The 115,343-nt window shown below is 56.4% G+C and carries 100 protein-coding genes and 1 pseudogene (1 of these 101 running past the window's edge); 40 read left to right on the top strand and 61 right to left on the bottom strand.

The window, feature by feature from the left end; translation table 11 throughout:
- Positions 1 to 751, top strand: partial view of an extracellular solute-binding protein gene (locus AC1XDK_RS15335; RefSeq protein ID WP_483350778.1) — the 3' portion only. It extends 518 nt beyond the left edge of the window; 751 of the gene's 1,269 nt are visible here — the last part of the coding sequence; its start codon lies off the left edge, out of view; its stop codon occupies positions 749 to 751.
- A gap of 311 nt (positions 752 to 1,062) precedes the next feature.
- Here AC1XDK_RS15335 and AC1XDK_RS15330 read toward each other — a convergent pair whose 3' ends face one another.
- Both AC1XDK_RS15330 and AC1XDK_RS15325 read right to left on the bottom strand, forming a co-directional pair.
- Positions 1,063 to 1,974: a carbohydrate ABC transporter permease gene (locus AC1XDK_RS15330; protein WP_483350777.1), complete on the bottom strand. Its 912-nt coding sequence runs from the start codon at positions 1,972 to 1,974 to the stop codon at positions 1,063 to 1,065.
- 54 nt (positions 1,975 to 2,028) lie between these two features.
- On the bottom strand, positions 2,029 to 2,958 hold the full coding sequence (locus AC1XDK_RS15325) for a carbohydrate ABC transporter permease (RefSeq protein WP_483350776.1): 930 nt from the start codon (positions 2,956 to 2,958) through the stop codon (positions 2,029 to 2,031).
- A gap of 205 nt (positions 2,959 to 3,163) precedes the next feature.
- Between AC1XDK_RS15325 and AC1XDK_RS15320 the strand changes: the two genes are divergently transcribed.
- A complete protein-coding gene (locus AC1XDK_RS15320) occupies positions 3,164 to 4,309 on the top strand; it encodes an ABC transporter ATP-binding protein (protein WP_483350775.1) in 1,146 nt (381 codons plus the stop codon).
- A 51-nt stretch (positions 4,310 to 4,360) separates the two neighbouring features.
- Here AC1XDK_RS15320 and thsB read toward each other — a convergent pair whose 3' ends face one another.
- The gene (gene thsB / locus AC1XDK_RS15315; protein ID WP_483350774.1) at positions 4,361 to 5,932 is read right to left on the bottom strand and encodes a thermosome subunit beta; all 1,572 of its coding nucleotides are present in this window, start codon (positions 5,930 to 5,932) and stop codon (positions 4,361 to 4,363) included.
- A 140-nt stretch (positions 5,933 to 6,072) separates the two neighbouring features.
- Here thsB and AC1XDK_RS15310 point away from each other — a divergent pair, with 140 nt between their 5' ends.
- The 3 genes from AC1XDK_RS15310 to AC1XDK_RS15300 all read left to right on the top strand — a co-directional run bounded on the left by AC1XDK_RS15310 (position 6,073) and on the right by AC1XDK_RS15300 (position 9,324).
- Positions 6,073 to 7,527: a family 4 glycosyl hydrolase gene (locus tag AC1XDK_RS15310; RefSeq protein WP_483350773.1), complete on the top strand. Its 1,455-nt coding sequence runs from the start codon at positions 6,073 to 6,075 to the stop codon at positions 7,525 to 7,527.
- Between the two features lie 215 nt (positions 7,528 to 7,742).
- The gene (locus AC1XDK_RS15305; RefSeq protein ID WP_483350772.1) at positions 7,743 to 8,630 is read left to right on the top strand and encodes an NAD-dependent epimerase/dehydratase family protein; all 888 of its coding nucleotides are present in this window, start codon (positions 7,743 to 7,745) and stop codon (positions 8,628 to 8,630) included.
- A 19-nt stretch (positions 8,631 to 8,649) separates the two neighbouring features.
- Complete coding sequence (locus tag AC1XDK_RS15300) at positions 8,650 to 9,324, top strand: carbohydrate-binding family 9-like protein (protein ID WP_483350771.1); 675 nt, start codon at positions 8,650 to 8,652, stop codon at positions 9,322 to 9,324.
- Between the two features lie 44 nt (positions 9,325 to 9,368).
- Here the strand turns inward: AC1XDK_RS15300 and AC1XDK_RS15295 are convergent, their stop codons facing one another.
- The 3 genes from AC1XDK_RS15295 to AC1XDK_RS15285 all read right to left on the bottom strand — a co-directional run bounded on the left by AC1XDK_RS15295 (position 9,369) and on the right by AC1XDK_RS15285 (position 13,848).
- Positions 9,369 to 10,586, bottom strand: coding sequence for a mandelate racemase/muconate lactonizing enzyme family protein (locus AC1XDK_RS15295; RefSeq protein WP_483350770.1), 1,218 nt, complete (start codon positions 10,584 to 10,586; stop codon positions 9,369 to 9,371).
- A gap of 365 nt (positions 10,587 to 10,951) precedes the next feature.
- Entirely contained in the window at positions 10,952 to 12,454 is a 1,503-nt protein-coding gene (locus AC1XDK_RS15290; RefSeq protein ID WP_483350769.1) for a family 4 glycosyl hydrolase, read from the bottom strand.
- A gap of 155 nt (positions 12,455 to 12,609) precedes the next feature.
- Positions 12,610 to 13,848, bottom strand: a complete 1,239-nt coding sequence (locus tag AC1XDK_RS15285; RefSeq protein WP_483350768.1) for a mandelate racemase/muconate lactonizing enzyme family protein — start codon at positions 13,846 to 13,848, stop codon at positions 12,610 to 12,612.
- A gap of 128 nt (positions 13,849 to 13,976) precedes the next feature.
- On the opposite strand from AC1XDK_RS15285, the gene AC1XDK_RS15280 reads away from it, so the two are divergent.
- The gene (locus AC1XDK_RS15280) at positions 13,977 to 14,915 is read left to right on the top strand and encodes a dihydrodipicolinate synthase family protein (RefSeq protein WP_483350767.1); all 939 of its coding nucleotides are present in this window, start codon (positions 13,977 to 13,979) and stop codon (positions 14,913 to 14,915) included.
- Positions 14,916 to 15,018: 103 nt separating this feature from the next.
- Here the strand turns inward: AC1XDK_RS15280 and AC1XDK_RS15275 are convergent, their stop codons facing one another.
- Positions 15,019 to 15,858: an NAD-dependent epimerase/dehydratase family protein gene (locus AC1XDK_RS15275; protein ID WP_483350766.1), complete on the bottom strand. Its 840-nt coding sequence runs from the start codon at positions 15,856 to 15,858 to the stop codon at positions 15,019 to 15,021.
- A gap of 311 nt (positions 15,859 to 16,169) precedes the next feature.
- On the opposite strand from AC1XDK_RS15275, the gene AC1XDK_RS15270 reads away from it, so the two are divergent.
- Together AC1XDK_RS15270 and AC1XDK_RS15265 are read left to right on the top strand one after the other, a co-directional pair.
- Positions 16,170 to 17,303, top strand: a complete 1,134-nt coding sequence (locus AC1XDK_RS15270) for a mandelate racemase/muconate lactonizing enzyme family protein (RefSeq protein WP_483351061.1) — start codon at positions 16,170 to 16,172, stop codon at positions 17,301 to 17,303.
- 38 nt (positions 17,304 to 17,341) lie between these two features.
- Positions 17,342 to 18,223 (top strand): EamA family transporter, encoded by an 882-nt coding sequence (locus tag AC1XDK_RS15265; protein ID WP_483350765.1) that lies wholly within the window; start codon positions 17,342 to 17,344, stop codon positions 18,221 to 18,223.
- 56 nt (positions 18,224 to 18,279) lie between these two features.
- Here AC1XDK_RS15265 and AC1XDK_RS15260 read toward each other — a convergent pair whose 3' ends face one another.
- Positions 18,280 to 19,155: a sugar phosphate isomerase/epimerase family protein gene (locus tag AC1XDK_RS15260; RefSeq protein ID WP_483350764.1), complete on the bottom strand. Its 876-nt coding sequence runs from the start codon at positions 19,153 to 19,155 to the stop codon at positions 18,280 to 18,282.
- Positions 19,156 to 19,254: 99 nt separating this feature from the next.
- Between AC1XDK_RS15260 and AC1XDK_RS15255 the strand changes: the two genes are divergently transcribed.
- Complete coding sequence (locus AC1XDK_RS15255; RefSeq protein WP_483350763.1) at positions 19,255 to 20,334, top strand: Gfo/Idh/MocA family protein; 1,080 nt, start codon at positions 19,255 to 19,257, stop codon at positions 20,332 to 20,334.
- 318 nt (positions 20,335 to 20,652) lie between these two features.
- Here AC1XDK_RS15255 and AC1XDK_RS15250 read toward each other — a convergent pair whose 3' ends face one another.
- The 8 genes from AC1XDK_RS15250 to AC1XDK_RS15215 all read right to left on the bottom strand — a co-directional run bounded on the left by AC1XDK_RS15250 (position 20,653) and on the right by AC1XDK_RS15215 (position 28,280).
- A complete protein-coding gene (locus AC1XDK_RS15250) occupies positions 20,653 to 21,624 on the bottom strand; it encodes an amidohydrolase family protein (protein ID WP_483350761.1) in 972 nt (323 codons plus the stop codon).
- Positions 21,625 to 21,680: 56 nt separating this feature from the next.
- Positions 21,681 to 22,832, bottom strand: a complete 1,152-nt coding sequence (gene dgoD, locus AC1XDK_RS15245) for a galactonate dehydratase (RefSeq protein ID WP_483350760.1) — start codon at positions 22,830 to 22,832, stop codon at positions 21,681 to 21,683.
- Between the two features lie 92 nt (positions 22,833 to 22,924).
- Complete coding sequence (locus AC1XDK_RS15240; protein ID WP_483350758.1) at positions 22,925 to 23,584, bottom strand: class II aldolase/adducin family protein; 660 nt, start codon at positions 23,582 to 23,584, stop codon at positions 22,925 to 22,927.
- Positions 23,585 to 23,587: 3 nt separating this feature from the next.
- Entirely contained in the window at positions 23,588 to 24,760 is a 1,173-nt protein-coding gene (locus AC1XDK_RS15235) for an ABC transporter ATP-binding protein (protein WP_483350757.1), read from the bottom strand.
- Between the two features lie 78 nt (positions 24,761 to 24,838).
- A complete protein-coding gene (locus AC1XDK_RS15230; protein WP_483350756.1) occupies positions 24,839 to 25,669 on the bottom strand; it encodes a carbohydrate ABC transporter permease in 831 nt (276 codons plus the stop codon).
- Entirely contained in the window at positions 25,669 to 26,601 is a 933-nt protein-coding gene (locus AC1XDK_RS15225; RefSeq protein WP_483350755.1) for a carbohydrate ABC transporter permease, read from the bottom strand. The genes AC1XDK_RS15230 and AC1XDK_RS15225 overlap by 1 nt, the downstream gene beginning before the upstream one ends.
- Positions 26,602 to 26,648: 47 nt before the next feature.
- Positions 26,649 to 28,061, bottom strand: coding sequence for an ABC transporter substrate-binding protein (locus tag AC1XDK_RS15220; protein WP_483350754.1), 1,413 nt, complete (start codon positions 28,059 to 28,061; stop codon positions 26,649 to 26,651).
- A gap of 63 nt (positions 28,062 to 28,124) precedes the next feature.
- On the bottom strand, positions 28,125 to 28,280 hold the full coding sequence (locus AC1XDK_RS15215) for a hypothetical protein (protein ID WP_483350753.1): 156 nt from the start codon (positions 28,278 to 28,280) through the stop codon (positions 28,125 to 28,127).
- Between the two features lie 93 nt (positions 28,281 to 28,373).
- Here AC1XDK_RS15215 and AC1XDK_RS15210 point away from each other — a divergent pair, with 93 nt between their 5' ends.
- Complete coding sequence (locus AC1XDK_RS15210; protein ID WP_483350752.1) at positions 28,374 to 29,150, top strand: SDR family NAD(P)-dependent oxidoreductase; 777 nt, start codon at positions 28,374 to 28,376, stop codon at positions 29,148 to 29,150.
- Positions 29,151 to 29,153: 3 nt separating this feature from the next.
- On the opposite strand, the gene AC1XDK_RS15205 is transcribed toward AC1XDK_RS15210, so the two are convergent.
- Positions 29,154 to 30,185 carry a zinc-dependent alcohol dehydrogenase family protein gene (locus AC1XDK_RS15205; protein ID WP_483350751.1) on the bottom strand — a complete coding sequence of 344 codons (1,032 nt, stop codon included), beginning with the start codon at positions 30,183 to 30,185 and terminating at the stop codon, positions 29,154 to 29,156.
- A 159-nt stretch (positions 30,186 to 30,344) separates the two neighbouring features.
- Between AC1XDK_RS15205 and AC1XDK_RS15200 the strand changes: the two genes are divergently transcribed.
- A complete protein-coding gene (locus AC1XDK_RS15200; RefSeq protein WP_483350749.1) occupies positions 30,345 to 31,121 on the top strand; it encodes an SDR family NAD(P)-dependent oxidoreductase in 777 nt (258 codons plus the stop codon).
- Between the two features lie 23 nt (positions 31,122 to 31,144).
- Here AC1XDK_RS15200 and AC1XDK_RS15195 read toward each other — a convergent pair whose 3' ends face one another.
- Positions 31,145 to 32,593: a rhamnulokinase gene (locus AC1XDK_RS15195; protein WP_483350748.1), complete on the bottom strand. Its 1,449-nt coding sequence runs from the start codon at positions 32,591 to 32,593 to the stop codon at positions 31,145 to 31,147.
- A gap of 289 nt (positions 32,594 to 32,882) precedes the next feature.
- On the opposite strand from AC1XDK_RS15195, the gene AC1XDK_RS15190 reads away from it, so the two are divergent.
- Positions 32,883 to 33,647 carry an IclR family transcriptional regulator gene (locus tag AC1XDK_RS15190; RefSeq protein ID WP_483350747.1) on the top strand — a complete coding sequence of 255 codons (765 nt, stop codon included), beginning with the start codon at positions 32,883 to 32,885 and terminating at the stop codon, positions 33,645 to 33,647.
- A gap of 434 nt (positions 33,648 to 34,081) precedes the next feature.
- Here AC1XDK_RS15190 and AC1XDK_RS15185 read toward each other — a convergent pair whose 3' ends face one another.
- From AC1XDK_RS15185 to AC1XDK_RS15160, 6 genes are all read right to left on the bottom strand, one after another.
- Positions 34,082 to 34,288, bottom strand: coding sequence for a hypothetical protein (locus tag AC1XDK_RS15185; RefSeq protein ID WP_483350746.1), 207 nt, complete (start codon positions 34,286 to 34,288; stop codon positions 34,082 to 34,084).
- Positions 34,285 to 35,391 (bottom strand): ABC transporter ATP-binding protein, encoded by a 1,107-nt coding sequence (locus tag AC1XDK_RS15180; RefSeq protein WP_483350745.1) that lies wholly within the window; start codon positions 35,389 to 35,391, stop codon positions 34,285 to 34,287. Before AC1XDK_RS15180 ends, AC1XDK_RS15185 begins: the two co-directional genes overlap by 4 nt.
- The gene (locus AC1XDK_RS15175; RefSeq protein ID WP_483350744.1) at positions 35,384 to 36,427 is read right to left on the bottom strand and encodes an ABC transporter ATP-binding protein; all 1,044 of its coding nucleotides are present in this window, start codon (positions 36,425 to 36,427) and stop codon (positions 35,384 to 35,386) included. The genes AC1XDK_RS15180 and AC1XDK_RS15175 overlap by 8 nt, the downstream gene beginning before the upstream one ends.
- Positions 36,424 to 37,434, bottom strand: a complete 1,011-nt coding sequence (locus AC1XDK_RS15170; protein ID WP_483350743.1) for an ABC transporter permease — start codon at positions 37,432 to 37,434, stop codon at positions 36,424 to 36,426. Before AC1XDK_RS15170 ends, AC1XDK_RS15175 begins: the two co-directional genes overlap by 4 nt.
- Positions 37,435 to 37,436: 2 nt before the next feature.
- Positions 37,437 to 38,399: an ABC transporter permease gene (locus AC1XDK_RS15165; protein ID WP_483351060.1), complete on the bottom strand. Its 963-nt coding sequence runs from the start codon at positions 38,397 to 38,399 to the stop codon at positions 37,437 to 37,439.
- 85 nt (positions 38,400 to 38,484) lie between these two features.
- Positions 38,485 to 40,218 (bottom strand): ABC transporter substrate-binding protein, encoded by a 1,734-nt coding sequence (locus tag AC1XDK_RS15160; RefSeq protein WP_483350742.1) that lies wholly within the window; start codon positions 40,216 to 40,218, stop codon positions 38,485 to 38,487.
- Positions 40,219 to 40,384: 166 nt separating this feature from the next.
- On the opposite strand from AC1XDK_RS15160, the gene AC1XDK_RS15155 reads away from it, so the two are divergent.
- From AC1XDK_RS15155 to AC1XDK_RS15145, 3 genes are all read left to right on the top strand, one after another.
- Complete coding sequence (locus AC1XDK_RS15155; protein WP_483350741.1) at positions 40,385 to 41,653, top strand: amidohydrolase; 1,269 nt, start codon at positions 40,385 to 40,387, stop codon at positions 41,651 to 41,653.
- 142 nt (positions 41,654 to 41,795) lie between these two features.
- A complete protein-coding gene (locus AC1XDK_RS15150) occupies positions 41,796 to 43,043 on the top strand; it encodes a M20 family metallo-hydrolase (RefSeq protein WP_483350740.1) in 1,248 nt (415 codons plus the stop codon).
- 335 nt (positions 43,044 to 43,378) lie between these two features.
- Positions 43,379 to 44,197, top strand: coding sequence for an IclR family transcriptional regulator (locus tag AC1XDK_RS15145; RefSeq protein WP_483350739.1), 819 nt, complete (start codon positions 43,379 to 43,381; stop codon positions 44,195 to 44,197).
- Positions 44,198 to 44,862: 665 nt separating this feature from the next.
- Here AC1XDK_RS15145 and AC1XDK_RS15140 read toward each other — a convergent pair.
- The gene (locus tag AC1XDK_RS15140) at positions 44,863 to 45,528 is read right to left on the bottom strand and encodes a hypothetical protein (protein WP_483350737.1); all 666 of its coding nucleotides are present in this window, start codon (positions 45,526 to 45,528) and stop codon (positions 44,863 to 44,865) included.
- 718 nt (positions 45,529 to 46,246) lie between these two features.
- Here AC1XDK_RS15140 and AC1XDK_RS15135 point away from each other — a divergent pair.
- A complete protein-coding gene (locus AC1XDK_RS15135; RefSeq protein ID WP_483350736.1) occupies positions 46,247 to 47,938 on the top strand; it encodes a transposase in 1,692 nt (563 codons plus the stop codon).
- 884 nt (positions 47,939 to 48,822) lie between these two features.
- Here AC1XDK_RS15135 and AC1XDK_RS15130 read toward each other — a convergent pair.
- The 4 genes from AC1XDK_RS15130 to AC1XDK_RS15115 form a co-directional block, all read right to left on the bottom strand.
- A complete protein-coding gene (locus AC1XDK_RS15130) occupies positions 48,823 to 49,584 on the bottom strand; it encodes an IclR family transcriptional regulator (protein WP_483350734.1) in 762 nt (253 codons plus the stop codon).
- Between the two features lie 635 nt (positions 49,585 to 50,219).
- On the bottom strand, positions 50,220 to 51,557 hold the full coding sequence (locus AC1XDK_RS15125; protein ID WP_483350733.1) for a CoA-binding protein: 1,338 nt from the start codon (positions 51,555 to 51,557) through the stop codon (positions 50,220 to 50,222).
- A gap of 163 nt (positions 51,558 to 51,720) precedes the next feature.
- Positions 51,721 to 54,795, bottom strand: coding sequence for an FAD-binding and (Fe-S)-binding domain-containing protein (locus AC1XDK_RS15120; RefSeq protein WP_483350732.1), 3,075 nt, complete (start codon positions 54,793 to 54,795; stop codon positions 51,721 to 51,723).
- A 291-nt stretch (positions 54,796 to 55,086) separates the two neighbouring features.
- The gene (locus tag AC1XDK_RS15115) at positions 55,087 to 56,547 is read right to left on the bottom strand and encodes a YjiH family protein (protein ID WP_483350730.1); all 1,461 of its coding nucleotides are present in this window, start codon (positions 56,545 to 56,547) and stop codon (positions 55,087 to 55,089) included.
- 221 nt (positions 56,548 to 56,768) lie between these two features.
- Between AC1XDK_RS15115 and AC1XDK_RS15110 the strand changes: the two genes are divergently transcribed.
- Positions 56,769 to 57,998 (top strand): FAD-dependent monooxygenase, encoded by a 1,230-nt coding sequence (locus tag AC1XDK_RS15110; RefSeq protein WP_483350729.1) that lies wholly within the window; start codon positions 56,769 to 56,771, stop codon positions 57,996 to 57,998.
- Between the two features lie 83 nt (positions 57,999 to 58,081).
- Here AC1XDK_RS15110 and AC1XDK_RS15105 read toward each other — a convergent pair whose 3' ends face one another.
- From AC1XDK_RS15105 to AC1XDK_RS15090, 4 genes are all read right to left on the bottom strand, one after another.
- The gene (locus tag AC1XDK_RS15105; protein WP_483350728.1) at positions 58,082 to 58,405 is read right to left on the bottom strand and encodes a hypothetical protein; all 324 of its coding nucleotides are present in this window, start codon (positions 58,403 to 58,405) and stop codon (positions 58,082 to 58,084) included.
- A 110-nt stretch (positions 58,406 to 58,515) separates the two neighbouring features.
- Entirely contained in the window at positions 58,516 to 60,030 is a 1,515-nt protein-coding gene (locus tag AC1XDK_RS15100) for a class I adenylate-forming enzyme family protein (RefSeq protein ID WP_483350727.1), read from the bottom strand.
- Between the two features lie 515 nt (positions 60,031 to 60,545).
- A complete protein-coding gene (locus AC1XDK_RS15095) occupies positions 60,546 to 61,508 on the bottom strand; it encodes an alpha-ketoacid dehydrogenase subunit beta (protein WP_483350726.1) in 963 nt (320 codons plus the stop codon).
- A gap of 7 nt (positions 61,509 to 61,515) precedes the next feature.
- Positions 61,516 to 62,631 carry a thiamine pyrophosphate-dependent dehydrogenase E1 component subunit alpha gene (locus AC1XDK_RS15090; protein ID WP_483350725.1) on the bottom strand — a complete coding sequence of 372 codons (1,116 nt, stop codon included), beginning with the start codon at positions 62,629 to 62,631 and terminating at the stop codon, positions 61,516 to 61,518.
- A 249-nt stretch (positions 62,632 to 62,880) separates the two neighbouring features.
- On the opposite strand from AC1XDK_RS15090, the gene AC1XDK_RS15085 reads away from it, so the two are divergent.
- Entirely contained in the window at positions 62,881 to 63,759 is an 879-nt protein-coding gene (locus tag AC1XDK_RS15085) for a fumarylacetoacetate hydrolase family protein (protein WP_483350723.1), read from the top strand.
- 235 nt (positions 63,760 to 63,994) lie between these two features.
- Here the strand turns inward: AC1XDK_RS15085 and AC1XDK_RS15080 are convergent, their stop codons facing one another.
- The 6 genes from AC1XDK_RS15080 to AC1XDK_RS15055 form a co-directional block, all read right to left on the bottom strand.
- Entirely contained in the window at positions 63,995 to 65,077 is a 1,083-nt protein-coding gene (locus AC1XDK_RS15080; protein ID WP_483350722.1) for a cupin domain-containing protein, read from the bottom strand.
- Positions 65,078 to 65,244: 167 nt separating this feature from the next.
- A complete protein-coding gene (locus AC1XDK_RS15075) occupies positions 65,245 to 65,415 on the bottom strand; it encodes a hypothetical protein (protein ID WP_227777486.1) in 171 nt (56 codons plus the stop codon).
- A 101-nt stretch (positions 65,416 to 65,516) separates the two neighbouring features.
- Entirely contained in the window at positions 65,517 to 65,924 is a 408-nt protein-coding gene (locus AC1XDK_RS15070) for an acyl-CoA thioesterase (RefSeq protein ID WP_483350721.1), read from the bottom strand.
- Positions 65,921 to 66,619 (bottom strand): acetate--CoA ligase family protein, encoded by a 699-nt coding sequence (locus AC1XDK_RS15065; protein ID WP_483350720.1) that lies wholly within the window; start codon positions 66,617 to 66,619, stop codon positions 65,921 to 65,923. The genes AC1XDK_RS15070 and AC1XDK_RS15065 overlap by 4 nt, the downstream gene beginning before the upstream one ends.
- Positions 66,612 to 67,988, bottom strand: coding sequence for a CoA-binding protein (locus tag AC1XDK_RS15060; RefSeq protein WP_483350719.1), 1,377 nt, complete (start codon positions 67,986 to 67,988; stop codon positions 66,612 to 66,614). Before AC1XDK_RS15060 ends, AC1XDK_RS15065 begins: the two co-directional genes overlap by 8 nt.
- Positions 67,989 to 68,249: 261 nt before the next feature.
- On the bottom strand, positions 68,250 to 69,791 hold the full coding sequence (locus AC1XDK_RS15055; RefSeq protein ID WP_483350718.1) for a class I adenylate-forming enzyme family protein: 1,542 nt from the start codon (positions 69,789 to 69,791) through the stop codon (positions 68,250 to 68,252).
- Between the two features lie 216 nt (positions 69,792 to 70,007).
- On the opposite strand from AC1XDK_RS15055, the gene AC1XDK_RS15050 reads away from it, so the two are divergent.
- Both AC1XDK_RS15050 and AC1XDK_RS15045 read left to right on the top strand, forming a co-directional pair.
- Positions 70,008 to 70,871, top strand: coding sequence for a UbiA family prenyltransferase (locus AC1XDK_RS15050; RefSeq protein ID WP_483350717.1), 864 nt, complete (start codon positions 70,008 to 70,010; stop codon positions 70,869 to 70,871).
- 561 nt (positions 70,872 to 71,432) lie between these two features.
- Positions 71,433 to 72,200, top strand: coding sequence for an IclR family transcriptional regulator (locus AC1XDK_RS15045; RefSeq protein ID WP_483350716.1), 768 nt, complete (start codon positions 71,433 to 71,435; stop codon positions 72,198 to 72,200).
- 349 nt (positions 72,201 to 72,549) lie between these two features.
- Here the strand turns inward: AC1XDK_RS15045 and AC1XDK_RS15040 are convergent, their stop codons facing one another.
- The 5 genes from AC1XDK_RS15040 to AC1XDK_RS15020 all read right to left on the bottom strand — a co-directional run bounded on the left by AC1XDK_RS15040 (position 72,550) and on the right by AC1XDK_RS15020 (position 79,036).
- Positions 72,550 to 73,299, bottom strand: a complete 750-nt coding sequence (locus AC1XDK_RS15040) for an IclR family transcriptional regulator (protein WP_483350714.1) — start codon at positions 73,297 to 73,299, stop codon at positions 72,550 to 72,552.
- A gap of 454 nt (positions 73,300 to 73,753) precedes the next feature.
- Positions 73,754 to 75,376: a long-chain-fatty-acid--CoA ligase gene (locus AC1XDK_RS15035; RefSeq protein WP_483350713.1), complete on the bottom strand. Its 1,623-nt coding sequence runs from the start codon at positions 75,374 to 75,376 to the stop codon at positions 73,754 to 73,756.
- Positions 75,376 to 75,888, bottom strand: coding sequence for a Zn-ribbon domain-containing OB-fold protein (locus AC1XDK_RS15030; protein ID WP_483350712.1), 513 nt, complete (start codon positions 75,886 to 75,888; stop codon positions 75,376 to 75,378). The genes AC1XDK_RS15035 and AC1XDK_RS15030 overlap by 1 nt, the downstream gene beginning before the upstream one ends.
- A complete protein-coding gene (locus tag AC1XDK_RS15025; protein WP_483350711.1) occupies positions 75,885 to 77,084 on the bottom strand; it encodes a thiolase C-terminal domain-containing protein in 1,200 nt (399 codons plus the stop codon). Before AC1XDK_RS15025 ends, AC1XDK_RS15030 begins: the two co-directional genes overlap by 4 nt.
- A gap of 2 nt (positions 77,085 to 77,086) precedes the next feature.
- The gene (locus AC1XDK_RS15020) at positions 77,087 to 79,036 is read right to left on the bottom strand and encodes a 3-hydroxyacyl-CoA dehydrogenase/enoyl-CoA hydratase family protein (protein ID WP_483350710.1); all 1,950 of its coding nucleotides are present in this window, start codon (positions 79,034 to 79,036) and stop codon (positions 77,087 to 77,089) included.
- Between the two features lie 147 nt (positions 79,037 to 79,183).
- On the opposite strand from AC1XDK_RS15020, the gene AC1XDK_RS15015 reads away from it, so the two are divergent.
- The 6 genes from AC1XDK_RS15015 to AC1XDK_RS14990 all read left to right on the top strand — a co-directional run bounded on the left by AC1XDK_RS15015 (position 79,184) and on the right by AC1XDK_RS14990 (position 84,906).
- Entirely contained in the window at positions 79,184 to 80,443 is a 1,260-nt protein-coding gene (locus AC1XDK_RS15015) for an ABC transporter substrate-binding protein (RefSeq protein ID WP_483350709.1), read from the top strand.
- Positions 80,444 to 80,461: 18 nt separating this feature from the next.
- Positions 80,462 to 81,490 (top strand): branched-chain amino acid ABC transporter permease, encoded by a 1,029-nt coding sequence (locus AC1XDK_RS15010; protein ID WP_483350708.1) that lies wholly within the window; start codon positions 80,462 to 80,464, stop codon positions 81,488 to 81,490.
- Entirely contained in the window at positions 81,487 to 82,602 is a 1,116-nt protein-coding gene (locus AC1XDK_RS15005; RefSeq protein WP_483350707.1) for a branched-chain amino acid ABC transporter permease, read from the top strand. The genes AC1XDK_RS15010 and AC1XDK_RS15005 overlap by 4 nt, the downstream gene beginning before the upstream one ends.
- Positions 82,599 to 83,402, top strand: a complete 804-nt coding sequence (locus tag AC1XDK_RS15000) for an ABC transporter ATP-binding protein (RefSeq protein WP_483350706.1) — start codon at positions 82,599 to 82,601, stop codon at positions 83,400 to 83,402. The genes AC1XDK_RS15005 and AC1XDK_RS15000 overlap by 4 nt, the downstream gene beginning before the upstream one ends.
- Positions 83,399 to 84,106 carry an ABC transporter ATP-binding protein gene (locus tag AC1XDK_RS14995; RefSeq protein ID WP_483350705.1) on the top strand — a complete coding sequence of 236 codons (708 nt, stop codon included), beginning with the start codon at positions 83,399 to 83,401 and terminating at the stop codon, positions 84,104 to 84,106. The genes AC1XDK_RS15000 and AC1XDK_RS14995 overlap by 4 nt, the downstream gene beginning before the upstream one ends.
- 383 nt (positions 84,107 to 84,489) lie before the next feature.
- The gene (locus AC1XDK_RS14990) at positions 84,490 to 84,906 is read left to right on the top strand and encodes a helix-turn-helix domain-containing protein (protein WP_483350704.1); all 417 of its coding nucleotides are present in this window, start codon (positions 84,490 to 84,492) and stop codon (positions 84,904 to 84,906) included.
- 253 nt (positions 84,907 to 85,159) lie between these two features.
- Here the strand turns inward: AC1XDK_RS14990 and AC1XDK_RS14985 are convergent, their stop codons facing one another.
- Positions 85,160 to 85,300, bottom strand: coding sequence for a hypothetical protein (locus tag AC1XDK_RS14985; protein WP_483350703.1), 141 nt, complete (start codon positions 85,298 to 85,300; stop codon positions 85,160 to 85,162).
- Positions 85,301 to 85,543: 243 nt separating this feature from the next.
- Between AC1XDK_RS14985 and AC1XDK_RS14980 the strand changes: the two genes are divergently transcribed.
- From AC1XDK_RS14980 to AC1XDK_RS14970, 3 genes are all read left to right on the top strand, one after another.
- The gene (locus AC1XDK_RS14980; RefSeq protein WP_483350702.1) at positions 85,544 to 86,131 is read left to right on the top strand and encodes a metal-dependent hydrolase; all 588 of its coding nucleotides are present in this window, start codon (positions 85,544 to 85,546) and stop codon (positions 86,129 to 86,131) included.
- Positions 86,132 to 86,420: 289 nt separating this feature from the next.
- The gene (gene eat, locus AC1XDK_RS14975) at positions 86,421 to 87,962 is read left to right on the top strand and encodes an ethanolamine permease (RefSeq protein ID WP_483350701.1); all 1,542 of its coding nucleotides are present in this window, start codon (positions 86,421 to 86,423) and stop codon (positions 87,960 to 87,962) included.
- 263 nt (positions 87,963 to 88,225) lie between these two features.
- Positions 88,226 to 89,557 (top strand): glutamine synthetase family protein, encoded by a 1,332-nt coding sequence (locus AC1XDK_RS14970; protein ID WP_483350700.1) that lies wholly within the window; start codon positions 88,226 to 88,228, stop codon positions 89,555 to 89,557.
- Here the strand turns inward: AC1XDK_RS14970 and AC1XDK_RS14965 are convergent.
- Positions 89,554 to 90,138: a helix-turn-helix domain-containing protein gene (locus tag AC1XDK_RS14965; protein ID WP_483350699.1), complete on the bottom strand. Its 585-nt coding sequence runs from the start codon at positions 90,136 to 90,138 to the stop codon at positions 89,554 to 89,556. The genes AC1XDK_RS14970 and AC1XDK_RS14965 overlap by 4 nt on opposite strands.
- Positions 90,139 to 90,804: 666 nt before the next feature.
- On the opposite strand from AC1XDK_RS14965, the gene AC1XDK_RS14960 reads away from it, so the two are divergent.
- The 3 genes from AC1XDK_RS14960 to AC1XDK_RS14950 all read left to right on the top strand — a co-directional run bounded on the left by AC1XDK_RS14960 (position 90,805) and on the right by AC1XDK_RS14950 (position 95,119).
- Positions 90,805 to 92,247, top strand: coding sequence for an aldehyde dehydrogenase family protein (locus AC1XDK_RS14960; protein WP_483350698.1), 1,443 nt, complete (start codon positions 90,805 to 90,807; stop codon positions 92,245 to 92,247).
- A 2-nt stretch (positions 92,248 to 92,249) separates the two neighbouring features.
- Positions 92,250 to 93,731: a M81 family metallopeptidase gene (locus tag AC1XDK_RS14955; RefSeq protein WP_483350697.1), complete on the top strand. Its 1,482-nt coding sequence runs from the start codon at positions 92,250 to 92,252 to the stop codon at positions 93,729 to 93,731.
- Between the two features lie 242 nt (positions 93,732 to 93,973).
- A complete protein-coding gene (locus AC1XDK_RS14950; protein ID WP_483350696.1) occupies positions 93,974 to 95,119 on the top strand; it encodes an iron-containing alcohol dehydrogenase family protein in 1,146 nt (381 codons plus the stop codon).
- A 196-nt stretch (positions 95,120 to 95,315) separates the two neighbouring features.
- Here the strand turns inward: AC1XDK_RS14950 and AC1XDK_RS14945 are convergent, their stop codons facing one another.
- Positions 95,316 to 95,684, bottom strand: coding sequence for a helix-turn-helix transcriptional regulator (locus tag AC1XDK_RS14945; RefSeq protein WP_483350695.1), 369 nt, complete (start codon positions 95,682 to 95,684; stop codon positions 95,316 to 95,318).
- A gap of 245 nt (positions 95,685 to 95,929) precedes the next feature.
- On the opposite strand from AC1XDK_RS14945, the gene AC1XDK_RS14940 reads away from it, so the two are divergent.
- The 5 genes from AC1XDK_RS14940 (at position 95,930) to AC1XDK_RS14920 (ending at position 101,876) form a co-directional block, all read left to right on the top strand.
- Positions 95,930 to 96,271, top strand: coding sequence for a hypothetical protein (locus AC1XDK_RS14940; protein ID WP_483350694.1), 342 nt, complete (start codon positions 95,930 to 95,932; stop codon positions 96,269 to 96,271).
- A 70-nt stretch (positions 96,272 to 96,341) separates the two neighbouring features.
- Positions 96,342 to 98,174 (top strand): DUF8186 domain-containing protein, encoded by a 1,833-nt coding sequence (locus AC1XDK_RS14935; RefSeq protein WP_483350693.1) that lies wholly within the window; start codon positions 96,342 to 96,344, stop codon positions 98,172 to 98,174.
- 73 nt (positions 98,175 to 98,247) lie between these two features.
- Positions 98,248 to 99,723, top strand: coding sequence for a hypothetical protein (locus AC1XDK_RS14930; RefSeq protein WP_483350692.1), 1,476 nt, complete (start codon positions 98,248 to 98,250; stop codon positions 99,721 to 99,723).
- 52 nt (positions 99,724 to 99,775) lie between these two features.
- Complete coding sequence (locus AC1XDK_RS14925) at positions 99,776 to 101,191, top strand: ATP-binding protein (RefSeq protein WP_483350691.1); 1,416 nt, start codon at positions 99,776 to 99,778, stop codon at positions 101,189 to 101,191.
- A 106-nt stretch (positions 101,192 to 101,297) separates the two neighbouring features.
- Complete coding sequence (locus tag AC1XDK_RS14920) at positions 101,298 to 101,876, top strand: hypothetical protein (RefSeq protein ID WP_483350690.1); 579 nt, start codon at positions 101,298 to 101,300, stop codon at positions 101,874 to 101,876.
- 20 nt (positions 101,877 to 101,896) lie between these two features.
- Here AC1XDK_RS14920 and AC1XDK_RS14915 read toward each other — a convergent pair whose 3' ends face one another.
- The 4 genes and pseudogenes from AC1XDK_RS14915 to AC1XDK_RS14900 form a co-directional block, all read right to left on the bottom strand.
- Complete coding sequence (locus AC1XDK_RS14915; RefSeq protein WP_483350689.1) at positions 101,897 to 102,415, bottom strand: hypothetical protein; 519 nt, start codon at positions 102,413 to 102,415, stop codon at positions 101,897 to 101,899.
- A gap of 59 nt (positions 102,416 to 102,474) precedes the next feature.
- Positions 102,475 to 103,026 carry a winged helix-turn-helix domain-containing protein gene (locus AC1XDK_RS14910; protein WP_483350688.1) on the bottom strand — a complete coding sequence of 184 codons (552 nt, stop codon included), beginning with the start codon at positions 103,024 to 103,026 and terminating at the stop codon, positions 102,475 to 102,477.
- Between the two features lie 249 nt (positions 103,027 to 103,275).
- Positions 103,276 to 104,502: pseudogene (locus AC1XDK_RS14905) on the bottom strand (RNA-guided endonuclease InsQ/TnpB family protein).
- 590 nt (positions 104,503 to 105,092) lie between these two features.
- Complete coding sequence (locus AC1XDK_RS14900) at positions 105,093 to 105,539, bottom strand: VOC family protein (RefSeq protein ID WP_483350687.1); 447 nt, start codon at positions 105,537 to 105,539, stop codon at positions 105,093 to 105,095.
- Between the two features lie 369 nt (positions 105,540 to 105,908).
- On the opposite strand from AC1XDK_RS14900, the gene AC1XDK_RS14895 reads away from it, so the two are divergent.
- Entirely contained in the window at positions 105,909 to 106,274 is a 366-nt protein-coding gene (locus tag AC1XDK_RS14895) for a hypothetical protein (RefSeq protein ID WP_483350686.1), read from the top strand.
- A gap of 372 nt (positions 106,275 to 106,646) precedes the next feature.
- Here AC1XDK_RS14895 and AC1XDK_RS14890 read toward each other — a convergent pair whose 3' ends face one another.
- From AC1XDK_RS14890 to AC1XDK_RS14870, 5 genes are all read right to left on the bottom strand, one after another.
- Positions 106,647 to 107,549: an aldo/keto reductase gene (locus tag AC1XDK_RS14890; RefSeq protein WP_483350685.1), complete on the bottom strand. Its 903-nt coding sequence runs from the start codon at positions 107,547 to 107,549 to the stop codon at positions 106,647 to 106,649.
- A 92-nt stretch (positions 107,550 to 107,641) separates the two neighbouring features.
- The gene (locus tag AC1XDK_RS14885; protein ID WP_483350684.1) at positions 107,642 to 108,022 is read right to left on the bottom strand and encodes a DUF1428 domain-containing protein; all 381 of its coding nucleotides are present in this window, start codon (positions 108,020 to 108,022) and stop codon (positions 107,642 to 107,644) included.
- A gap of 185 nt (positions 108,023 to 108,207) precedes the next feature.
- The gene (locus AC1XDK_RS14880) at positions 108,208 to 108,462 is read right to left on the bottom strand and encodes a type II toxin-antitoxin system HicA family toxin (RefSeq protein WP_483350683.1); all 255 of its coding nucleotides are present in this window, start codon (positions 108,460 to 108,462) and stop codon (positions 108,208 to 108,210) included.
- Positions 108,463 to 108,477: 15 nt separating this feature from the next.
- Complete coding sequence (locus AC1XDK_RS14875; RefSeq protein WP_483350682.1) at positions 108,478 to 108,750, bottom strand: type II toxin-antitoxin system HicB family antitoxin; 273 nt, start codon at positions 108,748 to 108,750, stop codon at positions 108,478 to 108,480.
- Positions 108,747 to 108,986 (bottom strand): helix-turn-helix domain-containing protein, encoded by a 240-nt coding sequence (locus tag AC1XDK_RS14870; protein WP_483350681.1) that lies wholly within the window; start codon positions 108,984 to 108,986, stop codon positions 108,747 to 108,749. The genes AC1XDK_RS14875 and AC1XDK_RS14870 overlap by 4 nt, the downstream gene beginning before the upstream one ends.
- A gap of 542 nt (positions 108,987 to 109,528) precedes the next feature.
- Between AC1XDK_RS14870 and AC1XDK_RS14865 the strand changes: the two genes are divergently transcribed.
- On the top strand, positions 109,529 to 110,122 hold the full coding sequence (locus AC1XDK_RS14865) for a hypothetical protein (RefSeq protein WP_483350680.1): 594 nt from the start codon (positions 109,529 to 109,531) through the stop codon (positions 110,120 to 110,122).
- Positions 110,123 to 110,386: 264 nt separating this feature from the next.
- Here AC1XDK_RS14865 and AC1XDK_RS14860 read toward each other — a convergent pair whose 3' ends face one another.
- The 4 genes from AC1XDK_RS14860 to ddfA all read right to left on the bottom strand — a co-directional run bounded on the left by AC1XDK_RS14860 (position 110,387) and on the right by ddfA (position 113,168).
- Positions 110,387 to 110,839 (bottom strand): hypothetical protein, encoded by a 453-nt coding sequence (locus AC1XDK_RS14860; RefSeq protein WP_483350679.1) that lies wholly within the window; start codon positions 110,837 to 110,839, stop codon positions 110,387 to 110,389.
- Positions 110,840 to 110,902: 63 nt separating this feature from the next.
- A complete protein-coding gene (locus AC1XDK_RS14855) occupies positions 110,903 to 111,460 on the bottom strand; it encodes a DUF7342 family protein (RefSeq protein ID WP_483350678.1) in 558 nt (185 codons plus the stop codon).
- Between the two features lie 218 nt (positions 111,461 to 111,678).
- Positions 111,679 to 112,209 (bottom strand): hypothetical protein, encoded by a 531-nt coding sequence (locus tag AC1XDK_RS14850; protein WP_483350677.1) that lies wholly within the window; start codon positions 112,207 to 112,209, stop codon positions 111,679 to 111,681.
- Between the two features lie 662 nt (positions 112,210 to 112,871).
- Entirely contained in the window at positions 112,872 to 113,168 is a 297-nt protein-coding gene (ddfA, locus tag AC1XDK_RS14845; RefSeq protein WP_483350676.1) for a DdfA family disk-determining factor, read from the bottom strand.
- A gap of 448 nt (positions 113,169 to 113,616) precedes the next feature.
- On the opposite strand from ddfA, the gene AC1XDK_RS14840 reads away from it, so the two are divergent.
- Entirely contained in the window at positions 113,617 to 114,804 is a 1,188-nt protein-coding gene (locus AC1XDK_RS14840; RefSeq protein ID WP_483350675.1) for a CBS domain-containing protein, read from the top strand.
- A 104-nt stretch (positions 114,805 to 114,908) separates the two neighbouring features.
- Here AC1XDK_RS14840 and AC1XDK_RS14835 read toward each other — a convergent pair.
- A partial coding sequence (locus tag AC1XDK_RS14835; protein ID WP_483350673.1) for a hypothetical protein occupies positions 114,909 to 115,343 on the bottom strand: 435 nt, incomplete at its 5' end.

Genomic DNA, 115,343 nt, shown 5'->3' with positions numbered 1-115,343 from the left:
CTTCACGCTCACTAGTCAGAAAGGGAATACACGTGGACTTCAGGAGTTTCTGTCGTTCCTCTTCCAACGCGTCGATACGATTTTCGAATCGGACGGAGACGGATGGAAACTGGTGCCGACGGCGGAGGACTTCGGTATCGTGTTCAAGGAGTACTTCTGGGACCCCTTCTATAAGACGGACAAACCGGCGACGGACCCGAATGCGAGGGGGATCGACTCCCTCGCTCACGACATCGCGTACGTGAACGGGAACTATGCTGCCATCTCCACCGGCCCGTGGATTCCGGGATTGGCGAGCGGTTCGGACGACACCAACAAACAGGCGATGAAGAACTATCGGAACAGCGTCGCTACGCACAACCCACGAGTCGAGGGTGGTGAGAAAGGCACGTACATGGAAGTCAAGCCCGTCTTCCTGAACAACAACTCGAAGAACAAGGACGACGCGTGGAAAGTGGTCAAAGCGGCCACGAGTCCGGAGGGAATCAAGACGTTCCTCGAAGAGGACCCTGGTAACCTCCCAGCACACGAGGACGTCGAATGGAAAGTCCCCGAGCAGACGAACAATCCCGATTGGAAGGGGTTCAAGGAGGTCTTCAAAACCGGAAAGTCCTACGGATTTTGGAGCGTCAGTAAGGTTTCGACGACGTGGTTCGACCTGTCGCAGAAGGTGATGTACGACGAGATCGACCCGATGAAGGCGGGCAAACAACTCCACAAGGAGTGGTCCAGCAAGGCGGGAGAGATATAGACGCGTCCGGTTTCCGAGAGATTCCGAACCACCTTTTGGTACTGTTCCGATATCGAACGTTCTTTTGTGACTGTTTCGGTACCGACACGTCTGGCATTGCTTTTGCGTACCGACGCTACTCGCTCCGGAGTGGGCGAATATATGTACTCCAATCGATACGAGGGGTTGTGCTCTGACACTGCGAAAGAGACACTGCTCTGTGTCATTCCGACCGATTATCGACACTTGTCACTCGTGGTTCGAGTAAATCGTGTGGGAGCCAACGCTCGGTTCGGAGCGGTGAGAAAATCGTCGTCGGGAGGTCCCGGCGGTTACGTACCGTGCATTCCGCCGCTTGCGAGTCCCTCGACGATGTAATTCTGGACGAGGGCGAAGAACACGATCGACGGAATCGCGGTGACGGTAGCTGCGGTGACAGTCGCTCCCCAGTTGATGGTGTTCGCGCTCTGGAACAGGAAGAGGCCGAAGGGGAGCGTACGCGTTCCACCACTCTGCGAGAGGACCGACACGAAGAGGAAATCGTTCCACGACGTGACGAAGGTGTAAAACGATGCGACGGCAATGCCGGGCAGCGCTAGCGGGATGATCACGTAGTAGAGGGCGGTAAAGTGAGAACAGCCATCTATCCGTGCTGCTTCGTCGAGCGCTTTCGGTATCTCGTCGAAGAACCCTTTCAGTAGCCACATGGCTAACGGGAGCGCCCGCACGCAGTGTGCGAGGATAATCCCGAGATAGGAGTCGACGAGGCTCAACGAGTACATCATCAGGAAGAACGGGATGATGATCAGCGCAGGTGGCAACATCTTCGTCGACATGAACGCGACGAGCAGTACCTTCCGTCCCGGGTAGGTGAATCGGCTCAGCGAATACGCCCCAAGAATCCCCAACACAAGCGTTATCGCGGTCGTACTGAACGCGATGATTATCGAATTGACGAACAGCGATTGGAACTGCGGATCGGTCAATACCAACTCGTAATTGCCGAGCGTGAAATTCTCCGCCGAGGGGATGATGATGAGATGGTCCGCTTGTATGATCGACCCCGATTTGATCGTCGATAGCGCGAGCCACACTACCGGGACGAGAAACCAGATGAAATACAGCGCCAGTGCCGCGTATACACCGAGGGCGTATTTGAGACTGTGCTCTTCGCCGACCCACGCGTCTAAGCGGTCGACGATTCCGTTGTTTCTGTCCGTCGTATGTTGGTTAGTTGTTGCCATTGTCGTTCTGTCCTCCGTTGGTAGTCGTTCGAGAGTCGTTGTCGTTCGAAGCCATCATTCCGTATCCTCCAGTACGATGTAGACGACCGTGAATATCGCCAGTAAGAGGAGCATCACGGCACCGACTGCCGACGCGTAGCCCAGCGCGTACTCGCGGAACGCCTGTTGATACACGTACGTGCCGAGTACCTCCGTCGCGTTCACGGGACCGCCACCGGTCGCGATGTAAATCATTTGGAACGAATTGAACGCGGCGATGGTCTCGATGACGATCATGATCATCGAAATGTACGAGATGTTTGGTAGGGTGATGTATCGAAACATCTGTAGCCGACCAGCACCGTCTATTTCTGCCGCTTCGTAGTATTCTTCGGGAATCGACTGCATGCTGGCCATAAGCGCGATGGCGACGAACGGGGTGTCTTTCCAGACCCGTAACATCGTTACGAGCGGCAGTGCGAGCGACTTGTCACCGAACCATGATTTGTTCGGGCCGCCGACCATCTTCATCAGCAGGTTGGCCAAGCCGTAATCGACCTGAAACGTCCACGTCCAGATGATGACGATCACCACAGGGGGGATCACCCACGGAACCATGGATAAACTCCGTAGCTTTCCGAGTCCGGGCAGGTTTTCCTTGAGCAATAGTGCGAGGCCTAATCCGAGGAGATACATCGACACCACGGCTCCGACCGTCAGTAGTACTGTCTGTTTCAATGCGAGCGCGAACACCGGATCCGCGAACAACTCGTGATAGTTCACCAATCCGATCCACTCGACGCTATCGGGATTCAGAAACGAGCGGGAATGAAAGCTAATCCAGAGGGCTTGTATCGTCGGATAAACGATAATCACTAGCATCATCACCGTCGCGGGTAATACGAGCCCGTATCCGACCCACGTTTCACGAGCGAACCACTCAGCCTCGCCGAAGAATCGGCGTACGCGATGAAATCTATACTCTTCTCCCGTAGGTGTCGACATCGATTGTGACAATTATCGACGGGCATATAAAAATTTATGCCAAAAACCGACACAAATGTGTGTACAATAAGATCTTACTCTTCGATTCGACCCTCCAATCGCTGCAGCTGCCCGTTGAGAAGTTCCCGTAGATTGTTCGAAACCACAATTATCAATATAATTCAAAAAGACATATATTAACAATTCGCAAATACTCCGTTCAGCAATGGCGGATCTAGAGTTACGAAACTTCACGAAGGTTTACCAATCGGGGTCCGCGGATCCGATCATCGGCGTCGATGACCTCAGTATCACGCTCGAAGAGGGCAACTTCCTCGTCTTGGTCGGCCCGTCCGGGTGCGGAAAGTCCACGACGCTTCGGAGTATCGCCGGTCTCGAATCGGTGTCGGAGGGCGAAATTCGGATCGACGGAACAGTCGTCAACGACGAGAAGCCGAAGAATCGGGATATCGCCATGGTGTTCCAGAACTACGCGCTCTATCCTCACATGTCCGCGCGTGAAAACATGAGTTTCGGGCTCAAAATGACCACGAACCTGTCGGATGAGGAAGTCTCGGATCGTGTCGAGCGCGTCGCGGAGATGATGGGTATCGACAATCTGCTGGGGGACAAACCGAAGGAACTCTCCGGCGGACAACAACAACGCGTAGCCCTCGGCCGGGCCATCGTTCGTGAACCACACGTGTTCCTGCTGGACGAACCGCTCTCGAACCTCGACGCCAAACTTCGAGCACACATGCGTACCGAGATTCAGGAACTGCAAGATAACCTGAACATCACCACCGTCTACGTCACCCACGACCAGACCGAGGCGATGACGATGGGGGACAAAATCGCAATCCTCGATGGTGGGACGCTTCAACAAGTCGGAACCCCGCTGGAATGCTATTATACGCCACAAAACCAGTTCGTCGCGGGGTTCATCGGCGAACCGTCGATGAACTTCTTCGAGATGGAAGTCGACGACGGGGACCTCGTGAGTGACAGAGTCAGATATCCCCTTTCCGGCAGTCGTCTCGACGCGGTACGTGGCGAAGGCCACGTCACACTTGGCATCCGCCCGGAGGATATCAAACTCGCCGATGGTCCGGGCGATCATACGATCCGTGCGAACGTCAACGTCGTCGAACCGCTCGGAGACATCAACTACATGCACGCCGAAGTCGAGGGTATCGAGTTGACGGTGAAGATACCCGGCGAACGATACGTAGAACAGGATACCGATGTCACGCTGGTGCTTCCCGAAGAGAAGATCCATCTCTTCAGCGGCGAAACGGGTGACACGCTTTGTAACCGAAGTTTGCCGACGGACGAGTCGTTCCCGAAACAACTGTCCTCCCACGGGGATTGAGACCGCTCCGACGCGACCTTCAGTGACCGGACACGAACGACCTCGCGTACGTTAGGAGTCCTTCGACAGTTCCGTTGCCGGAAGAACACCGTCGACTTTCAGGACGAGATTCGCGGCTTCCGTGGCGCTGATGATCGCGTTCCGTTTTACCGCCGCCACATCGACGACTTCGGACGCGTACGCGTCGGTCGGCTCCCCGGAACGGACGTCTATCCCAGTGTCCCTATCGCCACCGTCGTGAGCGGATCGTAGTTCGGTCAGGGCTCGTAGCGAGTCGACTCCCGCATTTTTTGCGAGGACGTACGGGATCTTTTCCAATGCGTCCGCAAAGGCCTCCATCGCCAGTTGCTCGCGGCCGCTCCGTTGTATCGCACTGTTTCGAACGTTTTTGGCGAGTTCCATCTCGATCGCACCGGCACCCGGGACGACCTGCCCATCGGAGAGCAATCGGACGCCGAGGTCGATCGCATCGGTGACGGCACGTTCGAATTCGTCCGAGACCGTTTTCGTCGTCCCCCGGAGGACCAGCGTCACGGCGGCCGCATCCGTTCGTTCGATGTAGAAGGTGTTTTCTACCCCAGTATAGGAAACGTCCGCTCGCCCAGTTTCGTTCCGTATCTCCGTCTTCAGGTCGGAAACGATCCGAACATCGAGCAACCGTGCCAAAAACTCGATGTCCGGTTTGGGAGTGAACCTCGATATCTGAACTCCCTCCTCGGCGAGACGCCCTGCTATTTCGTCTTCAACGCGTTTCTGACAAAAGACGACGTCGACTTCGGCCTCGACGATGCGGTCTACGATTCGCTGACGGGCGCGCGAATCCCGATCGACGAACCGTCGATACCCATTCGGGTCGCTCACCTCGGCGACGAAATCGCCTTTCGAGTCGCCCACTTCGAGCGGCGCGTCTACGAGAAGTATGGTGGCGTCATCGAGTTCTACGGCCACATCCTCGACGATCGGTGATTTCTCTACGACCGCGCCGGAACGTATCTCGGATTCACCAATCCGTCGGCCAGGGCGACGTGCGACGGCGATTCGCTTGGTGAGGTCTCTCCCTCTCCGGTCGCCGACCTGTCGAAAGGCACCGACTAGCAGTTCCGCTACTGCTCTCCCCTCCGCATCGGAAACGGTTCCGGAGAGGGTACTCGCTATCGCCTGTTCGAACAGGGGGTCCTCTTCGTTCTCAACGGTGGTAGCCATGGTCTCCAACTGGTCGCACGCGAGCGAACTCGCGGCGCGGAATCCGGAGACTATCGATGTCGGATGGATTCCCTCAGAGAGGAGCGTCCGTACACCCCGTATCAATTCTCCTGCGATGATTATCGCGGTCGTCGTCCCGTCACCTACCTCCGACTTCTGTGCAAAGCCCACGTGTGCGGTCATCGTCCCGAAGGGATCGTCGAACGACATCTTTTCCAGGACGGTCGCACCGTCGTTGGTGATCGTCACGTCTCCGCTCTCGTCAATGACCATCTTGTCCATTCCATCCGGGCCGAGCGTCGACCTGACTGCCCCTGCGACCGCTTGGGCCGCTCTAGCGTTGTGGAACTGCACGCTTCGTTCTCCTTCGCTGTCGGAGGAGTCCCACCTTCTCCTCAGGTCCGTGGTGGCTTGAGCCATGTGCTACCCATTTGCGTGGACATCCATAAATACGTTCTGTGACTCGATACTAGAACAAATCGTTATCCGATGTCAGGATTCTTCGCAAAGTTCCGTATCCATAAAATATAACTCCCTTCGGGAGATTATGTGACGTAGTCATGGAGAGCGAGATAGGTACGAAGACCGACAGTAGTACGACTGCTCCGAAACGGAGCGACCCGGTGGAGAACATAAAAATCGGGTACATCGGGGGAGGAAGTCGGGGCTGGGCGTACACCCTGATCAACGACCTCGCACAGTGTACGACGATATCGGGGGAAGTGGTGTTGTACGACCGCGTTTTTGAAAGCGCCAAACGAAACGAGCGGTTCGGAAACTGGGTGCAGGAGCGTGAAGGAGCGGTGGGTGACTGGACGTACGAGGCGGTCGAAGACCGAGAAACGGCGCTCGACGGTGCCGACTTCGTCGTTCTCTCCACGCAAGATCCCCCCCCGGAAACGATGGCCCACGAAATCGATATACCCGCCGAATACGGTATCCTTCAGTCCGTCGGCGACACGGTCGGACCCGGCGGAACCGTGCGAGCGATGCGAACCATTCCGGTGTATCGAGATATCGCCGCGGCCGTCCGAGAGCACTGCCCGAACGCGTGGGTGGTAAACTACACGAATCCGATGACCGTCTGTGTACGAACGCTGTACGAGGAGTTTCCCGACATCAACGCAATCGGTTGTTGTCACGAAGTGTTTCATACCCAAGAACATCTGGCGAACCTCGTCGGGAAGTACCGTGATACGGACCAACCGTCGAGAAAGGAGATCGACGTGAACGTCAAGGGGGTCAACCATTTCACGTGGATCGACGAAATGAGTTGGCGCGGAGAGGACCTTCATCCCCTCATCGAACGGCATCTCGAAACGGAGATCCGCGACCGCTCGTTCGAACCGGGCGACTTGGACGGGGAATCCTATTTCGTCGACAACGAACTCGTCACCTACGAACTCTACGAACGGTTCGGAACGTTCCCGGCCGCAGGGGATCGACATTTGGCGGAATTCGTCCCTTGGTTCCTCACCTGTGCCGACGAAACGGAGATACAACGGTGGGGGATCCGTCTCACGCCCAGCAAGTATCGAGTCGACCGTCAGGAGGACGCCCTTTCGAAGTTCCACGACCCGATGAATGGCGAGGAGAAGTTCGAGTTCTTCGACTCCGGTGAGGAGCTGGTCGAAATCATGCACGCACTGTTGGGCTTCGAAGAGCTGAAGACGAACCTCAACCTGCCGAACCGCGGTCAAGTATCGAACCTCCCGGCGAACGCCGTCGTCGAGACGAACGCACTCTTCACTGACGACAGCGTAACGCCGCTGGCTTCGGGAGTACTTCCCGCACAGGTACACAACCTCGTCAGTACACACGTCGAAAACCAGGAGACGCTGATCGAAGCGGGATTTTCGGGCGATGTCGACCTCGCGTTCCGAGCGTTCCTCAACGACCCACTCGTCTGCATTCCCATGGCCGAGGCGCGGGAGATGTTCGACGACTTGGTCACTTCAGTTCGCCCCTATCTGGACGACCACTGGGACTTCGAGAACACATCGGCAGTTCGTTGACACGCATGTGGACGGCTGTGGAACCGACCTCTGTTTATTCGCAGACCAGCGTTTCGAGTGTACCTCTCCGAAGCACCGTTCGGGACGATCCGCTCGAACATCGGTTTCACACTTCCCGCCGCTTCGAAGCCCTTACTTCTCAAAAAATCTTTCAGTGATGCTGTTCGGACGAAATTTTAAATATACCGTTCCCGAACCTACTACGAGAGCAGCCAATGAATACAGTAGTAGTAACCGGCAGTTTCGGTCGGGTAGGCCGTTGGACTGTCGATTTTCTGACAGAGGAGGGTTATTCGGTCGTCGGCGTCGATACGACCCATCCGGGATCCGGAGTGAGAGCACGAGACCGTGTGGAACTCAAATCCTGTGATCTGACGACACGGGGTGCGTTCGAGGAGTTGATTCGAGAAGCCGATCCGGACGCTATCGTACACCTCGCTGCGATTCCGAATCCGGAAGTACATCCGGGGACGCACGTATTCGAAAACAACGTAATGAGTACCTACAACGTTCTCACCGCAGCGGGGAGGGAGAAGCTTCCCGTGACGTGGGCGTCCAGCGAGAGCGCGTATGGCTTTCCGTTCGCGGAACGTCCGGCACCACCCGAGTATCTCCCCATCGACGAAGACCACCCCCTGCGACCAGAGGACCCGTACGGTTCATCGAAACTCGTCGGCGAGGACATTGCGGACGTCATCACACGACGATATGGCATTCCGATCGCCAGTCTCCGGATCTCGAACGTCCAATATCCGGGCAAGTATTCGGTACTCGACGGTCGAGATTCGTTGGAAAACGGCGTCGGTAACTTCTGGTCGTACGTGGACGGACGTGACGTAGCAACTGCGGTTTCCCGGACGTTGGACGCGGATCTGTCGGGACACGAGCCGTTCGTGATCGCGGCTGACGACAACTATCTGGGCAGACCGACGACGGAGGCGTTCGAAGAGTACTTCGGTGACATCCCGGACGACACTTCGATACTCGGTGAGGAGTCAGCCTTGAGCTCGGAAAAAGCGAACGCAGTCCTCGGATGGGACCCGAAGCACAGTTGGCGAACGGCCGCCGACGAGAATCGGCCCGTTCCGACCCTCACGAAGTAGACCGGATACGACGAGAAGTATGAGAGAAACCACTATCAATTCGATATCCGGCGGCGTTCGACTCGCAGGCGACGTTGAGGAAACACCTTGGTCCGACGCCGACCGAATCGACGTCGATCAGTTCAATTGGCATCGTGACGGTCCGAAACCGTCGCTGACGGCACGAATACTGTACGATGACGAAGCGCTGTATCTACAGTTCCACGTCGAGGATAACAACATCTCGTCGCACGTGACGGATCTGAACGGACCGACGTATCGTGACAGTTCGGTCGAACTGTTCGCCGATCCGAATCCGAACGAGGATTCACGGTACTTCAACTTCGAAGCGAACTGTTGTGGCTACTTCAAACTGGCGTGGCAGGAAGCGGGCTGGCAGGAACGCGGTATCGGACGCGATCTCGTCTCGCCGGGCGTGGCCGAAAGAGTCCGTGTCGAAACGTCCGTCGAAGGACCGACGCGCGAACCACGGGACGACGACACGGGGTGGTGGTTGGCTGCCGCAATTCCCTTTTCGGTACTTCGGTCGTTGACGGGTATCGGCATCGATCCGAATTCGGATTCCGTTTTGAGGGGAAACGTGTACCGAAGCGGTGTTCCCTCCGACGAACAGAAGGCGACGTGGAATCCCATGCCGACGGATGAGCCTGCGTATCACTCCCCGGAGTATTTCGGTCGTTTCCGATTCGATTGATGAGTCACATCCTGTCTCGCGGCAACGTGAAAGAAGGGTCACACTCAATGGACGAATTCAGTCCACGGGCCGTCGACGTACGGATACTCCTCGATGACGTCGCGATTCACCTCGATTCCCAGTCCGGGTTCCCCGGACAGTTCGAGCGTTCCGTTTTTTATTTCGAGCGGGGTCGATAGGATGTCGTTTGCGAGCGGATTCGGGTACATTCCCGGCGCGCCATCGTCCTCATAGATGGGATATTCGAGGAACGGTGTCTCGGGCGCGGCCGCCGCCAAATGGGCGTTTGCGACCAACCCAAGTTTCGTCCCGAAGTGGTGTGGGACGAACGTGACTGGTGACTCCTGGCAGTATTCGACGACTTTTCGACAACCGGAGAATCCGCAGTGCTGTCGAACGTCGCACTGCAGGTAGTCGACACCACCGGTCTTCGCCAATTCGATCAGGTCTTCCGGCATCGCTTTGCTTTCCCCGCCTGCTAGCGGGACACCGGTCCGTTTCGAAATGGATCGATATCGTTCGTGGTCGCTCGGTTCGATGGGTTCTTCCACCCACCGAACGCCGTACTTTCCGTGAGCCGACACGAGGTCGACGATGGTGTCCAGATCGTACGATCGCTGCCCGAAACCCCACCACGTGTGTCCATCGACCATGACATCGATTTGTTCGCCGACGGCTTGGTGAACGCGGCGAATCATCTCTCGGTCCTCGTCCGGTCCTCGACCGACGTGATATTTATATCCCTTGAAACCTTCCTTCGTTATCCGCTTCGCCTCGGCAGCTACGTCGTCCGGTGAGGGATACATACCTCCCGACGCATAGAGAGGGATTTCGGGGGCAACGTCGTCCTCCTTGGCGAGCAGTTCGTACACCGGTGCTCCGTTTTGTTTACCCGCTATATCGTGGAGCGCGATGTCGAGCGCCGCGGTGGACCGGGATTTGAACTCCCGAGACAAGGTCGTTTGTCCGATGATCTTCCCCACCGTCTCTATCGACGTGATCTTCTCCCGCTTCAAACTGGGGGCGATCGCCCGTTCGATCACCTTCACGAAGTTATCCAGGGTTTTGTCGGTGGAAAACTCCCTCATCACTGAACTACTGGCGTCGACCGGTGCGTACCCCATTTCACCGCTGACCGTCTCCACGGTTACGAGGACCAAATCGCGTTTGAATATCCGCCGTCGTCCGCTGTAAAGCTGGTACTCCCGAGGGGAGTCGAGCGTGGACGACAGGTTATACGCCTGTATATCGGCAATTTGCATCTCTCTGAACTACCTTACACGTAGATGGTTTAAATAATTACTCGCCTGCGGAGGGGTCACAACGCTACCGGTGGACACCGATTTATAGCCGTTCAGGTTGTAGTGGTCTTCCACCGTCGTTCGGTATCATCGAACGCCCCTCGCGAATCCCGATTTTCGGTGTTACATTACAGGACTACTACTGTAATCGCGCCATGTTAGAGGGGCCAAAAGGAGTGTACTCACCCCGATTCGGTATTATCGAACGGTAATGAACGGGACGTCGTTTTCCGTCCCGGTTCGAAAATGGAATTCGACGTCCCGAAATTTGGTGTTAACACATGTCGATAGGAGATCGAAAGCCGCAGACCCGAGTAGGTCGATGGTTACGGCCGGTATGCGTCCGATTCCGCGAGGACGGTGGACCGTTCGAGGTCCCACTCGCCGAGATAGTCCGCTTCCGCATCGACGAGTTCGGCGAACAGCTCCCGTGCGGTTTCGGTCTGGAGCGACCGGACCTGTGGATCGTTGAGGAACGCCTGGAACGCGAGGTCCACGTCCCCTCCGTCGACGGCCGCCTCGATGAGAGTTTCGTGGGTGTCCACGTGAGTCCGAAGTTGCGTGCGTACCGGTCGCGGAAGCGGACCAGCGGTGATCGGTTTGGCGTTGTTCGGCGTTATCAGCGCGTTCGTTTCGACCACCGCCCCGTCGGGGAGGTCCGATATCTGTCCACGGTTGGGGAGATTCACGTGCGTCTTCATCATGTCCCCGGAGGTGAGCGTCGTTATGAGGTCGACGGCGATTTCGCCGGATTCGGCGAGCGAAAAATCCTCCTGTCCGTCCATCCACGACTTGACGTCGTACGTCTGATGGTCCGTCGCGTCGTCCTCCCAGTGCTGGCTGCGGTATTCGCTCGTAGTCCGCTTGACCCCCCACCGGTTGAGGTCGTCGGGCATCGTCCCTTGGATGAACCACGGGGCGTACTCGACCAAGTGCCGGTCACCCGCCGCGGGAAGAACTCCGAACCGACGATACAGCTCGAACGTCACCTGATTGTTGTCGACGAACGGATCTTGGTCAGCCATCTCCGCCACGCTGAACTCCCGCATCGCGCCGTCCTGTTGCAAGTGATAATCGATGACGTCGAAGAGATCGACTCCACGCCAGTACGCCTCGTCGACCCACGTGAAATGATTGATCCCCTTGACGTTCATGTCGATCTCGTCGCGGTCCGGTCGTCCCACCTCGAAATACTCTCCCACCAAGTCTGCCAGCATGTCCTGTGCGTGGAACACCTCGTGGCACAACCCGAGCGCGTTGATGTCGGGAAACGCCTCGTACAGTGCTCGGGTCGCCCACGTCATCGGGTTCGTGTAGTTCAGTACCCACGCATCGGAGCAGTGTTCCCCGATAGCGGCACCCAATTCGCGATAGACCGGAATCGTCCGCATCGCACGCAGTATCCCGCCGGGACCGATGGTCGCCGCGACGGCCCCGTATATACCGTACTTCTCCGGAATGTCGAGGTCGTGAACGAACGTCTCGGCGGGGTTGAACTGTGTGGAGAGAATGACGAAGTCGGCACCGTCGAGCGCCGTCGCCCGGTCTTCGACCGCCTCGTACTCCCAGTCGCCCACCGCTCCTTCACGCTCCTGCACCCAGTTTCCGAATTCCGCGTTGAGTTCGGCACTCTCGTAGTTAATGTCGTACAAGGCTACCTCACCTTCGACTTCAGTGCAGAGGGCGAGGTCGCGGAACAGGTTCGGCGCCCACTGCCGACTACCACCCCCGATATAGGTGATTTTGACGCGGTCATCCGGAAGTTCCGGAAGTTCCGGAAGCGATTGCTGGTGGCTACTCTGGTCGATCAGCTGCTGATCATTCACCATGGACAGTAGTATATTTCACATGGGTCTTAGGTGTTATGCTCACTATTCTACTCGATGCTCGTCGATCCCGAGTAGCAAATCCCGCGCTCCGAGAGTCGGCACACCGACCGATTCCTATCCAACAAATCGACGCGAGGTAGTTCGATGGTTGGTGCCTATTCGTCGTACTGAAATTCGGTCCACGCACCCTCGACGAACGGGTAGTCCTCGATGACATCCATGTTCACTTCGATACCTAGCCCCGGTCCGTTCGGAACCGTCAAAACGCCGGCGTCGATGCTCGGCGTTCCATCGACGATATCGAACGCCAGATCGAACGGATACATCCCCGGGTCATCGGACGAATCGAGTACGGGGTCGTTCTCGAAGACGGGATATTCCAGCAACTCCGCTCGTGGTGCGGCCGCAGTGAGGTGTGCGTTTGCGATCAACCCGAGCCACGTCCCGAAGTTATGTGGGACGAACGTGACGGGTCGGTCGATACAGAACTCTACAGCCTCCCAACATCCCGAAAATCCTCCGTGATGGCGCACGTCTCCTTGGAGGAAGTCGACTGCACCGGTGCGTCCGAGTTCGAGTAACCCCGTCGCGGACTCCTCGCTCTCCCCGCCAGCGAGCGGAACGCCGTCGCCGTTTAGAGTGCGATATCCGTCGTGGTCGTCCGGTTCCACCGGTTCCTCGACCCAGTACACGTCGTGTTCGGCGGCGTGTTCGACCAGCGATAGAACGGTCTCCCGTCCGTACGACCGACCGCCCATCTTCCACCATGTGTGTGCATCGACCATGATCTCCAATTCCACCGTTTCGGCGAGACGTTCGACGATTCGGCGGTCATCTTCCGGGCCAATACCGGGACGGTACTTGTATCCAAAGAAACCCTCATCATCGAGGAGTTTCGCCTGTTGTACGTAGTCCTCCGGTTCCATGTACATACCCGCGCTCGCATACAACGGGAGTTCCGGGGTCGATGTCGTCCCGTGACGCTCGCAAAGCAGTTCGTAAATCGGCGCCCCGACCTCCTTCCCGAGCAAGTCGTACAGCGACACGTCGATCACGGATCGGACTTGACTACGGAGATGCTCGGGGAGGTCCATCGCAGTGACGATGGAGTGAGCCTGTTCGATTTCATCGATCGTTTTCCCTTCGAACTCGTCAGCGACGGGTCCGTTGATAACGTCAGCAAAGGTGGCCTGCGACGCGCCGTCGAAGTACTCTCGCATCGCGGAACTGCTCGCACCCGCAGGTGCAAACCCACGGGTTCCGTCCGCCGTCTCGACGACGGCGAGGACGACGTCCCGTTTCAGAAGTCGACGTCTCCCGGCGTGAAAACGGCGCGTTTGAGGCGGATCGATCGGCGACGACAGTGCGTACCCGCGAACATCGACGATGTTCATATTCCTACCATCGGTGACGGGGACTTAAACTACTAGCTCGATACCGGCAACAGGTCACATCGTTCTGTCATCGATGGTGAAATCAAAATGATAGTAGGGCTTATATCCTATGGGATGAATTCTCAACTATGTCTTTGTCAGACGATACGGTGAGGGAGCGCCTTCGAGGCGTAGCAGTTGGCTTATTGACGCCGTTTGACGACGAATTGGAGGTCGATCACGCGAAGATGGAAGAAAACGCTCGAACGATATACGAGGACGGGATTCGAACGTTTCTCTCGACGGCAAATATAAGCGAATACCACTCACTGACACACGAAGAGAGGGTACACATAGCCGAAACGAACACCAACGCACTCCCTTCTGACGCCTGCATACTCGCCGGAGTTGGGGGAAACACGATAGATGCACGACGACTCATCCGGGACTACGACGACGTCGGTGTTGATGCCATGATGATCATGCCCCCCGACCATACGTACGTTCACGAACAGGGATTACTCCGGTACTATCGAAAGCTCACGTCGGTCACCGAGACACCGCTCGTACCGTACGTTCGTGGGTTCGACCCGTCGGTCGAATTTCTCCGCGATATGAGCAGGCTCGAAGGTATCGCCGGCATAAAATACGCACTCGAAGACCCGGTAAAACTCGGGGCTGCCGTCGCCGTTGGGGACGACGAAACGGTCTGGGTCGACGGACTCGCAGAGCCGTTTTCGATCTCGTACTGGAACGAGGGTATCGAGGGCTTTTCCGCCGGCGTCAGTAACTTCCGCCCGGAAGTAGGTCTCGAACTTTTCGATGCACTCTCGGCCGGGGACTGGGAATACGCCCGACAGCTCCGGAACATTTGTTTACCCTATCAGAACTTCCGCGGGGAAACTGGCCAGAACAATTCCCTACCCGGAGCGATCAGCGTCCCGGCGGTGAAGAAGGGACTCGACCTCGCCGGTCTCAACGGTGGGCAGGTTCGTGAGCCGATCGTCCCGCTTTCGGCGGAGGAGGAACGTCGGGCCGAGGACCTGTACCGACAACTGGACGACGACATCGAGCGATTGATCGGGTGAATCCGCTCGGGCTTGGTACTGAGCGACGCACGTGAATCGAAGATTCGGCGTCGATTTTCCCATCTCGGAGCGGGGAGATTACACGACCCGAATCCCGTAGGGTTCATTCCGGCGGCGAGTTCCACTCCTCACCGTCGTCCTGCGGTCGATAGCCGATCTTCGACCGCGCGTGTTCCAGATCGAACCAGCGTCTGTAGTTGTCGCTGACGCCGTAGAACACGTCGAATTCGATATCGTCGTCCACGAGACAGCAGTCGACTTGATGGGCGAAGTCCCGTCGGGACTGCCACATCGCCTTCATCCGCGCGACTTGCTCCTCGTATTCCGGGCTGCCTCGTTCGTACTCCCCTTCTTTGACTCCGTTTTCGGCGTCGCCGTACGGATGGTCGGACGCTTCACTCCGGACGCTACAGATCCGCAGCGCGTAGAACCGTTTCGGATAGTCGTAGTTCTCGACGTAGTACCGACCGAGATTTTCGCCGAAACTCTTGGTCGTGCCGTAAAACGAATCCGGACGCACGGGAACGGTGTGATCCAGTACGATGTCGTTATCGCGACGATAAATCTCGGGCGAATTTTCCTGCTCGTACATCCCGACCACGTGATTCGTCGAACCGAAAACGAACGTTTCGACTTCCGCCTCGCGGGCAGCCTCCAGCGCGTTGAGCATTCCGAGTACGTTCGGTTCGAAAACGTCCTCCCACGTTCCATCCACGTACGGATAGGCGGCGAGATGAACGACCGCCTCCTGATCCTCGAAGGCGGGTTGAATCGCCTCGTACTCCGATACGTCAGCGACCACCGTGTCGAAGCCTCCGTACGGATGATCGTCGGGACGGTCCGATCGATTCAGGTACGTGAACTCGTACCCGGAACGGTCGTGGAGATGGTCGATGAGCGCGGTTCCACAACGGCCATAGGTGCCCGTTAAAAGAACGTTCATCGAATGGGAAAACAAGGGGCCGTATCATAAACCTGTGCCTCCGAACGGTGTCTGTGGGTGGTTTGCTCGTTCGGACAGCTCTCGTCGTCGAGCGTAGAGTCGCTGTTCCCGAAACACATATGTGGCACCCAAGGGATGTCCAACCGTAGGTCGGAACGGAACATAAATTATGGTCGGAAGGATCGATGACAGTCAGCAGGAATGCCTTCTACGGGACTGGTCCGTAAACTGGATTTCGTCGTCGATCACCCGTCACAGCTAGCGACGCCAGCACACCGGACACTGGTTCGAACACTATGGAAGAAACCAACATGGAAATCACCGAAATAGAAGCGATTCCACTCGCACACTCGCTCGACGAAGGTCGCGGCGTCGGGAGTGCGCGTGGGATTCACACCACTCGATCGACGACGCTCGTCAAACTGACGACGGACGACGGATCCGTCGGCTGGGGTGAAGCGTTCGCTCCGGCACGGACGACGGCGACTTTGATAGACGAACTGTTCGCGGACAATATCGTCGGAATGGACCCATTCGACGTCGAATCGCTCGCGGAACGGTCCTACGTTGAAGGGTATCACTTCGGCGGGAGTGCCATCGTCCAATGTGCACTCAGCGGTATCGACGTTGCGATGTGGGACCTCATCGGAAAGAGCGTAAACCGACCCGTGCATCGAATGTTGGGCGGGACGCGGACGACTTCGATTACTCCGTACGCGTCGACGATGTACGTCACCGAATGGGATCAGGACCCCGCCGAACCGATAGAGCGAGCGGTCGAGGAGGGGTTCACCGCGGCGAAGATCAAGATCGGTCGCGGGTTCGAAGACGACGTCGAACGCGTCCGAACGGCCCGTGAGATACTCGGCGACGACGCATCCTTGATGGTCGATTTCAACGGGAACTATCGACCAAAGCAGGTCGCTCGGTCAATGGAGAAACTCTCGAAGTTCGACATCGCCTGGGTCGAAGAGCCGGTTCCACCGGAGAACCATTCGGGATATCGGCAGGTTCGAGACCTGGTGGACGTTCCGATTGCGGCGGGCGAGGCGCACTTCAACCGATTCGAGTTCAAACGACTCATCGACGACCGAACCGTCGACATCGTCCAACCGAATTTGGGTCGGTGCGGCGGTCTTTCCGAAGCGCGCCGTATCGCCGATATGGCGACGACGGAAAACGTGGCAGTTCGTCCCCACGTGTGGAACAGCAGCATCGGGTTGGCGGCGGCGATACAGTTCGCCGCGAGCGTTCCGGAGTATCCACACCCCGATCACGTTCCGGAGCCGCTCCTCTTCGAGTTCGACCGTAGCGAGAACCCACTTCGGGACGACCTGTTGGTCGACAGAATCGACCCCACGGGAGCCGTGTTGGAGGTGCCACAGGAACCCGGACTCGGAATCACGGTGGACGAGGACGCCGTCGAACGGTATCGGCTGGACTGAACCGGTACTCACACGTGCTTTGAATCCCATCATCGACCATGGATGCAGCCCTCGATAGCGGGATGGTGTACGCGGTCATCGGGGCCGTCGTTTGGGGATACTTCCTCTTTCTCAACAAATATCAGTTCGATCGGGTACCGTCCACCGTTTTCATGACGATCACCTTCGCGGCGGCGGCGGGCTGGTACGCGCTCGTCGCGGTAGTGAACGGGTCGCCGGTTACGCTCCCCGCACGATATTCCGGGACCGATTGGTTGTTCGTATTCGGCGCCATCACGTTCTTGGCTGTCGGTCTGCTCCTCCTGTTTCACTCGATCACCATCGGGCAGGTGTCGTACGTCGCGCCGATCAGCAAAATCACGCCCGTGTTCGTGCTCCCGTTCGAGATCGTCCTCCTCGACGAGCGGTTGACGGCCATTCAAATCCTCGGCGTGGGACTGGCCACGCTGGCGGTGTATGTAGCGAACTATCAGGGTAATAATCTAGCGACACCCGTGTTGAAGGCGACGACGTATCGGCCTGCCCAGTTGGCACTCCTGAGCGCGTTCGCCTTGGCAATTTTGAACGTCGCACAGCGGGTCGTCCTTCAGGAGTTGGCGTTTCCGAGGACGACGTGGGTCGTCCTCAAACTCGGCGGGACAGCAGTCCTCCTGTCACCGCTAGCGGTTCGTGATTGGCGTTCCGAGTTCACCGGGTCGCTTCCGAAACTCGTCTTCTCGGGGGCGATTCTGATTGTAGGGGAACACTTCATAGCGCTCGCTTTCACACGGATTCCGGCGAGCATCGCATCACCGATCCTCAGTATACAGGCGATCGTCGCCGTGTTGTTAGGCGGAGTCGTCCTGAACGAAGAGAATCTCCGAATCCGTCTCGTCGCGGCCGTTATCGCCGTGTCCGGGGTTGCGTTCATCGCGATTTGATCCCTCCGTCGTCGTATCGCTCGAAACGTGTCTGGTGGAACTCGAACGGTCGTCTCCTATTCGTAGCCCACACCCGCCTCTGTGAGAACTGAACGAAACGCATCGGCCGCGGTCCGAAATCCTTCGCGGCCGCTCAGCCCCATACTTTCGCCCGCGTACTGGAGGTGGGGTTCGAGCGAGGCGAATCCGTCGAATCCGCGTGCGTCGAGGACACGAATCAAGTCGTCGAACCGCCCGTCTCCTTCACCGGCGGGCTGTATCTCTCCCCGCTCGCCCATCTCGGCGTCCTTGACGTGGAGATACTCGACGTACTCGGCCAGCAGTGCGAACGCGTACGGATATGCCTCGACCCCGATTTCGACGAAATTCGCGGGATCGAACGCGGCGCGGAGATTCGGGGAGTCCACCGTCGTAAGGACGTCACGGCATCGTTCGGCTGTATCGCCGTAGATGTCCTTCTCGTTCTCGTGGATGAGCGTTACACCCTCCTCCTCCGCGCGCCCGGCTTTCCAGCGCATCCGTCGCATGACTTCATCGCGGTGGTCCGCCGGGTCGTCACCCTCCGGGATGTAGTAGGAGAAGAGACGAACGTACTCGACGTCGAAGAAGTTTGCAATCTCGATGGCGCGTTCGAAGCGTTCCTTGTGGGGTCCGAAATCCTCCTTGATACCGATTTTTCCGATGGGTGACCCGACGGAGGAGATGGCGATGCCGCGTTCGTTTATCGCGTCCCGAATGCGTTCGAGGAAGGCGTCGTCCAAGTCGAGGACGTTGGTATCGTCGACCCCTCGGAGATCGAAGTAGTCGATATCGAGTGTTTCGAGGACGTCGAGTTGTGTTTCCAAGTCGGGATCGATTTCGTCCGCGAATCCGGAGAGAACGAAGCTACTGCCGTCGCTGGCCGTTGGTTTTTGTGTGGTGTCTGATGCCATTATGTCGGTTTCCATGACGGCCGTAACGGTGTTAACAGTTTCGACGCCGGTGAACTGACCGGTATCCTTTTGCGGCGGCCGTGAGACATCTCGAATCGAATGACGGAGAACTTCCGTATCGCCATCGCCGGTATCGGAGCGGTGGCGGAGATGCACGCGGAATCGATAGACGACCTGCCGAACGCCGAACTCGTTGGGGGATCCTGCCGGACGGTCGAGAAGGGTGACGAGTTCGCGGACGAGTACGGTTGTAACCATTACGCGGACACTGGGACGATGTTGGACGAGATGACCCCCGACGTCCTCGTTGTCTGCACGCCGAGCGGTGCCCACCTCGAACCGACGCTCGCCGCGGCGAATCGCGGCGTTCACGTCCTCTGTGAGAAACCGCTCGAAATAACGACCGAGCGCATCGACGAGATGATCGAGGCTTGCGAGACGGCGGGTGTTCGACTCGGTGGCGTCTTCCCACAGCGGTACAACCCCGTGGTCGAGACGATGTACGACGCTGCCGCGTCGGGCCGATTCGGTCGGCTCGCGGTCGCAAATGCATACGTGCCGTGGTGGCGTCCGGACGACTATTACGAGGGGGCGTGGCAGGGAACCGAGGAACTCGACGGTGGCGGCGCGATAATGAACCAGTCGATTCATAGCGTCGATGTCGTTCAGTGGCTCACCGGTGCGACCATGAATCTCGCTGAGGACGAAAACCCGGTCGCTGAGGTGTTTGCGTACACGGGTAGGCTCGCGCACGACGACGACCAAATGGAGGTCGAAGACACCGCTGTCACCGTCCTTCGGTTTCGGAACGGGACGCTCGGCCAACTGTTCGGCACCACCTCGATGTATCCGGGGTCGCTCAAGCGCGTCCAACTCGGGGGTCGTGGAGGGACCGCGGAGCTCCTCGAAGACGAGCTCGTGACGTGGGAGTTCCGTGAGGAGCAACCGAACGACTCGGCGGTTCGAAAGGAATTCACCGAGACCACCAGCGGTGGCGGTGCGGCGGATCCGATGTCCATCGACTACGAGTATCACCGACGGAATATCGAGGCCTATCTCGACGCACTGACGAACGATGCGCCCTTCATGCTCGACGGACGGGAAGCACGCAAAGCCGTCGAAGTCATCGAGGCTATCTACGCCTCGGCCGACCAGGGGAAACCCGTTCGTCTCACATAAACGCCCGGTTCCGAGCGATGCTTGGGCTGCATCCTCCACGTGATAGAAATTGCCTTTCGACTTTTTCCGGCACTAGTTCTGGAGAGTGGCGTCACAGCAGCTTTTACGTCGCTGACCGACAAATAACTCTGCCCATAAAATGGTACAATAAATATAAAATTTAAAAATTTGGATAGAAAATAAATAAGTACATAACATCAGATACTTGTGAAATATTCCTTTTAATAGTCTTTTTTGGGCTTATTCTGTGTTAATCCTGAATAATTCTCAGATACCGGGTTTAGAAATTAGTGGACAATTGTCAAATTCTCTTTCGATTCATTCTCCGTTCAACCCGAGGAGCCGTTCGGCGTTCCGGTGTGCCAGTTTTTCCACATCCGCGGGGGCGAGTCCCGTGCATTCGAGCAACCGGCGGCCGTCGTCGATGGAACTGTACGGGTAATCCACGGCGAACATGACGTGGTCGATGCCGACGGCCCGAATCGCCATCGCGAGCGGCGGTCGGCTGAACATCCCGCTCGTAGTGAACCAGAAGTGTTCGCGGAAGTAGTGGGACACATCGTGGTCCACGTCCACCACCGGTGTGAGCCAGTCGTCGATTCGGTCGAGCATGAACGGAATCATCTCGCCCATGTGCCCGAGAACGACGTTCAATCCCGGGTGGCGGTCGAACGCTCCCGAAGCGATCAGCCGTAACGCGTGGAGTCCCGTTTCGGCGTGCCACCCCCAACTCGTCGTGGCGAGCGAAAAGTCGATGTCCGAGTCGAACCCCTCGTAGTACGCAGCGTCGACGCTCTGCGGAGGATAGCCGGGATGGATGTAGAGGGGAACGCCGAGTCGTGCGGCCCGTTCGAGTAGCGAGTCGTAGCCGGGATGGTCGAGAAACCGCCCGTCGGTGGTTCCGTTGACGACCGCCCCGACGAACCCGTGTTCCGTGACGGCCCGTTCGAGTTCGGAGACCGCTGCGTCGGGGTCGGCCATCGGTAGCGTGGCGAACCCGACGAAACGGTCGGGGTGGGCGGCGACGGCGTCCGCGAGTTCGTCATTGGCCGCTTCCGCGAGTTCGACCCACTCCTCCGTCGTCATCTCCGCGGACCCCAACTGCGTGTGCGAGATGACCTGAACGTCCATCCCTCCCTCGTCCATCGCCGCCAATCGCCCTTCACCGAGGTCGCGGAGCCGGTCGGTCGGCGACGAATCTCCCTCTCCACCTTCGCCGGGGTCGCTCCCCGCACCCTTCTCGACGAAGCCGTCCGAGACGAAGTGTTCCTCCACGCCGATGATTTTCATATCCTCCGTACGTCCTCCGCCGTGTTAAACGCGGGCCGTCGGCGTTCAGGGGCGAGTCACCACTCGGCTAAACTGCCGTCGTCGTGGTGCCAGACGGGATTGTGCCACATGACGTCGTGTTCCGCGCGTTCCCGTACCCGTTCCTCGTCGATGGTGATGCCGAGGCCCGGAGCCTCCGGCGCGGCGATGTACCCGTCCGAGAACCCGAACACGGTCGGGTCGTCGAGGAGAGCCACCCCGCCGCTCTTATCCACGTCGTGGAGGTTCAAACTCTGTTCCTGCACCACGACGTTCCGCGAACAGAACCCGACCTGAACGGCCGCGGCGAGGGCGATGGGACCGACGGGACAGTGGGGAACGAGCGCCACGTCGTGCGTTTCGGCCATCGTAGCCACTTTCCGCATCTCGGTGATTCCGCCGACGTGCGTGACGTCCGGGTGGAAGACGCCGGCGACCCCGTCGATGAGGGACGATTCGAACTCCCACCGCGAGTACAGTCGCTCCCCCGTCGATACCGGCACCGGCGTGTGCATGGCGACCTCCCGAAGTCGGTCGTTCTGCTCCGGGGGAACCGGCTGTTCGAAGTACATCGGGTCGTATTCGTCCAACGTGCTGACGACACGCTTCGCCATCGGGAACGACACTCGCCCGTGAAAGTCGACTCCGATGTCGATATCGTCACCGACGGCGCTTCTCACCGCCTCGAAACGGGCTTCGACGGCGTCGACCGAAGCGGGCGACGCCAACATGCGAAACTCGGCGGTCGCGTTGAGCTTCAGCGCCGAGTAGCCAGCGTCTACCATCTCGCGGGCCGAGACGGCGATGTCCTCGGGCGTCTCCCCGCCGATCCATTGGTGAATCCGCAACCTGTCTCGGACCGGCCCACCGAGGAGCGCGTGGACGGGTGCCCCATACTGTTTCCCTTTGATGTCCCACAGCGCCATGTCGATTCCCGCGATGGCACTCATCAGAATCGGGCCGCCGCGGAAGAATCCGCCGCGGTACATGGTCTCCCAATGCTTCTCGATGGGGAGCGGGTCCTCGCCGACGAGGTACGTCGCCATCAACTCCTCGACGGCCCCGCGAACCGCTTTGATGCGTCCTTGAACTATCGGCTCACCCCAGCCGACCGTTCCGTCCGAGGTTTCCACCCGGAGGAGAAGCCACCGGGGCGGCACTTCGAACAGTTCGTAGTCGACGATGTGCATACGCGACACTCACAGCGGAGCCACTTGACCGTTGTGCGCATCGCTGAACCGGACGAATCAAACGGGTTCGGAAGTGGCGGTCGGAACCCACCTCACTCGCTCGTTCCGTAACTCTCCAACTTGCCCTGTACCCGGCGAATCTCCTCGTCGGGGAGGATATCGGGCGTTCCGACCGTCGAGGCGAGATGGTGAATGCGGGCGCAGTACTCGACCATCTGTGCCACGTCGAAGGCGCTCGCGAGGGAGTCCGAGGCGGTTAGAACCCCGTGGTTCTTCAGCAGCGTCGCCTTGAACTCGTCGCCGAGCGCTTCGGTCGCCGCCGCACCAAGTTCGGGTGTGGCGTGGGTTCGGTACTCAGCGACGGGAACCTCCGTTCCCGCAAAGGCGACGAGGTAGTGCGACGCCGGAATCGGCTCGCCGAGCGCCGCGAAGGCCGTCGCGTACGGCGAGTGCGTGTGAACGATGCCGCCGACATCGTCGCGCTCTTCGTACACCGAGAGGTGCATCGGTAGTTCCGTCGACGGCTCACGGTCTCCGGTGAGGACGTTCCCGTCGAAGTCCACCACCGGGACGTCCCAGACGTCAATGTCGCTGTAAGGGACGCCCGAAGGACTGATCGCAATGTGCTTGTCGTCGAGCCTGACGCTCAGGTTGCCGCCGGTTCCTTCGGTCAATCCGCGCTCGATGAGTTCGATGCCGTAGTCGCGGATGGCGCTGCGTTCGTCGTGGTATTGGTCTTTCTCTTCGGACATGATTCACTCCGAGGCGACTCCGACGTCGGCCATTCGGTCCGCCAGTTCGGCTTCGGCCTCCGCGGTGAGAGTCCGATGGCGAACGGCGTCACCGGTCTCCGTGTCGAAGAGGTGTACCGTCCGCTCGGGGATATCGACGTACAGTTCGTCGCCCTCCTTCACCGGCCGCTGGCCGTCGATTTCGACGACGAACGTCTCGTCGTGTGACTGTTCGACCGGTTTCAGGTAGAGATATCGGATGCTTCCCATCGGCTCCACTACGTCGACGGTACAGCGGAACTGGTTGCGGCCTTCCGGTTCCTTTGTGACCTCGACGTCCTCCGGCCGAACCCCGATGGTCACACGGTCGTACCGGTCCGCGGACGTCGCCAGTTCGTCGGACAGTTCGTAGTCGAACCCGTCCGAACGGAGCGTGGACCCGTCCCGTTCGGCCTCGAAGAAGTCCATCGAGGGCGACCCGATGAACCCCGCGACGAAGCGGTTCGCCGGCTTGTAGAAGCATTCGAGCGGCGTTCCGACCTGTTGGAGTTCGCCGCCGTCGAGGACGACGAGGCGGTCGCCCATCGTCATCGCCTCCGTCTGGTCGTGGGTGACGTAGAGGGTCGTCACGTCGAGTTCGGACTGCAGACGGTTGATTTCGGTTCGCATGGTAGTCCGTAGCTTCGCGTCGAGGTTGGATAACGGTTCGTCCATGAGGAACGCGTTGGGGTCACGGACGATGGCCCGGCCGAGCGCGACGCGTTGGCGTTGACCGCCGGACATCTGGGACGGGCTGTTGTCCAGCAGACGTTCGATGCCCATCGTCTCCGCGACGCGTTCCACGCGTTCTTCGATTTCGTCGCCCGAGAGGTCCGTCGACATCTTGAGCCCGAAGCTCATGTTCTCCCGGACGGTCATGTTCGGGTAGAGCGCGTAGTTCTGGAACACCATGGCGATGTCCCGCTCGCGCGGCGATTTCCCGTTCACCAATTCGTCCCGAATCCAGATGTCTCCCTCGGATTGCTGTTCCAGCCCCGAGACCATCCGAAGCAGCGTCGATTTCCCGCTCCCGGACGGCCCGACGAGGACGACGAACTCGCCGTCCCCGATGTCGATGTCGACGTCGTCCACGGCGACTATCCCGCCCTGTCCGTCTCCGAACCGTTTGACGACGCTGTCGATAGTGATTCCGGCCATCGGAGTAGTATCGTCGTTCTTCACAAATAAACCTTCACGTCGATATCGGAAAATAAACGATTTGATGAAACTACCTCGCTACTCTTTTAGCACGGCACCGAAGCTCAGCCCGGAGGCGAGATACCGGTTGGCGACGACGAGGAGCAACAGCACCGGGAGGATCATCGTCATCGACGCGGCCGCCAGCATCGACCACTCGATGTTTCGAGAACCGATGAAGCTGTACACCGCGAGCGAGAGCGTCGTCGCCCGGTTGTTCGTGAGGATGAGCGAGAACAACAGCTCTATCCACGCGAAGATGAAGCTGATGATGGCGACGGAGATGACGCCGGGGAGCGCCGACGGCAACACGACCTTCCGGAACGCCTGCGAGCGCGTCGCGCCGTCGACCATCGCGGCCTCCTCCAACGACTGCGGAATGCCGTCGAAGAACGCCTTCATCACCCAGACGACCAACGCCACGTTGATGGTCACGTACATGAACACCAACCCGATGATGGTGTCGTAGAGATTGAACGTCCGGAATATCACGAAGAACGGGATGACGACAGCGATGGGCGGCAGCATCCGCGACGACAGTATCCAGATGAGGACGTCGGGTTTCTTCGGCACGTCGTACCGCGAGAGGACGTACGCCCCCGGAATCCCGATGGCCAACACGATGAGGACCGAGGCGGTGACGCTGACGACGCTGTTGGTGAACGCGGTGACGAACGACGGGTCGTTCGCCAGTTCGAGGTAATTGTACACCGTCGGCAGGAACACCCACTTCGGCGGCAGTTCGAGCGCCTTCCCCGGCGGCTTGAGCGACATGAACGCGAGCCACCCGAGCGGTGCGAGGCAGACGAACGTCCACGCGAGGAGCACGGCGTGACGGCCGACGGCTTTCGCGCGTTCCGAAACCGCCATCACTCCAACACCCCCTCGAAGCCGACGACCCGAATCAGGACGTTACAGATGATGAGGACGACGACGAGATACACGATTGCGAGCGCGCTCGCCGCGCCGATGTCGATGTACGTGAACCCGGTCTGGAAGATCTGGATGCTGATGAGCTTCGTCGCGTTTCCGGGGCCGCCCCGCGTCAGGCCGTACACCGTCCCGAACGTCCGGAACAGGTCGATGAGGCGGATGAGGAACGCCACGAAGATGACCGGCTTCATGTACGGGATGACGACGTGGACGTAGGTTCGCCACGTCGGCGCTCCGTCGATACGGGCCGCCTCTATCAACTCATCGGGCACGGACGACAGTCCGGCGTAGAGGATGATGAACATGAACGGCGTCCAGTTCCACGTGTCCATCAGGATGACCGTGAGCAGCGGGACGTCCGTGAGGAAGTTCGGGGCGGCGAACGGCGTGTACGTCGAAATCGTGTACGCGATGATGCCCAACTGCGGGTCGAGCATTATCCGGCCTATCATGGCCAGACTGACCGGGGCCACGGCCATCGGCAGGATGAACACGATACGGTAGAACGTCCGCGCCCACCTGTTTTTCACGTTCGTCAACAGCGCGGCGAGCGCGAACCCGAGGACCAGTTCGAGGAGCAGCGCACACGTCACGAATATGGCGGTCACCGTGATGGACTTCCACACGACGGGGTCGGTGAAGATGACCCTGAAGTTGTGCAGTCCGGCGAACGTGCCGATTCGCTCCGGGTTGACGTAGTTGTAGTTGACGAGGCTGAGGTACAGGTCGTAGATTCCGGGAAACACCGTGATGAGGAGGACGACGAGTACCATCGGCGTGGAGAGCCACACCGGGAGGTACTCGTTCCAGAGTGACCGACCCTCGTCTTGCGTTCCTTGCTCCGTTCGTGTTTGGGTGTCGATGCTCATGGTTCGGTGGTATGGTCCGTCGATTTGGGGTGGTTTCGTTTCATGGGTCAATCCTGCTGGACGATCAGTTCGGCCTGTTGTGCGGACTTCGAGAGGGCCGATTCGACGGATTTGCCGCCGGTGATGGCCTTCTGAAGCTGGATGGAGTACTTCTGTGCCCAGACGGGGTACATCGCGTCGTACGGTTCCGTCACCGCGCTACTCAGCGACTCCAGCGACACGCGGCTGAACTTCTTTCCGTATTTTTCCTTGTACGCTTTCTTCGACCAGATGGACTGGCGCGTCGGGAACGATGCGTTCCGCTGAATCGACATCCACCGTTGGGTCGGCTTCGACGTCGCCCACAGCATGAACAGGAACGCCGCTTCGGGGTTTCGTGCGGCCTTCGAAGTCGACAGTTGCCACGTGAACGCGCCCGGCGCGAACTTGCTTTTCTTCGTCGTCGGGGTCACCATCTTGGCGACGCCGATTTCGCCCCCGTCGGGGGAGGAGTCGGCGAAACTTCCCCAGAAGAGGTTCGCGTCGTTCATCACGTGCGCGGCGTTGCCGCCTTGTATGGCCGCGACCACCTCCGACCACGTCATGGTCCCGATGGACGGCGGGCCGTACTTCTGCAACGCATCGACGTAGTACCTACACGCCCGCTTCGCCACGTGGGTGTCGAGGCCGGACTCGTCCGGGTACTGCTTCCAGAGGCTCCCGCCGTACTCCCGAATCCACGCGTCCATCGTGTAGACGTTCATGCCGTACCCCTTCTGCCCGCGGTTGACGAGTCCCGACATGCCGTCTTCTTCCTCCTGAATGACCTTCGCGTTGTGGAGGAACTGGTCGGTCGTCTTCGGCACCGACAGGCCGTGTTTCTCGTAGAGGTCCTTCCGGTAGAACATGGTGTGAACTTCGACGGTTATGGGCATGCCCGTCCAGTGCTTCGTCCGACCGGCCCCGTGGCACGCCTCGCGGCAGACGCCGAGGAGGTCGTTCGGCCGATACCACTTCTCGTCGAAGAGGTCGTCGCGTTCGAAGTACGGGTCGAGGAACTGGAGCCACCCCGCCTCGCGGAACTGGTTGACGACCTGGTCCATGAAGAAGACGTCGAACTTCCCGGCCCCGGTGCTCACGTCGGTCAGACGCTTCGTCCGGAACTGCTGTTCCGGGAGGATGTTCCACACCACGTTTATACCCGTCAGCTCCTCGAACAGCGGGACGAGCGGGCGGATGCTGTCTATCCACGCGTGTTGGACGGCTCCGACGTTGATGGTCGTCCCCTCGTGTTGCTTCCACTCGATGTTCGCGCCGGTGTACTCGGAGAGGTCTATCTTCGCGTTCCCGCTCGTCGGGTCCACCGTCTTCGTATCGCTTCCCGACGAGGCCTCTCCCCCTCGCGTACAGCCGCTGAGGCCGACTGCCGCGCTCGTTCCGGCGACCGCGAGGAAGTCGCGGCGCGTCCTATCCGTCGTCATCGTTGGTCGGCTCCGTTGCTGTAATTCGGTTGCTCGTGTTCATTGGTCCGTGTTTAGTGCTGGTCACTGCCCCGCCGTGCGTTCGGCCCGGTTTGTCGCATCGACCGCGTGCGCGTTCGACGCCGCCGTCGATACCGCCCGAACCATCCAGCGGGATGTCGATGGCTTCGATACCGGTTTCCGTCGACAGTTATCCACGAGAATAATTCCATTACTCATAATTAAGCATTGCCCTTACTACAATCGATTGGAGTCGCTATTTCTTCTCAAGTACACGAAACAAATATATGGCTCAACCCGGTCACTCCCGACATGGACTGTGACTTGTCCGAGCGGACCGCGCTCGTCACCGGCGCGGGCCGCGGTATGGGTAAAGAGACGGCGAAGCGATTTGCAACCAACGGTGCCGACGTCGTCGTCAACGACGTGGACCAGGATGTCGCCGAGGAAACCGCCGACGAGATTCGTGACCTGGGCGTCGAGTGTGTCGGCATCGGCGCGGACGTGACGGACAGAGCGGAAGTCGAAGCGATGGTGGAGACGGCCGCGGAGCGTCTCGTACCGATAGATATCCTCGTGAACAACGCGGGCGTCGGCGACGCCGGACCGTTCCTCGACGAGGCGTACGACGACACGTTCGAGTTGAACATCGACGTCCACCTCAACGGGTCGTTGAACTGCATCAGAGCGGTCGTGGACGGGATGGTCGAGCGTGGATACGGGAAGATAGTCAACGTCACGTCGATTCACACGAAGAACGGCGTCGGGATGTCGCCCGCCTACGACGTCGGGAAGTTCAGCCTGCTCGGGTTGACGAAGAGCCTCGCGCTCGAACTCGGCCGGGAGGGCGTCCGCGTCAACGCCGTCGCGCCGGGGTGGGTGAACACCCGGATGACGGAGGAGTTCAGCGACGCCGTCCGGAAACAGATACTCGACAACAACCCGCTCGGGCGGTTCGCCGACCCTGAAGACGTCGCGCAGGCGACGACGTTCCTCGCGTCGCCCGCCAGCGACTACATCAACGGCCACGAACTGCGCGTCGACGGCGGGCAGGTCCCCATCGACAGTTGGCGGTTGGACAGTCGCTGAGCCTTATCGGTCATCGTTCGGGTAGATCATTTTCTTCAACCCCTCCTTGTCCTCCATCTGCGTGAACGCGTCGGAAAGCCCGTCGAGGTCGTATTCGTCTGTGACGAGCGGGTCGACGTCGATTCGTCCGTTTCGAAGGAACGTGACGGCGCGGGCGAAATCGTTCGGCGTGAGCGAGAACGTCCCGACGAGTTCGAGTTCGTCGTAGTAGACGTCGAACGGGTCGATTTCGACGGTCGTTCCCTGCGGCGGGACGCCGAAGACGAGCGTCGTTCCGCCCGCGGACGGCAACGACATGGCCGTCTCGATGGTCTCCGGCAGACCGACGGCTTCGACGGCGATGTCCACCCGGTCGACGAGGTCGTCGAGTTCGGACTTCAAGTCGGTTTCGATGGGGTCGACGACGGTGTCGGCACCGGTTTCGAATGCCAATTCGCGCCGTTCGTCGACGGGTTCCGAGACGACGACCGTTCCCGCGCCGCTCGCGCGGAAGGTCTGGGCGAGGAGCAGGCCGATGGGTCCCGCGCCGACGATGACGACCGTGTCGCCGGATTCGAGGGACACTTGGTCGACGGCGTGAATGCAGCAGGCGAGGGGTTCGGCGAACGCGGCCGTCCGATACGGCACGTCCCCGATGGATTCGACGTACCCCGCGGGCGCACGGACGTATTCGGCGAACGCACCGTCGATGATGGTGTCGGCAGCGCCGCCGATGGAGGTGAAGTTTTCACAGAGGTTTTCGTTTCCGTTCACGCACGCCTGGCACCGATTGCAGGGAATGGAGGGGTTGATGGCGACCCTGTCACCGACGTCGACGTCCGACACTTCGTCGCCGACGGCGACGACTTCCCCGGCGCTCTCGTGTCCCGGAATCGTCGGGAAATCGACGGGAAACGTCCCGTGATACATGTGATAATCGGTCATACAGACGCCACAGGCGTTCACTCGGACGAGTACGTCGTCCGCTCCCGGATTCGGTTTCTCTCGGTCTTCGATGGCGACGGAACCGGTATCCGTCAGTACTGCTGCTTTCATAGGCGGATATGACTGGTATCTCGGGACTGGCGGTTAAATCTTCTCCCCCGATAGCGCCGCTGCATGGATGTTCGGGTTCCGGTCGCGTTCACCCCACATATTGTCTCCGCCAAAACTGCGAAATATTTACTATGTATGAACGAGCAGTATTCGGAACAGATGGGTGTACTAGACCGATTTGCACTTGACGGAGAGACCGCCATCGTGACGGGAGCGGCCCGCGGACTCGGGAAGGAGATGGCGGACGCACTCGCGGAGGCGGGTGCCGACGTGGCGATAGTCGACGTCGACATCGAAACGGCGGAAGCGACGGCCTCGGAACTCGCGGAAACCGGCGTCGATACCACCGCCGTCGAAGTGGACGTGACGGACGAAGCGGCGGTCGAGGCGATGGTCGAAACGGTCACGGACCGCCTCGGACCGATAGACGTGTTGATAAACAACGCAGGCATCGCCGCAAACGCTCCGGCCGAGGAGATGGAGTACGAGACGTGGCAGCGGACGCTCGACGTGAACCTCTCGGGCGTGTTCCTCTGTGCGAAACACGTCGGTCGTCGAATGCTCGACCGGGGCGAGGGACGCATCGTCAACATCGCCTCGATGTCGGCTTACAACGTCAACGTTCCGCAACCGCAGGTCGGATACAACGCGTCGAAGGCGGGCGTGCTGATGGTGACGAAGTCGATGGCCGTCGAGTGGGCCGACCGCGGCGTTCGCGTCAACGCCATCGCGCCGGGGTACATGCGGACCGACCTCGTCGAGGAAGTACTCGAAGCCGACCCCGAGATGGAGCGGACGTGGGTTGAAAACACGCCGATGGGACGACTCGGACGACCGGACGACCTCCGCGGAATCGTCGTCTATCTCTCGTCCGAGGCGTCCGCCTACACGACGGGAGAAATCGTCCGCGTCGACGGCGGCTACACCTCGCGCTGAAGCGGAGTAGGACCGCCGTTGGTTCACCGGGACGCCAGTTCGCGCATCGTCGCCTTCGCATCGTCCCACCCGTCGGCCGTCGGTTCGTACGTGCGAATCTCGGCCGTCGCTTCGACGAGTTCGCGGCCCGTTTCGAGGTCGGGAAGCGACCCGGCGGCGACCGCTTGCGTCAGGAGGTTCCCGGTCGCCGTGGCCTCCGTCGGTCCCGCACGGACCACTCTCCCGGTCGCGTCCGCGAGGGTTTGGCAGAACAGTTCGTTTCGAACGCCGCCGCCGCCGACGTGGAGCGTGGACGGATTTCGACCGGTCACGGACGCGATTTCGTCGAGCACGAGCGCCGTTTTCACCGCGAGGCTATCGAGAAGGCAGCGGACGGTTTCGCCCTTCGTTTCCGGAATCGCCTGCTCCGTCTCCCGACTGTAGTCGGCTATCCGCTCCGGCATCTCGCCGTCGATGCTAAACGTCTCCGCGTCCGGGTCAACGATGGTTTTCCTTGCGGGTACGCCGCGGGCGGCAGCTATCAACTCCTCGTAGGGCGCCGACTCGTCGCGTTCCTCCCACGCCCACCGACACTCTTCGAGCAGGAAGAACCCGTTCACGTTCTTCAGCAGACGGACGGTGCCGTCGAAACCCAGTTCGTTGGAGAGTCCGGCCTCGTAGGCCGCCTCGGAACGGTTCGGCTGCGAAGCGACGAGTCCGAGGATGAACCACGACCCGGTGCTGAGGAACGCCGCCCCGTCCGAGAGCGGCATTCCGGCGACGGCCGCCGCCGTGTCGTGGCTCGCCGGGAGGACCAATTCCGGTTCCGACGAGAGATACTCCGCCGACACCGTTCCGGCCGTGCTTCCAGGTTCCCGGAGCGGCGGAAGCGGTTCGGTCGGGAGCGAGAGGTCGTCGAGGAGGTCGGTGTTCCACGTCCGTCGCTCGGGGTCCAACATCTGTGTCGTCGAGGCGACGGTGACTTCCGTGATGGCGTCGCCGCCGAGGAGGTACGTCAGCAACTGCGGCATCATCAGCAGGCGGTCCGCGTCGTCGAGACGGTCCGGTTCGTTTTCGGCGAGCGCGTGGTACTGCCAGAGCGTGTTCGGGGTGTTCCAATGGTTGAGTCCGGTGGCGTCGAATATCGACCGCTTTCCGACGGTATCGATGATAGCATCGCGCGTTTCGCTCACCGCCGGGTCGCGGTAGGAGTACGGGTCACCCATCGGTTCGCCGTCGCGGAGGAGTCCGAAATCGAGTCCCCACGTGTCGATTCCGACCGTATCGATTCCGTCGAGCGCTTCGGCAGCCAACGAGAGGCCGGTTTCGATGCCGTCGAGCAGCCTCGATAGCTCCCAAACGTACCGGCCGCCCACCTCTCTGGGTCGATTGTCGAACCGGTGAATCTCGGTCACGTCCAGTCGGTTGGGTTGGATTCTCCCGACGAACACCGTGCCGCCGTTGGCGCCGATATCTACAGCTACGTGTTTCATACCGTTCTTCCACTACCGACGCCCTTCATTGTTTTTAATGTTTCTCGAACTGATTTCACCGAGGTGTGGATTTTTGGGCCAGACAGAAATGAAAAGGAGAAGACATTTATGTTTAGGAGAACAAAACGCAGTCGTAGAAGGTTCATACCCGAATTTCCGCACGAATACGTTCGGAAGGTCGGTGATCGACTGTCCTCGACAGAAAATAAATCATCGTTCAATATGAATTTTCACTTTCAGTTTAGCATTGGTGAACAAATATAAATAGCACTCCGAAGACGTACCACCCATGGACGAATCGAAGCGGTATCCGGTGAAGGCGACCAAGACGTCGGTCACGCTCATAGAAGTACTCGCCACCGACGGGCCACTCGGCGTGACCGACGTGGCCGCCAGAATGGACACGACGAAGGGAACCGTCCACAACCACCTGACGACGCTTCGCAGTTTGGGATATGTGAAGAAAATCGACGGCCGATACGACCTCACGTTACGTGCGCTCGCGACGGGCGAACGGACGCGGGAGCGGTCGCACCTGTTTCGCGTTGCGAAGCCCTACCTGGACAATCTCGCACAGACGACCGGGGAATGGGTCGGCCTCTTCATAGCGGAGGAGGGTCGCGGGACTCGTGTCTACCACGCAGTGGGTTCCGACACGTGGTCGCCGCCGTCGGTCGATGGCGACCAACTGCCGCTACACGCGACCGCCGCTGGAAAGGCGATTCTCGCTTCGATGCCCGACGAGCGGGTCGAGGAATGCGTTCGACGACACGGGTTGCCCGCGCGAACGCCCCAAACGATCACCGACCGGGAGACCCTCGACGCACAACTTCGAAGCGTCCGCGGAGACGGTGTCGCCTACTGTCGGGAGGAACGAATCGAAGGAGTCAACGGCGTTGCCGCTCCCGTCCGCAGTAACGAGGACGAGCGCGAGGGGGCCATCTCCGTGGTCGGGCGGGCCGAGGTACTCAACGGTCGGCGTTTCGAGGAGGATATCACCGGACAGGTGTTGAGTACCGCGAAACAGATAGAATTGGAACTTCGATCCGACTGAAATCGTTTAGTTATTCTAAACGGTGCGACGAGTTCTTCGGTTCGTTCGTGTTCTCGATACCGGCCGGGGGAACGTCTCTCGGGTGGTCAACCTCTATCGCCCTCGAAACTGCTGAGGCGACTGCCGTCCCTCACGTCCCCGCATCTAAATTACAATGGTAGGGGTGTAATGCAATGGGTCATCGAAAAGACGGCCGTCCATCGGTTAGCTAGCACCCTACGTAGCCTCGTCACTTTGTCCCCTTCTCTATACTATCGTCAGATATGTGCGAAGCCCTAAATACCTCTCTACTACCTATTTTGACCACTCCCCACTTAAGAACAGCGCTTCCGGATATCGTATCAAGCGGTAAGCGAATTAGAATCCGCTCCGAACCCAATCTGCACACAGTTCATTGTGTGAGTGTAACAACGGCGATTCGGGCCGGCTCCCGGTCACTCCGTGTCGCGACGGAACTGAAACGGCGACCGGTCGTCGTCCGTGAAGAGCATTCGACTCACGACGAGCCACGTCGGGATGGCGAGTACGACGATGGCGGGAAAGCGAACCCACGCATCGAGGGGCGTGAGCAAGGCGCTGTAGAACCACACGATAGCGAACGTGAGGGCGAGCCGAACCATCGGCTTCAGTGCGACTTTCATTCGTTATCCGGCCGTCCGCCGTCTGCGACCGGTTCGTCGGCGTGGTCGAAACCCTCGATGCTGAACCTGTCGTCGACGACCACTTCCTCGGCGACGAAGCCCGTTCCGTACTCGAACTCATCGACGTGAATGCAGGCCGCTTCGTGCCCGTCGTTCGCCCCAGGGATCGCATCCAGCGACGGATCGGTCGTCTTGCACTCCTCGGTAGCGTTCGGGCAGCGAGAGTGGAACGAGCAACCGCTCGGCGGGTCGAGCGGTGACGGGACTTCCCCCTCTAACGCCGTTCGCGTGCGGGCGAGGGCGGGGTCCGGCTCCGGAATCGCTCGGAGTAGCGACTTCGTGTACGGGTGTTGTGGACTCTCGAAGAGGTCCGTTCCGTCCGCCACCTCCACGATTTCGCCGAGATACATGACCGCCACGCGGTCACAGAAATGACGGATGACGCTGAGGTCGTGGGCGATGAACAGAATCGTCAGGTCCAACTCGTCCTGAAGGTCCATCAGCAAGTTGAGTATCTGGGCTTGAATGGAGACGTCGAGTGCCGAGACGGGTTCGTCGGCGACGATGAACTCCGGGTCGACCGCGAGCGCGCGGGCGATACCGACGCGCTGGCGCTGCCCGCCCGAAAACTCGTGCGGATACCGATTGGAGAACTGCGGCGGAAGGCCAACCGTCTCCATCAGTTCGTCTACGCGCTCGTCGCGTTCGCCTTTGTACAGCCCGTGAATCTCCATCGGCTGCTTGAGTAGCTGCGAGATGGTCTTTCGACGGTTGAGGCTGGACGCGGGGTCCTGAAACACCATCTGGATACGCTTTCGCATCGCCTTCATCTCATCCTCTGACAGTTCGGTGAGGTCGGTTCCGTCGTAGCGAACCGTCCCCGCCGTCGGTTCGTCGAGGCGCAGGAGCGACCGCGCCGTCGTGGACTTTCCGCTCCCGGATTCGCCCACGAGGCCGAGCGTCTCGCCACGTTCGATTTCGAAGTCGACGCCGTCGACGGCCTTGATGCGCTCCTCCGCGCCCAGTAGCCGGTCGATCAGTCCATCGTTCTGAACGAAGTGCTTGCGCAGTCCGCTCACCTTCACCAGTGAGTCGTCAGTCATCGATTACACCTCCATCGGCCGCAGTCTCGGTACGTTGGCCTGTTTCCTTCTTGTTCGATATCGGGCCGTATCCGCGGGCGTGGATACAGGCGGCCTCGCGATTCGGTTCGACCGACCGCAGTTCCGGGTCGTACTCGCGACACGCGTCCGTCGCGTGTGGACATCGCGGATGGAACGAACACCCCGACGGCAGGGCGGCGAGGTTCGGCACGTCGCCTTTGACGGGGACCAACCGGTCCATCTCTCCCCGCAGCGTCGGCAGCGAACGCATCAGCCCGCGCGTGTAGGGATGACGGGGATTCTCGAAGAGGTCGTCCACGCTCGCACGTTCGACGATACGACCACCGTACGCGACCGCGACGCGGTCGCACGTCCCGGCGACGACGCCGAGGTCGTGTGTGATGAGGATGATGCTCATCCCGTATTTCTCCTGAAGGTCGTCGAGCACCTCGAAGATCTGTGCTTCGATGGTCACGTCGAGCGCCGTTGTCGGTTCGTCGGCGATGAGTACGTCCGGTTCGCAGGAGATCGCCATGGCGAGCAACGCACGCTGGCGCATCCCGCCCGAGAACTGGTGCGGATAGCTATCCATGCGAGCCTCGGGTTCCGGAATACCCACGTCATTCATGAGCGAGACGGTGCGCTCTCGCGCCTCTCGCTTCGAGACGTCCTGATGTCGCAGGATGACGCGGCTGATCTGTTCGCCGATGGTGAACACCGGGTTCAAGCTCGTCATCGGATCTTGAAACATCATCGATATCTCGTTGCCCCGTATCGCGCGCATCTCAGCTTCGCTCTTGTCCAACAGGTCGTCGCCGCCGTAGAGGACGCTTCCCTGTTCGATGCGTCCGGGTTCGTCGACGAGCTGCATCACGGAGAGAGCGGTAACGCTCTTTCCGGACCCGCTCTCGCCGACGATGCCGAGGGTTTCGCCCTCGTGGAGGTCGAACGAGGAGCCGTCGACGGCTTTCACCGTTCCCTCGTCCGTGTAGAACCGAGTGACGAGGTCGCGAACCGACAGTATCGGGTCGCTCATTCTCTCGTCTCCTCCGTGTATCGCGGATCGAGCGCGTCGCGTAGCCCGTCACCGAGCAGGTTGAACCCGAGGATGGTGAGCACGATGACCGCGCCCGGGAACACCGAGTACCACCACTCGCCGCTGTAGAGGTAGCCTCGTGCGTTCGACAACATCAATCCGAGACTCGCCTTCGGGGGCTGAATGCCCAGGCCGAGAAACGACAGTGCCGCACTCGCTAGCACGGCCGTCCCCATGTACAACGTGCCCTGAACGACGACGGTCGGCAGCGTGTTCACGGCGATGTCCTTCATGAGGATGTGTCGGTCGCTCGCTCCGAGCGCCTTGGCGGCGTCGATGTAATCTTCTTCCATCTCCTTGAGCACGGAGCCGCGCATGACGCGGGCGAAACTCGGAATGTAGACGACGCCGATGACGATGATTATCTTCACTAAGTTCGGGAGCACGAACGACGCATACTCCGTCTTCCCGACGCCCAGCACACCTAACACCGCGATGGCGAGGATGAGGCTGGGGAACGAAAAGAGGATGTCCATGAACCGCATGATGATTTCGTCGACCCACGTGTTCCGGTAGTACCCGGCAATCGCACCCGCGCTCACGCCGATGAGCATGGCGAAGAAGACGACGCCGAGCGACACCGTCATCAGGGTGCGCAAGCCGTAGAGGATACGCGAGAGGATATCGCGGCCGTGATGGTCCGTCCCGAGGTACGCGGTCATCGTTCCGACCGCCTCGCCGTTCGTGTTTTCGACGATCATCTCGGTACCCATCGGCATCGGGTTGTGCTCGCCCTCAGGCGCCTCGAACTGTGCGGTCGGGTCGTGCGGGGCGACGTAGGGTGCGAACAGCGCGAGGAGGAGCATCGTGCCGATAATCGCACCGCCGAACAGCGACAGCTTGTTGCGCCGGAACTCCTTCCAGAACATCTGGAACTGCGAGTGGTGCGTTCCGGGGGCCGACCCAGCGTCGAACTCGTCCGCCTCTGCGTGGTCTTTCGTTGCCATCGTTAGTTCCTCCCGCCGTATCTTATTCGGGGGTCGAGGTAGGCGTAGAGTACGTCGACCGCGAGGTTGGCGAAGACGAATACCATCGATATGAACAGGATGAGCGCCTGAATAATGCGGTAATCCCGCCGGTCGATGGCGAGTATCAGGAGCTTCCCGATTCCCGGCAGATTGAACACGGTCTCCGTCAGAATCGCCCCGTTCATCAGCTGTCCGAGACCGACGCCGATGACAGTGACGACCGGAATGAGTGCGTTCTTGCTGGCGTCTTTCAATATCACTTCGCGGCTGCTGATACCCATCGCTTTCGCCGTCTTGATGTAATCCTGGTTGAGCGTGTCGAGCATCTCCGAGCGCATCATCCGTGCGATGAGCGCGGAGTAAGCCGTTCCGAGCGTAATCACGGGCAGTACCAGCTGCTGGAGGTTCGCTACCGGGTCGACCCACGGCGGCGTCCAGCCACCCGTCGCCCAGGGGAACGAGAACTGGACCGCGAACACCATGATGAGGATGATTCCCAGCCAGAAATCGGGGATGGAGATACCGGTCAACGCGGCGATACGTGCCGCGTGGTCCTCGATTCGGTCCTGGCGAACGGCGCTGATGATGCCGGTGGGAATGGCGATGAGTACCGCCATTATCATGCTGAGTATGGACAGTTCGACCGTCAGCGGCAGTCGTTCCACGATGATGTCCGTCACCGGCGCCCCCTGTTGGACGGTCCAGGACGTTCCCAAGTCTCCCTGTATGGCATCGGCTATCCAGAGCCCGTATTGAACGTACACCGGTTGGTCCAATCCCATATCGTGTCGAATCTGGCTGACGAGCTTTTCGTCTTGGAGCGGCCCGAGCATCACGCGGACGGGGCCGCCCGGTGCGAGGTGAACCAGCGCGAACACCACGACGCTGACACCGAGCAGTACTGGTATCGTCAGCAGCAGGCGTTTTGCGACGTAGCGTCCCATGCTCATCGCTTGATCACCACCGGAGCAGTTCTACATCGACTCATTCGTTCACTTCCTCTGAATCGAATTCCATGGTTGTATACGTTTACTCACCGATCTCGATGTCCCGGTACTTGTCGACGAACGTGCCGATATCGTAGTTCTTGACCGAGTTATTCCACGCCTCCAGCTTGTTCACGTACGCGATGTCGATCTGAATCGCGTGCTCGACGAGGTACTCCTGGAGACGGTAGACGATCTCTTTCTGGGTCTTTTTGTCCGTCGCCGCCTGCGCCTCGCGCAGCTGTGCGACATACCACTCGTGTCCGTTCGAGTAGTCTCCCTTGGCGTCGGCTGGCGGCTCGGGTCCGCTCGGGGCGTAGATGTCCATCAGGTCGTCCGCCTGGTGGTGCCAGTTGTTGTGGTTGTGGTTGTTGTTCGCGTAGCCCGCCTCCAGCCAGGACGTCACGACCGGAATCGACTGCCCCCAGTCTTCCATGGCGGCGTGCCAGTCGTTCGTGCTGTAAACCTCGTTCAACAGGGTCGACTTGTCCACGGCGGTGACGTTCACGTCGATGCCGATGTTGGACAACTGGTTCTGAATGACGACGGCTTCGTCCTTGAACCACGAGCCCTTGGTGGCGATGATGTCCATCTGGAAGCCGTCCGCGTTTCCGGCCTTTTCGAGTTCCGTGCGGGCTTTCTTCGGGTCGTAGAGCTTCATCTCCTTGAGCTTCGGCGACGTCCACTCGCTGTCGGGGTACCAGGGACCTTTCTGGACGACGCCCTGTCCTTGGAAAATTTCGTCCAGAATCTCATCGCCGTTGATGCCGTAGAGCACCGCCCGCCGGTTGTGGACGTTGCTCATCGGGTTGCCCTCCGCCTCCATGAGGTTCACGTAGAGAACCTGCGTGAGGTTGCCGGGAACCGACTCCGCCGTGATGTCAGGCTGACCCTTCAGCCCCGCGAAATCCTTCGGCGGAACCTTGTTCGTGAGGTCTATCGTGCCGGAGCGAAGGTTGGCGAGACGGGTGGAGTTCTCCCCGATGAAGTCGAACTTGATTTCGTCGACCGACGGAATGCCGTCCATCCAGTAGTTCTCGTTTTTCTTCAACAGAACGTGGCTTCCGCTCTTCCACTCGACGAACTCGTACGGACCGGTACCTGCGCCGCTCGGGTCGTTCGTCAGTTTGGTCGCGAGACCGCTCGGTCCCTTCCCGTCCTGAGTCTCGCCGCGTGAATCCTTCGGGACGATTCCTTCGAGGCTCCGGGTGAGCCACCAATTGAGCGTACCAAACGGCTTCGACGTGTTCAGTCGGAGCGTCCGGTCGCCGACGATTTCGCTGCTCTCCACGAACGGCATCCTGCTCTTGATTGGAGAGTTGTTATCGGGGTTCAGAATCCAGTCGACGGAGTATTTGAAGTCCTCGACGGTCACGTCGTCGCCGTTGTGGAAGGTGATTCCGTCGCGGAGCGTGTATTCGAACGCTTTCCCGCCGTTCTTCGGTTCAGGGACTTCCGTCACGAGTCCCGGCTTCAGCTTCTCGTCGGGGGTCAGTTCGATGACCTCGTCGAAGATGAGGCCGCCAACCGTGCTCGTGGCGGTGTCCGTCCAGAGCGCGGGGTCGAAGTTCCACACTTCCGCAGAGATGGCGACGTTCAACCGCGTCTTCTTGCCGTTGTTGCCGCCGCCACCGCCGCCGTTACCGTCTCCACCGCCGTTCTCGCCGTCGTTCGAGTTTCCGGAACATCCCGCGAGCGCTGTTCCAGCCAACACGCCTGCGGCGCCGACGAACTGCCGTCTGTTCAAATTGTATTCGATTATGTTGTCGTCTTTCATATCTACTGTTACCTACTTCGATACACACGTTTTGGTGTGGTCTACCTTAGCACATGGAGATAGATTATATAATTGTTTTGTTGACGGCGAGGGCTGTGTTTCGATACGTTTCGTTACGATTACCTGTTCCCATAGCAGTTTAATAGTCGTACTTTGTTGTAGAGCCATGGCAGATGCCAGACCGCTCACCCTACGAGAGCTACGCAGAGACCTTCACAAAAACCCCGAATCCGGTTGGAAGGAGTTCCGCACGACTGCGCTCATCGCACACGAACTCGACGAGCGCGACTACACCCTCCACCTCGGTACGGACGCCGTCGCCGAGGACGCCCGCCTCGGGGTTCCGGACGACGCCGATATCACGAATGCGGTCGCTCGCGCCCGTGAGAAGGGTGCACCGGAATCGTTCCTCGAGCGAATGGACGACATCACCGGACTCGTCGCCGAGAAGACGTACGGAGACGGGTCGGGACCGACCGTCGGTGTCCGAGTCGATATGGACGCGCTCGAGCGCAGCGAGGCCACCGACGACGACCACGGCCCTGCACGCGACGGGTTCGGGAGCACGCATCCGAACGAGATGCACGCGTGCGGCCACGACGGCCACACGGCCATCGGTCTCGGTATCGCACGCGAATTCGACGAGAACGGCGGTTTCGATGGGACGTTGAAACTGTTTTTCCAACCCGCGGAGGAAGGCGGACGGGGCGGTAAACCGATGAGCGAGACCCACCACCTCGACGACGTCGAGTACTTCCTCGCGCTTCACCTCGGACTCGGTAACGAGACGGGAATGGTCGTCGCGGCGTACGAGAACCCGCTGTCGAACGCGAAACTCGACGTGACATTCGAGGGGGCCCCGAGTCACGCTGGGAACGCACCGAACGAGGGACGAAACGCGTTACAAGCCGCAACGACGGCGATTCAGAACCTCTACGCCATCCCTCGCCACTCCGACGGTGCGACCCGAATCAACGTCGGCAAGGTTCACTCGCCGAATCCGCAGAACATCGTCGCCGAGGAGGTCGAGATGCGCGTCGAGGTTCGCGGCGGCTCGGCGGAACTGAACGACTACATGCTCGAGAAAGCGCGCCGTGTCGTCGAACACGCGGCCGGAATGCACGACGTGGAACTTCGAACCGGTCTCTACGGGAAGACAACGACGTTCACGGCCGACGACTCGATGATCGAGGCCGTTGCGGCTGCGGCGGCCGACGTCGACACCGTCTCCACCGTCGTCGAACGCGCCGACATGGGTGGAAGCGAGGACGCGTCGTACCTCATCCGTCGCGTACAGGAGAACGGCGGCGAAGCGACTTACGTCGGTATCGGCGCGAGCAACCCGTACGGCCACCACACGGCTCGATTCGATATCGACGAGGATTCCCTCGCTATCGGAGTCGACGTCGTCGCTCGTACCGTTCGAACGCTCTAATCGCTGCACTCGGACGAGACTCGCCGCTGGTTCGGAGCGGCGGCACCGTTAGCGAGACGTCCGTCAACGTCCGACGACGCTACCGGTAGTTTTCCGGACGATACACTGTGTTTATTACCCCTCATTCCGATTGAGCGGAGGTATGCAGGTTGACCAGCAACGCCTTCGTCGCGACGTCGAACGAAACGGCCAATTCGGTGCCATCGATGTCGAGGAGGGCCACGGGAGGACGGTACTGACAGGAAGCGATGCGGACCGACGCGCGCGTGAGTTTTTCGTCTCGCGGCTCGAAGACGCCGGACTCTCCGTGCGTGTCGATGCGGTCGGCAACATCGTCGGACGATGGGTTCCGGACGGGGCCGACCCCGACGCCGCGCCCGTAGCGGCCGGGAGTCACCTCGATTCCGTTCCCGAGGGCGGTATCTTCGACGGTCCACTCGGCGTCTACGCGGCGCTCGAAGCCGCCAGAACGCTGCAGGCTTCGAACGCGGACCTCCGGCGGCCGGTCGAGGTCGTCTCGTTCACCGAGGAGGAGGGCGCACGGTTCTCGTTCGGATTGCTCGGGTCGTCCGTCGCCACCGGCGTTCGAACGCCCGAGGAGGCGCTGTCACTCGCTGACGACGAGGGACGAACACTCGAGACGCACCTGCAGAACGTCGGCTTCGCAGGCGACGACGAGGTTCACGCGGACGACTGGTCTGCCTGGGTGGAACTGCACGTGGAACAGGGAACGACGTTAGAGTCGGCCGGGAATCAGGTCGGCGTCGTGGACGCGATCACCGGCATCACGAACTGCAGGGTCGAAGTCGTCGGTGAGGCGGACCACGCGGGCGCGACGCCCATGTACGAACGCTCCGACGCGCTTACGACCGCGAGCGAGTTCATCGTCGACTTCCGTCGCGCCGCGGAAGACGTGGTCGCCTCGATTAGTCCGACGGCCGTCGGAACAGTAGGCCGGTGCGACGTCGCGCCGAACGCCCGCAACATCGTTCCGGGGTACGTCGAACTCCATATGGACATCCGTGACGTCGAGTACGAGTCGATGAACGTGCTCGCGGACCGCGCCCGCCAGTCGCTCACGCGCCTCGAACGCGATGCGCCGGTTCGAATCGAATTCGACCGGTACCGTGACCAGCGGCCCAGCCGGATGGCCGACCGGTGTGTAGAGGCGGCATTGAACGCAGCCGAAACGCGCGATATCGGCGCACAGAAGATGTACTCCGCCGCGATGCACGATACTGCAAACGTCTCGTCCGTGACCGACTCCGTGCTCCTATTCGCTCCGTCTCGGAACGGTCTGTCGCACAACCCGCTCGAATGGACCGACTGGGACGATTGCGCCGCAGCAACCGACGTACTCGCGACGACGCTAGCGGAACTGGCGAGCTAATACTGGTGCATTCGGACGTCGTACCTGACGATGGACGCTGTTTCGTGACTATGTAGATAGTTGCAATCGTTAGCTTGAGGTGATGTATCCTCTTGTTACGTCCGATATATCTCGGATTCAACCGTCCTCGCTCGAGCACAATACGTCGGCTGTCCACGCGACCACATCGGAAATCACACCGCTCTGACGATGATGTGCGCCCGATGTTCGATACGAACGCTCGAAGATGAGACGGGTTGACGGCCGGAGAACGAGTGAGATGGCCACGTATTACCTTCTTCCTTGAGATTGCAACATATGCAAACAACTATATCTATCGTTTGCACAGTGAAGGTATGAGAAAACTACCGAATAACGGTTCTCCGTCACGGACACTGAGCACCGTCGTGACGGCGGTGAACGTGATACGGGCTTTGGAGGAGTTACGCGCCGCGACCGTTGACGACCTCGTTGACCACCTCGACGTCTCCAAAACGACCATGTACAACCATCTTGCAACACTTCGACAAACTGGGCTCGTCGTCAAGAACGGCGACGCGTACGAACTCAGTCTCCAGTTTCTGCTCCTCGGCGAGTTCGTCCGCAACCAGCACGTCCTCTACAAAGTGGGGAAGAAAGAGGTGGAGAGGTTGGCCAAACGGACCAACGAGTACGCGCACCTCTCGACGGAGCAACACGGTCTTCGAATCAGCCTGCTCAAGGTACGCGGCGAGAAAGCGGTCGGAGACGAGTACCAGACGTCGAAGTTACAGAAGCCCGACTATCTGCACCCGTCGGCGACGGGGAAAGCGATACTGTCACAACTCTCACCCGAACGAACCGCGGAGATAATCGACTTTCACGGCCTGCCGGCCAAGACCGGGAACACCATCACCGACCGGGACGCACTCCTCGAAGAACTCGAGGAGACGCGTGAACGCGGCTACTCCTACAACGACGAGGAGGAAATCGAGGGGCTGCGCGCGGTCGGTGCGCCGATCAGGGACCGTGACGGGAACGTCCTCGGGGCGTTGAGCGTCTCCGGGCCGACGAGTCGGATGAAAGGAACGCAGTTCCAGGAGACGATACCGGAGATGGTCACGAGCACCGCCAACGTCATCGAGGTGAACATCAACATGGCGGACCGGAGTTCCGACACCCCGCATTTGGGGTAGTCCCCGTTATCACCTCGGGACACGCTGCCACCGAGACGTGCTTCGATGTAGGACGATTCCGCGTTCATTTCCGGTATCGACGAACCGGTCACTCCTCGTTCTACACCCGTCAGTCGCTCCCCTTCGGACCCACCTGTTGTCTGTTGCGAGTGATCGCGGCCATGCCATTACAACACTAATATTGTAACTATCGGGAATCAAAAATCAGAGTACAGCGTATCCAATATCGCCGATGAACGGCGCGATATAGCGATTCAGGCGGTTGAACGAGGGTATGTGGTCGTTGTACCTGCCATGCGGGGTATGGCAGAACATCACGCCACTTCGATGAGGAACTCGGCGACCGTATCTGCCACACCCCGCAACCCCACGCCTAACTATTTGGCAGGTCACTAATTCGAGAAGAGTTAGAATCGTAATCGAAACGATGTCTGAACTCCAGTTTGAAGCGCGTGCAAAAGGGTGAATTGGCTGAAGTCGTGCATTCTGGGGTTGCTATTGCCTGTGTAGTCTCATCTCCCCCGCGCCCTTCCAGAAGTTGTGACTGGTGCTCTCAATGCATAGAACAGCTCGTTGGCTCTCTTCGAGCACTAACATTGTCGCTTCTCAAATTCGTTGAACCCTGTAGACAGACACTAGACTACCGACAGGGTGGTTCTGTTCGCTCAGTGTGCGTTGGCGATCCGGCTAATTGGGCGAAGCACCCGACGAGGCAACCACCCGAGGAACGAAATGATCGGGCTTAGTCGGCCCCAACGAGACGGGGTTGCCCGGTATCCCGTACCGGACTGCTCGACGCGTCCCTTGCTAACGAGGTAATCAAGCGCCAACTCGGTGCGCGACTCGGTGATATCAAGTGCGTCCGCAACCTTCGTAGTGGTCTGTGAGCCGCCGGTATTCTTGAGATGGTGGTAGATGCTGTTGAGTGTCTGCATCCGCAGCATCATCTCGGTCTCTTCGCCATCCATCTCCGAGACGTACTCGTGAGTGGCTTTCGAGGAAGCGTACTTAGCTGTCGTCGCGCCGTCGAACGTGAACCAGAACCCGAGAACAAGCATGGCCCCACCGAGTGCCGTCCCATCGAGGATGAGCAGAAACGCTCCAGTGACCGCAACGCTCACACCATAGAATACCCAGTTCGTGCCATCGGGGAGATCGTATCGCGCGTCGGTAAATTTGTGTGCAATCATTCCGATGCTCAGGATCGCTATCGGGACAATCGCCTTCCATGCCATGTCGGTGAGCCAGAGCAGGACGGCGAGAATAGCGATCGTGCCGACGGCTTCTCGAACGAGACTTTGTTCCCAGAGCGCTGGATTCCGCTGCGCCATACCAACTAATTGGACGAGGTGTTACTTAATATACCGAGTTTTCAATCCGGGTACACGTGACCAACTGAGTTTCGCCACGACCCCACGGGGTGCACGGACCCAGAACGCCGATCCTCATTTTGCACACAGAATTGACGAAACCGTGTGCAAGATTGCTCGCTCAAAGGCGCTAACTCACACTGAATTAGGCCACGAACGACCCAGCGCCGATGTTCATTATATGCTATCCCAAGTGAGTTACCCACTCAGAGACGCTTTTCGCCCCCCGTGTGCAAAATGAGCGAAGGAGGCTATCGGTGCCGTCAATATTCTAGACCACCAAACACGACTGCACCAACTACTGCCTGAATTATTGCGGACCAGAGTGGAGAGCCACCGAGCCAGAGACTCATTCCGAACCAAACGAGAAACCAGATAGTGCCTAATGCGAAACCACGTTGGAGAGGCGGGAGTTCCTGAATCGATCCCTCGAGTAGCTCATATCGGACCAACAGGGAGTTTTCAGCCATACAACAGAGATTGAGAGCTAGTCGTGAATTACTTTCGACCCTCCACCTACATCACTCACACGGACCTCATCATACCAACCGACGTACTCTAATGTATACTTTGCATCGTGAGATCTCATGGTCCCGGGTGGGGGCCGGAGGGCTGGCAGGATACGATTGAACCGCATGCAAACAGAGGAATAAATATCCGTCAAAAATTACTTTCCTTGATGGGCGAACGAAGGGCGAATGCAACGGTCCAACCATCCCGACGTGAAGTGTTTCGGGAGATCGCTACGACGTCATATCGAGATTGGCCCGCGTACAATGCAACTCCACTGTACGATCGGAGTTCGCTCGGTGGACTCGAAGAAGATATCCGAACTGTCGCGGGGGTTTGGTTCGGACACGATGCTCACGAATCAGTCGAGGACTTCGTGTGCTGCCTCCCACTGACGTATGTCGAGTTCGACGCTCACGACCGCTACGCGGGAACGACTCGCTACGGGATGGAGCAGTTGGTACGAGCCTTTCTGCTGAAAGAACTCCACGACTGGGAGTACGAGAGCAAACTCGTCGACTACCTTGACCAATGTTCGTCGGTTCGAAAGCTCCTCAATCTTGAGAGCGTACCTGATCAGTCGACGCTGTGGCGAACATGGCATCAGCGATTCACACCCGCTCTCAGAGAGACGATAGTAACGGCGGCAAGGAGCATCCTCATACAGGCGGATCGAGCAGACGTTTCTGTTCCCCGTGAGCCACCAGAACGGCCGTCTCCAAGGGAGCAATCTGACGAGGTAGTACCTACTCAACAAGAGATACTCGCTCGCGCTGAGCAGATCACAGAGCAGGTTGGCGAGATCGCTCATCCAGCGTTCTCATTGGGTCGTGGAGAAGGATGCGAGATACACCAGAATGCGTTCTGGCAGTTACAGACCTACCTTGGCCTTCGTGAGAACCTCGCTGCGAACGAAGGTGCACGCAGTTTCCTCTACGAGTCCAATCGGAAGCGAACACCACTTGGGCACAACCATCGAGAACATCTACGCGACCTCTCCATCAGTAAGATTCGCGAGATGTACCGGGAGGCAGTGAGACGAATTATCGACCGGCTGGGTAAGACGGATACCTTTCATCGGGCTGGGCTAGTCGCTATCGACACCACCGAGGAGAACCCGTTCACTGGTGATCGAGAGGGTCACGAAAACGAGATCATCGGGACGAAAGAGAAGAACACCGAGTACGCCTACCAATGGGCGACCGTCCAGCTAGTCGGCAACGCAGTTCCGTTGGTCCTGGACGCTCGGCCGGTCAAGAAGAGTGAGACGCGTCGAGAGATCGTTGAGGATTTGCTTGATAGCGCTCAGAATCTGCTCCACATCGACGGAGTGCTGATGGACCGCGAGTTCGACAGTCAACACCTCTTGGAATCCATCTCTCGGCGGGGATTGACGTACGTCGTTCCGAAGCGGATGTATACCAGCGAGAAGGCACAGGCAAAGCGATTGTTCAAGCGTGGTCAGGATTACTATACTGCTGACCGGAAGCTCCACCTCGGACAGAACGAGTGGCACGATACCACGTTCATCTACAAGCGTAACCCGAACTCAGAGCGAGATGACTACGGCCAGTACGCGTTGTTCCTGACGAACGCTCCAGCCGGTGCCGTCCGTGAATACAGCTATCGTTGGGAGATCGAGAGTGGCTACAAATCGATTAAGCGATTCATGGCTGCAACTACCTCGAAGGACTTCGTGCTGCGGTTCTTCTATTTCGCCTTCGCATGCTTGCTGTATTCGATCTGGCGAGCGGTCGATCTCCTCGTACAGGTGGCTCTGACGGACGAGTATGAGCGCTCGCCGATAGTGACGGCACAGAACACGCTCACGCTGTTGCAGAAGCGGACAGGTGTCGGATAGAATCCAGTGTAGGGCTGGAAGCCGCGAGTCTGAGCAATAGCTCTACCCAACGTATCCCTTGGGCGCGATTTTAATAGATCGCCGACACAAATCAGTTGGTGGAGCTTGGTTTGGTGGGCATCGAAACCTACTATTCCGCTAAGATAGCGCATTCTGACCCCTCTATACCGACTGTAGTCTCATCTTCCAGCGCCCTTCAATTTGCTATAGCGAAATACAATTTATAAATAACGAACTGAAGGTGTTCGGACGTCTGAGGCTGTATAACACCTGAATTTACTGTGATCGTGCCGATAAAATTCACTTCCGCTTTTTCTTCTAAGCGGAAGTGATTGAGGGCGGGAGTGGTGCAAGAAACTATGCGTGAAGGTTACTCAACCGTTCAACGAAAAATTTGTACGCAGAGTATTGTCTAGTTTAACCAGATTGAGAAGCGAGAGGGTTGCGGTTAACGGGATCGTTGACAAATTCAATGACGAATGATATTGTGGATTCTCTACAATAAATGCCGAAGCAAACTTATTTCTTAATAACAAGCTGTCTGTTTGGTACAGTACTGAGTCGGAAGATGTGCTTCTGCTCTATTTGGCCCAGAGACATTATTTTTCAAGCATTGTGCTTTTCGTTAATGACTACAATTATCAAATCGTATTCCTTGCAATTCGATTGATCGGCAACTCAAATATAAACGATGTATTCTGTCCAAAGGTAATCTCACGTACTCAAGGAACTGATTGACTGTACTATCCGTTATAGGTTGATCCTCGGTCGAATATCGATAGTAAATTGAACAGTTTGTACAATATTGTAATCCGTAGTCACCGTATCAGTTGTTCAACAATGTAACATCTGTCGAAAAGAAATAAACTATGCACTGATTTTGGTTATTGACTATATTGGTAATTTATCGAGATCGAACTTGATGCTTCACGAATTCTTTGTTGCAGTTGACTCTGATACGATTCATCTCGCATACGATCGCTCGGCGCAATTATTCCGACAGCACCTAAAATATCATCGTTAACAAGAACTGGAGCAGCAATAATGCCCATGCCGCTGACCTGCTGATCCCAATCGACTGCATATCCTTCCTCCCGAATCCCTTCTAATTCATCCTTTAGGGCGTCGATATCAGTAACTGTCTGGTCGGTCATCGACTCCAATCCGTGCCTATCAATAATTTCATTGACACGGTCTTCGGAAAGATGGGACAAGATGGCTTTTCCAGAGGCGTGCGTGTGAAGCGGTGTCCGCATGCCGGGATACATCCCGAGATCTAACGCTTGATCTCCGCGTTCGTAGTGGAGAATAACCGCCTGTCCATTATCTTCGATGTTGATGTCTGCTACTTCCCCGGTCTCTGTCACTACTCGCTGGAGTTCGCTTTGTGCAACTCTAAACAAGCGACTTCGATACTTGACCCGCCCTCCAACGGTGAGCGGCTTGTAGCTCAGCCGGCACTCTCCCTGTGTCCGTGTGATGTATCCTATCGACTGTAGAGTTTGGAGATAATCATAGATCGTGCTTTCCGGGACGTCCAACCGTTCCGCGAGTTCGGATGTAGAAGCACTGGTTTGCTCCCAGAGTATCTCGATAATCTCGAACGCCCTATGAACTGTTTTGAGCGGTATCGGATCACCAGACATATACAGCACTATTCGGGAAGTCTACTTGTAATTTGCGATCATTTCGCAACTACCTCCCACACGTCTTTGGCTTCGAGGAAGTACAATCGTCCGAATTGCCGGATCGTGGAGAATGGGGATTGTCGATCCGATCGCTATACGAACAGGGAGTCAGTATGATTCTTAGTGGTATACGATGACCGTTGACCTCGGTTGTACGACGGCATTTCGATTATATCGCAAACGAAGAGCCAGCCATCCGTTGAAAGCCGCTTATCCGCGAGAGATAGTACTCCTCACTACTGTCGTTACCGGTTTGCTGACTCCACTGGTGATCGATCTCATCCGGCGGTCTGTTACAATACTACCTCTGTAAAGGCCTTGTTCATGCGCGAATGACCCGGTAGAACAGCGAGTCGGTAGAGGACACACACCGTACTCATACCGAATCGTCATTGCGGATATCTCGCAAAGCCAGTCTACAGGAAAATCATCGGAAATCTCATAGACAAATGACCCTCCGATAGTTTGCCGAACAAATGCCTGAAACTGGTCAAATCTCATCTAAAAATCAACTTCGAGATCATCTGGTCGTCGTTCCGAGCGGATCGATATGTTTCATCTCTGTTTCACGGTCTGCTAACGTCGCGATTGCACTACTCAGACTTCGTGGTTGAGTCGATCAGTGCTCCGACCGCCTGTGCCCCACGCTCTGGCGTGTCGAACGTCGGAATTCCAAGATTCTCCATCTCCCGTCGCTCGTCCTCAAGCGCGTGATCGGGACCAGCAACGGTAAAAAGAATCGGTTTGTCGACCTCCGTTGATACTTTCGCCAGTTCATCAACTGGGTAGCCCAATGAATCTTCGTATATCTCGTAGACGAGGACGATATCGATTCGGTCATCACGTGCAACGATGTCGACAACCTCCCCGAACTTCGGCATCGGTCGGCCCGTATCGACGGGGTTCTCCGTATACGTGATTCCGGGAAGGATGTTGTCTAACCGTTCCCGTGTTTCGTTGGTCAGATTCGGGAAAGCGGCATCTGTACCCTTGAGGTGATCCGTAATGATGATCCCGGGACCGGCCTGAGCCGTCACGATTCCTACGTTTGTTCCCTTTGCTGTCGGCGAGTCAGCTAAGACTCTCCCAGCGTCGATCAGTTCGGTAGTCGAAGACACGGTGACCAAACCAGGGCGATCGAATCCATCCTCATAAATCGCGTTCTCCTGTGCTGGCGCCGCCGTGTGTGCCTTGGCGAGATCGGCGATGTCGTGCTTGCCGACCTTGTATGCAACGATCGGAGTCTCTGAGCTCTGACAGGCATCGAGGAGTGCATCGATGTCCTCCGTCCCTTCGACATGCATAACGATCGCGTCAGTCCTCGGATCTGCGTCGAGTAGCGGAACAACGTCGGCGAATTCCGTGTTCATCCGATTTCCGAGACCAAACATCGCTGAAACACCGTATCCTTCACGGGTAAGCTGGAACGACATGGTAATGCCGACGCCAGCACTCTGCGTGATGAGTCCGATATTGCCGGGGTTGACGTCACGAATGCGCGGGACAAACGATCCATATAGATTGTCGTGTGGGATCGCATATCCTGCCGTATTCGGTCCGAGGACCATAATCTCGTACTCGTCTGCGATCCTCGCGACTACCTCTTGGAGCTCTTTCCCCTCGTCGCCGACTTCGGCAAATCCACCGGCGAAGATCACGGCAGCATCGACGCCTGCCTCGCCACATTCTTCGAGCACCTCTGGCTGCAACGGTCCGGGGACACAACAGAAGGCCAAGTCCGCGTCTGTTTCTTGGACCGAGTCGACGAATTCGTATCCGAAGACGGTCCCCGAACTCGACGGATTTACGGGGTAAATCTCGGTGTCATACGCTTCGATATTCGACATCGCGTCGTTCCCGAGCTTTCCCGGTGTTTTCGATGCTCCGATGACGGCGATGCCGTCTGGGTCGAAGAGAGCTGACACGCCCATACCGGGTTAAACTAAACGTTGTCTCTTAAGTCTCCGGGTTTCGCCGCACTGCTGCGTCGCTGGATTCCCCGATCGTTGATAGCCCGACATTCGTTGCGTTGAATGATACTGAACTATCCGCCCGATAGCCGGTCGATCGTTTTCGTGATGCCTCACAGAACGATCAGCGCGGAAGTGCGTACGCGAGTAGTGCTATCGGTGTCGGGGGTTCGTCGCCATCGAGCGATGTGCCGGCGAGTGAACAGTTCAGCGGAACCGGTTGGATCCGACTATCGGCGAGTTGGGTTCGACACGACGTCCCCGGTGCAGTAACAACCTCGGCATCACTTTCGTCGATCTGATCGAACAGGATCCCGCCGATGGCTTTGCTCAGCGAGTAATGTTCCGCCTCGTATCCGAACGTACCGGCCATACCGCAGCATCCCGAGTCGAGGGGATCGACGCTATACCCGGCCCGTCGAAGGACACCGACTGCGTGATGATCCTTTTTCACGGCCTTCTGGTGACAGTGGCCGTGGTATACGAGCGATTCGGCGGGTGGGTTCCAGTCGACTTTCTCGTCCAGTCGGAACGCGTCTAAATACTCACAGAGTCCGTAGGTGTTCGCAGCGACCGATCCAACTGCGTTACCAGTACACAAATCAAGGGCATCTGATTGGAACATCACCGCGTCGGATGGTTCCGCGACGACGATATCCCAGCCATCGTGAACGCGCGGCTCGAGTTCTTTTAGATCTCTTTTCACGGTCTCTCGAGCACTGTCGACAAACCCTTTCGATAATGCCGGTCGACCGCTATCGGTTTCGATTGCTATATCGACGTGGACACCTGTTGCCTCGAGAACGCGTACTGCTGCTTTTCCGACGTCCGGATGACTATAGTTGGTGTAGGTATCCGCAAAGAGGACGACTTTTCGCTCGGCTTCCGTTTTCGAGACACTGGGGTCGCGTGCGTCGAACCAATCTTGGAGTGTTTCACGATGAAACTTCGGTAGCGACCGCTCGCTCGCAATCCCGACCGTTTTTTTGGTGGCCGTCCCCAATGCTGGAAGCGACTGTATCAGATTCGACACCGGTGCCAACGCACTTCCGATCATTGCGAGCGTATCGAAATTGGCGAAAATATTGTCGCGAAGACTTGCACCGTATTTTTCATGCCGCTCGTGCATGACTTCAGTTTTGAGTTTCGCCATGTCAACGCCGCTTGGGCAGTCTCGCTTGCACCCTTTACATCCGATGCAGAGATCAAGTACGTCCTCGGCGAATTCGTCATCAGTAGGATCGTCGGGAATATTACCGCTCATTGCCTGCCTGAGGAGGTTCGCTCGCCCACGGGTCGTCGTAATCTCCTCTTCAGCGGCTCTATAGGTCGGACACATCACTCCACCCGTGGTTTCCTGGGACCCACGACACCCTCCACACCCGTGGCAAAGTTCGACCATTCCTTGCATCCCGTTCTTACTCTTCCAGTTCAACGATGGCTCAAATCCAGCGTCGAACTCGTACTCCCCGTCGTACCTAAGGTGTTCTGTCATAGCGTGATCACCACAAACGTTCCCCGGATTGAGTAACCACTCGGGATCGAACGCGGATTTCAGGTCGCGAAACACCTGCCAAAGGTCGTCACCGTACAGTTTGCGATTCCACTGGGTGCGCGCGCGTCCGTCGCCGTGCTCGCCGGAAACGCTGCCGCCGAACTCGACGACCATATCGGTGACCGCGTCCGCGATGGCGACCATGTCTTCGCGATCAGCGGTTGCCTTCGTGTTGATCAGCGGGCGTACGTGGAGAACACCTGGACCGGCGTGGGCATAGAATGCTGCATCGGCATCACGATTCTTTTCGGTAAGTAGCGACTGAAAGCGTTCGACGAATTCCGGGAGGTGTTTCGGCGGAACTGCACAGTCTTCGATGAAACTAATGTGCTTTTCGTCGGAGGTTCGAGAGAGCAGGATCGGGAGGCCTGCTTTTCGAAGCGTCCAAAACATCGCACGCTCATCCGCGTCATGGGCCTCCAATCCGGTGAACGCAAACGTTTCGGTGTTAGTTGTCCGATCTTCGGAGGGGGGTATTTCAGTGGCAGTTTTCGGAGTCCTATCGGCGAGGAGGGCCGCAGTCTGTTCCTGGCCGTGGTCGTTATCATCGGCGTAAAATTCGACGAGGAGCCCCGCTTCTCCCTCACTCGGGACGATCGAAGCTGCTTCTTCAAACTCAGTCGTCTCTCTGGCGAGGCCGAGAAGTACGTCATCGATGAGTTCGACCGCAGCAGGGTCGTGTTCAAGCACGTACTGGACATCAGTCACGGCATCGAGGACGCTCTCGTAGAACAGCAATGACACTGCTTTCGTCGTTGGGACAGGCTCGAGTGACACTTCGGCTTCGGTAACGATAGCAAGGGTGCCTTCGCTCCCTGCGAGCAAGCGAGCGAGATTGACTGTCCCTGTCTCAGCCTCCTTGACGAGTACGTCGAGGTTGTAGCCCGAGACGTTACGTTTCATCTCAGGAAACCGGTCCCGAACTTCGTCGCCCTCTTCGTCGATAATCCGGACTATTTCCGCACACACCTGTTCAAACAGCGATCCGTCAAAATCGGCAGACAGACGGAGCTTTTCGACACTTATCTCGCCGAGTGTGGCGACTGTTCCGTCGGCCAACACGACTTCACATTCCTCAACGTAAACGTCGGTCTTGCCATAGACGAGCGAGTGTGCTCCGGTTGAGTTGTTTCCGATTGCCCCACCGATTACGCTACGGTCACCAGCGGCCGGGTCGGGTGCAAATTTCAGATCGTGGGGAGAAAGTGCCTCGTTGAGGTCACCAAGGACCGTACCCGCTTCAACCCGAGCCCGTTGCTTTTCTGGTTTGATTGCCACGATATCATCCATGTATCGAGTGAGATCAAGTACGACGGCCTCGTTGATTGCTTGCCCTGCCAAGCTCGTCCCACCACCACGTGGTAGGAGCGGAATTCCTCGGTCAGTACAATAGGTGACGGTTGTCGCGACGTCATCGGTTGATTTTGGGAAAACGACGCCAATCGGCGTGATTTCGTATGCGCTTGCATCGGTTGCATACAGTTGCCGCGTATAGGTATCGAACCGAACGTCACCGGCAACTCGGTCGCGGATATCGTCTACGAGCGCCGGTCGATCTATCTCATCTGAAACGAAATCATATGGCGATTTGTGATCTGCGGTATCGTCTCCTTCCTCGAATGCTGTAGTGGAGTTCGTAGTCATCTTCGATTCAACGTTCAAATAGTTAACACGCGTTTCCCACCAATAAAACGTTCGACACACAGTTAATTATTCGAAATTATGTCACTGTATCGTTGGAAATCCGTGGTCGCAAGCGCACGTCTTCGAAATACGATCACCCACCGGGAAGGCTCTTTTCGGGAGCGTTGCTCGACAGGGTACACTTCGTTCGGAATCGTCGATATTATTCTCTCCCTCGAGCGAGAATAAAATGACCGGGTTTTACGAGTTGAGTAGGGTGAAAATCTCTGTTTGTTGGAGACTTTTGTCCGATCAGATAAGTCCTATGAACACAGCAGCATGGACCAACGCAGCGGTTATCGGGATGAGAAGGGCAGTTCGCATCACGAACAGTACGAATAAGTCTTGGAATCGAATCGGAATATCGTCGAACATATCGACCATCATCGGCGCTGAGGCGGCAAAGAAAATCGCTTGCCCGCTTACCACGATTATGACGAAAACCTTCGTAATCAGGTCACCTCCAACGGCGAACGTTGCAGCAATGAACATTTCAGCACCACCAAGAATCACCGATGTGGCGGCCATCTGTGGATCCGGGATACCGAACGCAGACAAAATCGGAACGAGCGGTGTCGACAGCACCTCGAAAACCGACGTGTATTCGTTGAGAGTTACAGCGGCCATCCCAATCGTGAGAATCGTCCCCAGCATCATTCCAGTCAGTTTCAACCCGTCGATGAGCCCGTAGACCGCGGAGCTCGGGATTGAGGCTCCCTCTTCAGCGGTTTTGATGGCCTCGTTGAATGCAAATCTGGAATAGTCCCCTACTGACCCGCTGAATTCTGGCTCTGGGTCGGGTTCAGCAATGAATTCGTTCGGGACGGTCGAAAGCGGCGGTATTCGAACGAGAATGATTCCCGTAATAATCACACTAAGCAGGTACAAGAGAACGACGATCGGAAAGACATGCAAGATCTTGAGGACAGCAGCGATCGCTCCAATCGTTCCCAAGTTCGCCGTAGCAAAGCAGGTACAGATGACGAAGACCTCTCGTTTGTCATAGCCGCCACGGTCAAAGACGTTTCGTGTGAGGTAATAGCCGATACTGAACGAGCCAAGCCATGACGCTGCACTATCAAGCGCCGCACGACCGGGTAAATTGAACACTGGCTTCATCACCGGTTGGGAGAGCGCACCAACGAATTGCAGTCCCCCGAGTTCAGCGAGTAAGTTGACGAAAACAGCACCAATCGGAATCACGAGCGCGATCGTTAGGAGGAGACCGCCCCAGACAATACCTGATGTATTCTCGCTAAGTAGCCACTCTGGTCCCTGACCAATGAAGATCGGAATCGCAAGAAAAATCCCGACGATGCGGAATATCCAGAAAATATTCGACGTTTGCCAATAATCCAGCTCGAACCGATCGACTGTCCGGTTACTGATCGTCACGATTCCATGGTGGTTGGCCATCGAAATCGTCGTCAGGATTCCACCGGCGAGTATCAGACCGAGCGTTAAGAACTCCACGAAGGTCGGGAACGCTTCCTGTGTGATACTCACAACGACGTCGAGTGGAATCGTAGTTTGACCGTTCCACTGAATCGGGAACAGAAAGAAGAACGAACCAATCCCGAACGCAAGAATGAACTTCAGTACGGGTTTTGGTCGCTTCTTTATTAGACTCACATCTCTGATTGTTTTTGTATCTAGATCGACACTATCGCCAGACACATGCTCGTCATTCTCCCACGTGGTACTACCAAACATGGTTCGACCGTATTTTCCATGGATAATAAAGATATCGGTTGTATATGTAGATTAGCTACGTTTTGCCGCTTTGAATCAACTTCCAGATAGAACCCCATATTTGACGCACTGCCGCTCGAATGATCCGCATCAAATCTTCCGTCTGCGATAATCCTTGTCCCCGCAGTTCGACACGGTACGTGACCACAACTGTTATCATGATTTACTCCAACGATACGACCATGAGCGGTACTACGACAGCAGCGCCAGTGCTGATAGCTGGCGCAGGTCCAGTTGGAATGTCCACGGCATTAGCACTACACGCACGTGGTGTGGAGACGGCGATATTAGAAGCCGAATCCGAAGATCGCGACCGGTCCGGGAGTCGTGCTATCTACGTCCACGGATCAACACTCCGAACACTCGAGCGAATTCATCCTGGACTCGGGACTGATCTCGTCGCCGAGGGGATCGTCTGGCCAACGAGACGAACTCTTTTCCGTGGAAAAGAAGTGTTCAGTCGAACGTACGACTCGCCCGGTGGCTCCGGTGATATTCCCCATTTCACCAGCATCCCACAAGTCGTGACTGAAGAATACATGCACCGCGCATTAGACGAAGCCGGTATCGATATCCACTGGGACGCTGAAGTGGAGACCGTGGAAACGTCGCCCGGCGGAGTCGAAATCGAAACGGTCGACAATCGTGAGTGGACGGGGGAATTTTTGATCGGTGCTGACGGCGGTGGATCGACCGTCCGGAAGGAAATCGGTGCGAACTTCGACGGTGACCAGTCTGAGAACGCCTTCATCATTGCAGACGTCGCGGAAGTCGAAAATGATCCACGCCCGTTTGAACGAGTGTTCCACTACGATGCACCAGCGGCTGACGGGCGAAACGTACTGCTTGTTCCCTTTTCTGGCGGCTGGCGGCTCGACATCCAATGTATCGAAGGCGACGATCCCGAAGAACTTTGCAGCGATGAACGAATGCGTAAGTTCGTCCGGGAAATAATGGGTGAGCGGTATGCAGACAATCTACAGTGGGTTTCGAGCTATTACTTCCTCCAAGTGATGGCGGATACGTTCGTAGACGAACATCGCCGAGTGTTACTTGCAGGAGAAGCAGCCCATTTGTTGGCGCCATTCGGTGCTCGCGGGATGAACTCCGGGATTGCCGATGCGGATGAGGCGGCCTCCGCCATCGCGGCTGCAATCAACGCCAAGACCGATGCGGTCATCCGCGATGAGGTCGAACTGTATGCTGCTCGCCGTGAAACAGCTGCTGAATTCAACCTCAACGCGGCGGGTCAGGCACTGAAATACCTCCAGGGCGATAATCCGGCGACGGTCCTTCGGAAAGAAGCAGCCGCCGCCTTGGCGGATCACTTCGAAACCGCTGGTGAGTGGCTCGACGATGCACCGTACGGCCCCCACGGAAATCCGCCAATCGTCTCGACGGGTAATTACTGAATTACGTTCACCAGTCACCGTTTACACAACAGGCGGTGACGTTTCCCAAATTCTACCGATAGATGGCAAAAACATGGGTTCTCTCAGTCCAGATGCAACGTGTTGGCGACCCAGTGATCCCGGGCAGCCATCACCAGTGATTTCTCGTCCTCGAAATCGGTCGTTTTGGCCACGAACTCGTTCCACTCTCCGTGAGACACACGATCAAGTTCGGCGGCGGAATCGGCGTTACTGGGGCTTGCTGCGACCAGCTCATCGAACGAGTCGAATTCGGTGTGGTTTCGGACGAACGTGGTGTCAAATAAGTCGGTGATGGAAATCTCCTCATTGCGATCATACACGGTATCCACATCCGGGACATCCCCACGCTGTTCCGCGGCTGCTTCGACGTCTACCTCTTGAGCCATACTCTCAATCGTCATCGAAACCTTGTAAATCTATATCATTCCTGACCGCTCTCAGATATAACGTTGCCATCCAGATCGCAGGGGTCACCCCGACTAGAAGCGTGATCGTCTCAGGAGAGTTTATAACGGAGTATTTTCCCACTCGGATTCCGGGGGAGTTCGTCGAGAAATCGGTATTCTCGCGGTCGTTTGAAATTCGCTAAGGCATCGTTGTTGGTACACCATTCTTCGAGATCGTCCGAGGTCAGCTCGTCATCGGCAACGACGTATGCCTTGACGATTTCTCCCCACTCGTCGTCAGGAACGCCAACAACGGCGACATCCCGAACTTCCCGATGTGTGATGAGGATGTCTTCCACATTCCCTGGATGAATGTTTTCGCCGCCACTAATAATCATGTCGTCAGTTCGACCGGTAATCACGATATTACCTTCGTCCGTCTCATAGGCTGCATCACCGGTGAAGAACCAACCGTCGTGAATGGCTTCCTCGGTGTGTTTCGGCTTGTTCAGGTATCCGTCGAAAGCGAGCGGCGACTCCGTATTGACGATGAGTTCCCCTTCTTCACCATGCTCAACCTCGTCGTTGGGATCGCTATCGAGGTTGACAATCCGCGTCTCGTAGAAAACATTTGCCGGTCCCGTCATCCTCGGATCGTCATTCTCGTCCAATCCTACGTGTGCAGTCGTACCGAACGCTTCGGTCGTCCCGTATAGGTTTGCAATGTGATCCGGGTCGAATACATCGACGACGTCTTTGAAGAGCTCTGAATTCATCGGTGCCCCGGAGTATCCAATCGTTCGAACGCTACTGACGTCGACTTGGTCTATCGCGTCGGTGGCGAGATATTGACTGAAGATCGTCGGTGCTTCGTGAAGACCAGTAACCTCCCATTCAGGGATCGCTTCGACACACCGTTCCGGATCGAACTCCGGCATACAGAGATACGTTCCGGACACGCTCAGGACGTTACAGAGAATACCGTGAAGTCCGACGGTATGATACAGTGGCATAATGCCGATCAACGTTTCATCGAGATAATATCGTTGGCCCATAGCGTTGACCAACGTTCGAGTGGTCGTTGCACGATGGTCCAGCGGAATTCCTTTCGGGTCGCCGGTCGTCCCGGAACTATAGAGGATGACACTCGGATCATCACTTGTCACGTTAATATCAGGATCGTCCACCGGTGCGTCGAGAAGTGAGTTGAACGATTCCGCTTCTGACGGTGACCCGGCACCGACGAAGAACAGTTCGCAGTCAATCGAGTCAACCACTCCCTGCACTGACTCCGCTGACAAGGCATCGTACACCAGCACATCGGCGTTCGAATCGTCGACGTGGTACGCAACTCCGCTAGTCGTCACCCGGAAGTTAAACGGAACCGGGACGGCACCGATAAACTGAGTCGCAATGAACGTCATCGCATTCTCGGGCCGGTTTCCCATACAGATGGCAACCCTATCTCCGTGGTCGATACCGTGGTCACGTAGTCCGTTGGAAATCGAATACACCCGACTCGACAGCTCCCGGTACGTAAATTCTCGTCCGGATTCGAGGTCTACGATGGCATCGGTATTGGGTGTTCGGGCAACGGACTGCCTGAACAGTTGTGGAAAGAGCATACGCGATAATAGAGAGCATAGACCACATAAAGCTCTGGGTCACTGACTTCCCACGGCTACAGCCGTGGGGTTTCACCTCTCACCGTTGAATGACTTTTCGAAGCAACTGGGACCGACCGATGGTCACGATCGAACCGCTGACTGGGATTTGCGTAGTGTTCATGAGCACGCGATATTTGCTCCGGCTGGTCTTCGGTAAACGGCTTCGTCTCTGCGGGCGTCCCATACGCCACGTGTCGCTCTGGGGTTATTTGATCCCGCAAAACGACGGTGTTTGTAGCGACGATGCAGTTGGATTCCACGATTGCCTCTCGAAGAATGGTGTACCGTCCTCCCAAGACCGAATGATCGTGAACATATGCAACAATATTCATTCGCATCTACAATCTTACTGTCATATTCACGCTTCGTGCGAAGCTCTCGATTCCCATTGCTGCGGTGCTCAGGCACGTTGCGAACTATTTCGGTCCCTTTCCTTAGAGTTGGGTTGAAATCGAATCCTCTGCCTAGGTCTCTCACTCGAGAACTCTGCGAATCCCTTCTTCGATACGAGGCGGATTGGGGAGGTAGTAGTCCTCCATCGAGAGCAGGGGGACGGGGATGTCGAAGCCAGTGACGCGTTCGACGGGCGATTCAAGATAGTATAGTGCATCGTCGTTGATTCGAGCGACAAGTTCCGAGCCGAGTCCCCCCGTCCGCGCCGCTTCGTGTACCACCAATACCCGGCCAGTCCGTTTCACCGATTCGATGATCGTTTCGTGGTCGAGCGGTGAGACGGTACGGAGGTCGATTATCTCGGCGTCGACGCCGTGATTCTCCACGGCCGCCATCGTCGGTTCCATCATGGCGCCCCACGACACGACAGTCAGTTCTCTTCCCTCGCGCCGGACAGCGGCCTTTCCAATCGGTTCTTCGTAGGACTCCTCCGGGAGTTCCGCGCTGAACGACCGGTAGATGTGCTTCGGTTCTAGGAAGAGCACCGGGTCGGGATCGCGGATGGCTGCGATCAGGAGCCCCTTCGCGTCGTGCGGCGTGCTCGGGACGACCACCTTCAGTCCTGGGATGTGGCCGTATGCCCCCTCCAAGCTTTCTGAGTGGTGTTCGAGCGCCTTGACTCCTGCACCGTAGGGTGTCCGAATGACGAGCGGTGCGGTCCATTCGCCGCGCGTTCGCCAGCGAATTCGACTCGCCTGCGTGACGAGTTGGTCGAACGCCGGGGTGAGGAACCCCGAGAACTGGATCTCGGCCACGGGTCGATAGCCGTACATCGCGAGGCCGACCGCGCCGCCGACGATAGCGATCTCCGAGAGAGGCGTGTCGGTGACTCGCTCCTTGCCGAATCGATCCTTCAGCCCGTCTGTCGCGCGGAAGACGCCGCCGCTTTCAGCGACGTCCTCGCCGAAGACTACCACCTTCTCGTCCGTTGCCATTTCGGCGTGCAGCGCGTCGTTGATCGCGCCGATGACGGTTTCTTGCACAGCTAGGTCACCCCTTCACCCGCTGTTGGATGTGGTCGTACGCGTCAGGCCGCTCTTCAAGGAACGCCTTGTATTCGACCAGTTGACGCTGGAGGTACGGCGGTAGTTCATCGTACAGATACTCGAACAGCTCGTCGACGGACCGCTCTTCGTACTCGTCCGCGGCTGCCAGCGCGTTGTCGAACTCCTCGTTTATTTCCTCAACGAGGGCCTCCCGGTCGATGTCGGTCCACAGCCCTTTCGAGCGGAGGAACGACTCGTACCGCACAAGCGGATCTCGCTCTTGCCACCGCTCTACCTCCAACTCGTCGCGATACCGGCCTGGGTCGTCGCTGGTCGTGTGGGCGTCGCGACGGTACGTCACTGACTCCACGAGCGTCGGATTTCCGGAGCAGGCAGCTTCGCGAGCTTCGGAGACCGCCTCGTACACGGCCAGAACGTCGTTTCCATCGACGCGGATGCCATCGATTCCGTATCCGACGGCCCGTTGCGCTATCGAGCAGGCGTTCGTTTGCTTCTCGAATGGGGTCGAGATTGCATACTGGTTGTTCTGACAGAAAAACACCGCTGGCGCGTCGAGGACGCCAGCGAAGTTCACTGCTTCGTGCACCGCGCCGGTACTGCTGGCTCCATCGCCGAAGTACGCCGCAACCACGGAATCCGCGTCAGCGAGCTTCATTCCCCACGCGGCACCGGTGACGAGCGGTAGGTGCGATCCGATAGAGATGGCGATCATCTGGTCGTGTTTGGCCATCTCCCGGTTCGCATCCGCAACACCGCGCCAGAACAATATCAAATCACGGATCGGCAGCCCTTGGAGGAACATCGCGCCGGCTTCGCGTCCCATCCCGAGGAGCCAGTCTCCCTCCGCGAGCGCGTACCCGGATCCGATAATGCTCGCCTCCTGTCCGCGGCCGGATCCGAAGGTTCCGATCTGGCCGCGTCGCTGAAGTTTCACCATTCGGTCGTTGAACGTTCGCTCTAGGAGCATCCAGCGGTAGAGCTCTTGAAACGCGTCATCGTCGAGATTCGGAACCGTCGTGGTATCGTACGAGCCGTCGGGATCTAGAATCTGAAACGATCCGAAATCGAGATCGTCCTGTGAGACTCTCCCTCGGTTCACTCCGGCCGACACCTCGAATCTACTATCGTTTCCCATGGCTTGTCGATCACCCTTGTTTGAGAATACAGCGGTCGAGAGATAAATCCATCGGGACCTTCTAACCCGACACGCTCGCGCTTGGTGACGGTGCTGAACTGATCACCGTGCTTCGCCGCCGAGACATCGGTTCGTCTTCCGAAGCAGAGACGAGCGCGTGACGGACGGCGCATACCGCCAAGATTTATAACAGTGCTATACACACGGGTAACTATGCGATTCGTTCGATTCGACGAGACCCGACTAGGATTACTGACCGAGGACGGCACCGGAGTTGTCGACCTTACCGACAGGCTGGAACTCGATGCCCGCGATCCGCTCTTGGAGTACATCCACGACGGCTATGATGCGAGCGAGTATGCCGACGCAGATCCCGACTACGATCTGGAAGACGTATCCATCGAAGCTCCAGTAAAGCGGCCGGGGAAGGTCATCGCCGCCCCGCTCAACTACGAAAACCACATCGAGGAGGCTATTGCCGACAAGGACATCACGACGGAGGAGTGGTTCTCCATCGAGGACAAGGGATATTTCTTGAAAGCACCCTCCAGCGTCGTTGGTCCCGACCACGGCGTCGAGCTCCCGTTCTCGGATCGACGTGTGGACCACGAGATCGAATTGGCGTTCGTAATGGGATCGGACGTAAAGGATGTGGACGCCGACGAAATTTGGGACGAGATCTTCGGATACACTATCCTGCTTGACATCTCTGTTCGCGGTGATCAAGACCGCTCCAACCGGAAGTCCTACGACACGTTCACGGTTGTCGGACCGTGTGTCGTGACACCGGACGAGGTCGGCGACCCGCAGAACCTCGACATGGAACTCCAACTCAACAGCGAAACAAAACAGCGGGATAGCACCAGTGACATGGTGTACACTTGTGCCGACATCGTGCAATACGCCTCACTCGGGACCACTATCGAGGCCGGAGACATCATCACGACAGGGACGCCCGAGGGCGTGAGCGCCCTGTCGGACGGCGACACCATCGACGCCGAGATCGAGAACGTTGGCTCCATGACCGTCGACGTAACGGCGCGTGGCGTTCGCTTCGAGGACGTGAACGTCCAGAAGGGCGGTCAGCGCTAAGTCCGCCGTCCCAAATACTATCGGAAGTCTGTCTCTCTCCGCGGCTTCGACTTAGTAACTATAGAGGGAAGCGTGTACGATAGAGCACGGTTCGTCTGGATTCTATGAGCGCGTGATTCGACGACCGGAGACCGCCTCGAATCACGAACGGCGGTTATTTGCTCAAACGACGAAGAGGCGCTTGACCTGTTTTCCCTGTAGAATCGATGAAGTTCTGGTTTGAGACGACAGAAAATTAGGTCGGTTGCGCTTCGGCATAGAAGTTGAATGCCTCGAACACCGGACGGTCACTCATGCCGAGGAGAATCGCCTCGTCATCTGGTTCGTGGTGATGAATCTCGTCCGGTGGCACGACGAAGATATCCCACTTACCCCACTCCAACGCCTCGTCGCCGACATGGGTCGCTCCTTCCCCTTCGATAACGAAGTACACTTCTGTCGCGTTGTGGAAGTGCGGATCTGTCGGCCCCTCGTTCAACAGTTGCGCACGGAACGACATCGTCGGGAACAGCGGCTCCTTCCCTGTCGCCGGGTTGACGTACGCAAGGCTGTACCCGTCGTGCGGGTCGGGGTCGTCATTGTCTGCTCGCTGGCGGAGTGTCTCGAGCATCTCGTCCCAGCCGAAACGATAGGGCGGCGTCGCCTCGCGGATGCCCTCGAACGGCCCCGGGATTGACCCGTCCGCCTTCTCGTTTGCGGGACGACCGCGACCGTATTGGGAGTCCCAGTATCCCTGAGTCTTCGTGACGGGTTGGCGTTCGAGCTCGTGATTCTCGAAGGCCTGTCGCTTATTCAGCGAGTCCAGAAAGAGTGGGAGGTCAAGCACGTCGAGCCACGCGGCCGTCTCGTCGGAGTCATTGACGTGGTCGTGCCACTCCCACTGTGGCGTCGTGATGAGGTCGTTGTCTTCCATCGGGAACTCCTCGCCCGCGACGACGGTCTTCATCTCCTCGTTGCCGTCGATGGCGAACCGCAGGGCGTTGGCCGAGTGCCGATGGGAGGGAGCAGTTTCCCCCGGCGAGACCGTCTGGACGCCGACGTAGATGGTGTTCGATATCGCGTTCCCGATCGCAGTGTTGATCGGAACGGCGACCCGCCGCTGAAAGCCCGGCGGCAGGTCGGCGATCGGGACGTCTTCCTCAATGCCGTCAATGGCGGTCTGGATGTCCTCCCACTTCCAGATGTCGGCTTCGAGGTCGTCGTAGACGTTTCCGAAGTCGTCTTCTACCTCCCAGAGCGGGCGGAGCCCGTGGTCTTCAAGGATGTTCCGCGTGTCGGAACTCAGCTCTAAGAGTTCCTCGGGATCTTGTTGGGCCATAGTCAGACTTTCGCACAGATTCATCATAAATGTAGTGGACGCGTCACCCGATCTCCGAATTCGATACGCGTCACCAGTGATCCGACAATTCTCCTCCTCATGGTCGGTCAATCCAGTGAACTGAGAGCAACTCAGCGGGGGGGTTACGTGCGGGCCACCCCACAGTGCTACGTCTGTGCGTCGAATATCTCCCCGGAGGGGAAGACTGCCCGACAGTCCTCACAGACCATCTGTCCTTGGATGGCGTACTCCCAGAGCTTCCCACCACAACTCAGGCAGTCGAAGTGTGCTTGGACGAAGGGATTTTCCTCGGCGTAAATGTTGTCGAACTCGGCCATGTGAGTACATTACGATAGCAGTCCAAAAAGCGTATCGTCCGCGTCCGAACGCAGCCACGGTCGACCTGAGAAGCGTACAGTCTGGAAGGGCGGAGTGCCGATTAGTCGTCGGCGTACGTTTCCATCGCCGTGCGGAGGCCGTCAGGTAGTTCAATCGCGCCCTCACCGCCGGTACGTGCGCAGACGCGCTGTTCATACCCGGAGAATGCCACCTCACCGCCGCAGCGCGCGACGTACTCGAATTTCACGCTCCGATTTCCGAGCGTCGGTGTCAGTTCGATGGTGACGTCATCGCCGGCTTCGACAGGGTTCTCGAACTCGAAGTTCATCTCCACGAGTGGGAGACCGAACCCGCGCTCCTGAGACATCTCCCAGAAGGGCCAACCCATCGCTTCCATGAACATGTCGGACGTCTCGTGGATGGCATCGACGATGCGGGGGTAGTGGGCGATTCCGAACGGATCGGTGTCCGAGAATCGCACCGTCCAGGTTCGTTCGTACATGGTCATTCCTCCTGAAGAACGACGGCGGCGTCCAATGCTACGGCGCCGGTGTCGGTCGCCAGCACAGGATTGACGTCCACCTCTGCGATCGCTTTGTAATCCGTGACGAGATCCCCGACGCACTTGACGACATCCGCGAGTGCCGATACATCACCTGGCGGCCTTCCACGATAGCCGTCCAGGATGCGCATTGCCTGTAATTCTTCGATCGCCGATCGAGCTTCCGCCCGGTCGATCGGCGCGAGGCGATGACTGGTGTCCGCAAATATCTCCGTGAAGACGCCGCCGAGGCCACTCAGCACGACGGGACCGAACGATGGGTCACGCAGGCCGCCGACGATGAGCTCCGTGCCCACAGCTGTGTCGTGTGCCGTTTCGACGAGGACATCCGCTTCGATATCTGCCGCCGCCGCCGCGTCAAAGATCGTGCCAGCAGCTTCGCGGACGGCGTTCGCGTCCTCCAGTCCGAGCGCCACGCCGACGCCGTCGGCCCACTCGCTCTTGTGGACGACCGATGGAGCGGAGACTTTGACGACGACGGGATAGCCGATTTCCGCGGCCGACTCGACGGCTTCCTCCGTGTCTTTTGCGACGCGGAATGCGGGTGTCGATACGCCGGCGGTAGAGAGCAGTGACTTGCTCTCTGCTTCGGTTAGGGTCGTCCGTCCGTCCGCTCGCGCCGTTGCGATGGGGTCAGACATCCGCGTTCACCTCCGTTCGGTCGTCGTTACCGGAAAGGACAGCGTACTTCGCGAGTAGCCCAGTGGCCTCTGCGCCGCGCTCGGGCGACGTAAACACCGGGACGTCGGCCGCCCAGAGCGAGGCGAGGTCGTCGGCCATATCTTCCTCGACGCCGTCAGTGGCAAACAGGACGGGCTTGTCGACCCGTTCGGCCAGCCCGTCGAGTTCGTCGATTGGGAAGCCCAGCGACTCCTCGAACAGTTCGTAGACGAGGACGATATCGATCCTGTCATCCTCAGCGACGGCGGACACGATCTCGCCAAACTCCGGCATGGGCCGTCCGGTATCGACGGGATTTCCGGAGTACGTGATTCCGGGGAGGAGCTCTTCTAGACGCTCTTGGGTCGTCGCCGTCAGATCGGGGAGGTTACCGCCAGCCTGCTGAATGCGGTCGGCGATGATGATTCCGGGGCCGGCTTGTGCCGTCACGACGCCGACGTTCGGTCCGGAGGGGCTGGGCGAACGTCCGAGTGCAACGCCCGCATCGATCAGTTCGCTCGTCGATTCGGCCGTCAGGACGCCATACTGCTCGAATCCCGCCATGTACAGTTCGTGTTCCCCCGTCAGCGCTCCGGTGTGTGACTCGGCGAAGTCGCCGACGTCAGTCTTTCCCACCTTGTAGGCGACCACTGGCGTCTCGGCGTCACGACACGTTTCGAGTAATTCACGCCCGTCGTCAGTGCCCTCAACGTGAAGGAGTATCGCGTCGGTTCGCTCGTCCGCATCGAAGTACGTGACAACCTCCTGAAAACCGACGTTGGCGCGATTTCCGAGTCCGACCATTCCCGACAACCCGTATTGCTCACGACGAGCCTGGAAGGCGAGAACGTGGGCGACGCCGCCACTTTGAGCGATGACCGCGACGTTTCCTGCTCGTATCCGCTCGACGCCGCTAGCGAACGAGGCGAACAGCTCCTCGCTCGGGACGACGAATCCGCTCGTATTCGGCCCGAGGAGCGCGATATCGTGCTCAGTTGCGACCTCGACGATGCGTTCCTGGAGGCGTTCACCCTCCTCGCCGGTCTCGGCGAAGCCGCCAGCGTAGATGACGGCCCCTCCGACGTTGGCTTCGCCGCACTCTTCGAGTACGTTCGGAACGACGGGACCGGGAACGCACAGCAAAGCGAGGTCGACGGTATCATTGATTTCCGTCACGGAGGTGACGAACGATTCGCCGAAAACCATTCCCGACGAAAACGGGTTGACGGGGTATACGGAACCGCTGAACGCAGTCGCGTTCGCCATCGCCTCGTAGCCGATCTTTCCTTCGGTCTGTGAGGCGCCGATGATCGCAATACAGTCGGGGCTGAACAGTCTCTGGAGATTCACAGCTACCTCTATTCGGATAACCACTATATGGTTTTCCCCGACTCTCGGACGCAACGTTTCCATCTGCGACATGAACGGATCATTCTTGCCTACCCCGATTCGGGAGTCGGTTTGTGCGAACGGTTCGTAATTCGCCCACAGAATGGCGTTACTTGAAGGTGGTTCGAATGCCGGCGTTGGGATCGCTTCTCATGCTCGGCATCCTCATCCCGCTTCAAGCTGTCGCGTTCGCGCTCGTCTTTTGAAGCTGATAGCGTGCAGTCAGCCAAGGTGTTGCTCGATGATGCGCTCTAGCTGTATCGTTCCGGTATCGGATCGCGGCAGCGTCTCGGTGGTGATGGCGTACTGACGCGGACGCTTGAAATTGGCCAGCGACTCGTGATTTTTACAGAAGGCGTCGAGTTCGTCTTTGTCGATGGAATCGTCGGTGACAACGACGGCGGTAACGATCTGCCCCCAGTGGTCGTCGTCCAGTCCGACAACGCAAATCTCCTGGACGTCCTGGTGAGAGGCTAATGCCTGCTCGACTTCGGTCGGGTAGACGTTTTCCCCGCCGCTGATGATCATGTTGTCGACGCGGTCGACGATGTAGAGGAACCCATCTTCGTCGATTCGTGCGACGTCGCGCGTCCTGAGCCAGTCGCCGAAATACGATTTTCGTTCGGCGCGTTCGTTATCGATGTATCCTTCCGACCGCCCGGGACCTCGTGCGATGATCTCCCCCAACTCACCCGAATCGACAGTTGCTGTTGGATCCGGATGCTCATCCAACGGTGCCGTTTCCACCACTCGTAGTTCCCAGACGAACGACTCCTTGCCGATCGATCCGGGATGATCGTTCTGAACCGACGGGTGAGCGAACGTCAAGTTTGGCCCTCCTTCGGTCATTCCGTACGTATTGTAGACGTTTTCGGTAAGCAGCGCAGCAGTGCGCTCGATCAGTTCCTCGGTGACAATCGATCCGCCAGTCCTAATATACGAAAGCGAATCGACGTCGTAGTCAGATTCGGCCTGGACATCGTTGAGTCCGTTTAATTGCGTTGGGACGGCGAGCAATCCCGTAATCTCGTGTTTCTCGATCAGTTCGAGTGCCTCCGTCGGCTCGAAGCTCGAATGAAGAACGACCGTCGCTCCCGCGAGCAGGTGAGGGTAGAGCCACGCGTCGGACGTGACCATGTGGTACCACGGCGTCGTCACGAGTGCGACGTCAGTCATGTCGATACCGTGTTCCATGACGACCTGTGTCGCTCCGAACCACATCTTCTCTTGGTCGAAGCAAACTGCTTTCGGCTGACTTGTGGTCCCACTCGTGTAGAAAACAGCACACTCGTCACCGTCGGGCAACCCGTCCCGTAACTCCTCGGCCGCCAACGAGAGTACCGCCTCGTACGATTCGACCCCGTCACGAGAGATGTCTCGTTTCCCGGCGTGGATAGCCACCTCGAATTCGCCCTGCTCAAGCATCTCGAGGGCGATCTCCGCGTTGGCATCGTCAAAGACCAAGCCTGCCGCGTCCGCTGTCTCCGCCATCGTACTCAGTTCGATAGTACTTCCTCTGAAGGGCAGTTGGACGGTGGCTTCACCGCGCTTTTGTCCGGCGATCATCGATTCTACGGCGGTCAATCCATTGCCCGAAAGAACCGCACATCGCTCGGAGGGAATCCGTTCGTCGAGAGCGTTTGCTAACTGGGTGCTTCGCCGGTCAAATTCGTCATAGGTGAACTCGTCTCCGTCGTCAGTGACGATGGCCGTATCGTTAGCGTGCGTCCGGACGGTTCGTTCGAACGCCTCTAAGTATTTCATGGTCTAGGATGATGTGTTAATGCATGCCTATCTCTCTCTTAATGGTTACGGTTATCTCGGTGATTACGGCCTATTTCCACTGAACGTCGCCGTACTGAGTCGGCTTCTACGACCCGAGCGATCGGCAAATCGATAACTCCGTCTTCCCCCTATTCGCGACCTGGATTCCCGAGTAATCACGATCAGATTTTTGTGTAGCTCCGCGCAACGATACCTATGTACACTAAACGCATCCGTACGAGCGGTCGGGGGCTCTTGTCGCACATCAAGCCGGTGTTCCTGATTCCCGCCATCGCGACATCACTGTTCGGGGGATTACTCGCCCCGGAGTTCGCTCTCATTCCAGGGATACTTCACGGATGGGCCGTCGGACTCGCCCTGTATACGGCCCACCTGAAAGACGGATATGTCGACGGACACGTTCGCAGTGAAGAGCAACCGACCCTGTCTCCTCGGGAGAATCAGGTCGCGATACGGATGGCGAACGCTGGTTTCCTGATAACGATGGTCGCCCTCTGGTGGGCTGCGAGTCTCGCCGCTGTACTGATGACGGTTCCGTTGTGGATCCTGGCCTTATTGCACGCGCCGTACCTCGATATGAACCCGGTCACGGTCACCGTCGATTACCCAATCGGTATCGGCCTGTCCGTCATCGGTGGGTATTTCGTCCAAACGGGGCAGTTGCCCGCTAGAATTCTTGGTGTTTCGGTCATCTTCGTCGTTCTTCTCTCGGGGGTGAAGGTGTCCACAGACCGACTCGATTACACATTCGATCAGTCGATCGGAAAGCGCACCGTTCCAGTTCTTCTTGGAAACGATGGGGCGAATGTGGTTGCAGCTACGTTTTTCTTCTCGACTTCATTGCTCGTGGTCGGGCTTGTTTTTTCGGGCGTATTCCCGCCTATCACGGCCGTCGCAGGCGTACTTCCATTGTTTTCCGCCAGTGTAGGGTTCGTCGGGTCGAGGCGCGACACGGTCAGAGTTCAAATGTTTCTCACGTATCCATTCGCGGCGATTCTCTTTTCGACCTACTGCTGGTCGGCACACTGTAGCGTGATTAAGATTCTCGATCTCCTGTGACTCACTCTCGTTAATCTCTCTCCTGTCGGTGTCATACTTGCGAAAATCGTTCCCCTGCTACGTCTCAGTGCAACTAGGGGTTTGTGAAGAGTAACTGATGCATTTCTTTTCTTATAGCTCAACTCTCGATTCGGTTGTTTTCTCTTAGAATCTTGTGTACCCACGGCGATTTCGGAAACCAGTTCACGAATGGATTGGTGTGTTCTCTCACGGCGAACACATTTGGTACCATTCCATCGAATTTTATCCTTTTCAGGGTGCGCCAGTCAAGCCGTTATTTTCGGTCTTCGGTAGGTTGAGAGACCCTCACACGGTGTTACATAGCTATGTTTGTAATCCATCGTCAGGTGGGTTTCCAGAGCGTGCATCGATTACAGCCGTCAGCTGTTCGCTGTCAGCGAACGCTAGATGTGGGCGTGTCGATGTATTATTCTCCCATGAGTTGCACGTATTTGAATTCCAAAACGAAAAACGAGGAGGACGGTAGTTCGTCAAAACCTCGTTGCGAAAATCGGTGGCGGTCACCAACGTTTAAGTGTAAAACGCTCCATTCATTGGTCGATGGGTATTAACGCCAATGACACGAATTTGGTTAAGTCGGATGAAACGCTGTTCGCTATAATTGAACAGCTTAGGGAATCCGACGGTGCGGGTGTCACTGAACTCGCCAAACAACTGGATATGGCGAAAAGCTCAGTCCACAAGCACCTCCACACGATGGTCAAGCACGGGTACGTGGTAAAACGGAACGACACGTACCACATCGGACTCCAGTTTTTAAACTTCGGCGAGTACGTCAGAGATAGCTACGATATTTATCATGCTTCAAAGTCGAAAGTTCATGATCTCGCGGAGAGAACGGGCGAAATGGTTTGGCTCATCACTCCAGAGAACGGTCTCGGCTGGTTCCTATACGGGGAGAAGGGGGACACCGGAATTAGCGAAGAATCTATCATTGGGTCATGGACCTATCTTCACAATAACTCCGGTGGAAAGGCTATTCTGGCAAACCTTCCTTCAGAGCAGATTGACAACATCATCGATCAGCACGGACTCCCAAAGAAAACGGAGAGTACTATTACCGATCTTGATACGTTACAGACGGAGCTTGAAAATATCCGCGAGCAAGGGTATGCGGTAAACCAAGGCGAAGACATCGCAGGGATTCACGCGGTCGGAGTTCCACTACTTTCCGATGGAGAAATCCAAGGAGCGCTGTCGATAGCGGGCGCTGCACACCGTTTCAAACAGGACCAACGTGAGCAGAAACTCGCTGAGTATCTCATCGCAGCTGCGGATGATATCGAGGTTAATCTCGCGTATCAGTAACTCCTGTCCACTCTCTTTGGGTGACCCGTGTCAACGGATGGTGAAATCCGATGCAGCTGCTATCGTTCGCCAGTAGCGAACCATCGTATTTCAAACATTACCTGAAAGGAAACGAATCAGTAGTGGCAATCAGCAGACAAAACAGGTGAATTTACGGGGGACGGAGTACAAGACGGTCGAATTTCCTGGCGAGAGTTTCTCCATGTAACCAGGAGAAACTCTACCTGATCGAAGAGCGGCCATCGTGAACATCCCGACGAATCGCAGTTGCGGAACTCGGTCATATGGACCGACCAGCGTGGGCGGTGTGAAAACTCTGCTCACTTCGACGTCCTCTTACAGCGATCCGCTAGTATTCGTTGGTGATCGTATTTACACCCTGGCGAACCTGTTCTATCAATTCAGAGCGAAAGACCGAATCTTTCAGCCTGTCCGTTGAGGTCGCTACAGAAAGCGCACCGAGTACAGCAGCGTCGTTGAGAAGAGGTGCTGCAACGACACACATTCCAGGAATCTGTTGGTTGCAGTCCAAAGCGTAGCCGTCGTCCTGAATCGTTTGTAGTTCTTCTCGCAGGGTTTCGACATCGGTGACTGTATTCTCGGTCACCGGATCTAATCCGTGTGTATCGAGTATCTCCTCGACATTTTCGTCGGGAAGATGGGCCAGTATGACCTTTCCGGCAGCGTGTGAGTGGAGTGGCGTTCGTCGGCCCGGATATGTGCCTAAGTTCAACGACCGTGACCCGCTTTCATTGTGGAGAACAACCCATCGACCACGTTCCTCGACGCTAACGGTAGCGAGTTCACCCGTTTCGGAAGCTATCTGTTCCAACACCGGTTTCGCGATGTGGAATAGGCGGTTTCTGTGTTTCAATCGACTACCCATGGCGAGGAACCGGTATCCTACGTGGTATTGTCCATTTCTTCTAACTACGTACCCTGTTGACTCTAGCGTTCGCAGGTAGTCGTGTGCGGTACTCCGAGGCATATCCATCTGTCTGGCCAGATCTGACGGCCCCTTTATGTTTCCTTCCCACAATAGTTCGATGATTTCAAAGGCTCGGACGACCGTTTGAAGCGGAGCTGATGTTCGTTCCATACCAGCACTACTGTTTCCGATCTTATAATTGTTCGGTTATTTCGGACAAACCCAGCTACCGCCGATTGGCATTACATGCATAGGTTTGTAATCCTGGGCCGCCGAAGAGAACTAGGAAAACTTACCGATAATCGGGTAGCCCCAAAGATTCCGATTTTATGTTCTATCATTTGACGTTCCACCGGCACCGTTCGAATATTTCGGACGGATTCTATTCCTCAAATTTCTGCCGTACATCGGTCGATTACTTCTATTCACTTCTCACGTAGTTTCATCGAGGACGACCCAAATTACATCGACGGCGACGTTGTGTGCGATAAAATAACATCGTTAACAACAGTGAGTATGTGATCGCCACGGGACAGGCGGAATGCGTACTTGCGAACCTGTTGTCGAGGACATCGACAGGATGTGGTAGATCGATCCTTAAAACACAGATTTGTTTCCGACCCGATTACTCGTCGACCGGCAGCGTCCCGTACTCCGACTCGAACTCGCTGCGCAACACCTTCTTGTCGAACTTCCCTGTCGTCGTCTTCGGGATCGACTCAATGAAGACGATCTGATCGGGGAGCCACCACTTAGGGAACCGCTCAAGGAGGTGCTCTCTAAGTTTGTCCTCGGTGATTTCGCCTCGTTTGACGACGTAGGCGACCGGGCGCTCGTCCCACTTCTCGTGTTCCATGTTGATCACCGTCGCCTCCTCGACATCGTCGTGAGCCATCAACTCGTTCTCGAGTTCGAGCGAGGAGATCCACTCGCCACCACTCTTAATGACATCGTCGAGGCGGTCCACGACCTCGAGGTAGCCGTACTTGTCCACGACGCCGACGTCGCCGGTCTTGAACCAGCCGTCGTTGGTGAACGATGTCTTCGTCTCCTCGGGACGGGCATAGTATTCGTCAATGAGCCACGGCGCCCGTGCCTGTATCTCACCGGTCGACTCGCCGTCGTGGGGGACGGATTCACCGTCAGGCGTTCGCAGGCGGATTCGCACGCCGGGCGCCGAAACCCCGGGCTTCATCTGCTGCTGGTAGCGTTCGCTCTCCGACAACTCCCGGACTTCGGTCGTCGTCATCGTGTTGACGAGGTGGGGTGCCGCCTCCGTCATGCCGTAGCCTTGGTGGATCGGCGCATCGATCTCCTTGTCAAACTTCTCCATGAGCCACTCCGGCGGTGAGGTTCCGCCGATGAGAACCCGATCGAGGCTCTCGAGTTCGATGTCCTCGTTCTCATCGTAGTACTGTGCCATGTCGAGCCAAACCGTCGTCACGGCGGCGGTGACAGTTACTTCCTCACGGTCAATGAGGCGGGCGATTCCCTCGGCGTCGGTGGTTTCGCCCGGTAGGACGAGTTTTGAGCCGGAGAGCGTCGCCGAGTAGGGTAGCCCCCAGCCGTTGACGTGGTACATTGGGACGACCGGCATCACGGCGTCGTTCTCGCTGATCTCGAAGACGTCGACGTGACCGTGAGTCAACGAGTGCAGGTAGAGGTCACGGTGGGTGTACGCGGCGCCCTTTGGCAGTCCCGTCGTTCCCGACGTGTAGCAGATCCCCGCCTCGTCGTCCTCGTTGAGGTCAGGCCAGTCGTACTCGGTATCGTACCCCTCGAGCAGGTCTTCGTAGGAAACCGCGGGTTTGAGATCCGTCTCAGGCACCTCATCGTCCAGAATCACGTACTGCTGGACCGTCTCGAACTCGTCAGCAACATTCTCTAGGGTTTCAACGAACTGGGGATCGACGAAGATGACCTCATCTTCGGCCTCGGTGACGATCTCTACTAAGTGCTCGTCCGGAAGCATGTGATTAGTCATGTGGATACTCCGGCCGCTACACGCAGGGCCGAAGTACAGTTCGTAGTGGCGGTAGTGGTTGATCGCCATCACCGACACGCGTGAGCCGGGTTCGACGCCGAGGTCGTCGAGTGCGTTCGCCAGCTGCCCGATTCGGTTGTACGCTTCTTCGTACGTGTACCTGTGGGTTGTTCCATCGGGCAGTTCCGAAACAATTTCCTTGTGACCGAACAGATTGGTGGCCCGCTCGAGCATGACCTGCAGCGTGAGTTCGTAGTTCTTCATTACGAATCACCGTCCGCGGGTTCGAAACGGTAGAAGACGCGTTCCTCATTCGTCGGGCCGTCGATCTCTACGATCTTCAGCGAGACCGGGTCACCGATCTCGAGGTCGCTATACGAGGCGTCGTCGACACGTCCCGATAGCGTGACGGGCCCGAGGTCGATGACGGCCACCACGTAGGGAGCGTCGTGTTCGCGTAGCCCCAGTGGGAGACCACCCCGGACCTCGGAGAAGGCGAACAGTTCGCCCTCGTGGGGGAGGTCGATGTACTCGAGGTCGTCGCTCGTACACTCGGGACAGACGATCCGGGGTGGGAAGTGGATCTCGTCACAGTCGTGACACTGCGTTGTCGTCAAATATCCGTCACGAAGGTTGTCGTAGAATTTGTGAATCTTCGTCTGTTCTTCGGTCTGAAGCTCGTAGAAGTCAAGCAGCCGTGGGAACTCTATTCGGTCGGGAACCGAAACGCGCTCTCGCTCGTCGTCGTTGGAATCGCTGGTGTCTGTATCAGTCATCGTGGATCACTGTCTAGGACCATCACGCTGTGAACCGAGCCGCTGCCGCTCAGGTTGTGAATGAGTCCGGCCGTCGGGTCGTCTACCTGTCGCTCACGCTCGACCTCGCCCTGGAACTGCCGGGTGACCTCGAGGGCTTGCGAGACGCCGGTCGCACCCAATGGGTGGCCACAGCCGAGCAAGCCACCGCGGGGATTGACCGCGACGTCGCCGTCGATGTAACTGCGGCCGTCCTCGATGAACTGACCGCCTTCGCCGCGCTCGGCGAAGCCGAGTTCCTCGTACTCGATGATCTCGCTAATAGAGAAGCAATCGTGAATCTCGGCGACATCTATGTCCTCGAGTGGATCTTCGATTCCAGCCTGTGCATAGGCGTTCTGTGAGGCCTTGCGGGCTTGGGGCCAGCCGCTGAACGACGGCAGATTGTTGATCGAGTTGCCCGCCATCGACGACTGGCCGCTACCGGTGATCCAGGCCGCGATATCGGTGACTTCCCGGGCTTTTTCCTCACTCATCAGGATCACGCCCGCTGCGCCGTCGGTGATACCGCTGCAGTCGAAGAGGTGTAGCGGCGGCGCGATCTCGGCCGACTCGGTGATCTCCTCGGGTTCGATCTCGGAACGGAACTGTGCGAAGTCGGTCTTGGCGGCGTAGCTCTTGTTCTTCGCAGCGACCAGCGACAGCTGATCGCGGGTCGTCCCGTATTCGTGCATGTGTCGCTGGGCATACCACGCGAAGAACGGCGGTGCGGAGAGCCCATTGACGCCGTCGAACTCCCGATCGAGGACGTTGGCCATCGACGACTGCATCTCCGGCACGTAGTCGCGGCCGAGGTTCATCTTCTCGACCCCGAGCACGAGCGCGGTATCGAGCTGACCGGCCGCGATTGCGAGCCATGCGTAGCGCAACGCGGCTTGGCCGCTGGCACAGGCCAGTTCGGTCCGTGCGGTCATCTCGGTAACTTCGATCCCGAGTAGTTCGGCTACCATCGGTGCGACGTGCGACTGATAGGAGAACCGCTCGGGCTGGACGGTTCCGACGAACAGTCCCTCGATATCCTCGGGATCGACGCCGGGAACGCCGTCGAACGTCGCCTTTCCACCCTCTTGGGCGAGATCCTTCCACGTCGCGTCGCGCTCGCCCCACTCCGTGGTGCCGCCGCCGACGATTGCGACGTTGCGTGTCGTCACGGACACGATCACTCACCCTCGAACTGCGGCTCGCGGTTCTGTCTGAACGCCTTCACGCCTTCGAGCATGTCGTCGGTCGTCGCCAGCACGGCGAATGACTGTTTCTCCATCGCGAGGGCGGCCTCGAGGCTGGCCTCTTGGCCGTCCTGAATGACCCGCTTGGCGGCCTTGAGTGCGACCGGCGGTCCCAAGACCAGATCGTCGACGATCTCGTCCACGAGATTCTCAAACTTTTCGTCGGGGACGGCATGGTTGACGACGCCCCACTCCTCGGCCCGTTCGGCATCGAACTGCATCCCTCTGTATACCATCTCTTTCGTCTTGGCCTCTCCGATGAGGCGGACGAGACGCTGCGTGGCGCCACCGCCGGGAATCACGCCAAGAGTCGTCTCCGGCGTTCCGATCGTCGAGTCCTCGGTCGCGACGCGGATATCACACGCGAGAGCGAGTTCGAGGCCAGCCCCCAGGCAGAATCCGTCGATCTTCGCGACCGTCGGCCGAGGGAACTCGTAGACGGTCTGGAACATCTCGTCGACGTCCATGATCTCGGCGGGTTCGCCGGCTGTGAAGCCGGTGATGTCGGCCCCCGAACTGAACGCGCGTTCGCCGGCACCGGTGAAAATGACGCACGAGACCTCGTCGACCTTGACGTCGGCCAGAAGGCGATCGATTTCCATGAACATGTCCTCGGACATCGAGTTCATCCGCTCCTGGCGGTCGAGGGTGATACTGAGGACGCCGTCGTCGTCGAGTTCCCACTCGAGATAGTGGTAAGGTGGATCGACGCGGTAGTCGAAGAAGCCCTTTCCAGCGTCTTCACCGGTAAAGCCCTTCTCGACGAGTTCGACGAGGTAGTCGGCGGGCTCGTAGCGCTTTTCGCCGTATTCCTCGTGCAACGACTCGAGTTTTTCGAGGACATTGTCGAGACCGATACGGTCGCCGCGTCTGCACATCCCCTCGGGGAAGCTGCCACCCAGTCGGAGGCCGATGTCGATCTCCTCGGGCGTTGCGACGTCGTTGCCGACGAGCCAGGCGGCCTTGTTGATCATCACCGCCTCAGTGCGGAGCGCGTCGTAGTCCCCGGCGTCCTCCGGCTCGTAATCGACGCCGTCACCGTCTTCGTAGTCGTAAAATCCTTTTTCGCTCTTCTTACCGAGATTTTCGTTTTCGACTTTTTCCTCGATGACTGGTGGGACGGGCTGGTCGGATTCATCGCGGAAGTGGTAGGCGATATCGATGCCGCCGAAGTCGTTGAGTTCGAACGGACCCATCGGGTAGCCACGTTCATAGACCATCGTCGCGTCGGCTTCGCGAACCGTCGTCTCGCCGTTCGAAAGCATCCACGCCGCCTCCTCCATGAAGGGGACGAGGACGGTGTTGACCACGAAGCCATGGATGTCCTTGCGGACGTAGATCGGCGTCTTGCCGACCGACTCGACCCACTCGTAGGCGAGTTCAGCCGTCTCGTCGGTCGTCGTTTCGCCGTAAGTGACCTCGACGAGATCCATCTTCACCGGCGGGTTGAAGAAGTGTAGCCCGACGACCTGCTCCGACCGATCAGTCGCCGAGGCGATGTCCGAGATCGAGAGGCTCGAGGTGTTTGACGCGAGAATTGCGTGGTCGGGCGCATGCTCGTCGACCGTCGAGAACGTTTCTTCTTTGATCTCTAGTTGTTCGGGAACTGCCTCGATGACTAGATCAGCGTCGGAAACAGACTCTTCGAGATCGGCCGACGTCGACACTCGGTCGAGGATCGTCTTGGCGTCTTCGTCGAGTCGTCCCTTCTCTTCGAGCTTCTCGAGTGACCACTCGATTTTCTCGTATCCGTCTTGGACTAGCTCCTCCTCAATGTCGCGCAACACTACTTCGTACCCGGCCATGGCCGATACTTCTGCGATTCCGTGTCCCATGCTTCCGGCACCGAGGACGGTGACGCGGTCTATGGTCTCCGATAACATCATTCAAGAGATTGTTCACGGTACTTTTGAACATTGTGGTTAGAGCGGTTCGTTTCCGCGAAGATTACTCCCCCCTGCAGAGGATGTCAGACTTCTTATAACATCCCCGTAAGATATATATACTATCTTATCCCGTTAACTGGTAGGATGCCACATACTAGCAGACGGCACGTCCTCAGGCGTGTCGGAGCAGCAGGTTCGATAGGTATCGCTGGACTCGCGGGCTGTTCCGAGAGTTCCCCGAATAGCGGTTCCAACGGCGGGGGATCCGACGGTCCATCGTCGTTCACCGTCGGCGTTATGGGGCCGCTCAGTGGCCCATTCGCTGGGTGGGGTCAGGCCGAAATCGCGGGTGCCAAACTGGCGAAATCAGATATCGAATCTGAATTTGACGTCAGCATCGATCTAGTGAAAGGAGACACCGAAACGGATCCAAGTGCCGGACTGAAGCGGATAAAGAGCCTCGTGACGAGGGACAACGCCGACTTCGTGCAGGGCGGCGTCTCCTCCGCGGTTTGTACGAAGATGGGCACATGGGCTTCCGACAACGCCGTTTCGTACATCGCCTCGGGTGCTTCGGACACCCTTACCGGATCCGCGTGTAAGAAATACATGTACAGTGTTTATTCCTCTAACACGATGCAGGTTCAAGCCGCAGCACCGGAGATGGCCAAGGAAGCTGACGACTGGTATGTCCTCTATTCGGATTACACGTGGGGCCACACGGGTCAAGAGGTGTTGACGAAAGCCCTGGAAGAGAACGGTGCCTCGGTCGTCGGAAATGACGCCGTTCCATTCCCCGCCGACGATTTCACGCAGTATCTCAACAACGTCGCTAACTCCGATGCGTCTGGTGTCGCTCTCATCAATCCCGGCTTAGACGCACGGCTGGCGATAAAACAGCTGATGAACAAGGGGATGCACCAAGATTTGAAGATAATGGCCCATCAGTTCGAGGACCTCGTCCTTTGGGGTCTCAACAAGGATGCGGCGGCCGCGCTCGATATCTCGCCGATGGGATGGTACGCGGGCGTCGAAGGGGCCGACGAGTTCAACGAGCGCGTCTCGAAACAAAGCAAGACGGACCCCTTTGTCCGTCACTATATGGGATACACATCGCTTGACCAGCACGTGCGGGCCGCTATTCGCGCGGGCGCGAAAGACGCAGAATCGATCCGCAAAGAACTGGAGGGTCACGAGATTTCCAGCTCGGCTGCCGATCTGCAGCCGGGGAAGTGTTACTGGCGTGCCTGTGACCATCAGCTCGTCCAGCCAGTACACACTGTCACCGGACGGTCGGTCAAGAAGATGCAAGATGACCCGTACAAGCTTTGGTTCGACATCAAGTCAACGACGCCTGGGGACAAACTCGCACGAGATTGTGAGGCGACCGGGTGCTCATTCTAGTCCTCTGTTTGATCCAACATGAAACACAGATTGCTCAACGGCCAGCGTCTGTCCGGGATCAACATCTCCCCTTTCGGGATACTTGCCAGCGTCGTCGTCGGAGGGTTTCTCGTACTATCATTCGTCGATGATCCCGGACTGTTCGTCGACCAAGCCATCGGCGGTCTCGTCTACGGGATGATTCTCGTACTCATCGCGCTGGGACTGTCGATTATCCTCGGTCTCCTCGGAATTGTCAACTTCGCACACGGTGCACTAGTGATGCTCGGGGCGTACGTCACCTTCGAGATCATGACTCAGATAGGGTTATCCTTCTGGGTTGCCCTCGTCATCGCCCCCGTCACCATCGGACTCGTCGGTATCATCATCGAACGGGGTGTGTTGCAGTTCGTCTATGATGAAGATCCTCTCGTCGGCCTCTTGGCCACGTTTGGTCTCTCGCTGATGTTCACCGAGTTGGTTCGTGCCTTCTGGGGCGGCGGGCCGAAAGGTGTCCCACTGCCACAGGCGTTAAGTGCGAGCGCCGACCTCGGAGTAACGACTGTCGCACGCTTCCGGCTCTTCACCGTTATCGTCGGTGCGCTCACCGTCATCGCCGTGTTCCTCTTCATCGAACGAACGTCCTTCGGACTCTCGATTCGGGCAGGAGTGCTAGACCGAGAAATGGCGGAGTTCCTCGGTATCAATATGCCGGTTCGATTCATAGCGATGTTCTTCCTAGGTTCGTTTATTGCCGGTCTCGGAGGTGTTCTTCGAGGAGCGGAGGTCGGCATGGATCTCGGAATGGGTGAACACTTCATCATCCTCGCGTTCGTCGTCGTCGCCGTCGGTGGCATTGGAAGTCTATTCGGGAGCGTTTTCGCCGGACTCCTCATCGGAGAGGCTCAGTATCTGACTCCGGTCGTCCTTCGAACCTTGGCGACTGTGACCGGTATCCAATGGCTCGCCGTTCCCGGTATCGACGGCCTCGTCCCATATCTCGTGATGATCGCTGTCCTGCTCGTGCGTCCGCGCGGACTTTTCGGTCAGGAGGGATTCCTCGAATGACCGACGAACCACGGACGAACGAGACGATCAATCGAACAGAAGAGGGCGTAGACCTATCTTCCATCCGGCGGCTTTCGGTTCCCATCGGACTCTTTCTCATCGTGGTTCTGTTGCGTCCGTTGGTGAGCCATCCGTTGTTACTGGGTTACGGACAGATCGCCACCACGATGCTCATTTGGATGCTGTTCGTCGCCTCGTTCAATCTCCTGTTAGGGTACACGGGGATACTCTCGTTCGGTCACGCTATTTTCCTTGGTGCCGGTGCCTACGGAGTGGCCATTGGAATCGCCAAGTTCAGCGCTCCGTATGCCGTCGTTGCGCCGATTGCCATCGCCGTCGCTGGCGTCATCGCCTACCTCATCGCACGACTCATCGTCCACAAGGGCGAGATTTACTTCGCCATGCTGACGCTCGCGTTTGCGAAAGCCGTTCAATTCATTGCCAACTACAATCCAATGGATCTCACCGGCGGTGCACAGGGGCTATCGGGGGATACGCTCCCTGCTTTCATCCAGACCTACCGTGGCCAGATGCTCGTGACCCTCGGGAATTTTTCCGTCAACTGGTACTACGTAGTTGGACTCGTCTTCTTCGTCAGTATGCTCGCGCTTTGGCAGGTCGTCCGATCGCCATTCGGCCGGTCGTTGGTCGCGATCCGCGAAAACGAGGAACTTGCGCGGGCGATGGGGATGAACACACGGCGGTATAAGGCGTGGGCGTTCACACTCAGTGGGATGTTCGCCGGTCTTGCAGGCGCACTCATCGAGATTAACGACCAAGGTGCGACGCTGTCGTTACTCTCCGTTCAGACGAGTGGCGACGCCATACTGATGACCATCCTCGGAGGTGCGAACTACTTTTTTGGACCTCTCGCAGGCGTGTTCATGTGGCTATTTGCCGAGGACTATCTTACCAACTTCGAGACGCTCTACTTACCGCTAGCGGAATTCCCAATCGTAGGGGTTGAGCTATCAGGTGTGCTGGCTTACTGGCAATTCTTACTTGGGTTACTGTTCGTCATCGCGGTTCTCGTCTCCCCTCGTGAGGGATTATGGGGGCTGACAAAGAGCGGTATCGAATCAATGCACAACTGGCTCAGGAGCTACCAATGACAAACACCACCATCGACACCACGGCTGAACTCGACCCGCGCGACGCAGTTCTCGGAACAGTCAATCTAACGCGACGGTTTGGCGGTGTGACTGCCGTCGACGAGGTCAACCTCGCCGTTGAGCCCGGGGAACTGCATGCTATTATCGGCCCGAACGGGGCCGGGAAAACGACGTTGTTCAATCTGATCACCCACGTCCTTGCCCCGAGCGAAGGCTCAGTTTGGCTTGAAGGACGAGATATCACCGATCTCCAACAGGAGCGACGCCCACACTTAGGGCTCGCGCGATCGTTCCAATCGAATCAGGTGTTCAACGACCTCTCGGTTCTCGAGAACATCCGCATCGTCGCACAAACTACTCGAACCGGTACCTTCCGTCTCGATCTGTTCCGAGATGGCGAACGGCTCTGCGAGGATATTGCCTACACTACCCTCGAACGCGTCAATCTCGACGATATTCATGAGGAAAAGGCAAGAAACCTATCACACGGGGATCAACGACGACTCGGTATCGCGATGGCGCTCGCAACCGAGCCGAACGTTCTCCTGCTCGACGAGCCGACCAGCGGGATGGGACCGAACGAAACGCAAGCAACGGCGGATCTTATCGCCTCGCTCCAATCGGAACTTGACCTCACAGTTCTGCTTATCGAACACGATATGAACATCGTCCTCTCAATGAGCGATCAAATCTCGGTTCTTAACCAGGGAGCCATTATCGCAACCGGCTCTCCCGACGAAATACGGGGGAACCAAGACGTCCAGAATGCGTACTTAGGCGGTATGAAGGAGGAACTATGACATTATTGGAACTTCGCAACCTCACAGCCGGGTACGAAACAGGTCAGATTCTCTTTGGGATCGATCTGGTCGTCGGAAAAAACGAGGTCGTCTCACTGCTCGGACGTAACGGAGCCGGAAAGACAACGACGATGCGCTCCATTGTAGGAGCTGATGAACCAAATGTCAGTGGCGGAGCAATCCGATTCGATGGACAGAATTTACTCGAACGGCGCAATTACGAGATTTCTAAGTTGGGACTTAGCTTTGTTCCGGAAGGCCGACGCTGCTTTCGAGAATTAACTGTCATCGAAAACCTCGAACTTGCAGCCAATTACGCATCGAACCCGCTTCGTATCGAGACGATGTTGGAACAATTCCCCGAATTGAGCGAGATGCGAAATCGACAGGCGAAAAACATGAGCGGCGGCGAACAGCAAATGCTCGCCATTGCCCGGAGTCTCGTCACCAACCCACGGATGATGCTCCTCGACGAACCCTGCGAGGGTCTTGCACCGTACATCGTCCGGCGCATTGAGTCCATTATCGAGACTATCAATGCTGAACAGGACATCACAGTACTACTTGTGGAACAGAATGTGGCTGTTGCGCTTGCGGTCGCTGACCGCCACTACATTCTCGACGAGGGACGCATTGTCGAAGAAGTCACGAGCGAGCGCCTCCACGAGGATGAAACTCTCCGTCAAAAGTACCTTGGCATCTAAACTACCGTTCGAGAGGTGCGTATCGATTCGAGTTCGTTCAGTTTTGAGGGATCGAGGACGTCCAATCCGATTGTTGTCGTAGGATAGCGTGTTGGATGACAGACAAGGCACTTGACGATCACGCCGAAATATTATTGGATTATATCCAAATTCATAAACACAATAAAATTGATTGACTGGTTAGTATTTAATGGGTTGCAAATCATTTAGTCTATGAACGTTATTGGGTTCGTTATTCACATCGCATCCGTGAAGATCACGAGTTAAGTAAACTGATACGCTTCGATGCACGACCAGACAAAGAACCGAATACGTGCAATGAGAGTCGGTAGCATAGCCATCTTTCCAAAATTATTTACACGGTGAGGTTGTTGTACCCCGTTATGGCTCACCTGACAGACATCTCGACTTCTGAGCTCCGGAATGCACTCGAGGAGGTGGACGACGTCTATGCGACGAAGCGGCTCATGGTTGCGATTGCCTATAAGCAGGGCGTCACGCAGACGGAGCTGGCTGAGTGGTACGGGCTTTCCCGGAAGACTGTTTATAATTGGCTCAAGCGATTCGACAAAGATGCCATCATAGATGCAGTCAGTGACAAAGCTCGTCCCGGTCGCCCGCCGAAACTCGATCACGTAGATCAAACAAAAGTTCAACAGCTGCTACAAAAATCACCCGTAAACGCAGGTTATGACGCTGAAGAGTGGGATATCCCACTTATTCAACGGCTAATCGAAGAGGAATTCGACATCACATACTCACGTACGAGTGCATACCGACTTTTTTCCAGTGTTGAGTAAATTATTTTGAAACATGAATTGCATTTCCACTCATTAATCAGACGTAAATATATAATATTGAATCCATAAACGGCGGTGGAGGCTTCCCGAGAACGCTGTCGTTATCTCTGTGTTGGGGGTGGATTGTGACGGATGCTGAAATCTCCATAAAAACTAAATCACAGACGCGTGTAGTATTAACTGTCTAGCCCGATTGCTCGGCGTCGCGAAAACAAATAAAATGCGACGTTTGGGCGAGTCTGCTTGGAGAGCTTCACTCGCCCTGTTTCCGTCTTGCTACCACTACCCCAGCAGCGACGAGTATCCATCCAGCAGGTTGCTGGCTGGCAACGATCGTCGCTCCGGCAGTGATGAGTGCAACGGAAACACCATGCGACAGTGTCTCTGTCGCCATTTTTGTCTGCCGTTTCTGACGAACACGTAGGAATCTCAGGGGAATCGTCTAAAACAGCGGCAGATGTTGTTAATATACTATACTAACGACTATTGTTTTCCTAAGCTACTTAAGCAACTATTCTAATTACTGGATTTTGACATCCATAGTTCTCTGTTATTATCTTGGTGATGTCTACAGTTGATACAAAACTATTATACTAGTCGCAGAACGAGTTCGAATTAGACACAGAGGAGACTTAGCATGTACCGACACGGCCACATCGGCATCACGCTCCTTACTCTTGCGCCGATCTCCTACGCCCTCATCGTACGCAACCAGTTCGCACTTGCTGGATTGCTCGCTCTTGGCCTACTCTTCGTTGAACCGCTTCCTGATAACGACCACTGGATACCTGGACTCTCGCACCGTGGAGTGAGTCACTCGCTGCTGACTGCTTGTATTGCAGGACTCTTCTTTGCTGGTTGTGGCTGGCTTCTTGGACGGTATCTTACCGTCCCACTTGCGCACTGGCTGCAGACGACCGTCCTTCCAGCGACCACTATCACGGCAGTCACAATCGCGACTGAGCAACTTGCTGCACTCACTCCCGGAACGCTTGTCGGACTCGGATTTGTCATCGGTGTTCTCGGTATCTGTGTCCATCTCGTTGGCGACATCATTACGGTCAGTGGTATCCAGCCGTTCCTCCCATTCTCTCGGCGGCGGATCTCACTGTCACGTCTTCGTGCTGCGAGCACACTCGCGAACACCGTCTTCTTGCTGCTTGGCGTGCTCGCGATGGGGACAGTTATTTTTGCACTCTCTCCGTTCGCAGGAGCGTTCCCGTGAGAGAACCAGTCGTGACTCAAATCCCATAGTAGAACTGAGAGGGCGACAATTAGCAGTAAGAGGTGATTTGATGGCTACTCTGGCGTCACAATATCGTGCCTGAATCGGTGATACTCTTCGACCGCCCAGTCCCCCGTCTAGCGGTTGCATCGGCATCCCATACGAACCACACTGATACAAACCGTCACTAAAACCGATGCGATAATTCTTCAGGATGGCCCTTGTTAAACAATCCCACATGTGGGACGCAATCATGATGATTCGAAAAAAAGAGATATAGACCGGAACAATGCCAAAGAAGCAAGAAGGGGTCACGTACAACGACGTTGATGATAGCTATTTTGAAGACCGTGAGTTGAGTCGGGAGGTAGGGATCCTGGGGTTATGGGCCCTTGGTGTCGGCGCCGTCATTTCAGGCGATTTTTTCGGCTGGAACTTCGGTCTCACGGCTGGTGGGTTCGTAGGCCTCTTAATTGCTACAATTGTGGTTGCCGTCATGTACTTAGGCCTCGCTTCCTCCATCGCAGAAATGTCGCCAGCGCTGCCTCACACTGGAGGTGCCTACTCATTCGGGCGCACAGCTTTGGGTCCATGGGGCGGTTTTATTACTGGTCTAGCCGAGAACATGGAATACGTCATCACTCCAGCCGTCATCGTAGTCGGTATCTCTGGCTACATGAACTCCGTAACGCAGGCGCTGTTCAGCTTTGGGATGCCCGATCCGATCTGGTGGGCGATATTCTACGCCATCTTCGTGGGCCTCAACGTGTGGGGAGTTAAGGAAAGCTTCTGGTTCACGGTTTTCATCACTTTCGTCGCGTTGGGTATCTTATCCGTCTTCTTCATTGGCGCAATTCCACACTTTAATCTTGAATTGGCGATGACTGTGCCCGCCGATCCAGGCCAAAGTGAGTTCTTGCCTCGCGGTATCAAGGGCATCTTCATGGCTTTGCCATTCGCGATTTGGTTTTTCCTCGCAATCGAAGAACTGCCACTAGCGGCAGAAGAGGCGAAAAATCCCGAAGAGGATCTTCCCAAGGCCACAATGCTGGGTATCGGGACACTGCTGGTCACAGCGTTTCTGACGTTGTTCCTCAGCGCTGGCATCTCACCTGGTGCCGCAGAGGTGGGCCAGGCTGACAACCCACTGTTCCTTGCGTTCAAAACTATCTTCCCAGGGAGTACAGGCCCAGCGTTGCTCTCCCTGATCGCTGTGGCCGGCCTGGTGGCGAGTTTCCATGCCATCATTTACGCATACGGGCGTAACATTTACTCGCTTTCCCGGGCGGGTTACTTCCCACGTTGGCTCTCTCCGACTCACGATGATCGTAAGACGCCGCACATAGCTTTGATCGTCGGCGCTCTGGTAGGCTACGCTGCGGCGTTGGTGATTTGGCTCGTGCCGAGCGACAGTCCTGTGGGAGCGATGCTGCTAAACATGGCGGTGTTCGGCGCTGTGATTTCATACGTCATGCAGTGCCTGGCGTTCCTCAAACTGCGGAACGAACATCCTGATCTTGAGCGACCGTATAAGGCCCCACTAGGTGTATTCGGCGGGGTCATTGGGCTCGTTATCGCAGTCGTCACCCTCGTGGCCCTCTTTTTGAACCCGGACTATCGGCTTGGTGTTTTCGGGGCTGCCCTCTGGTTTGTGGGCGGTATCATCTACTTCATCGTAATAGGCCGCCATCGAATGGTTCGCTCGCCAGAGGAGGATATCGCCCTGGCCCACCGCGCAAAGACGAAAGGTACCGATTCTAACGACGCTGGTAGTGACTCTGGTAGCACCGCTAGTAGCTCTGCTGGTAGCGACGTTGGTGGTGACTCTTAAGCGGACTCACTGTCCGCAGGAGACAACTCCCGCATTCTTATAAAGAGATCCAGCACGTGGTTGAGCTATTCTGATTGCCGGTCTAGGTAAATTTCTATATTTGAAAGAGCACCGCTACCGATAGCTTCCTGCAAAAACGGGGAAGTTGGACTGCATCCTGGTGTAGCCTTGTTGAAATATGCTGTATTTGAATTTACTATTAATAAATCGTAGGTTTGGGGGTAAAGTAATATCTTCCCATCTCACCTTGTCACATTGTCTCAATGACCTCCCTTTCAGAGTACGAAACGGTCCGATTGGTCTGGACAGACCTCAATGGTGTCGCCCGTGGGATTACCTTGCCCAGTGATGAGGCCGCACACGCGATCGAAGAGGGGGTCGGGTTTGCAAATGGGATTGCGGAAATGACCCTCGAGCCCGGCCTTCTTAACGATCCGAAATACGGTTCCGAAGCTGGTGATATGATGGCCATGCCCGACATCGACTCAGTGACGCCAGTGAAATGGGCCGATGATACAGCTGCTGTCTTTGCTGAGCTAACCAACGTTGACGGGTCACGCTTCGACCTCTGCAGTCGGAGCGCGTTACGGAGCGTTCTCGATGACCTCGAATCGGAGGGATACAGGGCATGTGTCGGCGTCGAGACCGAGTTCTCACTCCTAAGCCCCGACGATGAGGGTGGATGGGTTCCATTTAACGACCGTTGCTCCTACGATCTTGATGCTCTCGATATGGGGTCGGAACTCATCCGGGACTGGACGAACGCAATGGAAGCGGCAGGAACTAACATCCTTGGTGTTCACCAGGAGTCCCAACCAGGGCAGTACGAGATTAACATTGAGTATGATGACGCCCTAAGGACGGCGGATACCATCATGTTCCTCCGCCATATGATTAAGTCCGTCTCGCGACAGCACGGTCACAAGGCGTCGCTCATGCCTCGGCCTCACTCGGATGAAGATGCCAACGGGATGCATTTCCATCTCAGTCTCTGGAACCACGATAGATCGGAAAATAAGTTTGAGAGCAATACAGACGATATCCAGTTCCCTGCAGGAACGCACCCATCGGGTGAGTCTGGACTCTCCGAGGCGGGACGATACTTCGTTGGGGGACTTCTGGAGCATATGAAGGCACTAACGGCAATCTGTGCGCCGACAGTCAACTCGTACAAACGGCTCCTTCCCGGTATCTGGGCACCAGTCAATATCGCGTGGGGGCCCGACAACCGCTCGACGGTACTTCGCCTACCGCCTGAACTCGGATCGGCGACGCGCATCGAACATAGGGTTCCCGACTCGGCGTGCAATCCCTATCTCGGTATTGCGGCCTCGTACGCCGCCGGACTAGACGGTATCCGAAATGAGATTGATCCAGGAGAACCGACGATCAGGAACGCATACGAGGAGGAGTACGAGAGTCTCCCCCGTACCCTTTGGGAGGCACTCGACCATCTCGAAGACGACAAAGTCATCGCAGATGCGCTCGGTTCGACGCTCGTCGAGGAGTTCATACAGCTCAAGCGTGATGAGTTCAACCGCTCGATGAACCACGTATCCGAATGGGAGCACGACGAATATCTGGACGAGTTCTAAGCATCCTCAGTAGGTTGGTCGAGCATTGGTTCGATTGCTTTCAGGATTTTTGACTCAGAGAGCCGAAGGTGTTCACCGACTGTTGAGACACTCGTGGGGTCGAGTTCGGCGAGATCTTCGAGGTTACATGATCGAGGCGAGTCGTAGTAACCCTCCTCAATCGCGAGCGAGAGCACCTCACGTTGCCGGGAAGAGAGATCTTGGATGGCCTTCTTGACTTCGAGCAACCCCGTAAACATCTGTTCAAAGCCGGTCGAGTAGAGTGAGTCTATGTCCACAGATCCCAGTTGCTGTAGTTCCTCGTGGGCTTGACTCACGTGCTGGTGTGTTGGAGAAAGAACGTCCCAGTGCTCGCGGCCATGGGCGACTGTCGCCGGAATCGTTGGAAAGCAACTATTCCGAAGCAACACGTTCAGGACAGGCTCCGTATCTACGTCATAGTCTCCCTCCAGACAGATGATACCCCGGTTGCTGGCGCTCGTATAACTGACCAGCCGACTCGTGTTCATTATCGGGTGGTTTTGAAGCCAGTCAACGATGTTGTCAATCTCATTTTCCTCAACCTGCGTTACCTCGATCATTGTAATACTCGTTTCCCGAATAAGATAGGAGTAGATTATCGATGCCTGTAAGTTCGGAAAATCATCATTGATTCCTTCGGTCCAGCAACCTTTGTGTTCAATCCGAAATGAATATTCGATCATTTTGCATCGTCACAACCAGACTAGATTCCGTTTGAACATTATATACCTCCGGGTCGGTAATGCCCTAATCGGTTGAACATACGTGTAGTTGGAATCAAACCATTCAATTGTCCCGATGATCGCATACGCCATCAAGGGTTTCCTCATGCTACACGTTCTCGCATGTTATGCAAATCAGTACGGACTTGTCGAGGGCTCGTTACTGCTCGCCTTTCGGTCGGAATCTATAGGCGGAGTAGAGTGAGTGCCTCAGGGTCAAGCTCCAAGGCGGTTCACATTGGTGTCTGGCAATTGCCTATTGACCTTTTTGCAGATCCAGTCTGCCCCTGAGTAGCGGCCCAGACGAGTATATTGGAGATCGCTATCGAGAGCCAAGAGAAATAAAGAGCGTCGGATCACCCTCTTGTGACATTATCGTATCGCCAGGGATTGCGATCTCATTAGCGCCATGAGTGTGACCAACTTCGGGCACCGTTCAATGGTTATAAACAATCCCACATCAACCGAGTAACGCTTAGGCGGAATACGGGGAATATGAGTGACATGCACTCATTTGATATGCAAATCGCGGGTGAGCCCAGAGACGGGGAGGAATCCAGCATTGAAAACCCTGCCACGGGTGAAACCGTCGGTACTGTCTCAATCGGGACACGTACGGATGCGATCGACGCAGTTGAGGCGGCGGCGGACGCACAGAAAAAGTGGGCAGAAAGCAGTCCTAACCGGCGGGAACAAGCGTTGCTCACCGTCGCAGAGCGTATCGAAGCGAATCAGGACGAACTCAGCGAACTCCTCGTCGCAGAGACTGGAAAATGTCTCGCTACGGCGGAGGGTGAGGTTATGGAGACTGCCCAGCAATTCCGCTTTTATGCGGGCATCGCGGACAAAATTCGGGGAGACACTGTTCCGACACCGACGAATCGCTTCAACTACACGAAACGTGTCCCGTACGGCGTCACGGCACACATCATCCCATGGAACTACCCACTCCTCCTGGGGTCACGGGGAATTGCGGCCGCGCTTGTGACGGGGAACACAGTTGTTGCGAAACCGCCGAGCCAGGCACCACTATCCACGATGTGGTACGGGAAGTTCCTTGTCGAGGAGTTTCCCGCTGGCGTCGTAAACATCGTCCCTGGGCCAGGAAGTGAGATCGGAGCAACCCTGAGCGATCACTCTAGTGTCGATGCGATCACCTTTACTGGGTCGACCAGAGTCGGTCAGCAGGTGCTGGAGGCGGCGGCAGCGAATATCACGCCGGTCGACCTTGAGCTCGGAGGGAAGGCACCGGCGATCGTCCTCCCTGATACGGACATTGAAAACGCAGCACGTGGCGTCGCACAGGGGATTTTCTCGAATGCCGGACAGAACTGCGTCGCCACCTCACGTGCCCTCGTCCACGAGGACGTGAAAAAGGAGTTCACTGACCTAGTGGTCGAAAAAGCAGAACGGATCACTCTCGGTTCTGGATTCGATTCGGCGACTGATATGGGGCCAGTTATTTCGGCACAAGCGCAGGATGAGATCCTCAGTTACGTCGAAACGGCTCAAGAGGACGGAGCGACCCTTCGGACCGGCGGCGATATCCCAGATAATCCAAATCTACAGGATGGTCACTTTGTCGAACCGACTGTATTTGACGACGTCACACCGCCCATGCAAATCGCGTGCGAGGAGATATTCGGCCCGGTGCTCTCAATACTGAGCGTCGAGTCAATCACTGAAGCCGTTGAGATAGCAAATGACTCGCCGTATGCGCTGGCGGCGTCCGTCTGGACTGACAGATTGCATGCGACCCGCATTGCCGATCTACTCGATCACGGTCTCGTCACGGTCAACACGTTCCCCGTGTCAATGCCCCAGAGCCCGTGGGGTGGAAATAAAGAAAGCGGTCTTGGACGGGAAGGTGGCTACGAGGGCGTTGAGGCGTTCACGACAGTAGACAGCGTCGTCATCGAACACAACGAAATGGAGGATCCCTTCTGACGATGTCCACGAAGACGGTGGTCGTCGGTCGAATCAAGCACGAGACGAACACGTTCTCGTCGCTCACCACCGATTATGAAGCATTTGTAAATACCTCGTTGTTCTTCGGCGACGATATCATCCCCGAATTTCGAGGAACAAATACCGACATTGGCGGGTTTATCCGAGTCGCCGACGACCACGGGTGGGACGTCGTTCCCACCGTGGCGGCGAACGCGACGCCCGGTGGGATCGTGACTACCGAGGCACTCGATTCATTCCTCACGCAGCTCGTCGATGAGATCGAGCGATCCAATCCGGATGGCGTCTTGCTCGGACTTCACGGTTCAATGGTGAGTGAGAATGAACGAGATGGTGACGGTGCAATTCTGGAGCGCGTTCGTAAGGTTGCGGGAGACATTCCTATCTTGGCAACCCTCGACCTTCACGCGAACGTCACCGAACGGATGGCTGCGAACGCTGACGGGTTGTTCGGCTACGATACCTACCCACATGTCGATATTGGCGAGACTGGCGAGGAGGCGGCTCGAGTGCTTGCATCGACGTTCGCTGGCGAGATAAATCCACGAGTTGTCGTCGAGCGGGCACCACTCCTTCCACCCCTCCCTCCATTACGAACTGAGATTGAGCCAATGCAATCTCTCCTAACTGACGCAAACGATGCTGAAGACGACCATATTCCGGATATCTCGGTTTTCGGCGGGTTCGCGTATGCCGACGTTCCAGAGGCAGGATTCAGCATTGTAGGAGTCTCTGATGCGGAACGCATCGAGGAAACGCGCGAAATGTGCACACAGCTGGCTACGTCGGCGTATGAGCGACGCCACGAGTTCGATCGGTCGTATATTACTGTCGAGGATGCGGCGGCCGAGGCGTCGATATGGGCGGACGAAGATCACGACCAACCGCTACTTCTTGCCGACATCGCAGATAATCCGGGGGGCGGGAGCGCACAAGATGGAACTGTCCTCCTCGAAGCATTGCTCAATGCAGACGTCGAGGATGTTGCAGTTGCGACACTTATCGATCCGACGGTAGTCGATGCGGTGGCCAAAGCGAGTGTCGGCGAACGAGTCACCGTCGAATTGGGTGGTCACATCGAAGACAACGGCAATCCGATTGAAATAGAAGCCACCGTCCAGAACATCTCTGATGGAACGTACCGGAACAAAGGCCCAATGTCGACAGGTCTCGAGGTGACGTTCGGACAGACGGCCGTCCTCGAGTGCGATGGCGTCGAGATTATCGTCGGATCACACCGACAGCAGCCATATGATCCGGAAGTGTTCCGATCACACGACCTCCAACTAAAGCAAGTAAATGTGATCGTCCTCAAGAGCACGGTTCACTACCGTGCCGGTTTCGAACCGCTAGTTGAGACGATTCGTGAGGTGGTCGCACCCGGGCTTTGTTCGCCGGATCTGTCACGCTTTGAGTACGATCACATCCCTCGTCCGCTGTACCCACTCGACGAAGATGCTTAGGTGAGCTCTCACAGCTTTCATTCTACCTCTACATGGAGAGGATTCGCCAATTCCATCGGGGAGGACTTCACTTAAATACTCATAGGTGTGGGGCGTAACAGGTATGGATTAAATACTGGTACTATCTCTCATAGAACCGGAACTCGGAACCCAGTGACGGTCATGCACTCGCGATAATCACGGAAAACAAAGCAATAACAATGAACCAAGGATTGACCGAATGGAACGTGCCGAACAGGGTAGTGTTCGGACGTGGAGCATCAGACGAGGTTGGCTCATATGTTGAACAGTTCGACGCGGAACGAGCACTTCTTGTAACCGACGAGGGTGTTCGCGAAGCAGGTGTCCTCGATCCAGTCCTCAATTCGATCGAGTCGGCTGGAAAGGAGTATGCGATCTTCGACGGCGTTCGACCCGATCCGACAGATACTGTCGTTCACGAGGCAGCGGACGCTTACGACGACGCTAGCGCAGATCTCGTCATTGGGATCGGTGGTGGGTCATCGCTGGACACCGCGAAATCCATGTCGATCGTCGTAGCAAATGACGGTCATATTCTCGATTTCAAGGGCAGCGGAAATGTCCACAAGGCACCCCCACCGAGTATCTACATTCCGACAACATCCGGAACTGGGAGTGAGGTTGGCCATTGGTGTATCGTGAAGGATTCCGAGACCAACATCAAAGAAGAGATTGGGGACGTGAAACTTCTCGCAGACCTTGCACTCATCGACCCAGATCTGACAGCGAGCGCTCCACCGCCGGTGAAAGCCGCGACCGGGATGGACGTGTTGACGCACGCAATCGAGGCATATGTCTCAATTAAGGCGCAAAGTCAGACCTCTGCACTCGCGCTCGACTCGATCGAAAAGGTCGGCGAGAATCTTACCCGTGCTGTTGAGTATCGTAACGGCGATCCAGCCGCACTAACGGCGATGGCGAGAGCGAGCATGCAGGCAGGTATGGCGTTCAACGGTGCTGGGCTGGGTGCGGTGCATGCACTCTCTCATCAAGTCGGCGGCCAGTTCGGTGTCCCACACGGATTGGTCAATGCGATCCTTCTTCCGTACGTAATGGAATACAACCTGCCACAGGTACCCGAGGAGTTCTGCACTATTACCGAGGCTCTCGGTGAGTCCATCGACCGCCAGACGCAATTGGAGGCCTACAAGGCTGTTCGGGCAGTACGTGAACTCGGCAACTCGGTTCGAATTCCCGAGACGTTAGACGCCACGGCGGCAGAGCGCGAAGCGATTCCAAAACTAGCCGAGCAAGCACTCAATGACGGAAGTCTCACTGGCAATCCACGTATTACGGATCAGGACGACATGGAACGCATCCTTGAACGGGCGTTCAACGGTGAATTCGAGTATGAATCCCGCCTCTGAATCCGTAATTACGTAGATCTGATAAACAGTACACCCCGGAGTTACTGGCGGTCGCGGTTCTGGTTTGACTGTCAATATTTGGTCATGAGCTGATTTGTGTGCTGTCGCCTCATTGACTATTGACATTCAGTTGGTTCACCTCTTTTTTGCCAAACTGTCTCCTTAGCGGCCCTGAATCAAGTTCTATCTTTTATGGCTACTCCGACATCACAATATCGTGCATGAATCGATGATACTCTTCGACCGCCCAGTCGCCACGACCGACAGTCGCATACGCATTCCGTCGCTTATCGCTTGCTTTCGTCTGCTTCGAGATCAGCCCTTTCTCAACGAGTCGATCGAGGCCGGGATACAATCGGCCGTGATTGATCGGCTCAGGATAGAGGTCTTCCAAGGCTTCCTGCAAATCAACGCCCTCGGCTGGTCCTAAGCGGTAGATAAGACACAAGAGGTGTGCCTGAAAGGCGGTGAGATCGGTTGGGAGATTATACGAAGCAAAATCAAGACCGGATTCATTCTCATGTCTGTCAGCAGAGTCGCCTTGGTCGGATTCTGAATTAGTCATACTGGAGTGACTAATCTTCGCTACTTAAATCCTACTATAATATATAGTGAATAATCAATGCGAAACACGTGGAAGAATACGGGATCAATGCTCGTCTTTGCTGGGAGAAGATGAGTATCGACTATCTTGATTGTCCGAACCCATCTTTAAAATGATCCCAGATTGCTCCCCTACGACAGCTAAAATTCAGTATATTATTCATAAGGGCTAAAGTTTTTATCACGGGGAAAAGAATGAAATCGTGTATGCACTACCCATCCCGCCATCGAATTACGTCTCTGGCCACTGCCCTGCTCGCGTTCGGTGTCAGTACTGGTATTGCCGCTGCTCAACAAAGCGAGATCAACAACTCGCTCAGTGAGATCGAACAGTTTGTCGCCACCACACTGGGCCAGATTGGAGTTATCGTTTTCCTCGTCGGTGCAGCGCTGTGGTTTGTCTCCGGGCGGAACGCGAGTCGCACACAGTGGGGCTGGCGTGCCCTCTGGGGTGGCGCTGGCATGATCGTGCTCTCGGTCAGCTATAATGTGTTCGTCACGCTCTTCGAAAATCTCGCTCCGGGGATGATCGTCCCACCGTTCTTCTAACGACGGTGCGCTCGTCCAGTCTCCTGTATACCATCGGCTGACCATCGCCCTAGACACGCTTTCCCTACGAATGTCACCACTCTCGGACACACGTCTTCGGCCACTCATTCTTGGACTCGTTGTCCTGCTTCTGCTACTCAGTTCATTTGCAACTGGCGTCAGCACCAACCGATTCGCGAACGCCACTGACGTCTTCGTCTCTGATGACCCAGACCCCACCATCGGTGCACTACCACCGTTCATTCAGCCAGACCTCCGTACGGTTCTCCAGTCCCCGAATATCTCGGCAGCAAATGCCAGCCGGGCTCGTGATTTCACATATGCAACGTCCCAGCCGTCCCACAAAGTCGGGCATCACAATCAGACGCTTGCCGAGTACCGTCGCACCAACCTCCAGAACCTTCCGCACAATCGCTCGACGAGCGTGTGGTTTCCTGATTCGAATCGTACGAACGGAACTGTCGTCACAAATGCGCATGTGACGATTCTCGGGACGCAGAACGGAACCCAAACCCGTCTGGGACGACCGAACACATCATCACAAAATCTCTTCTTGCTTCCCCGAAACGGGTCTATTCTCGCCTCGCTCGATTACTCGACGGCGATTCCAAATCAGACCTGTACAGTCACGAATGGTACCAAGACCTGCATCAACTATTCTCTCACGAGCCAGTCTATCAATCGGTCACTCAGAATTGGCTCACAAAGATGGGCTTCCGAGGAAACCACAGACGAAGCCAGAGCATCGCGGCCGCTCATATACACGAACGCACAGGCGACCGGCCGAACGACAATGGTCGTTCGAGGAACGATCACAACACAGCTGGCCATTCATAAGACCGTCTATATCCGGACAAGTTCTGGTTGGGAGCGAACGAATGTGACCTCAAATACCACTCTCCTTTCGCATACCGTCCGCGATGCAGCACCCGTCGTGATCACACCGAACCAGCAGCTCAACGCAACACAAACCCTCGTCACTGACAACGGCAAACTCAAACGGATTGTTCTCCACCTAGATGGACCAACAACATTCACCACTCGTCGACACTGGAGTTATGCGTCGTTCAAATCAGGGCAGATGCGCCTTGAAAATGTCTGGGGCGTCTACTCCCAGCATCGGTACCGAAATGCAACGATCGGCACCCAGCGCCCTAACACGACGCTCTCACTCAATACATCACAGCCGTCAATCCCGCTCAACAGGTCAGTCAATCGCTCTTCACCACCCATCACCACTTCACAGAGAACAGTCCCGCCACCAGACGTGCTCGAAAAACAGCTGATCGCCATTCGAAGCAAGCCAGCGATTGCTCGCACAGCCTCACAGGCAGCGTCGATGGCAACTGTTAGTCGCGTTCGCACCGTTCCGCTCGCTCCAAAGGCTGCACCGCTCAAGCCGACCGTCAACCTCTCGTCGGTTCCGCCACGAGCGTCCACTCGTGTGGTTATTACGAACGTCGATCAGCCACTCACCACGCTCTACGACATTCATGGCGATGCGATCCCACTGAAAACGAAAACTGTCTCTGAACGCCCAGTTTCGCTCACACTCACGAAGCAGGGTAAGAAACGCGTTCAGATCGATCTCACTGACGCCCAGACTGGGAGCCCGATCACTAACCAATCGATCTATCTCCACGGAGCCATTAAGGGCCGTGTCACCACCAACAGTGATGGTGTTGCTGTCGTCACGCGTGATGAGAGTGCGGTCGAAGCGACGTTTCGCGGTGTCGCCAACGATTCACGAGGACTCTACTACGCCTCATCGCACAATCAGATTCGATTTGCGCCGACACCGTTCAACATCTACAGCGCACTGATGGCACTGAGTAAGGGGTTCGTGGCTGTCATCGCATTCGTGCTATTCTATCTTCCATTTCACTATCTCCGTCGACAATAATTCAGAATATCTAAGAAAATATTTTTACGAGATGGTACTGATATACAAGCAAACACCATCTTTTTGACACCCAATGATCCCCACCCTCCAATCACATGGCACAACCATCGTTCACAGTGTTCCCAACCTCGTGGCCGACGTCAGCCATCTCCCCGCAGAGATGATGTCGTTCGCTCTTGCCGCTGGATTCACCGGGTGGATCGCGGATCTGTTCACCTGGTTGATGACGAAGCTGATGGGCTTTGTTGGGCTGTTGATGTCCGGTGGTGTGTACACCTTCCTGGTCTTTGATAGCCCCTATACCGATCCGCAGTACCTCCAGGCGTTTGACCACCTGTTGGGTATCTTCCCCCAATTGCTGGTGGTCGTGGTGATGGCTGGCTTTGCCTCACAGCCCTTTTCAAAGAAAGCCGACGTGGATAGTGTCATCCTGGTTTGGAAGGCGCTCAAGGCGATTATTTTCGTTGCCGTTGGTCGCCAGCTCATGCATTTCGGCCTGTTGCTCGTGAACGCCGTCATCGCCTACATTTCCCCCGAGAGCTATGGCGCATTCGGGACGCAAGTGCTCAAAACCGGAATGGAGGGTGCAGCCGCTTCAGCAGGTGTCGTCGCAGTCGGCATGGTGATTTTGAGTGTCACTTCGATTGCTGGGATTCTCCTGTTGTTTGCGATGCTGGTGATTCGGGAGTTCCTCTTCGTGGCGATGTTTGTGACGCTACCGATTCTGGCAGTGATGCTCTATCTCGACTTCGGACCGTTCGAGGATTCGGCGAAAGCGGCGAAGATGTTCATCAACGCGACGCTCTCGCTGTTTCTCGCAGGGATCTTCATGGCTGCCCTCATGTATGTTGGCGCTGCTGCGATCGGTGCTACTGGATCTGGCACAGCTACACAGGCAGCAGCCACTGCAGGGTCAGATCCTGGTTCGTTCAATGATGTGCTCGAGTCATTCCTTTTCTGGCTGATTGGCTTGGTCGCACCTGCCGTCTATGGGTTGAAAACAGCCATGTCCTCCGGTTTTGTCCCTGGTCGGATACGCAGTCGGCGGAAGCGGACATCTGGAAGTCGGTCGTCGGCATCAGCAGGCGGGTCACAAGAGTCGAGCCGTGCGAGTATCATGAAGCAGGCTCGGTTTGGTGGAAGTAAAGTCCGGAGAGGAATGAATTCCGTTGATCAGCGGACTACTGGTGGAAAAGTAGGTGAGAGAGTCAACAGTAGCGTAAATAGAGCCACTTCAGCTAGTAGTGGAATAAAAGATGGCCTTGGGTCAAAAGCTGAAGGAACAATTGTCGAAGACGCAAGTAGAGCCGGGAAAAGAGGAGCACATTACACGAAGAAAGGCGGTAAACGTGCAGCTAAAGACGCCCGCTCGGGAACGAATTTCACATTGCGAAATCTCGACCGGTCCCCTCTTGATTGGGCAGAAGCAGGTTTGGAACACTATCGGGAAAACCCAATCATTAATGAATCCCAGGATGGGATTGGCTCAAAACAGCAGACATTAGGGGAATGGACCGACTCATCGACCAACAACTCTCGATCAAGATGACACCTGTTAACAGAATATATTTGGGTAATCGAAGAGGATTATAATACGGACTATGGACGATCAAGAAAACATCACGTCCACAAGAACTCAAGAGAATTCGGGCTACGGCTCGAAGAATTTGATCATAGTTGCAGTCACAACGATCGTAGCGTCACTGTGCTATCTATTTGTCCCGATAGGGATATTCCTAACCGGTAGGGAACTTTCGATATTTCTTGGTGGACTCATTTCGGCAATTCTAAGCTTATTAGCCATGTGGTTCTTGCCTCCCCTCATCACAGCTGTATTCTATGAGGTTCTAAGGTATTTAGCTCGGATAGAAAAAGAGAGCATGTATCCAGGGTGGTTTTCAGGAGCGATCATCGGGCTAATTCCACTTACTGGAGTTTGGTTTCTTCCGCTTTGGAACCATGTTTCCCCCGAATTTGCAGCTATCTTACAACCGTTTCGAGTTGCACCGATGCCTGATAATTCGTGGCTAATGATTCTAAGTTGGCTAGCATGCATTCCAGCCCAGATAATGGGGCTTGCCCACCTTGATCAAGGAAAGAGCTCAACAGATTCAGCGACGAGTCAACAAAAACAACCAACGCAGAAAAGACTCGATCAGCACGTCGAAACCGACTCTCAAAAGGATCAGTCTTCTACTAAGAATCCTAATAACGAGGCTAGAGAGACAAGCGGTCCATCTCCATCGGAGCTCACATTTAACTGGGAGTCAGCACCCCCCACGACGTTTCGCGATGTCGGTGGCATGGATGACCTCAAACGCAATATAATGCGATCGGTTCTTCGCCCGCTCTCACACACCGATGCCGCCTATGAACGGTTCAACGTCTCGCCACCAAACGGCATCCTCCTGCATGGCCCACCTGGCACTGGGAAAACGCATTTCGCTCGGGCCATTGCTGGCGAACTCGGCCATCCATACCTCGAGCTGAGCGCTGGCGATATCAAAAGCCGGTGGGTGAACGAGTCCACTGAGCAAGTCAATCAGTTGTTCAATGAGGCCGAGCAATTCGAGCGCTGTGTGATCTTCGTCGACGAGATTGACGCACTCCTTGCCGGTCGTGGGAACGACCTTCACCGGGAGCACGCCCAAGTCGTCAACGAGTTTCTGGCGCACTTAGACGATGAAGACCCGAGCTTTCTGCTTATTGCAGCAACGAATCGTGCGGACTTGCTCGATGAAGCTGCGACTCGTCGTGGTCGCTTTGATCAGCAGTACGAGGTGGGTCTGCCCGACAAGGAGGCACGGGAGAAAATCTTCAAAGTGCGATTGCAAACGCTCCCGACCGAACTCGATCAAGAGGAGTATGAGGAGCTCGCCGAGCTATCTATCGAGCTCAGTAGTGCGGATATCGTCGGGATTGTCGATGATGCTGCAATGAAAGCTGCTGAACGGGATGCCCAAGCAATCACGTATGATGACCTCGCCGAATCATTCCCAGATTCGAAGACGACTTAGGAAATCACAGACACAATGGGGTCTGTCCGCTCTTGTTCATAAGTTAGTATCTTATACTAATCGACGTACCCATCGATTTATAGAGCCTCAGTCGGTATTCGACCGTATGAGTAACTCTGGCATGACACGGTTGTCGGTGGGGGATCGCGTGATCGACATCAAAGACGATGATCCAAACGTGGGGATTGTCATTGCGAGACCACCTGAGCAGACAATTGAGGATTGGGAGTTTTCGACCAGCGACGGATCCATGACAACTGCCGACACGAATCCAGAATATCCAGCCGACACGCAATTAGTCATCATCTCGTTCCGCTCTGATCTGAACGGCTATTGGGAGGGATGGCAAAACGTCGAGCCAGACGAGTTATTTGACGGTGTAGAAGACAATGGCGTCCATCGGTATGGGTTTCCCGAACCGCGATTAGCACCCACCGACGAGAATGAAAGTGAAACGAATACGGCTGCAGAGCCGACCGAGCAAAAAGCGAAACTACCGGACAAGTTCACGCCAGTTATCGAGCGTCTTGAGCAGAATGGCTTCTCTGTTACGTACAATGCAGACTCCCAGGAGCTGCTGGTTGAGAAGTATGGGGTCGAGCATACCATCGACCATGATGGAACAGTCCAGGGCGAGAGTGGAATCAAAGGGCGGATCGAGACGATTGTAAATCGCTTTCTCTAAGTTCAGCAGGATCGTCTTTTCTACGGATTCTCTTTCTCCCGTAGTCGGGTTTCGAGAGCGTCCAATACTTCCCAGAGAACTCCAACGGCCGAGGTTGCGGTAAGCGTGAACTCGTCATAGACGTAGTTTTCGTCCGGTGACTCCCGTTCTTGGAAGTGGAGATGACCGCAGACATGCGGATTTGGTTCGAGATGCCACCCACAATCAAACCCCGATGATTCGCTGTAATGGAAGGTGAAGTTGGAAGTTAGCGACGTGCGTTCGCGGTCTTCGAGGCCAGTTCCTGGTGGAAACGTCGGGGTCGGGTGCCATGTCACCCGGAACGTTGCGTTGTCCGCGTCGCGTCCAAAATACCGAGGCTCAACCTCTGCCCGCACTTCGGCGTAGTACCCCTCTGGAATGCCGTGTGCATTTGTAATCGCCGGATGCCGGTCGAGTTGTTCTCGCAGCGCTCGAAGGATGCGGTGACGTTTCTCAGCTGCCTCATCCGGGTTGTGTGATCCACCATCCGGCCGAAGACACAACAATGATTCACTCACTGCTATGCCTCGGTCTGATCGATGGTGAGTCGGCAGACCCGACCATTCAGACGAATCAGTCATGCCGAGGCAGAGGGGCGAGCAGTGTAGGTGTCATAGTGATCAATGGCATCTCGGAGCAGGGAGAGATGATACTTCGCAGATGCCCAATCGTCTGCTCGCCGGAGACGAGTACGGGCTTCTTCAGCAATAAGCTCTTCACCAGCGACGGTTGCTCGGAGGCTCGACGGGTCACCGACCTCGTATTCATGTTTCCACGCTTCGATATCGCGCTGTATCGCAGCGGCTTGTTCAGCAAGTTCGGCCGCTGAGTTCTCATTCACGAGCTCACGGAGCGCGGTCAATCGCGAGTAAATCGGATCTGGATAGTAAGTTCGCCCGTTACTCGTATCGTCCGTAACGAGAATCCCGAGATCGACGAGTCGGCTCAAATGGTTTCGAGTCGTGGGTTCCGAAACGTATGCTTCGTCGGCGATCCAGCCTGCTGTCCGTGGCTCTTGGAGTGCGAACGCTACTGATCGCACTCGATCGAAGCCCGTCGTCTGTTCTTTCCACCGCTGGACATAGGACGGATCTGTGCTCGTTTCTGAATTCGACGATGAATCCGTCATCAGTACTTCTTCGACCTCACGTGTAATAATCTTTCTGCAGATAAAATAGTCTATCTCGATAACTACTGGCGTATCACACAGTCACCGAAGCAACAGTACGTTCAGGCCAAGATCACAGCAACCAGCAAGGTAGCCGCCAGCTTCTCGTTCCCGATCCCACAACGAATTGATCAAAGATGGGTTTACAAACACCTAGCCCGGTCAACTGCCTCGGGGCTTGACCCCGAGGCTTGTCAGTAGACTCCCGCTCTAACTGCGTAATGCAGTAGGTCGAAACCGACCATTCGCGTTCAACGTCCCTGTCTTCAGAGCCAGTTGACTGGTGGCTCGTTCAGCACCAGACTTGAGCCAGTGCTGAACAAGGCGCCACCCGACGTTCCGAGCGGCGTTGTAATCGCTATGCAACTCCTTCCCGCACTTCAGACACTCGAACTCATCACCATCGCGATTATCCTCGTGCGTGAACCCACATTCGCCGTGACTACATCGCTGAGATGTGTACGCTGGAGCAACATCGTCCACGTCGATACCGTGTTCTTCAGCCTTGTATTCGACGTGGCGTTGGAGTTCCTTGAACGCCCATTGTTGGAACTTGCTGGCGTTCGAGATACGTTTGCGGATGTGTTTCAGGTTCTCGAACGCGATAGCCGTGCAATCGTTTTCGACGGCCTCACGGACGAGTGCTTTGGAGACGCGATGCAAGTAGTCTGCACTCCACCGGGCGAACCGTGACCCGATGCTCTTGATTGTGAGGTGAGCGGAGCGAGTGCCTGTCTATTGTAGGTTCCCGCGACGACGCTCATACTGGTCGCGGCGGTGATTGAGGTAGTCCGCATTACCGAAGAACGCTCCCGTGCTGGTGACGGCTAAGTATCCATCCACGTTCAAATCGACGCCGAGAACCACTCCGTTCTCGGGTTCTTCGTCGCAAGAATCAGGTTCAACGTTTTTCTTCACGGCAACGTGGAGGTAGTACGTGCCATCGCGCTTGTGGAGCGTTGCTTCGCGTTTCTCCCATTCGTCCGTCCAGTAATTCTCGAACGGTGTCCCGTCCTCGTTGACCGGCCTGACGTATTCAGCAGTCACGCGCTTGTCGGTGGTGGCGAGGGATACATGGTCGTCGCTGTATGTGATGGTTCGTCCGTTGTACACGACGGTGCTTCCCCGGAACTCAGGTTTACTCGCTTTCTCACCCTCTTCGATGATTCGGTCTTTGCAGTTTCCGAGTGCCGTCGCCGCGAGGTTGCGGGCACTTTGAACGAGACTGGATTGCAGGGAGAGTTTCTCACGAACATCGGAGTACGTCTCGTCGTGGAGCGTATTTTTGGTGTCCGTGATGTTGTAGGGGTTGTCGTCCCATCCGTGGTCAGCGACGTGTTGGGCCGCATGTCGGAACTGCTCGAACGTCTCATCAAGAACGCTGTGTGCGTTCTCAGGAACGTCGAGTTTGACTTGGATGTTCCGAACAACTTCCATACTTCATTAGTATGAGTAGAGATACTTAAACCCATATATTGGGTTGGGGAGTCGGGATTGCCATCAAACGTCGTTTGTGTCATCAAGTGTCGGCTTCCTCCCCGAGGTCAAGCCTCGGGGTATCCGCCTTGCATTTTGATGAAAACAAACCATGACAGCAACGACTCGCGATCGGCCAGAATTTGACACCGTGCGCCTCACAATCGAGCCAGCAGAAGCCCAAGAACTCATTGAACAGTCATTGAAGGGATTGCGGTCGTCAGTCACCGAAGACGGCATTCTCTTGCGCTCGTCTGATGGAATGTTGGTCGCGACTCTTCGTGACGACTCACCGTCCGATGAGCAGCACCGAACCGAACTCGCGTATCGCGTTGCCCCACCGTCAGAACTCGCGACACGAAGGGGGAAAAAGATATTCGAGAGTCTCGAATCACACCGTACCTGATAAGGGAGTAGCGGCGGGAATGAGCGACACCGGATCGCAGCGCAGCGGATATCGTTGGAATGGTCGATGATGCTACGATGCGTGCGGCCGAGTGCGACGCCAAGGCGATCTCCTTGCGTTTCGGTGAAAAACAGGGGGCAACCCACTAGGCTCCGTCGAGCTCCTCGGCCAACCCGACGATGATGCCTTCGGGGCCGCGTACATAGCAGAGGCGGTACACGTCTTCGTACTGAGCGACTTCGCCCACGAGTTCGGCGCCGTGTGAGCGGAGACGGTTGAGGACTTCGTCGACATCGTCGACGGTGAACATGATGCGGCGGATTCCCAGGGCGTTCACCGCCGGTTCCTCGGATCCGTCGCGGGTGGCCTCGGGTGTGATGAATTTCGAGAGCTCGACGCGGCCGTGGCCATCGGGGATCCGCATCGTGGCGATGTCGCTCTGGACGTTCTCGAGCCCCACGACGTGGTCCGCCCACTCTCCCTCGACGCGCGTCTCGCCCTCCAGTTCCATGCCGAGCTCCGCAAAAAATGCCTTCGCAGCTTCGAGGTCCTCGACCACGATGAGGACGTTGTCCATTCGTTCGATCGTCATAGTCCGCTCAAACCCCTCCTGTATTTGCTAATTTATTCGCAACGACGAGTCCAAGCACGACACCGAACCCGAAGACGACAAAGCGAGGCGGACCTCGTTCCATGAATCGACCGCTCTCTGTACTCTGTTTTGCCTTTGCGTGTTCTATACTACAGGATGTGGGTCGTTTCGAGCATGACGTTGGAACCATCACCTCTACAGACGAGCCGTCATACCCTCAAGATTCGTTCGAACATGTTCGAGTAAATAGTCTTCGTGGCTGCTATCGTCCTCTAGTTCATGAAATCACCTGCTGGAGTATCAAAGAATGAGTCGAATTACAGAGGAACACGATTTCGCAACAAAGTCCGAAGTAGCGAGGGAATCCCGATGAGACGACTCATGCGCGTATTGCTAGGAGTTGAGACTGCATCATTCTTCCTTGCCGCAATGATTCACGCGGGAGTGCTCATCAGTGGCTATGAACATCACGAGGCGATGATTGCCGAGAGTGTAATCGGGACGGTTCTTCTCGGTGGCTTAGTGATGACCTGGCTCCATTCACGTTCAATGTTTACAACCGCCATAATCGTCCAAACATTCGCAGTACTGGGAACGCTCGTCGGAATCTTCACGATCATCATCGGCATTGGCCCACGTACGGTCCCAGATATTGCATACCACGTAAGCGTCGTGGTGGTGTTAGCAGTCGGCCTTGGAGTGGCCCGACGTGGACGTAGAACTGAACCAATGTGAAGCCGTCATAGACTTGGATATCGGCGATGTTGTATGTGACTTCAATGAATTCTCCCGGACAGACTCCTACGTAGAATACACAACAACGGCAAACACAAATTAGCTATTATTGACTAAATAAGTGAAAGTAGATTAACCCCGGGACTCCCGAATCAATCTGTGCGCAGTTCGTAATGAAAACGCATCTCTGATTCCCTTCTTCACGCTCAACTTGCCGCGTTCTATTGCTATTGTTGGATACCGCAATCGGTTACATCACATATACTCCCCCAAAAAAGTGATTGACCCAGTTACTAGCTGCTACTAGCTAGGGAGTTCGAGACAAATCGAATGTCAAAGAATACCGCTTTCGCATTTCCGGATGCCGTGCGTTCAGGGTGCTGGAACCGGTGATTCGTGATCGCGTCCAGATTCACGTAGGCGCTCTTGTTCTGCTTCGTCGAGCGGCTCGTACTCGTTCGCTGCTTCAAGAATGTCCGCAACCAGGTTCGGATCGCCAGCGCTCGGGATGGTGGTCATGCCTTGCGAGAGCGCGTAGCGGAAGCAGTCAACGAGTTCCTCTTTTGTATCGTACGGTTCATACCAAGTCTCATAGGGACGCTCGTCCTCGGAAAGATCCTCGGGCCATGATTGTTTCGCGAAGCCTTTGATGCAGAGGGTACCGAGACCGCGCTCTTGGGCAAACTCGAGTACGGATCGGTAGTTGTATTCGGGACCTTCTTTCGAGTCGAGTGTGTAGTTGAACGGAAACATCACCGATTCCAGTTCGGGGATGCGTTTGATACTGGTGCGAATAATGCTCGGATCACCGTGGCTCGTCAGGCCGATGTGACCGATAAGTCCCTCCTCTTTCGCTTCCTTGAATGCCTCTAGTGCGCCGGGATCGTGGTCGCCTTGAGACATCTCTGGCTGATAGTCGCCTGTGATAGTGTCCAGTTCATCATAGCGGGTTACTGCGTGGAACTGATACAGATCGATGTAGTCGGTGTCGAGACGCTCAAATGACTTGTGGAGTTCGCCCCAAGCGCCGTAGTAGGTACGCTCTTGGGTCTTGCATCCGAGAAAGATTTCGTCGCGGTGTTCGTTCAGCTTGGGGGCCAGTTTCACTTCGGCGTCACCATAGGTAGGAGCGACGTCGAAGTGATTGACGCCTGCATCGAGAACATCCTCCACCATTTGATTCGCGTCGTCTTGTTCGAGGAAATTCAGTGCGATGGCGCCGAACGTCAGGATCGAACTGTCGTGACCGATGTCGCCGAGTGGTCGAGTTTCCATGTATCCTATACTGGCTGGAGGTCACAAAATTCTATGTCCATCATCAAGATACTCTGACTACTGTGTGACAATAACTACCACATAGCATTGCATTACTCCTCGTAACTGACGATGGAGCGGAAGCCACCGTACACCACACGGTTCTCGTCGAAAGGCATCTCCTCATCGAAGCTTTCTGGGTCCATTGCGGGATCGTCCATCACCTTCGCATTCACCTCGTCACGGTGCTCCCGAGACTCGTACACAACGAATGAGAACACGACCGATTCGTCGTCTTCGGTTTTAGCGAGTTGGGGAAAGGTCCGCATCGACATGCCGTCCATGTCTGGCTCCATGTCGTCTCCCACCCCTTCGAAGTACTCGAGGGCACCGTGTTTGATCCAGAGCTTTCCAGCTTCGGCGGCCATTTCGCGGTACGCATCGAGGTTATCGGTTGGAACCGGGAGGACATATCCATCGACATATCGTTCCATAACTTACGTAGAAAGGACGCGAAAAGGCTTGAACTTTCTCTCGACGTACCGAGATCTCTCAGTTGTAGATATCGCTCTGCTTGATACAGGCTCTCAATTCAGCATGAACCTGATCTTCTGCCGGTTAAATCCATAAGCGGAAGTGGAACTCCCCCGGTACTCTCAATGAAATCTGTGCGTGGCGGCTACCGATTGCTATCGATCCAGGCTTTGAACTTTTGGTAGTCCTTCGCGCCGGCCTGATCGGCGATACTTCGGAGCGTGCCCGCGCTGAGTTCATCGTGGAGTGGGACGGGCACGGTTCGGGCTTCCGAGTCGTGCCCTTCGGGCGGCTCCCACCGGAGGATTGCGTGGTCTCCCCGTGTGCGTTTCCACTCGTAGATTCCGCTGTTGACCATTACCTTTACGACATCCTTCCCAGAAAACGGCGCATACGACATTGTCGTCAGGAGAAGTCAGTCGAAGATCTCCGAGTCGTCGAGAGATCCGGACGTGTTTTGTTCGGGATCGATCCCCAACTCGCGGAGATTCTTGTCGCTCGGAGGTTCGCCCTCGCCGTGGTAGCCCTGGAGTGCCTCATCAAGATTTTTGAGTGCCTTTTGGCGCGTCTTCCCTTGGCTGACGACGCTCGTTTCTTCGTCCTTTGCGACCCACCACTTTTCTTCGCGAGTGAGCGTAATTGTGGTGCCTGTCGGCGGTTCGTGGTTGGTGCTAGAATCGGTACTCATGGTTCAGCCTCCGGTGTCAGACTCCACGCGAGAGAGGTGCCGATTTTCTTGCTTGTCACCGTGCCCTCCTCTTGGAGCTGTCGCAGTCGATAGTCAGCACTAGGTCGCTTGATCTCCAGTTCGTCGGCGACCTCGCTCGTGGCTGCTGGTTCGTGCTTCCGCACGGCGGCGACGACTTCGTCGTCGGTGTGCTTCGCGGAAAAGCGCCCGCGTTCGTCACGTTCGCTTGTGCTCATACTCGAGAGAACGTGCTCTAGAGAGAAAAGTCCATCTACTCCGGAGTAGATGGCACTTGTTAGTATGTACTACTAACAGATGACCGGGAGAATGCACGTCCCTCACCAGATCTTCGTAGTGCATATTGAGCGTGCCACCTGTTAGAGACATCTGCGGTAATGTGTTGGATCCTCTGAACGATCGTGCGAAAAGTAGTCTGCGTTCTGGGATTTCGACCCGTTTCGGGATGACTGATTAGTTCTATAACCGAAGTAGAACGTGCGACAGCAGCGAGGCAGATTTTCTAAAATCGGTGTTTTTGGGTGATTGACTTCCTGTGGGCAGTATAAGCGGCAGTGGAATTGGGAGATCACTACTCTCGAGAAATCATTCTTCGTCCACTTGGACCACTCACTGTCTTCAAATCGGGGGTTCTCCGATCACACTACCTGATTGTGAGTGAGTCGATGGAGATGACGCGCTCGCTGTCGGTTGCAAGTTAGTATCAAATACTAACTCGCACGCCAATCGATTTATGGGCCCTCAGTCGCTACGCGGGATTATGGGAAAGTTTAGCATGACACGACTATCAGTCGGGGATCGCGTAATCGACACCGACGACGACGATCCGAGCGATGGAGTTGTCGTTGCGAGACCACCGGAACAGTCGATTGCAGATTGGAAATTTTCGACTGATGATGGTACGAAGACCACAGCGGACACGAACCCAGAGTATCCAGCAGATACGCAATTAGTCATCGTTGCGTTCAAAAATGCGCTCAATGGATATTGGCTAGAGTGGGAAGAAGCAGACCCTGACGACCTCTTTGCGGGTGTACGTGAGAATGGTGTCCATCATTACGGCTTTCCCGAACCGCGCCTTGCACCCATCAACCACAGTGAAAATTCATCGCCAGAAGATGAGGAAACGACTAAGCAAGGGGAGATAGGAGAAGAGACAGGCCCACCAGACAAATTCACACCGGTTATCGAACGACTTGAGCAGAATGACTTCTCTGTTGAGTACGATGCAGACGCCCAGGAGCTGCTGGTTGAGAAGTACGGGGTCAAGCATACCATCGACCATGACGGCACAGTCCAAGGCGACAGCGGAATCAAAGGGCGTATAGAGACGATTGTCAATCGCTTTCTCTAAGCGAGCTAGTCCTCATCTCGGGGGAAACTTCGGGAGTACGGTACCATTTCGCGGTGAACACACCAGCCCGGACTGTTCGGACTCCTGTGGCTCGTTGATCGGTGGATCGTCGTGACTCAGATTGGTGACTCGCGTCAAGATCTCGTCAGTAGCCGATCCTGCATTGGAGTTAGTTCCTTCTAATACAGATGATCTACTGAGACGGGATAACGCTCCTATATTCGAGTGTGTCCACCAATACTCACTCAAATCGCCAGAACTGGATCAGTATATTGCCCGCTCTGGAACAGATGGGGTCTTATCCGTCCACATGAGCGCATCAAGTATCGCTCCTAGCTGGTTCACCCGCTGGTCGAAGACGTTCAGTGGATGGCTATCAAGATAGTTCGCTGAATCGCGTTGGACTGTCGACCGTTCAAAATCGACTTGGAAATGGCACTTGCCGAGATCCATATGCGTCTCATCTTGGTGCCAGCCGAGCATTAGCTGTCGCTCTGGTTCGACCCACTGGATCTTGTAGAAATCATAGTCATGGGTGGATGGGAAGTCAAATGAAACTTGGAGTTCTGCCGCCTCGATTGGATATTGGGTTCCAAGGAACGTCGGTGCATCAATCCGGGCGTGGACACCGACCTTGTTGCCGGACGATGTACGGTACCAGACGCGTTCGATTGGTGAATTTTCGTTGGGAACTCGTGTGTGGAGTGTATTGTGCAAACGCGTGAGAAGCGTTCTCGTGTCGAGATTTGCTCTATTTGCAAGAAATATCATTGATAGCAACTACTGGGAAACCGGGGGCGATGAATCAGATGAATTGTTCGTTCCAGGATGGAGCGAGCGCGCATCGTCGTACAACTGGAGGGCGTGTTTCAGGAGCCGTTTGTTGTCCTCGTATCGGTCCCACTGACGAATCACCGTGTTCCGGCGGCGAATTTCCTCGCTCGCGAGGCCCTCGTCAGTGAGCGTGGTTTCAAGCGTGGCGCGTGAGTCGACATCGAAATCAGCTTTCCATTCGTCGATCTCTTCTTGAATATCCGCGATCTGCTCGCGAAGTTCATCACGCGTGTGGTTGTTGATGAGCTCTGTGACTTCCTGGAAATATCGGAGTTGATAGTTCGGTGCGTACTTTGTATTCCCGTCGTCACCTGCAACGGTCTGTAGCTGCCCAAACTCCACGAGCATCTCCAGTTCATCCTTTGCCGTCTGCCATGAGGAGATCTGCGCTTGCTCTCGAATCCACTCGACGGATTGTGGTTCCGTGAGTGTAGTCGCGATTTCTCTGACGCGTTCGCGGGCGGTCAGTCCCGTCGTCCACGATTCGAGGCCTGGGTCGGTCATACGTATAGATAGGCAGTGTGGTCTATTATATCTTTGGAGGGATCACAGATATTGTAGACAGTAGTGGATGCGCTATCTTGTTGGACATCTCTGCATCACTCACTCACGAATAGAGCAAACTACAGTTCGCTTAGCCCGGTGAATCGTCTGTGCAACTAGAACAACTAAGACGTCAGAAACGCGGTTATCTGGGTGATTCCTTCGTTCCTGTTCATGACTCAGGGATTCGATCGTCGAACCGCTCGGATGATTTGTGAGGTGGGCAGCCATTCTTCGCTAAGTCCTGTCGTTGTGCGATCGGTGGCATACTGGTTGCGTTGCTTGGTGAGTCGATCTTGCAGCCACGCTCGCTGCTCGGCATCGTGAGTATCCGTGTTCTGCTCATTGAGACTGGTTTCGAGCGTATGGATGCGGTGGGCCCGTTTCATGAGCGGCTTGGCTGGTGTAGAATTGATGAAGAGAATGGCTTTCTCTGTCTCATCCTCGATTCGACCAATAAACTCCGTCGGGGTGCCACCCTCTGTGAATCCAACTTTCTGTTCTGCAAGCCACTTCGGAATCTTGATGAGCAATTCGTCGGGGTTGAGTTCACCCAGTAGTTGCCACCGAAACCGTGTGGCTTGTTCATCAATCAATCCGCGTTCACGCGCTTCGGCTAGTGAACACGCTTCTTCGGTAAGGGTTGCTGCACACCACTCCCGCACGAACTCATCATAGCTCGTATACTCACGAACCGGGAAGACGACCATACATGATATCTTCGAAGTTGTGGTCAATAACATTTCGTGTACCAGTCTCTGGCCCGCTTAGACGATTGAGACCCGAGTTCTCTGTTCATCGCACCAACGAATCGTGTGGACTTGCTTGATGAAACCGCGACTCGTCGTAGACGGTTCGATCAACAATATGAGGTGGGTCTGCCCGACCAGGATGCACTAGGTCGATTCATCATGCAAGGATTTCTGTAAAATTTAGACTGCCGAAATAGATTCCAGCCCCACCGTGCATGAACACCTTTTCCACGCACTCTTTGTATGATCTGAAATGGTTCCTGTAGGGAGCGCAGTCTCCACAGGCGTTGACGAGAGCAAAGCTGTCGTTCGCACACCAGAAATCGGATAGTCCTGGGGACGTTGTATCCCCTCCTACTCGCTCACGCTGCTCGTTCCTTGAAGACGGGGCTTGGGCTTAGCGCCTGAGATCTCCTAATTCGCTTGGTGAGTTAGTCTCGGTCATATTCAACAGTATGTAGTAACTCGACTTCGAGATCTCTTAGAGAGCGTAACCTGGCGTCTCAAAGGGATAGCCCATGAGTTTTGTGTCAGAATTATTCTGCTTTCGTCATCCATAAGGAAACCGACCGTGGGATATCATTCTTTGAGTGGTAGTAGATAGGATGTCTGTACTTGTTTCACGATTCGATTGGGGTTAAATCGACAGTACCAGAACTATCGACCACGATCCGGTAGCCAGCGTATGAGAAGGTCACTTCGCCACTAGAGCGCATGTCCCCATGATACGTTGGTGCATAGAGACGATCCAATGCATCCGGGTCGATGACTTCATAAAGGGGGGCGAGCTCCTTAACTGAACAGCCAGCAGCATCCGAAACACCGTTAATAATCTGAATACTGGGCAGTGGCCGAGAAGAGTCACGGTTTGTTGTTTGGGTGTGGGATTCACCATTTTCCGTTTCGTTGTTATTCATAACAAGTAGAGACTGGCTAGCGATGCTTATAAGTCAGATTTGATAAATTGGGTGACAGACGATTTCTCAAGTCCGACTCCCGTGGCAAAAGATCACAAACGGAAGGTGCTAATTACAGCGTTGTAATCACGAGGTTCTTCGAACTCCCATTTCGGCGACGTCAACAAAAAGCATCACACCGCATTCCCGATGAGAGGTGGCGGTAGTAACCTAGTAAATACGGTGGAGCGCGTCCTTTTCTGCAAAATGGGGGGACTCTTGCAATCCTCCTCTATTATAGTAATGCAATCGACCAATCTCAATGGCGATAAGTGTGGATGATGCGGTCAAGGTAATCTCGAGAATGTAATCTGAGACCCTAAAGCCCCTCTCAAAATCGATTCTCTCGTGTTGTCAAAAGATGAGACAGATATAACCGTCCACATACCCTCTTAGTATAGAGAATACAATGAATATCTCTGAGATAGTTTCAACACAGTTCACCGAGTTCGATATCGGGGCACCGCTTTCAAAGGTCGCCGGTGCGTTCGAGAATCAGGAACTCAACGCCGTCGTCGTTACGGATGGTGACGAGTATCGCGGCATCGTCAGCCGCCGACAACTGTCCTCGTCGTCCAATCAACCCTCGGCGAAGGTTGGTTCACGAGTGCAACATGTCCCAACCGTCGATCGAACCGAGGATGTTCGTGAAGTTGCACGACTCATGATCGGGAGTAACGCCAAGACGCTCCCGGTGCTGGACAAAGACAGAATTTTCGGTGTGGTGACTGCAGATGCCGTCCTAGAGGCTGTGAGTCCGTTTCTCGACGCGGTGAGCGTCGATGACGCGTACACGACAAAGCTCATCAGTGTATCCCCAACGACCACGCTCGGGAAAGCCCTCAACACGCTCCGAGAAGGACGCATCGCACACCTTCCAGTCATTGACGATGACAAACTCGTAGGAATGCTGAGTTTGTACGATGTCATCGAATTCACGACACGCGGGGGGAACAAGAGCCAGGGTGGTTCGTCAGACGAGTTTAGTGACCGCGGCGGCTTCGGTGAACGTGACGGTACTTCTGATCGGATGCTTGATCTGCCGGTGCGGAACTTAATGTCCGATGCGGTCGCGACGGTTCAGCGAGACACACCACTCGATACGGTAGTCGAAACGATGTTCGATCGAGAAATTTCCTCACTCGTTGTCACGGCGAACGAGACGGGCGAGCCAATCGGAATCATCACAAAGACGGACGTCATCGAGGCGCTCACCTGGGAACAAGAAGAACGACGCGCTGTGCAGGTGTTCGGTCTCGATTTGCTCAATGAGATGAACTACGATGACGTCTCTGCGTTGATCGACAGCGTGACTTCGAAGTATGGCGAGATGAGTGTAATCAAGGCCAGTATCGAACTCCAGGAGCATAAAGAAAAGAGCCGAGGGGTGCCGCTGGTGCTGGCACGGATTCGGCTCGTCACCGACCGTGGGTACTTCACAGCCGATGGGGAGGGCTACGGCGCCACCCACGCACTCCGTCTCGCGGCGAATACGATTGAACGCCAACTCCTCAAAGGCAAGACCTACGGCCAATCGAAGAAGCATCCGGATACGGAGGAGCAAGAGCAACTCTACGGCTGGTGGCTCGGTGGCTAAAACCCTTTGAGCTATTTTACTGATGGTTTGAATCTAATTAACAGAAAGATGAATAGAATATATATTCGGTACCCAATAGACGAAGGAACGAAATGTGGGTTAACTTAATGATACCGCTGTTCGACCTCGATAGTCTTCTTCACAGCGTCGTCGAAGCGGTTTCGTAATTCGTCGCTAAAGTCCTGGATCGCTGTATCCTCTTGTACCACTTCTAATGAGTCCCAGTCATCTGACTCGGTTGCAGCATACAGCTGTGTGAACTTCTCTCCGTTGTTCCCGTACGCAATTGCGATCACATACGGTTTCACCTCTTCGATATCCTCAACAGAATGTCTCCCTGACCACTCCTCGACTTTCGTCACGCTCACACGGTCGAATGTCGTTAATTCTGCACTGAATTCACGAGCACCGAGTCGTTGTATTAATTGTTCTCGATCCCATTCCCGCGTTTCACCAGTCTCGGTATCTGTTCCCGTGACGGTCCCTGACGTGATTGATTCAATTCGCCAGTTCGTGAGTAGTGGTCCACCCATCTCAGC

This window comes from Haladaptatus sp. HS23 (assembly GCF_056892285.1).
This window is presented reverse-complemented; position numbering and strand designations above follow the sequence as displayed.

Coding starts and splice junctions, on each gene's coding strand:
- AC1XDK_RS15330 (WP_483350777.1), bottom strand. CDS start 1,974: ATGGCAACAACTAACCAACATACGACGGACAGAAACAACGGAATCGTC.
- AC1XDK_RS15325 (WP_483350776.1), bottom strand. CDS start 2,958: ATGTCGACACCTACGGGAGAAGAGTATAGATTTCATCGCGTACGCCGA.
- AC1XDK_RS15320 (WP_483350775.1), top strand. CDS start 3,164: ATGGCGGATCTAGAGTTACGAAACTTCACGAAGGTTTACCAATCGGGG.
- thsB (WP_483350774.1), bottom strand. CDS start 5,932: ATGGCTCAAGCCACCACGGACCTGAGGAGAAGGTGGGACTCCTCCGAC.
- AC1XDK_RS15310 (WP_483350773.1), top strand. CDS start 6,073: ATGGAGAGCGAGATAGGTACGAAGACCGACAGTAGTACGACTGCTCCG.
- AC1XDK_RS15305 (WP_483350772.1), top strand. CDS start 7,743: ATGAATACAGTAGTAGTAACCGGCAGTTTCGGTCGGGTAGGCCGTTGG.
- AC1XDK_RS15300 (WP_483350771.1), top strand. CDS start 8,650: ATGAGAGAAACCACTATCAATTCGATATCCGGCGGCGTTCGACTCGCA.
- AC1XDK_RS15295 (WP_483350770.1), bottom strand. CDS start 10,586: ATGCAAATTGCCGATATACAGGCGTATAACCTGTCGTCCACGCTCGAC.
- AC1XDK_RS15290 (WP_483350769.1), bottom strand. CDS start 12,454: ATGGTGAATGATCAGCAGCTGATCGACCAGAGTAGCCACCAGCAATCG.
- AC1XDK_RS15285 (WP_483350768.1), bottom strand. CDS start 13,848: ATGAACATCGTCGATGTTCGCGGGTACGCACTGTCGTCGCCGATCGAT.
- AC1XDK_RS15280 (WP_483350767.1), top strand. CDS start 13,977: ATGTCTTTGTCAGACGATACGGTGAGGGAGCGCCTTCGAGGCGTAGCA.
- AC1XDK_RS15275 (WP_483350766.1), bottom strand. CDS start 15,858: ATGAACGTTCTTTTAACGGGCACCTATGGCCGTTGTGGAACCGCGCTC.
- AC1XDK_RS15270 (WP_483351061.1), top strand. CDS start 16,170: ATGGAAATCACCGAAATAGAAGCGATTCCACTCGCACACTCGCTCGAC.
- AC1XDK_RS15265 (WP_483350765.1), top strand. CDS start 17,342: ATGGATGCAGCCCTCGATAGCGGGATGGTGTACGCGGTCATCGGGGCC.
- AC1XDK_RS15260 (WP_483350764.1), bottom strand. CDS start 19,155: ATGGCATCAGACACCACACAAAAACCAACGGCCAGCGACGGCAGTAGC.
- AC1XDK_RS15255 (WP_483350763.1), top strand. CDS start 19,255: ATGACGGAGAACTTCCGTATCGCCATCGCCGGTATCGGAGCGGTGGCG.
- AC1XDK_RS15250 (WP_483350761.1), bottom strand. CDS start 21,624: ATGAAAATCATCGGCGTGGAGGAACACTTCGTCTCGGACGGCTTCGTC.
- dgoD (WP_483350760.1), bottom strand. CDS start 22,832: ATGCACATCGTCGACTACGAACTGTTCGAAGTGCCGCCCCGGTGGCTT.
- AC1XDK_RS15240 (WP_483350758.1), bottom strand. CDS start 23,584: ATGTCCGAAGAGAAAGACCAATACCACGACGAACGCAGCGCCATCCGC.
- AC1XDK_RS15235 (WP_483350757.1), bottom strand. CDS start 24,760: ATGGCCGGAATCACTATCGACAGCGTCGTCAAACGGTTCGGAGACGGA.
- AC1XDK_RS15230 (WP_483350756.1), bottom strand. CDS start 25,669: ATGGCGGTTTCGGAACGCGCGAAAGCCGTCGGCCGTCACGCCGTGCTC.
- AC1XDK_RS15225 (WP_483350755.1), bottom strand. CDS start 26,601: ATGAGCATCGACACCCAAACACGAACGGAGCAAGGAACGCAAGACGAG.
- AC1XDK_RS15220 (WP_483350754.1), bottom strand. CDS start 28,061: ATGACGACGGATAGGACGCGCCGCGACTTCCTCGCGGTCGCCGGAACG.
- AC1XDK_RS15215 (WP_483350753.1), bottom strand. CDS start 28,280: ATGAGTAATGGAATTATTCTCGTGGATAACTGTCGACGGAAACCGGTA.
- AC1XDK_RS15210 (WP_483350752.1), top strand. CDS start 28,374: ATGGACTGTGACTTGTCCGAGCGGACCGCGCTCGTCACCGGCGCGGGC.
- AC1XDK_RS15205 (WP_483350751.1), bottom strand. CDS start 30,185: ATGAAAGCAGCAGTACTGACGGATACCGGTTCCGTCGCCATCGAAGAC.
- AC1XDK_RS15200 (WP_483350749.1), top strand. CDS start 30,345: ATGGGTGTACTAGACCGATTTGCACTTGACGGAGAGACCGCCATCGTG.
- AC1XDK_RS15195 (WP_483350748.1), bottom strand. CDS start 32,593: ATGAAACACGTAGCTGTAGATATCGGCGCCAACGGCGGCACGGTGTTC.
- AC1XDK_RS15190 (WP_483350747.1), top strand. CDS start 32,883: ATGGACGAATCGAAGCGGTATCCGGTGAAGGCGACCAAGACGTCGGTC.
- AC1XDK_RS15185 (WP_483350746.1), bottom strand. CDS start 34,288: ATGAAAGTCGCACTGAAGCCGATGGTTCGGCTCGCCCTCACGTTCGCT.
- AC1XDK_RS15180 (WP_483350745.1), bottom strand. CDS start 35,391: ATGACTGACGACTCACTGGTGAAGGTGAGCGGACTGCGCAAGCACTTC.
- AC1XDK_RS15175 (WP_483350744.1), bottom strand. CDS start 36,427: ATGAGCGACCCGATACTGTCGGTTCGCGACCTCGTCACTCGGTTCTAC.
- AC1XDK_RS15170 (WP_483350743.1), bottom strand. CDS start 37,434: ATGGCAACGAAAGACCACGCAGAGGCGGACGAGTTCGACGCTGGGTCG.
- AC1XDK_RS15165 (WP_483351060.1), bottom strand. CDS start 38,399: ATGGGACGCTACGTCGCAAAACGCCTGCTGCTGACGATACCAGTACTG.
- AC1XDK_RS15160 (WP_483350742.1), bottom strand. CDS start 40,218: ATGAAAGACGACAACATAATCGAATACAATTTGAACAGACGGCAGTTC.
- AC1XDK_RS15155 (WP_483350741.1), top strand. CDS start 40,385: ATGGCAGATGCCAGACCGCTCACCCTACGAGAGCTACGCAGAGACCTT.
- AC1XDK_RS15150 (WP_483350740.1), top strand. CDS start 41,796: ATGCAGGTTGACCAGCAACGCCTTCGTCGCGACGTCGAACGAAACGGC.
- AC1XDK_RS15145 (WP_483350739.1), top strand. CDS start 43,379: ATGAGAAAACTACCGAATAACGGTTCTCCGTCACGGACACTGAGCACC.
- AC1XDK_RS15140 (WP_483350737.1), bottom strand. CDS start 45,528: ATGGCGCAGCGGAATCCAGCGCTCTGGGAACAAAGTCTCGTTCGAGAA.
- AC1XDK_RS15135 (WP_483350736.1), top strand. CDS start 46,247: ATGGGCGAACGAAGGGCGAATGCAACGGTCCAACCATCCCGACGTGAA.
- AC1XDK_RS15130 (WP_483350734.1), bottom strand. CDS start 49,584: ATGTCTGGTGATCCGATACCGCTCAAAACAGTTCATAGGGCGTTCGAG.
- AC1XDK_RS15125 (WP_483350733.1), bottom strand. CDS start 51,557: ATGGGCGTGTCAGCTCTCTTCGACCCAGACGGCATCGCCGTCATCGGA.
- AC1XDK_RS15120 (WP_483350732.1), bottom strand. CDS start 54,795: ATGACTACGAACTCCACTACAGCATTCGAGGAAGGAGACGATACCGCA.
- AC1XDK_RS15115 (WP_483350730.1), bottom strand. CDS start 56,547: ATGTTTGGTAGTACCACGTGGGAGAATGACGAGCATGTGTCTGGCGAT.
- AC1XDK_RS15110 (WP_483350729.1), top strand. CDS start 56,769: ATGAGCGGTACTACGACAGCAGCGCCAGTGCTGATAGCTGGCGCAGGT.
- AC1XDK_RS15105 (WP_483350728.1), bottom strand. CDS start 58,405: ATGGCTCAAGAGGTAGACGTCGAAGCAGCCGCGGAACAGCGTGGGGAT.
- AC1XDK_RS15100 (WP_483350727.1), bottom strand. CDS start 60,030: ATGCTCTTTCCACAACTGTTCAGGCAGTCCGTTGCCCGAACACCCAAT.
- AC1XDK_RS15085 (WP_483350723.1), top strand. CDS start 62,881: ATGCGATTCGTTCGATTCGACGAGACCCGACTAGGATTACTGACCGAG.
- AC1XDK_RS15080 (WP_483350722.1), bottom strand. CDS start 65,077: ATGGCCCAACAAGATCCCGAGGAACTCTTAGAGCTGAGTTCCGACACG.
- AC1XDK_RS15075 (WP_227777486.1), bottom strand. CDS start 65,415: ATGGCCGAGTTCGACAACATTTACGCCGAGGAAAATCCCTTCGTCCAA.
- AC1XDK_RS15070 (WP_483350721.1), bottom strand. CDS start 65,924: ATGACCATGTACGAACGAACCTGGACGGTGCGATTCTCGGACACCGAT.
- AC1XDK_RS15065 (WP_483350720.1), bottom strand. CDS start 66,619: ATGTCTGACCCCATCGCAACGGCGCGAGCGGACGGACGGACGACCCTA.
- AC1XDK_RS15055 (WP_483350718.1), bottom strand. CDS start 69,791: ATGAAATACTTAGAGGCGTTCGAACGAACCGTCCGGACGCACGCTAAC.
- AC1XDK_RS15050 (WP_483350717.1), top strand. CDS start 70,008: ATGTACACTAAACGCATCCGTACGAGCGGTCGGGGGCTCTTGTCGCAC.
- AC1XDK_RS15045 (WP_483350716.1), top strand. CDS start 71,433: ATGGGTATTAACGCCAATGACACGAATTTGGTTAAGTCGGATGAAACG.
- AC1XDK_RS15040 (WP_483350714.1), bottom strand. CDS start 73,299: ATGGAACGAACATCAGCTCCGCTTCAAACGGTCGTCCGAGCCTTTGAA.
- AC1XDK_RS15035 (WP_483350713.1), bottom strand. CDS start 75,376: ATGAAGAACTACGAACTCACGCTGCAGGTCATGCTCGAGCGGGCCACC.
- AC1XDK_RS15030 (WP_483350712.1), bottom strand. CDS start 75,888: ATGACTGATACAGACACCAGCGATTCCAACGACGACGAGCGAGAGCGC.
- AC1XDK_RS15020 (WP_483350710.1), bottom strand. CDS start 79,036: ATGTTATCGGAGACCATAGACCGCGTCACCGTCCTCGGTGCCGGAAGC.
- AC1XDK_RS15015 (WP_483350709.1), top strand. CDS start 79,184: ATGCCACATACTAGCAGACGGCACGTCCTCAGGCGTGTCGGAGCAGCA.
- AC1XDK_RS15010 (WP_483350708.1), top strand. CDS start 80,462: ATGAAACACAGATTGCTCAACGGCCAGCGTCTGTCCGGGATCAACATC.
- AC1XDK_RS15005 (WP_483350707.1), top strand. CDS start 81,487: ATGACCGACGAACCACGGACGAACGAGACGATCAATCGAACAGAAGAG.
- AC1XDK_RS15000 (WP_483350706.1), top strand. CDS start 82,599: ATGACAAACACCACCATCGACACCACGGCTGAACTCGACCCGCGCGAC.
- AC1XDK_RS14995 (WP_483350705.1), top strand. CDS start 83,399: ATGACATTATTGGAACTTCGCAACCTCACAGCCGGGTACGAAACAGGT.
- AC1XDK_RS14990 (WP_483350704.1), top strand. CDS start 84,490: ATGGCTCACCTGACAGACATCTCGACTTCTGAGCTCCGGAATGCACTC.
- AC1XDK_RS14985 (WP_483350703.1), bottom strand. CDS start 85,300: ATGGCGACAGAGACACTGTCGCATGGTGTTTCCGTTGCACTCATCACT.
- AC1XDK_RS14980 (WP_483350702.1), top strand. CDS start 85,544: ATGTACCGACACGGCCACATCGGCATCACGCTCCTTACTCTTGCGCCG.
- eat (WP_483350701.1), top strand. CDS start 86,421: ATGCCAAAGAAGCAAGAAGGGGTCACGTACAACGACGTTGATGATAGC.
- AC1XDK_RS14970 (WP_483350700.1), top strand. CDS start 88,226: ATGACCTCCCTTTCAGAGTACGAAACGGTCCGATTGGTCTGGACAGAC.
- AC1XDK_RS14965 (WP_483350699.1), bottom strand. CDS start 90,138: ATGATCGAGGTAACGCAGGTTGAGGAAAATGAGATTGACAACATCGTT.
- AC1XDK_RS14960 (WP_483350698.1), top strand. CDS start 90,805: ATGCACTCATTTGATATGCAAATCGCGGGTGAGCCCAGAGACGGGGAG.
- AC1XDK_RS14955 (WP_483350697.1), top strand. CDS start 92,250: ATGTCCACGAAGACGGTGGTCGTCGGTCGAATCAAGCACGAGACGAAC.
- AC1XDK_RS14945 (WP_483350695.1), bottom strand. CDS start 95,684: ATGACTAATTCAGAATCCGACCAAGGCGACTCTGCTGACAGACATGAG.
- AC1XDK_RS14940 (WP_483350694.1), top strand. CDS start 95,930: ATGCACTACCCATCCCGCCATCGAATTACGTCTCTGGCCACTGCCCTG.
- AC1XDK_RS14935 (WP_483350693.1), top strand. CDS start 96,342: ATGTCACCACTCTCGGACACACGTCTTCGGCCACTCATTCTTGGACTC.
- AC1XDK_RS14930 (WP_483350692.1), top strand. CDS start 98,248: ATGATCCCCACCCTCCAATCACATGGCACAACCATCGTTCACAGTGTT.
- AC1XDK_RS14925 (WP_483350691.1), top strand. CDS start 99,776: ATGGACGATCAAGAAAACATCACGTCCACAAGAACTCAAGAGAATTCG.
- AC1XDK_RS14920 (WP_483350690.1), top strand. CDS start 101,298: ATGAGTAACTCTGGCATGACACGGTTGTCGGTGGGGGATCGCGTGATC.
- AC1XDK_RS14910 (WP_483350688.1), bottom strand. CDS start 103,026: ATGACGGATTCATCGTCGAATTCAGAAACGAGCACAGATCCGTCCTAT.
- AC1XDK_RS14900 (WP_483350687.1), bottom strand. CDS start 105,539: ATGACGATCGAACGAATGGACAACGTCCTCATCGTGGTCGAGGACCTC.
- AC1XDK_RS14895 (WP_483350686.1), top strand. CDS start 105,909: ATGAGACGACTCATGCGCGTATTGCTAGGAGTTGAGACTGCATCATTC.
- AC1XDK_RS14890 (WP_483350685.1), bottom strand. CDS start 107,549: ATGGAAACTCGACCACTCGGCGACATCGGTCACGACAGTTCGATCCTG.
- AC1XDK_RS14885 (WP_483350684.1), bottom strand. CDS start 108,022: ATGGAACGATATGTCGATGGATATGTCCTCCCGGTTCCAACCGATAAC.
- AC1XDK_RS14880 (WP_483350683.1), bottom strand. CDS start 108,462: ATGTCGTATGCGCCGTTTTCTGGGAAGGATGTCGTAAAGGTAATGGTC.
- AC1XDK_RS14875 (WP_483350682.1), bottom strand. CDS start 108,750: ATGAGTACCGATTCTAGCACCAACCACGAACCGCCGACAGGCACCACA.
- AC1XDK_RS14870 (WP_483350681.1), bottom strand. CDS start 108,986: ATGAGCACAAGCGAACGTGACGAACGCGGGCGCTTTTCCGCGAAGCAC.
- AC1XDK_RS14865 (WP_483350680.1), top strand. CDS start 109,529: ATGGGAAAGTTTAGCATGACACGACTATCAGTCGGGGATCGCGTAATC.
- AC1XDK_RS14855 (WP_483350678.1), bottom strand. CDS start 111,460: ATGACCGACCCAGGCCTCGAATCGTGGACGACGGGACTGACCGCCCGC.
- AC1XDK_RS14850 (WP_483350677.1), bottom strand. CDS start 112,209: ATGGTCGTCTTCCCGGTTCGTGAGTATACGAGCTATGATGAGTTCGTG.
- ddfA (WP_483350676.1), bottom strand. CDS start 113,168: ATGAATAACAACGAAACGGAAAATGGTGAATCCCACACCCAAACAACA.
- AC1XDK_RS14840 (WP_483350675.1), top strand. CDS start 113,617: ATGAATATCTCTGAGATAGTTTCAACACAGTTCACCGAGTTCGATATC.